The 115,343-nt window shown below is 70.0% G+C and carries 96 protein-coding genes, 2 tRNA genes and 2 pseudogenes (2 of these 100 cut by a window edge); 46 read left to right on the top strand and 54 right to left on the bottom strand.

What is annotated here, in order from left to right; all coding sequences use genetic code 11:
- Window positions 1-1,209, top strand: the 3' portion of a protein-coding gene (locus ABZ434_RS10785; RefSeq protein WP_359134020.1) for an ion channel protein. It extends 78 nt beyond the left edge of the window; 1,209 of the gene's 1,287 nt are visible here — the last part of the coding sequence; the start codon falls outside the window, past its left edge; it ends in the stop codon at window positions 1,207-1,209.
- Between the two features lie 110 nt (window positions 1,210-1,319).
- Window positions 1,320-2,744: a glutamate decarboxylase gene (locus tag ABZ434_RS10780; protein WP_359134017.1), complete on the top strand. Its 1,425-nt coding sequence runs from the start codon at window positions 1,320-1,322 to the stop codon at window positions 2,742-2,744.
- 59 nt (window positions 2,745-2,803) lie between these two features.
- Here the strand turns inward: ABZ434_RS10780 and ABZ434_RS10775 are convergent, their stop codons facing one another.
- The 5 genes from ABZ434_RS10775 to ABZ434_RS10755 form a co-directional block, all read right to left on the bottom strand.
- Window positions 2,804-3,589 (bottom strand): ABC transporter permease, encoded by a 786-nt coding sequence (locus ABZ434_RS10775; RefSeq protein WP_359134014.1) that lies wholly within the window; start codon window positions 3,587-3,589, stop codon window positions 2,804-2,806.
- The gene (locus tag ABZ434_RS10770; RefSeq protein WP_359134011.1) at window positions 3,586-4,536 is read right to left on the bottom strand and encodes an ATP-binding cassette domain-containing protein; all 951 of its coding nucleotides are present in this window, start codon (window positions 4,534-4,536) and stop codon (window positions 3,586-3,588) included. Before ABZ434_RS10770 ends, ABZ434_RS10775 begins: the two co-directional genes overlap by 4 nt.
- Before the next feature lie 74 nt (window positions 4,537-4,610).
- On the bottom strand, window positions 4,611-5,252 hold the full coding sequence (locus ABZ434_RS10765; protein ID WP_359134008.1) for a PadR family transcriptional regulator: 642 nt from the start codon (window positions 5,250-5,252) through the stop codon (window positions 4,611-4,613).
- A 122-nt stretch (window positions 5,253-5,374) separates the two neighbouring features.
- Window positions 5,375-6,832, bottom strand: coding sequence for an aldehyde dehydrogenase family protein (locus tag ABZ434_RS10760; RefSeq protein WP_359134005.1), 1,458 nt, complete (start codon window positions 6,830-6,832; stop codon window positions 5,375-5,377).
- A 54-nt stretch (window positions 6,833-6,886) separates the two neighbouring features.
- Window positions 6,887-7,768 carry a helix-turn-helix transcriptional regulator gene (locus ABZ434_RS10755; RefSeq protein WP_359134192.1) on the bottom strand — a complete coding sequence of 294 codons (882 nt, stop codon included), beginning with the start codon at window positions 7,766-7,768 and terminating at the stop codon, window positions 6,887-6,889.
- A gap of 331 nt (window positions 7,769-8,099) precedes the next feature.
- Here ABZ434_RS10755 and ABZ434_RS10750 point away from each other — a divergent pair, with 331 nt between their 5' ends.
- On the top strand, window positions 8,100-8,600 hold the full coding sequence (locus tag ABZ434_RS10750) for an ATP-binding protein (protein ID WP_359134002.1): 501 nt from the start codon (window positions 8,100-8,102) through the stop codon (window positions 8,598-8,600).
- Between the two features lie 74 nt (window positions 8,601-8,674).
- On the opposite strand, the gene ABZ434_RS10745 is transcribed toward ABZ434_RS10750, so the two are convergent.
- Window positions 8,675-8,917: a DUF397 domain-containing protein gene (locus tag ABZ434_RS10745; protein ID WP_359133999.1), complete on the bottom strand. Its 243-nt coding sequence runs from the start codon at window positions 8,915-8,917 to the stop codon at window positions 8,675-8,677.
- A gap of 251 nt (window positions 8,918-9,168) precedes the next feature.
- On the opposite strand from ABZ434_RS10745, the gene ABZ434_RS10740 reads away from it, so the two are divergent.
- Complete coding sequence (locus tag ABZ434_RS10740) at window positions 9,169-9,660, top strand: hypothetical protein (protein ID WP_359133996.1); 492 nt, start codon at window positions 9,169-9,171, stop codon at window positions 9,658-9,660.
- A 33-nt stretch (window positions 9,661-9,693) separates the two neighbouring features.
- Here the strand turns inward: ABZ434_RS10740 and ABZ434_RS10735 are convergent, their stop codons facing one another.
- The 3 genes from ABZ434_RS10735 to ABZ434_RS10725 form a co-directional block, all read right to left on the bottom strand.
- The gene (locus ABZ434_RS10735; RefSeq protein WP_359133993.1) at window positions 9,694-11,847 is read right to left on the bottom strand and encodes an FUSC family protein; all 2,154 of its coding nucleotides are present in this window, start codon (window positions 11,845-11,847) and stop codon (window positions 9,694-9,696) included.
- Between the two features lie 221 nt (window positions 11,848-12,068).
- A complete protein-coding gene (locus ABZ434_RS10730) occupies window positions 12,069-13,244 on the bottom strand; it encodes a DUF2786 domain-containing protein (RefSeq protein ID WP_359133990.1) in 1,176 nt (391 codons plus the stop codon).
- An 83-nt stretch (window positions 13,245-13,327) separates the two neighbouring features.
- A complete protein-coding gene (locus tag ABZ434_RS10725) occupies window positions 13,328-14,239 on the bottom strand; it encodes an NADP-dependent oxidoreductase (RefSeq protein WP_359134190.1) in 912 nt (303 codons plus the stop codon).
- A gap of 145 nt (window positions 14,240-14,384) precedes the next feature.
- On the opposite strand from ABZ434_RS10725, the gene ABZ434_RS10720 reads away from it, so the two are divergent.
- Window positions 14,385-16,094 carry a bifunctional 3'-5' exonuclease/DNA polymerase gene (locus ABZ434_RS10720; RefSeq protein ID WP_359133988.1) on the top strand — a complete coding sequence of 570 codons (1,710 nt, stop codon included), beginning with the start codon at window positions 14,385-14,387 and terminating at the stop codon, window positions 16,092-16,094.
- Here ABZ434_RS10720 and ABZ434_RS10715 read toward each other — a convergent pair.
- Window positions 16,076-16,771, bottom strand: a complete 696-nt coding sequence (locus tag ABZ434_RS10715; RefSeq protein WP_359133986.1) for a S1 family peptidase — start codon at window positions 16,769-16,771, stop codon at window positions 16,076-16,078. The genes ABZ434_RS10720 and ABZ434_RS10715 overlap by 19 nt on opposite strands.
- A gap of 96 nt (window positions 16,772-16,867) precedes the next feature.
- Between ABZ434_RS10715 and ABZ434_RS10710 the strand changes: the two genes are divergently transcribed.
- Window positions 16,868-17,548: a phosphotransferase gene (locus tag ABZ434_RS10710; RefSeq protein ID WP_359133983.1), complete on the top strand. Its 681-nt coding sequence runs from the start codon at window positions 16,868-16,870 to the stop codon at window positions 17,546-17,548.
- Between the two features lie 25 nt (window positions 17,549-17,573).
- Here the strand turns inward: ABZ434_RS10710 and ABZ434_RS10705 are convergent, their stop codons facing one another.
- Window positions 17,574-20,069 (bottom strand): ABC transporter permease, encoded by a 2,496-nt coding sequence (locus ABZ434_RS10705; protein ID WP_359133980.1) that lies wholly within the window; start codon window positions 20,067-20,069, stop codon window positions 17,574-17,576.
- A complete protein-coding gene (locus ABZ434_RS10700) occupies window positions 20,063-20,797 on the bottom strand; it encodes an ABC transporter ATP-binding protein (RefSeq protein WP_359133978.1) in 735 nt (244 codons plus the stop codon). Before ABZ434_RS10700 ends, ABZ434_RS10705 begins: the two co-directional genes overlap by 7 nt.
- A 133-nt stretch (window positions 20,798-20,930) precedes the next feature.
- Between ABZ434_RS10700 and ABZ434_RS10695 the strand changes: the two genes are divergently transcribed.
- The 4 genes from ABZ434_RS10695 to ABZ434_RS10680 all read left to right on the top strand — a co-directional run bounded on the left by ABZ434_RS10695 (window position 20,931) and on the right by ABZ434_RS10680 (window position 24,357).
- The gene (locus ABZ434_RS10695; RefSeq protein WP_359133975.1) at window positions 20,931-22,253 is read left to right on the top strand and encodes a sensor domain-containing protein; all 1,323 of its coding nucleotides are present in this window, start codon (window positions 20,931-20,933) and stop codon (window positions 22,251-22,253) included.
- A 2-nt stretch (window positions 22,254-22,255) separates the two neighbouring features.
- Window positions 22,256-22,897, top strand: a complete 642-nt coding sequence (locus ABZ434_RS10690) for a response regulator transcription factor (RefSeq protein ID WP_359133973.1) — start codon at window positions 22,256-22,258, stop codon at window positions 22,895-22,897.
- A 133-nt stretch (window positions 22,898-23,030) separates the two neighbouring features.
- Window positions 23,031-23,819, top strand: a complete 789-nt coding sequence (locus ABZ434_RS10685; protein ID WP_359133970.1) for an SDR family oxidoreductase — start codon at window positions 23,031-23,033, stop codon at window positions 23,817-23,819.
- A gap of 43 nt (window positions 23,820-23,862) precedes the next feature.
- Entirely contained in the window at window positions 23,863-24,357 is a 495-nt protein-coding gene (locus ABZ434_RS10680; RefSeq protein WP_359133967.1) for a hypothetical protein, read from the top strand.
- Between the two features lie 167 nt (window positions 24,358-24,524).
- Here ABZ434_RS10680 and ABZ434_RS10675 read toward each other — a convergent pair.
- From ABZ434_RS10675 to ABZ434_RS10625, 11 genes are all read right to left on the bottom strand, one after another.
- Window positions 24,525-24,598: transfer RNA gene (locus ABZ434_RS10675), tRNA-Thr, on the bottom strand.
- A gap of 98 nt (window positions 24,599-24,696) precedes the next feature.
- Window positions 24,697-26,247 carry an alpha/beta hydrolase gene (locus ABZ434_RS10670; protein WP_359133964.1) on the bottom strand — a complete coding sequence of 517 codons (1,551 nt, stop codon included), beginning with the start codon at window positions 26,245-26,247 and terminating at the stop codon, window positions 24,697-24,699.
- Window positions 26,248-26,533: 286 nt separating this feature from the next.
- A complete protein-coding gene (locus ABZ434_RS10665; protein ID WP_359133962.1) occupies window positions 26,534-27,739 on the bottom strand; it encodes a DNA polymerase III subunit delta' in 1,206 nt (401 codons plus the stop codon).
- 229 nt (window positions 27,740-27,968) lie between these two features.
- Entirely contained in the window at window positions 27,969-31,202 is a 3,234-nt protein-coding gene (gene tmk, locus ABZ434_RS10660; RefSeq protein WP_359133960.1) for a dTMP kinase, read from the bottom strand.
- 300 nt (window positions 31,203-31,502) lie between these two features.
- Window positions 31,503-34,367: a type I DNA topoisomerase gene (gene topA, locus ABZ434_RS10655; protein ID WP_359133958.1), complete on the bottom strand. Its 2,865-nt coding sequence runs from the start codon at window positions 34,365-34,367 to the stop codon at window positions 31,503-31,505.
- 313 nt (window positions 34,368-34,680) lie between these two features.
- A complete protein-coding gene (locus ABZ434_RS10650; protein WP_359133956.1) occupies window positions 34,681-34,878 on the bottom strand; it encodes a hypothetical protein in 198 nt (65 codons plus the stop codon).
- 672 nt (window positions 34,879-35,550) lie between these two features.
- Entirely contained in the window at window positions 35,551-37,077 is a 1,527-nt protein-coding gene (locus ABZ434_RS10645; protein WP_359133954.1) for a class I SAM-dependent methyltransferase, read from the bottom strand.
- Window positions 37,078-37,157: 80 nt separating this feature from the next.
- A complete protein-coding gene (locus ABZ434_RS10640) occupies window positions 37,158-37,784 on the bottom strand; it encodes a small secreted protein (protein WP_359133951.1) in 627 nt (208 codons plus the stop codon).
- 271 nt (window positions 37,785-38,055) lie between these two features.
- Complete coding sequence (locus tag ABZ434_RS10635; RefSeq protein ID WP_359133948.1) at window positions 38,056-40,491, bottom strand: sodium-translocating pyrophosphatase; 2,436 nt, start codon at window positions 40,489-40,491, stop codon at window positions 38,056-38,058.
- 283 nt (window positions 40,492-40,774) lie between these two features.
- Window positions 40,775-41,251, bottom strand: coding sequence for an ATP-binding protein (locus ABZ434_RS10630; protein ID WP_359133946.1), 477 nt, complete (start codon window positions 41,249-41,251; stop codon window positions 40,775-40,777).
- Window positions 41,252-41,662: 411 nt separating this feature from the next.
- Window positions 41,663-42,016 carry an STAS domain-containing protein gene (locus ABZ434_RS10625; RefSeq protein WP_003967428.1) on the bottom strand — a complete coding sequence of 118 codons (354 nt, stop codon included), beginning with the start codon at window positions 42,014-42,016 and terminating at the stop codon, window positions 41,663-41,665.
- A 78-nt stretch (window positions 42,017-42,094) separates the two neighbouring features.
- On the opposite strand from ABZ434_RS10625, the gene ABZ434_RS10620 reads away from it, so the two are divergent.
- Complete coding sequence (locus tag ABZ434_RS10620; protein ID WP_359133944.1) at window positions 42,095-44,608, top strand: DEAD/DEAH box helicase; 2,514 nt, start codon at window positions 42,095-42,097, stop codon at window positions 44,606-44,608.
- A gap of 102 nt (window positions 44,609-44,710) precedes the next feature.
- On the opposite strand, the pseudogene ABZ434_RS10615 reads toward ABZ434_RS10620, so the two are convergent.
- From ABZ434_RS10615 to ssd, 7 genes and pseudogenes are all read right to left on the bottom strand, one after another.
- Window positions 44,711-45,046: pseudogene (locus ABZ434_RS10615) on the bottom strand (Rv3654c family TadE-like protein); the annotation flags it as partial.
- Between the two features lie 245 nt (window positions 45,047-45,291).
- A pseudogene (locus tag ABZ434_RS10610) lies at window positions 45,292-45,615 on the bottom strand (TadE family type IV pilus minor pilin); the annotation flags it as partial.
- A 94-nt stretch (window positions 45,616-45,709) separates the two neighbouring features.
- Window positions 45,710-45,907 (bottom strand): DUF4244 domain-containing protein, encoded by a 198-nt coding sequence (locus ABZ434_RS10605; RefSeq protein WP_359133941.1) that lies wholly within the window; start codon window positions 45,905-45,907, stop codon window positions 45,710-45,712.
- Between the two features lie 66 nt (window positions 45,908-45,973).
- Entirely contained in the window at window positions 45,974-46,822 is an 849-nt protein-coding gene (locus ABZ434_RS10600; RefSeq protein ID WP_359133939.1) for a type II secretion system F family protein, read from the bottom strand.
- A complete protein-coding gene (locus ABZ434_RS10595) occupies window positions 46,819-47,697 on the bottom strand; it encodes a type II secretion system F family protein (protein ID WP_359133937.1) in 879 nt (292 codons plus the stop codon). The genes ABZ434_RS10600 and ABZ434_RS10595 overlap by 4 nt, the downstream gene beginning before the upstream one ends.
- A complete protein-coding gene (locus tag ABZ434_RS10590; RefSeq protein WP_359133934.1) occupies window positions 47,694-48,842 on the bottom strand; it encodes a TadA family conjugal transfer-associated ATPase in 1,149 nt (382 codons plus the stop codon). The genes ABZ434_RS10595 and ABZ434_RS10590 overlap by 4 nt, the downstream gene beginning before the upstream one ends.
- Complete coding sequence (gene ssd / locus ABZ434_RS10585) at window positions 48,839-49,900, bottom strand: septum site-determining protein Ssd (protein WP_359134188.1); 1,062 nt, start codon at window positions 49,898-49,900, stop codon at window positions 48,839-48,841. The genes ABZ434_RS10590 and ssd overlap by 4 nt, the downstream gene beginning before the upstream one ends.
- A gap of 566 nt (window positions 49,901-50,466) precedes the next feature.
- Between ssd and ABZ434_RS10580 the strand changes: the two genes are divergently transcribed.
- Window positions 50,467-51,309: an HAD-IB family hydrolase gene (locus tag ABZ434_RS10580; protein ID WP_359133932.1), complete on the top strand. Its 843-nt coding sequence runs from the start codon at window positions 50,467-50,469 to the stop codon at window positions 51,307-51,309.
- A gap of 405 nt (window positions 51,310-51,714) precedes the next feature.
- Here the strand turns inward: ABZ434_RS10580 and ABZ434_RS10575 are convergent, their stop codons facing one another.
- Entirely contained in the window at window positions 51,715-52,539 is an 825-nt protein-coding gene (locus ABZ434_RS10575) for an oxidoreductase (protein ID WP_359133929.1), read from the bottom strand.
- A gap of 102 nt (window positions 52,540-52,641) precedes the next feature.
- Here ABZ434_RS10575 and ABZ434_RS10570 point away from each other — a divergent pair, with 102 nt between their 5' ends.
- Window positions 52,642-53,637: an ATP-binding protein gene (locus ABZ434_RS10570; RefSeq protein WP_359133926.1), complete on the top strand. Its 996-nt coding sequence runs from the start codon at window positions 52,642-52,644 to the stop codon at window positions 53,635-53,637.
- 187 nt (window positions 53,638-53,824) lie between these two features.
- On the opposite strand, the gene ABZ434_RS10565 is transcribed toward ABZ434_RS10570, so the two are convergent.
- Window positions 53,825-55,162 (bottom strand): hypothetical protein, encoded by a 1,338-nt coding sequence (locus ABZ434_RS10565; RefSeq protein ID WP_359133923.1) that lies wholly within the window; start codon window positions 55,160-55,162, stop codon window positions 53,825-53,827.
- A 284-nt stretch (window positions 55,163-55,446) separates the two neighbouring features.
- Between ABZ434_RS10565 and ABZ434_RS10560 the strand changes: the two genes are divergently transcribed.
- The 6 genes from ABZ434_RS10560 (at window position 55,447) to ABZ434_RS10535 (ending at window position 64,066) form a co-directional block, all read left to right on the top strand.
- Window positions 55,447-58,308 (top strand): SulP family inorganic anion transporter, encoded by a 2,862-nt coding sequence (locus ABZ434_RS10560; protein ID WP_359133920.1) that lies wholly within the window; start codon window positions 55,447-55,449, stop codon window positions 58,306-58,308.
- 167 nt (window positions 58,309-58,475) lie between these two features.
- Window positions 58,476-60,473 carry an acetate--CoA ligase gene (gene acs, locus ABZ434_RS10555; RefSeq protein WP_359133918.1) on the top strand — a complete coding sequence of 666 codons (1,998 nt, stop codon included), beginning with the start codon at window positions 58,476-58,478 and terminating at the stop codon, window positions 60,471-60,473.
- Between the two features lie 273 nt (window positions 60,474-60,746).
- Window positions 60,747-62,147 carry a Na+/H+ antiporter NhaA gene (nhaA, locus tag ABZ434_RS10550; protein WP_359133915.1) on the top strand — a complete coding sequence of 467 codons (1,401 nt, stop codon included), beginning with the start codon at window positions 60,747-60,749 and terminating at the stop codon, window positions 62,145-62,147.
- A gap of 39 nt (window positions 62,148-62,186) precedes the next feature.
- Entirely contained in the window at window positions 62,187-62,717 is a 531-nt protein-coding gene (locus ABZ434_RS10545; protein WP_359133912.1) for a phage holin family protein, read from the top strand.
- Complete coding sequence (locus tag ABZ434_RS10540; RefSeq protein WP_359133909.1) at window positions 62,714-63,757, top strand: alpha/beta hydrolase; 1,044 nt, start codon at window positions 62,714-62,716, stop codon at window positions 63,755-63,757. The genes ABZ434_RS10545 and ABZ434_RS10540 overlap by 4 nt, the downstream gene beginning before the upstream one ends.
- A gap of 105 nt (window positions 63,758-63,862) precedes the next feature.
- Window positions 63,863-64,066 (top strand): hypothetical protein, encoded by a 204-nt coding sequence (locus ABZ434_RS10535; RefSeq protein WP_359133907.1) that lies wholly within the window; start codon window positions 63,863-63,865, stop codon window positions 64,064-64,066.
- Window positions 64,067-64,532: 466 nt separating this feature from the next.
- Here ABZ434_RS10535 and ABZ434_RS10530 read toward each other — a convergent pair whose 3' ends face one another.
- From ABZ434_RS10530 to ABZ434_RS10515, 4 genes are all read right to left on the bottom strand, one after another.
- The gene (locus tag ABZ434_RS10530; protein WP_359133905.1) at window positions 64,533-65,738 is read right to left on the bottom strand and encodes a MarP family serine protease; all 1,206 of its coding nucleotides are present in this window, start codon (window positions 65,736-65,738) and stop codon (window positions 64,533-64,535) included.
- An 87-nt stretch (window positions 65,739-65,825) separates the two neighbouring features.
- Window positions 65,826-66,632, bottom strand: a complete 807-nt coding sequence (locus ABZ434_RS10525) for a CoA pyrophosphatase (RefSeq protein WP_359133903.1) — start codon at window positions 66,630-66,632, stop codon at window positions 65,826-65,828.
- A gap of 61 nt (window positions 66,633-66,693) precedes the next feature.
- Entirely contained in the window at window positions 66,694-67,527 is an 834-nt protein-coding gene (gene nth / locus ABZ434_RS10520) for an endonuclease III (RefSeq protein WP_359133901.1), read from the bottom strand.
- A 206-nt stretch (window positions 67,528-67,733) separates the two neighbouring features.
- On the bottom strand, window positions 67,734-68,741 hold the full coding sequence (locus ABZ434_RS10515; protein ID WP_359133900.1) for a hypothetical protein: 1,008 nt from the start codon (window positions 68,739-68,741) through the stop codon (window positions 67,734-67,736).
- Between the two features lie 689 nt (window positions 68,742-69,430).
- Between ABZ434_RS10515 and ABZ434_RS10510 the strand changes: the two genes are divergently transcribed.
- Window positions 69,431-70,105, top strand: a complete 675-nt coding sequence (locus tag ABZ434_RS10510) for a Crp/Fnr family transcriptional regulator (protein WP_123460131.1) — start codon at window positions 69,431-69,433, stop codon at window positions 70,103-70,105.
- A gap of 76 nt (window positions 70,106-70,181) precedes the next feature.
- Here ABZ434_RS10510 and ABZ434_RS10505 read toward each other — a convergent pair whose 3' ends face one another.
- From ABZ434_RS10505 to ABZ434_RS10490, 4 genes are all read right to left on the bottom strand, one after another.
- Entirely contained in the window at window positions 70,182-71,012 is an 831-nt protein-coding gene (locus ABZ434_RS10505; protein ID WP_359133898.1) for an MBL fold metallo-hydrolase, read from the bottom strand.
- Window positions 71,009-71,911, bottom strand: a complete 903-nt coding sequence (locus ABZ434_RS10500) for an NUDIX hydrolase (protein ID WP_359133896.1) — start codon at window positions 71,909-71,911, stop codon at window positions 71,009-71,011. Before ABZ434_RS10500 ends, ABZ434_RS10505 begins: the two co-directional genes overlap by 4 nt.
- Window positions 71,912-72,059: 148 nt before the next feature.
- Window positions 72,060-72,530: a RidA family protein gene (locus tag ABZ434_RS10495; protein WP_219573178.1), complete on the bottom strand. Its 471-nt coding sequence runs from the start codon at window positions 72,528-72,530 to the stop codon at window positions 72,060-72,062.
- Complete coding sequence (locus ABZ434_RS10490; protein ID WP_003991873.1) at window positions 72,530-72,688, bottom strand: DUF4177 domain-containing protein; 159 nt, start codon at window positions 72,686-72,688, stop codon at window positions 72,530-72,532. Before ABZ434_RS10490 ends, ABZ434_RS10495 begins: the two co-directional genes overlap by 1 nt.
- 82 nt (window positions 72,689-72,770) lie before the next feature.
- Between ABZ434_RS10490 and ABZ434_RS10485 the strand changes: the two genes are divergently transcribed.
- Together ABZ434_RS10485 and ABZ434_RS10480 are read left to right on the top strand one after the other, a co-directional pair.
- Entirely contained in the window at window positions 72,771-73,760 is a 990-nt protein-coding gene (locus tag ABZ434_RS10485) for an ArsA-related P-loop ATPase (RefSeq protein ID WP_359133894.1), read from the top strand.
- Window positions 73,757-75,187 (top strand): ArsA family ATPase, encoded by a 1,431-nt coding sequence (locus ABZ434_RS10480; RefSeq protein WP_359133892.1) that lies wholly within the window; start codon window positions 73,757-73,759, stop codon window positions 75,185-75,187. Before ABZ434_RS10485 ends, ABZ434_RS10480 begins: the two co-directional genes overlap by 4 nt.
- 30 nt (window positions 75,188-75,217) lie before the next feature.
- Here ABZ434_RS10480 and ABZ434_RS10475 read toward each other — a convergent pair whose 3' ends face one another.
- On the bottom strand, window positions 75,218-75,568 hold the full coding sequence (locus ABZ434_RS10475; protein ID WP_359134186.1) for a WhiB family transcriptional regulator: 351 nt from the start codon (window positions 75,566-75,568) through the stop codon (window positions 75,218-75,220).
- 398 nt (window positions 75,569-75,966) lie between these two features.
- Here ABZ434_RS10475 and ABZ434_RS10470 point away from each other — a divergent pair, with 398 nt between their 5' ends.
- Window positions 75,967-78,219, top strand: coding sequence for a transglycosylase domain-containing protein (locus ABZ434_RS10470; RefSeq protein WP_359133889.1), 2,253 nt, complete (start codon window positions 75,967-75,969; stop codon window positions 78,217-78,219).
- Between the two features lie 97 nt (window positions 78,220-78,316).
- On the opposite strand, the gene ABZ434_RS10465 is transcribed toward ABZ434_RS10470, so the two are convergent.
- A complete protein-coding gene (locus ABZ434_RS10465) occupies window positions 78,317-78,781 on the bottom strand; it encodes a GatB/YqeY domain-containing protein (RefSeq protein ID WP_359133886.1) in 465 nt (154 codons plus the stop codon).
- 79 nt (window positions 78,782-78,860) lie between these two features.
- On the opposite strand from ABZ434_RS10465, the gene ABZ434_RS10460 reads away from it, so the two are divergent.
- Together ABZ434_RS10460 and ABZ434_RS10455 are read left to right on the top strand one after the other, a co-directional pair.
- Window positions 78,861-79,802: a metallophosphoesterase gene (locus ABZ434_RS10460; protein ID WP_359133884.1), complete on the top strand. Its 942-nt coding sequence runs from the start codon at window positions 78,861-78,863 to the stop codon at window positions 79,800-79,802.
- Between the two features lie 116 nt (window positions 79,803-79,918).
- A tRNA-Pro gene (locus ABZ434_RS10455) sits at window positions 79,919-79,992 on the top strand.
- Window positions 79,993-80,183: 191 nt separating this feature from the next.
- On the opposite strand, the gene ABZ434_RS10450 is transcribed toward ABZ434_RS10455, so the two are convergent.
- Window positions 80,184-81,041, bottom strand: a complete 858-nt coding sequence (locus tag ABZ434_RS10450) for a hypothetical protein (RefSeq protein ID WP_359133882.1) — start codon at window positions 81,039-81,041, stop codon at window positions 80,184-80,186.
- Window positions 81,042-81,406: 365 nt separating this feature from the next.
- Here ABZ434_RS10450 and ABZ434_RS10445 point away from each other — a divergent pair, with 365 nt between their 5' ends.
- The gene (locus ABZ434_RS10445) at window positions 81,407-82,933 is read left to right on the top strand and encodes a PE-PGRS family protein (protein WP_359134184.1); all 1,527 of its coding nucleotides are present in this window, start codon (window positions 81,407-81,409) and stop codon (window positions 82,931-82,933) included.
- On the opposite strand, the gene ABZ434_RS10440 is transcribed toward ABZ434_RS10445, so the two are convergent.
- The 5 genes from ABZ434_RS10440 to ABZ434_RS10420 all read right to left on the bottom strand — a co-directional run bounded on the left by ABZ434_RS10440 (window position 82,863) and on the right by ABZ434_RS10420 (window position 86,625).
- Window positions 82,863-83,708, bottom strand: a complete 846-nt coding sequence (locus ABZ434_RS10440; protein WP_359133880.1) for a PE-PGRS family protein — start codon at window positions 83,706-83,708, stop codon at window positions 82,863-82,865. The two genes, ABZ434_RS10445 and ABZ434_RS10440, sit on opposite strands and share 71 nt — an antisense overlap.
- Before the next feature lie 179 nt (window positions 83,709-83,887).
- Window positions 83,888-85,411: a LacI family DNA-binding transcriptional regulator gene (locus ABZ434_RS10435; protein WP_359133877.1), complete on the bottom strand. Its 1,524-nt coding sequence runs from the start codon at window positions 85,409-85,411 to the stop codon at window positions 83,888-83,890.
- Between the two features lie 30 nt (window positions 85,412-85,441).
- The gene (locus ABZ434_RS10430) at window positions 85,442-85,792 is read right to left on the bottom strand and encodes a helix-turn-helix domain-containing protein (protein WP_359133875.1); all 351 of its coding nucleotides are present in this window, start codon (window positions 85,790-85,792) and stop codon (window positions 85,442-85,444) included.
- A 203-nt stretch (window positions 85,793-85,995) separates the two neighbouring features.
- Window positions 85,996-86,247 (bottom strand): helix-turn-helix transcriptional regulator, encoded by a 252-nt coding sequence (locus tag ABZ434_RS10425; RefSeq protein ID WP_073733580.1) that lies wholly within the window; start codon window positions 86,245-86,247, stop codon window positions 85,996-85,998.
- Window positions 86,248-86,250: 3 nt separating this feature from the next.
- Window positions 86,251-86,625: a hypothetical protein gene (locus ABZ434_RS10420; protein WP_359133872.1), complete on the bottom strand. Its 375-nt coding sequence runs from the start codon at window positions 86,623-86,625 to the stop codon at window positions 86,251-86,253.
- 234 nt (window positions 86,626-86,859) lie between these two features.
- Here ABZ434_RS10420 and ABZ434_RS10415 point away from each other — a divergent pair, with 234 nt between their 5' ends.
- The 6 genes from ABZ434_RS10415 (at window position 86,860) to ABZ434_RS10390 (ending at window position 92,926) form a co-directional block, all read left to right on the top strand.
- Window positions 86,860-87,777, top strand: a complete 918-nt coding sequence (locus tag ABZ434_RS10415; protein ID WP_359134182.1) for a hypothetical protein — start codon at window positions 86,860-86,862, stop codon at window positions 87,775-87,777.
- On the top strand, window positions 87,774-88,472 hold the full coding sequence (locus ABZ434_RS10410; protein WP_206433846.1) for an ATP-binding protein: 699 nt from the start codon (window positions 87,774-87,776) through the stop codon (window positions 88,470-88,472). The genes ABZ434_RS10415 and ABZ434_RS10410 overlap by 4 nt, the downstream gene beginning before the upstream one ends.
- Before the next feature lie 99 nt (window positions 88,473-88,571).
- Window positions 88,572-89,864 carry a hypothetical protein gene (locus tag ABZ434_RS10405; protein ID WP_359133869.1) on the top strand — a complete coding sequence of 431 codons (1,293 nt, stop codon included), beginning with the start codon at window positions 88,572-88,574 and terminating at the stop codon, window positions 89,862-89,864.
- A gap of 540 nt (window positions 89,865-90,404) precedes the next feature.
- The gene (locus ABZ434_RS10400; protein WP_359133867.1) at window positions 90,405-90,698 is read left to right on the top strand and encodes a mobilization protein; all 294 of its coding nucleotides are present in this window, start codon (window positions 90,405-90,407) and stop codon (window positions 90,696-90,698) included.
- A complete protein-coding gene (locus tag ABZ434_RS10395; RefSeq protein ID WP_359133865.1) occupies window positions 90,695-92,437 on the top strand; it encodes a mobilization protein in 1,743 nt (580 codons plus the stop codon). Before ABZ434_RS10400 ends, ABZ434_RS10395 begins: the two co-directional genes overlap by 4 nt.
- Window positions 92,438-92,545: 108 nt before the next feature.
- Window positions 92,546-92,926, top strand: a complete 381-nt coding sequence (locus ABZ434_RS10390; RefSeq protein WP_359133863.1) for a hypothetical protein — start codon at window positions 92,546-92,548, stop codon at window positions 92,924-92,926.
- 258 nt (window positions 92,927-93,184) lie between these two features.
- On the opposite strand, the gene ABZ434_RS10385 is transcribed toward ABZ434_RS10390, so the two are convergent.
- Window positions 93,185-94,003, bottom strand: a complete 819-nt coding sequence (locus ABZ434_RS10385) for a DUF317 domain-containing protein (protein WP_359134180.1) — start codon at window positions 94,001-94,003, stop codon at window positions 93,185-93,187.
- Window positions 94,004-94,539: 536 nt separating this feature from the next.
- On the opposite strand from ABZ434_RS10385, the gene ABZ434_RS10380 reads away from it, so the two are divergent.
- Window positions 94,540-95,244, top strand: coding sequence for a nucleotidyltransferase domain-containing protein (locus tag ABZ434_RS10380; RefSeq protein WP_359133861.1), 705 nt, complete (start codon window positions 94,540-94,542; stop codon window positions 95,242-95,244).
- A gap of 138 nt (window positions 95,245-95,382) precedes the next feature.
- Here the strand turns inward: ABZ434_RS10380 and tyrS are convergent, their stop codons facing one another.
- From tyrS to ABZ434_RS10360, 4 genes are read right to left on the bottom strand one after another with little or no spacing between them, the layout of a single operon-like run.
- Window positions 95,383-96,786: a tyrosine--tRNA ligase gene (gene tyrS / locus ABZ434_RS10375; protein ID WP_359133859.1), complete on the bottom strand. Its 1,404-nt coding sequence runs from the start codon at window positions 96,784-96,786 to the stop codon at window positions 95,383-95,385.
- A 41-nt stretch (window positions 96,787-96,827) separates the two neighbouring features.
- Window positions 96,828-97,238 (bottom strand): NUDIX hydrolase, encoded by a 411-nt coding sequence (locus tag ABZ434_RS10370; RefSeq protein WP_359133857.1) that lies wholly within the window; start codon window positions 97,236-97,238, stop codon window positions 96,828-96,830.
- Window positions 97,239-97,290: 52 nt separating this feature from the next.
- Window positions 97,291-98,241 (bottom strand): FAD-dependent oxidoreductase, encoded by a 951-nt coding sequence (locus ABZ434_RS10365; protein WP_359133855.1) that lies wholly within the window; start codon window positions 98,239-98,241, stop codon window positions 97,291-97,293.
- A 10-nt stretch (window positions 98,242-98,251) separates the two neighbouring features.
- Window positions 98,252-99,697: a carph-isopro domain-containing protein gene (locus ABZ434_RS10360; RefSeq protein ID WP_359134178.1), complete on the bottom strand. Its 1,446-nt coding sequence runs from the start codon at window positions 99,695-99,697 to the stop codon at window positions 98,252-98,254.
- Window positions 99,698-99,898: 201 nt separating this feature from the next.
- Between ABZ434_RS10360 and ABZ434_RS10355 the strand changes: the two genes are divergently transcribed.
- Genes ABZ434_RS10355 through ABZ434_RS10315 form a run of 9 tightly spaced genes read left to right on the top strand, consistent with a single transcriptional unit; the run spans window position 99,899 to window position 109,178 of the window.
- The gene (locus ABZ434_RS10355; RefSeq protein ID WP_359133853.1) at window positions 99,899-100,426 is read left to right on the top strand and encodes an ATP-binding protein; all 528 of its coding nucleotides are present in this window, start codon (window positions 99,899-99,901) and stop codon (window positions 100,424-100,426) included.
- 44 nt (window positions 100,427-100,470) lie between these two features.
- Entirely contained in the window at window positions 100,471-101,781 is a 1,311-nt protein-coding gene (locus tag ABZ434_RS10350; RefSeq protein ID WP_359133851.1) for a glycosyltransferase family 4 protein, read from the top strand.
- The gene (locus ABZ434_RS10345) at window positions 101,778-102,776 is read left to right on the top strand and encodes a D-2-hydroxyacid dehydrogenase (protein ID WP_359133849.1); all 999 of its coding nucleotides are present in this window, start codon (window positions 101,778-101,780) and stop codon (window positions 102,774-102,776) included. Before ABZ434_RS10350 ends, ABZ434_RS10345 begins: the two co-directional genes overlap by 4 nt.
- 3 nt (window positions 102,777-102,779) lie before the next feature.
- Entirely contained in the window at window positions 102,780-103,889 is a 1,110-nt protein-coding gene (locus tag ABZ434_RS10340) for a radical SAM protein (RefSeq protein ID WP_359133847.1), read from the top strand.
- Window positions 103,889-105,007, top strand: a complete 1,119-nt coding sequence (locus tag ABZ434_RS10335) for a hypothetical protein (RefSeq protein WP_359133845.1) — start codon at window positions 103,889-103,891, stop codon at window positions 105,005-105,007. The genes ABZ434_RS10340 and ABZ434_RS10335 overlap by 1 nt, the downstream gene beginning before the upstream one ends.
- Before the next feature lie 16 nt (window positions 105,008-105,023).
- On the top strand, window positions 105,024-105,821 hold the full coding sequence (locus ABZ434_RS10330; RefSeq protein WP_359133842.1) for a radical SAM protein: 798 nt from the start codon (window positions 105,024-105,026) through the stop codon (window positions 105,819-105,821).
- A 23-nt stretch (window positions 105,822-105,844) separates the two neighbouring features.
- Entirely contained in the window at window positions 105,845-107,569 is a 1,725-nt protein-coding gene (locus ABZ434_RS10325) for a carbamoyltransferase C-terminal domain-containing protein (protein WP_359133839.1), read from the top strand.
- A 5-nt stretch (window positions 107,570-107,574) separates the two neighbouring features.
- Complete coding sequence (locus ABZ434_RS10320; protein WP_359133837.1) at window positions 107,575-108,189, top strand: HD domain-containing protein; 615 nt, start codon at window positions 107,575-107,577, stop codon at window positions 108,187-108,189.
- Entirely contained in the window at window positions 108,186-109,178 is a 993-nt protein-coding gene (locus ABZ434_RS10315; protein WP_359133834.1) for a glycosyltransferase, read from the top strand. The genes ABZ434_RS10320 and ABZ434_RS10315 overlap by 4 nt, the downstream gene beginning before the upstream one ends.
- A gap of 10 nt (window positions 109,179-109,188) precedes the next feature.
- Here ABZ434_RS10315 and gltX read toward each other — a convergent pair whose 3' ends face one another.
- A complete protein-coding gene (gene gltX, locus ABZ434_RS10310) occupies window positions 109,189-110,562 on the bottom strand; it encodes a glutamate--tRNA ligase (protein WP_359134176.1) in 1,374 nt (457 codons plus the stop codon).
- Window positions 110,563-110,832: 270 nt separating this feature from the next.
- Between gltX and ABZ434_RS10305 the strand changes: the two genes are divergently transcribed.
- From ABZ434_RS10305 to brxC, 4 genes are all read left to right on the top strand, one after another.
- Entirely contained in the window at window positions 110,833-111,033 is a 201-nt protein-coding gene (locus ABZ434_RS10305; RefSeq protein ID WP_350686877.1) for a helix-turn-helix domain-containing protein, read from the top strand.
- 86 nt (window positions 111,034-111,119) lie between these two features.
- A complete protein-coding gene (locus tag ABZ434_RS10300) occupies window positions 111,120-111,749 on the top strand; it encodes a DUF1819 family protein (RefSeq protein ID WP_359133830.1) in 630 nt (209 codons plus the stop codon).
- On the top strand, window positions 111,746-112,345 hold the full coding sequence (locus ABZ434_RS10295) for a DUF1788 domain-containing protein (protein WP_359133828.1): 600 nt from the start codon (window positions 111,746-111,748) through the stop codon (window positions 112,343-112,345). The genes ABZ434_RS10300 and ABZ434_RS10295 overlap by 4 nt, the downstream gene beginning before the upstream one ends.
- A gap of 4 nt (window positions 112,346-112,349) precedes the next feature.
- A protein-coding gene (gene brxC, locus ABZ434_RS10290) for a BREX system P-loop protein BrxC (protein ID WP_359133826.1) crosses the window boundary here: on the top strand, window positions 112,350-115,343 show its 5' portion. Its footprint extends 495 nt past the window's final position; only the first 2,994 of its 3,489 coding nucleotides appear in the window; it begins with the start codon at window positions 112,350-112,352; its stop codon lies off the right edge, out of view.

Raw genomic sequence — 115,343 nt, 5'->3', positions numbered from 1 at the left:
CCCGCACTGGCCGTCGGCGCGGCCTCGGCCCTCGTCCTGCTCGGGGTCAGCCTGCTCGCGGAGCAACTGCAGGACGTCCTGTGGAAGACGCTGCCCGACGCGCTGTCGATCGGCCCGTACTCCTCGCTGTGGATGATCGTGATGCTCACCGCGATCGGCCTGGTGACCGGGCTCGCCATCCGGACCGTGCCGGGCCGGGCCGGGCCCGACCCGGCGACCATGGGGCTGGTCGACCCGCCCCTGCCGCCGGCCGTGCTGCCGGGGCTGCTGCTCGTGACGGTCCTGTCCCTGGCGGGCGGGGTCAGCCTGGGCCCGGAGAATCCGATCACCGCCGCCAACATCGCACTGGCCTGCTGGGCCGGCCGCCGGTTCGCGCCGAGCGCCCCCGCCGAACTGTGGCTCGCGCTCGCCGCCGCCGGCACCATCGGCGCACTCTTCGGCACCCCGGTCGCCGCCGCACTGGTCCTCTCCGAGTCGCTCGCCTCCACGCCCGGCCCGGGCGCCCTGTGGGACCGCCTCTTCGGGCCGCTCGCGGCCGGCGCCGCCGGGGCGCTCACCATGACGCTGACCGCCCACCCCAGCTTCGACCTGTCGCTGCCCGACTACACCGGGACCCACTGGGGTGACCTGCTGTCCGCCGTCGTGATCGCCGTGGCGGGCGCGCTGCTCGGGCTGGCGGCGGTGTACGCCTTCCCGTACGCGCACCGCGCCTTCCGGGCCCTGCGGTACCCGGTCCTGGCCATGACGGCGGGCGGGCTGCTGCTCGGCCTGCTGGGGGCGCTGGGCGGGCACCTCACCCTGTTCAAGGGGCTGGAGGAGGTGAAGGTGCTCGCCGCCGATCCGGACGGCTGGTCTGCGGGGGAGTTCGGGGGCATGGCGGTGGTGAAGACCGCGGCCCTGCTGGTCGCGGCCGCCTGCGGCTTCCGGGGCGGCCGGATCTTCCCGGCGGTGTTCTGCGGTGTCGCGCTCGGTCTGTGCGCCCACGCCCTGGTCGACGGGGTGCCGGTGGCCCTCGCGGTGACGTGCGGGGTGCTCGGCATCCTGCTCGCCATCACCCGTCAGGGCTGGCTCAGCCTGTTCACGGCCGCGGTACTGGCCGCCGACATGTCCCTGCTCCCCCTGCTGTGCGTCGCCACGCTGCCGGCCTGGCTGCTGGTGACCGGGCGTCCGCTGATGCAACTGCGCGCGGACGGTACGCCGCTGCACTGAGGCGGCCGTCCGACGCGCCGGACGGCCGAGCTATCCGTATCGTCAGAGATTGTCCGTATAGCCGGATTCATTCCGCCATATCGGCGGCAGCTGAGAAGGGCAGGCCTGCGATGCCGCTGCACGAGGGCTCCGCACACAGCACCGAACCGTCCGACCCACGACGCCGGCTCGCGCTCAACCCGTTCTTCGGGGAGGCCGACCCGACTGCCGGGATGGAGTCGGCACCGCCTCTGCACAAGCTGCCGGACGGGCCCCTGCCGCCTGCCACCGCCTACGGCCTGGTCCATGACGAGCTGATGCTCGACGGCAATTCGCGGCTCAACCTCGCCACCTTCGTCACCACGTGGATGGAACCCCAGGCCGGGGTGCTGATGAGCGAGTGCCGCGACAAGAACATGATCGACAAGGATGAGTATCCGCGCACCGCCGAACTGGAACGGCGCTGCGTGGCGATGCTCGCCGACCTCTGGAACGCCCCCGACCCCACCACGGCGGTCGGCTGCTCGACGACCGGCTCCAGCGAGGCCTGCATGCTGGCCGCCATGGCGCTCAAACGGCGCTGGGCGGCCAAGAACGCCGACCGGTACCCCTCGACCGCGCGTCCCAACCTGGTCATGGGCATCAACGTGCAGGTCTGCTGGGACAAGTTCTGCACGTTCTGGGAGGTCGAGCCGCGCCTCGTCCCGATGGACGGCGACCGCTTCCATCTCGACCCGCAGGCCGCCGCCGACCTCTGCGACGAGAACACCATCGGTGTCGTCGGCATCCTCGGCTCCACCTTCGACGGCAGCTACGAGCCCATCGCCGAACTCTGCGCCGCCCTCGACGCCCTCCAGGAGCGCACCGGCCTCGACATCCCCGTCCACGTCGACGGCGCGTCGGGCGCGATGGTGGCACCGTTCCTGGACGAGGACCTGGTGTGGGACTTCCGCCTCCCCCGGGTCTCCTCGATCAACACGTCCGGGCACAAGTACGGCCTCGTCTACCCGGGCGTCGGCTGGGCCCTGTGGCGCTCGCCCGCCGAACTGCCCGAGGAACTCGTCTTCCGGGTCAACTACCTGGGCGGCGACATGCCCACCTTCGCGCTGAACTTCTCCCGGCCCGGCGCGCAGGTCGTGGCGCAGTACTACACCTTCCTGAGGCTGGGCCGTAAGGGCTACCAGGCCGTACAGCAGGCATCCCGTGACGTGGCGACGGGGCTGGCGGAGAAGTTCGAGGAGCTCGGCGACTTCCGGCTGCTCACCCGGGGCGACCAGCTGCCCGTCTTCGCGGTGACGACCAGGCCGGAGGTGACGGCGTACGACGTCTTCGACGTGTCGCGCCGGCTGCGTGAGCGCGGCTGGCTGGTGCCCGCGTACACCTTCCCGGCCAACCGCGAGGACCTCTCCGTGCTCCGGGTCGTGTGCCGCAACGGCTTCTCGTCCGACCTGGCGGACCTGCTGCTGGAGGACCTGCGGCTGCTGCTGCCCGAGCTGCGGAGCCAGGACCACCCGTTGAGCGCCGTGCACGGCCCGGCGACGTCCTTCCACCACTGAGCGCACCACCCCGGCCCCCGTCCGAGAACGCCGGACGGGGGCCGGAGCGGCGCGCTCCGTCAGCGGCTCAGCCGCCCGAACCGCCGCACCGCCAGCGGGAAGAACACCGCCAGCAGCACCAGCGGCCAGACGACCGCCAGCAGTCCGGCATGACCGGCCGCCCAGGAACTCCCCCCGCCGCCCGGGTTGCCGAACAGTTCGCGCACCGCTGTGGCGGTCGCCGACATCGGGTTCCACTCGACGACCGCGCCCAGCCACCCCGGCATCGACTCCGGCGCCGCGAGGACGTTGGAGAGGAAGCCGATCGGCCAGACCAGGATCTGCACCGCCTGCACCATCTCCGGCCGCCCCGCCACGAGCGCCAGCAGGATGCCGAGCCACAGCATCGCGAAACGCAGCAGCAGGAGCAGCCCCAGGGCGCCCAGCGCCGCGAGCGGCCCGTGATGCCAGCGCCAGCCGACCGCGTACCCGACACCGGTCAGGACGGCGAGCGCGGCCACCGACTGGAGCATGTCCGCCACGGCCCGCCCGACCAGCACCGCTCCGGATGCCATCGGCATCGAGCGGAACCGGTCGACGACCCCCTTGTCGAGGTCCTGGGTGACCGCGAGCATGGTCGACTCGAGGCCGAAGGCCATGGTGAGCGCGAGCATGCCAGGCACCAGGTACTCGGCGGGGTCACCGTCCACCTCCCGGCCGCCGCCGACCAGGTAGTTGAACATCAGCAGAAGCATCACGGGGAAGACCAGCCCCACGACGACCTGCACCGGCTGCCGTGCCCAGTGCGCCAGTTCGCGCCGGGTCATGGTCCAGGAATCGGCTACCGCCCAGCCCGCCGTACTCATACCGCCACCTCCACGTCGTCCTGCCTGCTCCCCGTCAGGGACAGGAACACCTCGTCCAGCGTCGGACGGCGCACCGCGATGTCCTCCGCCTCGATACCCGCCTCCTCCAGAACCCGTACGGTCCGTGAGAGCGTCGCCACCCGGTCCCGCGCCGGCGCGCCGACCAGCCGCCGGTCGGGGTCCGTCACCGCCCCGCCCGCCAGCAGCGCGGCCGCCCGGTCCAGTTGCGCTCCGTCGCGGACGACGACATCGATCCGGTCGCCGCCCACCCGCGCCTTCAGCTCGTCGGCCGTGCCCTCGGCGGCGACCCGCCCGCCGTCGATCAGCGAGATCCGGTCGGCGAGCTGGTCGGCCTCCTCCAGGTACTGGGTGGTCAGCAGCACGGTCGTGCCGCCGCCCACCAGGGCCCGCACCGCCGCCCACACCTCGGCCCGGCCACGCGGGTCGAGACCGGTCGTCGGCTCGTCGAGGAAGAGCACCTCGGGATCCGTGATCAGCGACGCGGCCAGATCGAGGCGTCGCCGCATGCCGCCGCTGTACTCCCCGACCGGCTTGCGGCCGGTGTCCGCGAGGCCGAAGCGGTCCAGCAGCTCGTCCGCCCGGGTCCCCGCCCGGCGTGCGCCCAGGTGGTACAGCCGCCCGAACATCTCCAGGTTCTGCCGCCCGCCGAGCTGCTCGTCCACCGCCGCGTGCTGGCCGAGCAGCCCGATCCTGCGCCGGACCTCACCCGGCCGCTGCCGGACGTCGTACCCCGCCACCTCGACGCGGCCCTCGTCGTACCGCAGCAACGTGGACAGAATGCGGACCGCCGTGGTCTTCCCCGCCCCGTTGGGGCCGAGCACCGCATGCACGGTGGAGCGGGCGACCGAGAGGTCGAGGCCGTCCAGCGCGTGCTTCGCGCCGTATCGCTTGTGCACTCCTTCGACGACGATCGCGTCGTTCGGCATCGCCACACCCCCCATTAGTCAAACTTGACTAGCAGGGGAAAGATAGTGGTGCTCTCCGCATTCGTCAAACTTGATTAGTGAAGGTCCTCCGGGTCGGCGGTCCCGGTCGCGTACGGATTCGTCTCGCCCTCGGCCAGTACGCCGACGAACGGCTCGCCCTCACCCGCGAAGGTGTACGCCCCACCCTCGATGCGCTCGATCAGCCCGCGCGTCCACTGCGCACCGGAGTCCGCGGAGTGCACCCACATGTTCATGATCTCGCCGATGTGACCGATCGACTCGGGGCCCGCCTCGGGCGTGTAGTACTCGGTGACCGAGGTACGCCACCGGGTGAGGCCCTCCACCCGCTCCTTGAGCAGAGCCACCGCCTCGGCCCGTTCCAGATCGACGATCCCGCCCAGCCCGGCCGACAGCACGTCCAGCTTCTGGTCGTACGAGGTGAGCGCCGCGCGCAGCAGCGTGAAGTACTCCTCGTTGCCCTGCTCGGTGATCTCGTACTCGGTGCGAGGCGGGCCGCCCACCGTGCTCGGCGCGACCTCGTGGGCGAGCAGGACGCCCTGCTTCGCCATCTGCTTCAGTGCGTGGTAGATCGACCCCGGCTTGGCGTTGGACCACTCGTGCGCGCCCCAGTACTCCAGGTCGTTGCGGATCTGATAGCCGTGCGCCCGGCCGTGCTGCCGCACGGCACACAGGACCAGCAACCGGATCGCCGACATGCCCACCCACCTCTCTACTCAACTTTGACGAGAGTAGCGGTGCGCAGGTCGGAGCGGGCAGGCACTCCGGTCGGCGGGGTGACGGGGCCCGAGCGGGCAGCGGCGTCGGCAGTCGGGGCGGGTCAGAGCGGAAAGATGCTCCGGCCGTGCTGGATCGATATCCACTTCTGGGTGGTGAAGGCCTCCACCGTCGCCTCGCCGTTCAGCCGGCCGTTCCCGGAGTTCTTCTCGCCGCCGAAGGCGACCAGCGGATCATCCTGGACGGTGGCGTCGTTGACGTGGAACATGCCGCTGTCGATGCGCTGGGCGAAGCGCACCCCGCGCTCAGCGTCTGCGGTGTGCACGGCGCCGCTGAGCCCGTAGGGGCTGTCGTCGGCGATCCGTACGGCCTCCTCCTCGCCGTCGAACTCGATCAGCAGCGCCACCGGGCCGAAGATCTCCTGGGAGAGCAGCGGGGATCCGGCCGGGAGGCCGGTCAGTACGGTGGGCTCGACGAGGTTGCCGCGGGTGCGCCCACGGACGAGTGCCGTGGCTCCGTCCGCGAGCGCCTGGTCGACCAGGGCGGTCAGCGCGTCGGCCTGGAAGGTGTCGATGACCGGGCCGATCTGCGTCTGCGGGTCGCGTGGGTCGCCGGTCCTGAGCGCGGCCACCCGGGCGACGAACTTCTCGGTGAACTCGGGGGCGACGGCGCGGTCCACCAGTATCCGGTTGGCGGCCATGCAGACCTGGCCCTGGTAGACGAAACGGCTGAAGACGGCGGAGTCGACCGCGTAGTCGATGTCCGCGTCGTCGAGCACCACCAGGGCGCTGTTGCCGCTGAGTTCGAGAATGGTCCGCTTGAAGAGCGCGCCCGCCGTCGCGGCGACATGGCGGCCCACCCGGTCCGACCCGGCGAAGGAGATCACCTTGGGAACGGGGTGCTCGATGAACGCGTCGCCTATCTCGGCTATGTCGGTGACGACGACGTTGAGCAGCCCGGCCGGCAGCCCGGCCCTCTCGAAGATCCGGGCGATCAGGCCGCCGCCCGTGACCGGCGCGTTCTGGTTGGGCTTGACGACGACCGCGTTGCCGAGCGCCAGAGCCGGCGCGACGGACTTCATCGTCACCAGGAACGGGAAGTTGAAGGGGCTGATGACCCCGATGACGCCGACCGGCAGCCGGTAGAGGCGATTCTCCTTGCCGTCCACCGGCGAGGGCAGGATCCGCCCCACGGGATGCAGCGCCTGATGAGCCGCCTCGCGCAGGAAGTCCTGGGCGGCGCTCAGCTCGTACAGCGCCTTCGCCCGGGTGCCGCCCAGTTCGTCGATGACCGCCTCGACGATGTCGTCGGCCAGTTCCTCGGTGATCCGCACGGCCCGCTGCAGAACGTCCCGGCGCTCGTACGGACTTGTTGCCGCCCAGTCCCGCTGGGCGCGCTCGGCGGCCCGGTAGGCGCGGTCGACCTCGTCGGCGGTGGCAACGGTGATGGCGGCGAGCTTTTCCCCGTTGTAGGGGTTGAAATCGATGATGTCCCACGAGCCGGTGCCGCTGCGCCATTCACCGTCGATGTACTGGGCGGCCAGCTCGTGGAAGAAGGACATGCGATCCCTTACTGCAGGTGCAGACTCCTGTTGGTACGTCATGGTACTTACATTTCAGGAGAGTTGGAGAAGACCGCGAAGTAGATCCCGGCTCTCCTCCGGCCCCGGACTGTCCTCGTGAAGCCGCGCCATCGCCTTTTCGTAATGGGCGACTTCTTCCGCCTTGTCCAGATAGAGCGCACTTGTCAGCTGCTCCAGATAGACAATGTCCGACAGATCGGATTCCGGGAAACGCAGCATCGTGAAAGCGCCGCTCTCACCCGCGTGCCCGCCAAAACTGAAGGGCATCACCTGGAGCGTAATGTTCGGCTGCTCCGACATTTCGATCAGATGCCGCAATTGGGTGCGCATGACTTCCCGCCCGCCGTAGGGGCGGCGCAGTGCCGCCTCGTCCAGTACGGCGTGGAAACGGGGAGCCCGCTCGGAGACCAGGGTCTTCTGGCGCGCCAGCCGCAGCGCGACCCGGCGGTCGATCTCGGCGGCGGGGGCACCGCGCATGCCCCGCGAGACGACCGCGTGCGCATAGTCCTCGGTCTGCAACAGGCCGTGGACGAACTGGACTTCGTAGATCCGGATGAGCGAGGCCGCACCTTCCAGCCCGATGTACGTCTGGAACCAGCCAGGCAGCACGTCCCCGTAACTGTGCCACCAGCCCGCCACATTGGCCTCACGCGCCAGACCGAGCAGGGAGTCGCGCTCCGCCTCGTCCGTGACCCCGTAGAGCGTGAGCAGGTCCTCGACGTCCCTGGCCTTGAAGCTCACCCGTCCCAACTCCATGCGGCTGATCTTCGATTCGGATGCCCGGATGGAGTAACCGGCCGCCTCGCGCGTGATGCCACGTGAGTCCCGCAGCCGCCTGAGCTGCGAGCCCAGCAGGATGCGCCGCACCACGGATCCACTCGACTCGCCTGCAGCCACCGGTCCAGCCCTCCCCATCGCTTCCTGGGCACCGGGGCCCCCCGAACCCCAAGAGCCGGATTCTGCCATCAAAACGCTTCAGCCCGTACTCATTCGATTACGGAAATGGGAAGACTTCCCGAAGGTGCCGAAACTCCACCCGGGAAGAAATGAGCAAGAACCGGCACGGTATCGGACAGGTCAGGCGCGTGCACGTGCATCTGCCCTTGCATCTGCTCTGCGCATTCGGAACCATGGGCGTCGCGCACCTGCGTGCTCGTTCGTGTTGTGCCGCTGTACCCGCGTACCCGCAGTACCGATACAGCCGCGATTCTCGGGAGTGCCTCGCATGGGGACGAATGGATCGACGATGCTCGAGCCGTTACGGCAGGGGCTCCCCCCCATCGATCCCTCCGCCGTCTCCGGATCAGCCACCTGCGCCCTTCCCGCCCGCTACGAAGCTGTCGGCGGGGCGAGGAAGTTCACCCGGGCGACCCTGAGCGGCTGGGGTCTGAGCGAGCGCTTCGACGACGTCGCGCTCGTCGTGTCCGAACTGGTCACCAACGCCCTGCGGCACGCCCTGCCCACCGACGCCCCGCGCGAGCCGCAGGACCCGCCGGTCCGTCTGCACCTGATGCGCTGGACCTCGCGCCTGGTGTGCGCGGTGCGCGACCCCAGCCAGGCGAGCCCCGTCGCGTCCGAGGCCGAGGACTCCGCGGAGTCGGGCCGCGGGCTCTTCCTGGTGGACTCGTTCAGCGACTGCTGGGGCTGGCACCCCTCACCCGTGCTGACGACGGAGAGCACCCTCGTCGCAGCCGCGCCGCGCGGAAAGGTCGTCTGGGCCCTCTTCCGGCTGTCCGACCCGGCGTGACACCCGGGGCCAGGTGCGGCGCACGGGCGGATGCGGCCCGCGCCGCATCCGTATGACGTTCCGGCAGAAGACTCTCAGGCCTCCGCCACGAGGTGGTCGAACTCGCCGTCCTTCACACCGAGCAGCAGGGCCTCTATCTCCGCCGGCGTGTAGACGAGCGCCGGCCCCTCGGGGTAGCGCGAATTGCGCATCGCCACATCGCCGCCGGGCAGCTTCGCGAACTCCACGCAGGATCCCTGCGAGTTGCTGTGCCTGCTCTTCTGCCAGACGACTCCGCGGAGCTCTGTGGCCGCCATGCCGTTGTACACGTGGTGCACAGAACGCTCCCCGAGTTGCAAAGTGCAAGTGTCAACTGTCTCGGATCATAGCTGTGTTCAATTCCTGGTGCATGAGCGGATGCATGCGCAGATGCACGTGCACGCGGGGTGTTCCCTCGGTTACAGCTCCCTTCGGGAGAAAGACGAGTGAGCCACCTGTTCCGCTCCCGATTCCGGAAGTTGACCGTTCCGCCCCGATCGCAACCGGCTGGTAGCTTGGACGGCCATTCGTCTCCCAGGGGGAATTCACCATGCACAAACGCGTACGTACCGGCGCGGTCCTCGCCGCCGGGCTCCTGGCCGCCCTCGCCCTCACCGGATGCAGCAGCGACAGCGACAAGGGCGGCACGGACAAAAGTTCCGGCTCCGCCACCACCCCGGCACCCACCGGCGGCGGCAGCAGCGACTCCGGATCCGGAGCGGACGACACCACCGGCGGCCTCAAGGCGCTGGAGGGCGCGTGGGCCGGGCAGACCGACGGCAAGGCCGTGGTGCTCTCCGTCGCATCCGGGAAGGCCGTGGTCGTCGCCGACTCCCATGTCTGCTCGGGCACCGCCAAGGACATGGGCAAGCCGATGCTGGCGCTGACGTGCGCCGACGGCAACACCGACCGGACGATGGGGGCCATCGAGTCCAACGACGGCAAGACCGTCGTCGTCTCGTGGGACGGCGGCACCAAGGACACGCTGGCCAAGACCGACGCCGATTCCCTGGAGGGGCTGCCCGACCTGCCGACCCCGTGAACCGCCCGCGCCTGCCGCAGGACTGACGGCGCCTCAGTCGTCGTCGGCCGCGTGGGCCCTGGAGCCCGAACCGCTGTCCAGGCCCGCGGAGAACTCCTCCAGGGCCTCGAGCAGGAGGTCTGCCCCGTTCCGTACGACCGGGTCCGCCCCTCCCTCACTCGTCCGCTCCTCCTCGTCCCACTTCTCCAGCGCCTCCCGCACCGGCGTCCAGTCCGGTACGCGCCGCTCCCGCACCGCCTTCGCGCCCCGTTCGGTGGCCCGCCGCAGCGCATCGGCGAGCGGAGCGGCCGCCGGTACGGGGGCGGCTCCGCCCTCCGGGAGGTGCGCCTCCATCAGCATCGCGACCCGGCCGAGCTGGACGAGCGCGTGCTGGGTGTCGTCGGCGGCGGCGTGCGAGAGACCGCGGTGACGCACCGGTTCGTGTTGGGCAGTTGCCACCGCCTCCTGCCAGGCGACGCGGGCGTTCCGGGTGGCGAGCAGCGCCTCGCGGACGTCGTCGTGGCCGCGATCGGCCGGATCCGCGTACTGATCGACGACCGAGGCGGCGTAACGGCCGTCCTCCTTCAGCCAGTCGCCGAGCCGACCGCGCAGCCGCGGGGTCTCCCAGGCCGGGTAGACGGCGTACGAGATCATGGCCAGGAGGCCGCCGAGCAGGGTCAGCAGGACCCGTTCGAGCACGGTCTGCGAGAGGTCGTCGCCGGCCATGCCGAGCAGGAAGACCACATACGCGGCGACACAGGCCTGGCCGACGGCGTAGCCGGTGCGCATCAGCAGGTACATCAGCAGGGCACAGGCCACGGCGAGCACGGCGGACAGCCCGGCGCGGGGGTGGGCCGCCTGGACGATCGCGCTGGCGACGAAGACACCGACGACGGTGCCGCCGAAACGCGCCACGGACCGTTCGTACGTCCGGGAGAACTCCGGCCGCATCACCATGACGGCCGCCATCGGCACCCAGTAGCCGTGGCCGTACGGCAGCGCCAGGCCCAGCAGGTAGCCGGTCGCTGCGACGACGGAGATCCGGATCGCGTGCCGGAGGATCGGGGAGCCTTGGTGCAGCTCGCGGCGCATCGACGCGATCACGACCGGGACCAGCCGCAGCAGCGTGGGCCGTTGATGGTGCTCGGCGGGCACCCGGCCGCCCCGCCCGGCCTCGATGGCGTCGGCGGCCTCCGCGGCCCCGGCCCGCTCCTCCTTCGTGCCGTCGCCCTCGGCCGCCTCGATGACGTCGGACAGCAGGGCGGCCAGCCGGTCGGCGGCGCGGAGCGGGGGGCCGGTGAGCAGCGCGCCGGTGTCGGGGGTCTTCAGTGCGGCGACCGCGGGAGCGGGGAGGCGTACCGGGTCGCCGTGGCGGATGGCCCGCGCGGCCGCGTCGAGCAAGGACGCGGCGGCGGCGAGGAGCTCGCGGACCCGGTCGCGTTCCGGGCCCTCGGACGGCACACCCATCGCCGGGTCCGCGAGCGAGGCGAGGACCGGCCGGATCCGCTCGGCGGCGCCGCGCGAACCGTGCAGCTCGGCGGGGCGGCGGCGGGCCTGGCGGGGGGTGACGGCGGCGGCACGGCGGGCCTCCATCAGAGGGGCCGGGTCGAAGTGCGCGACCGGATCGTGGCGCAGCCTGCGGGCGTAGTCGGCCTCGGCGGCCAGGGCGTCGGCCAGGGCGTCGCGCTGGGCGCCCCATCTGCGGACCGGGAACAGCACGATGAGCACCGCCTGGACCACTCCGCCGAAGGTGATCATCAGGGCGTGCAGGGCCGCTTCGGCGACGGAGGTCGGCAATGTGACCGTCACCAGCATGATGGCGACGTTGGACGCGGCGATGATGCCGGCCGTCGGCCCCGACGCCCAGGCCAGCCCGGCAACGAAGGTCCAGAGCACCAGCAGGGCCAGGAAGAGCAGGAGATGGGGGCCGGTGACATAGCCGAGGAACGTCGACATGCCGAGGCTGAAGCCGGAGACGAGAGCGAGCACCGGCCGCGGGCGCCAGCTGCGCTGGAACGTGGCGATCGCCGCCTGGTAGGCACCGAACGCGGAGCTGGCGGCGACGACCGGCCCGAAGAGGGCGAGGCTCACCCCGATGACCAGGGCGAGACCCGCCGCGCCACGGATGGCGATCAGCGGTTCGAGACGCTTCCTCTCGATCGTCAGCCCCGAGCGGGCGGTCTCCCTCAGCGCCCGGAGCCAGCTCATGCCCAGAGCCTAACCGGATTTGTCGATATGCCCGAGTTGTCGAGTTCCGTTTTCCCGTTCGGCGACCGGGCGGGACGTACTTCCGGCTCACGGACCGCGCTGGGAGCATGTCCGTGCGGAAGGCGATTCCGGCCGGCAGACCGCACAGGAAGCAGTTTCCGTCCAGGGGACGATTCCGGTGCACCGCCCGCGCAAGAGCCGCCGCCAAGGGCGAGCCACCCTCAGCCGGAGATCTCCGGCCTGCCCCTCCCCATCCGGGCCCGGTCCGCCGCCGCCGTCCCGTGGGTCCAGCCGTCCAGGTCCGTGGCACCGCGGACCCGGGTGGTCGTGGTCTGCGGGAACATCTTCTCGGCGGTATCGGTGACCGCCACGTCCCGGGCGGCCAGCACCGGCAGCAGGCCGGCCCCGGCGGACGACGCGCCGGGGGCCGCGCCCTCGGCGTCGGCCTCCGCGGTGGCGCGGGCGGTGCCGTCGGCCAGTCGGCGGCCCAGCCGCTGGGCGTACGCCATCAGGAAGGACTGCCGGAAGGTCTTGGTCCGTTTGCGGCCGCCCGCCCGCTGGCCCGCTTCGGCCCGGGTCATCGCCGCCGTTCCCTGCACCAGCAGCGAGGTGTGGAGCAGTTCCACCGCCTCCAGGTCCGGCTCGAAGCCGACCACCGTCGAGAAGCCGAGGTCGCTGTTCCACACGGCCCGGCAGCGGTTCGCCGAGGCGACGGCGTCGAGCAGGATCGCCTTGGCCGTCTCGTACGGGGCGTCCACCCCGATCCGGCAGGCACCGGGCACGCCGTGGCTGTGCGTACGCGCCGCCAGCAGGGCCTCGTCGATGCTGTGCCGGGCCATCAGTTCCTGCGCCTTGGTGGTGAGCGCCTCCGCTTCGTCCGGAAAGCCCGTCGCCTCCGCCTTGGCCAGCAGTGCGCGGATCCGGGTCAGCATGCGCGGCTCGTCGTGCGGGGGCGGCAGGTGAAGGCTGTCGCGCAAGGCACCGGGCGGCGGCCCGACGGGTTCGATCGCGGGCAGCCGGAGCAGCAGCCGGTAGAGCCCGAGGAGTGCGGAGGCGTACGAGAAGCGGTCCGGCCGCCCCGCAGGCGGCGCGGCGGGCAGCTCGTCCAGCTGGCCCTGCCAGCGGGGCGGCAGCACCTCGTAGCGGCGGACCTCCGAGCCGATCAGCCCGGCGGCCAGGCCGGCGGCGTGCTCGTCCAGTTCGCGGCGGACGACGCGGACGAGGTCGGCGGGCAGCCAGCCGCGGTCCCAGGCGCGCCGGACGAACTCCTCGCCCCGGCGCAGCAGCTCCGCATCGGACGCCGGGTCGGCGGCGAGGAGGGACGCGCCTGTGTCGAGGCCACGGTCGCCGTCCGAGTACAGGGCTGCCGCGAATGCCTCGTCGATCACCGGTTCCATGAGGTCAGGGTAGGCGTGGCGAGCTCGGTGGAATTCATCCACACCCTGTGGACAACTCTTGGCACCGAGCCCCGCCCCCTCCCCTACGGCAGCAGTACGACCTTCCCGCGCACGTGCCCCGCCTCGCTCAGTTCCTGCGCCCTGGCCGCCTCGGTGAGCGGGAACGTCTCGGCGACGGGCACGCGCAGCTCACCGTCGGCCGCGCGGCGCGCGTGCACGGCCAGCTGCTCGCCGGACCGGGAGCCACCGCCGGAGAAGGCCACGCCGTACTTCGCCGCCTCCGGGTCGGCGATGGTGACGATCCGGTCGGTGGTACCGCCACGCAGTTCGACGGAGACCGGCAGCGCTCCGCGGCCCGACGCGTCGAAGACCGCGTCCACACCCTGGGGAGCGAGTTCGCGCACCCGGCCGGCCAGCCCGTCCCCGTACTCGACCGGGGTCGCACCGAGCACCCGCAGGTAGTCGTGGTTGCCCGGGGACGCCGTGCCGATCACCGTCGCGCCGCGGGCCGCCGCCAGCTGGACCGCGGCCGATCCGACGGCTCCGGCGGCCCCGTGCAGCAGCAGGGTCTCCCCCGCCTCCACGGCGAGCTCGTCCAGGACGCGCTGGGCGGTGTTCGACGCGATCGTCAGGGCGGCCGCGTCCGGCCAGCTCAGCTCCGGTGGCTTGGGGGCGACGAGAGCGGCGTCGGCCAGGGCGTACTCGGCGTAGGAACCGGTGGCGCTCCAGCCCAGCACCTCGTCGCCCACCGCGACATCGGTGACCCCCTCACCCGTCACATCGACCACCCCGGCGAACTCGACGCCGGGAATCGCCGGGAGCGAGGTCGGGAACACGTCCTCCATCCAGCCGCGCCGGATCTTGTAGTCCATCGGGTTGACCGCCGCGGCCCGGACCTTCACCCGCACCTGCCCGGGACCGGGATGCGGGTCCTCGACCCGGGCCGGGTGCAGCACCTCGGGCCCGCCGAACTCCTCGAAAACGATCGCTTCCATCGTGTCGTCTGCCTCCTCGTCGCAACGGATCCGGGCCGGGACCTGCTCCGGAAGCCCCCCTTCCAGGGCCCGGATCCATCCTTTCAGCGTCGCCCCTCCCGCGCGCTCCGCCTCGCTGTCAGTGCCGGGTGCCAGACTCGAATCCATGACCGAACGCTGGGCTGTGGCCGTCACGGAGAGCGGTGGCGCGCGCCTCGCCCCGCTGGACCGCACCGGCCGCCCCGCCGCTCCGGCCGTGACGGAACCGGACCTGGCGGAGGCCGTCCGCTCCCGGCCCGGAGTCACCCGCTGGGTATGGCGTTCGACGGCCGAGGTCTACCCCCGGCTGCTGGCCGCCGGGGTCCCCGTCGCGCGCTGTTACGACATCGAGGTCGCCGAGTCCCTCCTGCTGGGGCACGAGGGCCGACTCGGCGAACCCCGCTCCGCCGCGGCCGCCCACGCCCGCCTGCTGCGCGGCCCGGTGCCGCCCGACCCGCCCCCGCGCACCGCGGTGCCCGGCTCCCAGTCCTCCCTGTTCGAACCGCGGTCGGGGACGGAGCTGCCCTTCGACGCCCTGCTCCAGGTGTACGCGGACCAGCTCGCCCGCCACGAGGCCACGGACCGGCCGGGCCGGATGAGCCTGCTGACGGCCGCCGAGTCCGCCGGCATGCTGGTCGCCGCCGAGATGAACCGCTCGGGTCTGCCCTGGCGGGCCGACGTCCACCGCGAGGTGCTGCACGAACTCCTCGGCGAGCGGTACGCCGGCGGCGGCGAGCCCCGGAAGCTGGCCGAGCTCGCGGACGAGGTGTCCGCCGCGTTCGGTCGCCGGGTCCGCCCCGACCTGCCGGCCGATGTGGTGAAGGCCTTCGCGCAGGCGGGCATCAAGGTGCGTTCGACCCGCCGCTGGGAGCTGGAGGAGCTGGACCATCCGGCGGTGCGGCCGCTCGTCCAGTACAAGAAGCTGTACCGGATCTGGACGGCCCACGGCTGGAGCTGGCTCCAGGACTGGGTCCGCGACGGCCGCTTCCGCCCCGAGTACCAGCCGGGCGGCACGGTCAGCGGCCGCTGGACGACCAACGGCGGCGGGGCCCTGCAGATCCCCAAGGTGATCCGGCGGGCGGTGGTGGCCGACGCGGGGTGGCGGCTCGTCGTCGCCGACGCCGACCAGATGGAACCGCGGGTGCTGGCCGCCATCTCCCGCGACCGGGGGCTGATGGAGGTGGCGGGCCAAGACGGCGACCTCTACACCGCGCTGTCCGACCGCGCGTTCCACGGCGACCGCGACCACGCCAAGATCGCCCTGCTCGGCGCGGTCTACGGCCAGACGTCGGGGGACGGCCTCAAGAATCTGGCCGCCCTGCGCCGAAGGTTCCCCCACGCGGTCGCCTATGTGGACGACGCGGCGAAGGCGGGCGAGGAGGGCCGTCTCGTACGCACCTGGCTGGGCCGGACCAGCCCGCCCGCCGCGGGCAGCGGGGACGACGGGGAGGCCGGCATACCGCAGGAGAGCGACGACCCGTCGACGGACGGCTCGGAATGGGCGGACGGCGCATTCACTCCGGGATACGCCTCCTCCAACGCCCGCGCGCGGGGTCGCTTCACGCGCAACTTCGTGGTGCAGGGCAGCGCGGCGGACTGGGCGCTGCTGCTCCTGGCGGCGCTGCGGCAGTCGATCGCGACGGCCGGTCTCCGGGCGGAGCTGGTCTTCTTCCAGCACGACGAGGTGATCGTGCACTGCCCCCAGGAGGAGTCAGCGACCGTCGTGGAGGCGATCCGGGCAGCCGGCGAACTGGCCGGACGGACCGCCTTCGGTGACACGCCCGTGCGCTTCCCGTTCACCACGGCGGTGGTGGAACGCTACTCGGACGCGAAGTGACCGGGCTGCGCCCGGTGTCCCGATCTTCGAATGGCCGTCACCGGCCCGCGCGGGGTACCGGCCTTAGCGAGGAAGGCGTCGGCGGCGGAGCTTCGGCCGGTCTGGACGACGAGCCGGTCGGTGCGTACGCCGACGTACCGGGCAGGTACGTCCTTCGGAGCCCTGCGCAGTGCAACCCGGTCGAGCGCGGCCTCGCCGGCGGTGAGTTCGGCCAGGCTGTGGTCGACGACCACGGCCCGGGCGCCGGCCCGGTGATCGTGTCGGTGTCCGCGGCATCGGTCGTGGCGACCGTCAGTTCCGCCGCGTCGCCGCTCAGCCGGGCGCCGGCGAAACCGGCGCCGAGTGAGCGCCGCAGGGCGGCGGCCACGGCGACCGCGCGGAACTCGTTGCCGATGCGTTGCGTCGCCCGGTCGGCGCTGAGTCCGAGATCGCGCCGCATGGCCTTCGGCGGGCCGGGCGGGAACCGGCCCGCCCCGGCGGGCGACAGGTGGGGGGAGGGGCCGGCGGACGCGCTGCCGGTCAGTCCGGCCGGCGCCGGCACGCCCACGGCGGCGGTGCACACAGCCGGTGCACGTCTGCGGAGCATGGATCTCTCCAAGGACTCTCCTTGGCTTCGGGGGAACTGCCGTCAACGTAGCCGCGTACCCGTCAGCTCCAGGAGCTCCCGTCCGCCCCATGGCATCCCGTCGTGGGGCTCTCCTGACCGGCGGCGACGCGGTGCAACACGCCCGATCGGCCTCCCCGCGAACGGTCCGCGCGAGTAGGTTCCTCTCATGCGAATAGGCCAGATGCTGGGCAGCGGGCGCTCCGCCGACGTATACGAACTGGACGAGCAGTGGGTCCTGCGGCGCTACCGCGACGGACTGGACGCCACCCGCGAACTACCCGTCATGTCCTACCTCTCGGCCTCGGGCTACCCGGTCCCCCGGATCGGCCCGCAGCCCCCGTCGGCCGGCCCCGGCGATCTGGTCCTCCAGCGCCTGACCGGGCCGACGATGCTGGAATCCCTGCTCAGCGGCGACATCGACAGCGTGGAGGGCTCCGCCGTACTCGCCCGGCTGCTCGCCGAGCTGCACACCGTCCCGGCCCGGCTCTCGCCGGATCCCGAGGACCGGATCCTGCACCTCGATCTGCATCCGGACAACGTGATGCTGACGGCCGACGGGCCCGTGGTGATCGACTGGAGCAACACCGAAGAGGGCCCGCCGGCCCTGGACCGGGCCATGTCGGCACTGATCCTGGCCCAGGTGGCGGTCGATCCGGCCGGCCCGGCGGCGGACGGCGGACGCGAGCTGCTGACCGCCCTGATGCCGCGCCTCATGGCGGAGGGCGGCATCCCGGACCGGCAACTCGCCGACGTGGCGGCCCGCCGCGCCGCCAATCCGACGATGAGCCCGGCCGAGCGGGGCCTCATCGGCGAGGCGGTGGCCCTGGTCACCGCACTCTCCCGCTGAGCCGGCGCCCGCCCGGGCTCCCGGACTACTCCCGCGTACCCGCGAGTTCGGTCGGCCGGGTGCGCAGCGCGAGCGAGGCGGGCAGCACGGCGAAGACCACGGCCACCAGCGAGCTCACCGCGACGACCGAACCGATGGCTTCCCACGGGACGACAACGGCGGAGTGGACATCGAGCAGTCCCAGCGCGGTCCGTACGCCGAGCAGGTTCAGCGCGGCCACCGTCCCACCGAGCACCGTGCCCACGGCCACCACGACCAGCGCCTCCGCCCCCACCAGCCGCAGCACCTGCGCCTTCGTCGCCCCGGCGAGCCGGAGCACCGCCAGGTCACGCACCCGGTCCGAGGTGGCCATCACCTGCGTGTTGGCCAGCGCGATGCCCGTGTACACCAGGGCGATGAGAAGGATCATCAGCAGTCCGAGACGGGTGTTCCCACCGGTCCGCCGCTGGTTCTCCGCCAGCCACCCGGCCCTCGTCCCGACCTCGGTGCCCGTCGCCCGGCCCGCCGCCGCCAACTGTGCCGCGACGGCCCGGCGTCCACCGGCGCCGACGACCTTGACGTCGATCCGGTCGACCACGGCGCCCCCGGCGTTGCGCGGGGTCAGATAGACACCGTTGTTCCCGGTGCCCGTGCTCAGCACGGCCGCCACCCGCAGGGTGACCTTGCGGCCGTCGGCCAGCCAGACGCCGACGCGCTCGCCGACCGTCGTGGTCGTCCACTCCTCGTTGACGACGACGGAGCCGTCGTCGAGGCCGGCGAGGCTCCCCGCCACCACGGGCAGCGCCGACACAGCCGCCGCGTCGGCCGGGTCCACGGCCCGTGCCTCGGAGGTGACGAGTGCCGTGCCCTCCTCCAGCACGGTCACGGAGGTGGACCGCGAGGCGCTGACGACGGCACCCGGGATGCGGCGGGCCCGTTCGACGAACCGCGGCGGGAGCGCGACGCCCTCGGTGGCCGCCGTGACCACGAAGTCCGCGGTCACCTGGGTGCGCGCCTCGGTGGCCCTGGCCTCGTCGAGGGTCGCCGTGGTGCCCATCAGCGAGGCTGCCAGCGCCACGGTGACGATCACGGGTGCGGCGACCGCAGCCGTCCGGCGCAGGCCGGCCGAGGCGTTCTCCCTCGCCAGCACGCCGGTGGCGCCGCGCAGTTGCGCGGGCAGCCAGGCGAGGAAGCGGGTGACCGGTCGCACGAGCACGGGTGCGAACAGGGCGAAGCCGACGACGAGCAGCATCGGCTGCGTGACGTACGTCTTACGCTTGAGAACGCTCCCGGGGTCCTGGACGAGGGCGACACCCAGCAGCACGGCCCCGGTCAGCAGGACGGCGCCGCCCAGGAGCACCCGGCTCAGGGGCATCGAGCCGCTGTCGACGGCGGATTCACGCAGCGCCTCGACCGGCCCCACCCGCCCGGCCCGGCGCGAGGCGGCAACCGCACCGGCCAGTGCCACGGCGAGTCCGGTCCAGAACGCGGCGTGCAGCGGCCAGTCCTGGTCGCCGATCACGAACCAGCGCGGCGCGATCTGTGCACCGGTCATCCAGGATGCGAGCCGGGGCGCACCGAGGACACCCAGCCGGCAGCCCACCGCCGACGCCAGTACACCGATGACGGCCGCCTCGGCGTACACCGTCCGCCGCACCTGACCGGGGGTCGCGCCCGCCGTGCGCAACAGACCGAACTCGCGGCGGCGCTGGGCGACCGCGAAGGAGAACGTCGAGGCGACCACGAAGACGGAGACGAAGACGGTGATGCCGGCAGCCGTGCCCAGCAGCGCGTTCACGGAGACGAGCGCTTCCACGTCCCGGTCCGGCTCGGGGTCGGCCCTGCGGCGGTCGTCGCCGGTGAGCACCGCCATCCGGTCCTCCCGGTCCACGACCGCGCGCACCGCCGCCGGATCCGCGTCCACCACCACGGCGTCGACGGCCGGGGAGATCCTCGCCGCCTCGGCAGCGGTGAAGAACACGACGGTCTCGAACTCCGCGGGACGCACCGTGCCGACGACGGTTCGGCCGGTGGACCCCGCGGCAGTGGTGACCGTGATCCGGTCTCCCGTACGCACATCGGCACCGGCCCCTGCGGTGACGACCACCTCTCCGGCGGCGGCGGGGGCCCGTCCGGTGGTCAGACGGTAGGCAGCGGCGGCCGCGACCGGCCAGGGGTGGCCGACCGTCCCCTCGCCGCCCCCCTCGAGGCGGGCATCGCCGACCGAGACGGGAAACGTGCGGTCCTCGGCCGTACGGCCGAGGACCGCGAGGGCCGCGCTGAGCTCCGCAGGGACGGGCCGGGGCGAGGTCAGCTCCTGCGTACGGACTCCCGTCGGGGTCCGTACCCGCAGCTGGTCCTCTCCCCGGACCACGACGGGAGCTGCGGCGAACCGTTCCGGCCCCTGGCGGGGAGCGTCGAACGTGGCCGCGAGAGCGAGTCCGGTGGTGGCGACGATCCCCACGCCGAGGGCAAGTGCGAGGAAGGAGCCGACGAAGGTGACCCAGCGGGTCCGCATCCCGCGCAGCGCGAGGCTCAGCACGGGAGCGCCGCCATCCGCGTCATGCGCGCCGCGACCTGATCGGCGGACGGGGTGGACAGCTCGTCCCGCACCCGGCCGTCGGCCAGGAACAGCACCCGGTCCGCGTAGGAGGCGGCGACCGGATCGTGCGTCACCATGATCACGGTCTGACCGCCGTCCACCATGTCGCGCAGCAGCGTCAGCACCTGCCGGCCGGTCGTGGAGTCGAGCGCGCCCGTGGGTTCGTCGCCGAACAGCACCTCGGGCCGGGTGACCAGGGCGCGGGCCAGGGCCACGCGCTGCTGCTGGCCGCCGGACAGCTCGCCGGGCCGGTGCCCGGCCCGTTCGCGCAGCCCGACCCGCTCCAGCACGTCCAGGACCTCGGCCCTCTTCGGCCTGCGGCCGGCCAGCCGCAGAGGAAGAGCGACGTTCTGCTCGGCGCTCAGCGAGGGAAGCAGGTTGAACGCCTGGAAGACGAAACCGATGCGGGTACGGCGCAGCAGCGTCAGCTTCCGCTCACTGAGCCCGGTGAGTTCGGTGTCGCCGAGGAACACCTGCCCGGCGGTGGGCCGGTCGAGACCGGCAGTGCACTGGAGCAAGGTCGACTTGCCCGACCCCGACGGGCCCATGACGGCGGTGAAGGTCCCCCGGGGAACGTCGAGGCTGACCCCGTCGAGCGCGGTGACCGCGCCGGTGTTCCCGCCGTAGGACCGGGTGACCGAGCGGAGTCGGACAGCTTCCTGATTCATGCCCACCACTCAACCGGCGCCGCCTCCCGGGCACATCGCAGCGAGGAGGAGTCCCCGGGGTGGAGGTAGCTCCACCTACGGGGTCGACCTCGCCGGGTGGTCCGCTCCCCCGGGCCCGGCCTACCGTTCCCCCATGCCCTCCCCCGCTGCCCCTCCCCCTGGCCTCCTGCCCTCCCCGGGCCTCCGGCAGGCGCTGCGGCAACGCCGCTACGTACGCACAGCATGGCCGTGGCGCGCCACGCTCTACCTGCTGACGAGCGTGCCTCTGGGCCTCGCCACACTCACCGCGCTTCTCCTCCTGGCCGTCGCGGGCAGCGCGCTCACCGTGATCCTGATCGGCATCCCGCTGCTTCTCACCCTCGTGCTCGCGGGCATCCCGGTCTCCTCTCTGGAACGGCGCAGACTGCGGCTGGTCGACCCGCGGCCCCTCGCCCCGGCACACCACGAACCGGGCGGCACCGGTCTCCCGTCGTGGTTGCGCACCCGCCTCCAGGAGCCCGCCACCTGGCGGGAACTGGGTTACGCGCTGCTGTTCGCCCTGATCCTGTGGCCGCTGGAGGCGCTGGCCGTGGGCACGGCCCTCGTCGTCTGCGGCGGGCTGATCGCCGCCCCCGTGATGCTGGCGGCGAGCGGCGGCGAAGAGGCCCGCGTACTCAAGATCTGGCTGATCGACAGCTACCCGCCCGCCTTCGCCGCGCTGCTCGCCGGACTGGTGCTGCTCCCCCTGTTCGCGTATCCGCTCGGTGTCCTGGCGGCCGGCCGGGCCGCGCTGACCCGGCAGCTGCTCGCCCCGCCGGCCCCCGGGCTGGACTCCCGCATCCGGGAGCTGGGCCGTTCCCGGATGCGGCTCGTGGACGCCTTCGAGGCGGAACGCCGGCGGATCGAACGCGATCTGCACGACGGAGCGCAACAGCGGCTCGTCGCCCTCTCCATGACGCTCGGCCTGGCCAGGCTGGAGGCCCAGGAGGAACCGCTGGCCGGGCTGCTGGCCAAGGCGCACGACGAGGCCGGGGTCGCACTCGTGGAGATCAGGGAACTCATCAGGGGCATCCACCCCCAGGTCCTCACCGACCGCGGACTCCGGGCGGCGGTGGAGGATGTCGCGGACCGGTCGGTGATCCCCGTGGACGTGCACTTCGACCTGACGCCGGACCGGCTCCCGGAAGCGGTCGAGACGGCGGTCTACTTCGCGGTCTGCGAGGCGCTGGCCAACGTGGCCAAGCACAGCGGGGCGGCCCACGCCCGGGTGAGCGCCCGGACGGAGAAGGACCGGCTGGTGGTGGAGGTGTCGGACGACGGGGTGGGCGGCGCCGGCACCGGTGGCGGTACGGGGCTCCAGGGCGTGGCCGACCGCATCTCGGTGCTCGACGGCCACCTGCTAGTGTCCAGTCCGCCCGGCGGGCCCACGGTGTTTCGGCTGCAGGTCCCCATGTCACCTGCGTATACGAGGACTTGAGCGTGCGGATCGTACTGGCCGAGGACAGTGTGCTCCTGCGTGAGGGACTGATCGGCCTGCTGGAGCGGTTCGGTCATCAGGTGGTGGCGGGCGCCGGCACGGCGGACGAGCTGATCGCGGCCGTGGCCGAACACGCCCCGGACATCGTGGTGACCGATGTGCGTATGCCGCCCGGGTTCTCCGACGAGGGCCTGCGCGCCGCGATCGAGCTGCGCACCCGGCAGCCGGGACTGCCCATTCTCGTACTCAGTCAGTACGTCCAGCGCACGTACGCCGAGGATCTGCTCGACTCCGCCGACGGTACGGGCGTCGGCTATCTGCTCAAGGAACGCATCGGCAACGTCGAGGAGTTCATCGACGCACTGCACCGGGTCGCCGCCGGCAACACGGTCGTGGACCCGGAGGTGGTCCGCCAGCTGATCCGCCGCCGCCGGGACCCGCTCGCCCGGCTGACCGCGCGCGAGCAGGAGTTGTTGGCCCTGATGGCGGAGGGCAGGTCCAACGCCTCGATCGCCGAGGCGATGACGGTCAGCGAGGGCACGGTCAGCAAGCACTTCGGCAGCATCCTCGGCAAGCTCGATCTGTCCCTCGACGACACGACGAACCGCCGGGTGCTTGCAGTGCTGGCGTACCTGCGGGGCTGAGGCACCCCCGGCGACCCGCAGCCGAACCGGGTCGGTGCCCTCCCCCAGCCTCTGACGCCCCGACACATGAGCCCCCGGCCTCGGCCCCAAAACACATTGCGGGACGCACACCCGTACCGCAGGATTCCACGCTGTGACCACAGCCGAGCAGAGCCCGCAGACCTCCGCGTCACCCCGCCCCGTCGCGCTGATCACCGGTGTCGGCCGCACCATCGGGATCGGCGCGGGCATCGCCCGCCAACTTGCGGCCTCCGGCTGGGACATCGCCTTCGCCTACTGGACGCCCTACGACCGGCGCATGACCTGGGGCGAGGAGCGGGGCGCACCCGCCGCCATCACCGAATCCCTCGCCGAGCACGGTGCACGCACTGCCGCGATCGAGGCGGACCTGGTCGACCCGGACGCGCCGTCCCGCATCTTCGACGAGGCCGAACGCCGGATCGGGCCGGTCACCGCGCTCGTGCTGAGCCACGCGGAATCGGTCGACTCCGGCCTCCTGGACACCACCGTCGAGAGCTTCGACCGGCACTTCGCCGTGAACGCCCGCGCCAGCTGGCTGCTGATCCGGGAGTACGGGCTCCGCTTCCGCGCCGCCCCGGGGTCCGGCCGGATCGTCTCCCTCACCAGCGACCACACGGTCGGCAACCTCCCGTACGGCGCCAGCAAGGGCGCCCTGGACCGCATCACCCTGGCCGCCTCCCGTGAGCTCGCACACCTGGGGGTCACGGCCAACGTCATCAACCCGGGCCCCGTGGACACCGGTTGGATGAACGACGAACTCTCGCAACTCCTCGCACACAACACCCCCCTGGGCCGCCTGGGCACCCCGCAGGACACCGCACACCTGGTGGACTTCCTCTGCTCACCACAGGGCCAGTGGGTCAACGGCCAACTGCTGAAGAGCAACGGCGGCTCGGCCTGACCCACACCTGCCCGCCGCGGCCCCTCTTCCCTACCCTCGGCTCATGAACACCTTCCGCGGCGCCGACGGCCGGTACCTGAGGATGACCAACGGCGGCACGGCCGTGTTCGTGGACGTGCTGATGCTCGCCGTCTCGTCGCTGGCCCACGCCCCGTGGGACTTCCGCTTCGCCGCCCTGCTGACCCTCCAGGACCAGAACGTGATGGGCCGCGGAGTGGTCGGCTTCGGCCTCTCGGAGCTCGACTGGGGGGACACCCCGCAGGAGCGGGCTGCCGCCAAGGACTTCCTGCTGCGCGCCCTGGACCTGGCACTGTCCCGCCACCGGTGGGAGGAGCTGACGTACGAGCCGCCCCACGCCGAGGCGTACCTGCGCACGTACCGGTCGATGGTCGAGGAGTTCGACCCTGCGACCGCGAAGGCCGACCCGGACGTCCTGCCCGGCCCGCAGGAGGCGGCGATGGCGTCGTGCGTACGCCACCGGGTGCTGGACGCCCTTCCGTTCTGGGAGGCGTGCGTGTTCTGCACGGCCGGGGTCTGAGGCACGGTGAGCCCAGCAGGGCCTCCCGTTCGCATCAGAGCGCACGAAGTCGTCCGCCGCCCCGGCTCCAGGCCGGGCTCAGGGGCGGCCAGCTCGCTCCGGAGCACCTGCACCCCCGGACATGAAAAAGCCCCAGGTCACGGCGAGTGAGTCCTGGGGCTGATCCGAGCCGCCTTCGGGATTCGAACCCGAGACCTACGCATTACGAGTGCGTTGCTCTGGCCAACTGAGCTAAGGCGGCGCGCCCTGTCGCACCATGGTGCGATCAGCAGCGTCGCCAAGTCTACACAGTTTCGAGGAGTGCTCCGTACCGGCCCGTTCCTCCGCCTCAGCCGCAGGTCAGGAGCACTTCTTGCCGTCGTCCGGCGCGGTGCCCTCCAGCAGGTACGTGTTGATCGCCGTGTCGATGCAGTCGCTGCCGCGGCCGTACGCCGTGTGCCCGTCGCCCTCGTAGGTGAGGAGCGTGCCGGACGAGAGCTGGCCGGCGAGCGACTTCGCCCACTTGTACGGGGTCGCAGGGTCCCGGGTGGTGCCGACGACCACGATCGGGGCGGCGCCCGCGGCCTTGATGGGGCGGGGGGTGCCGGTGGCGGGGACCGGCCAGTAGGCGCAGTTCAGCGAGGCCCAGGCGAAGCCCTTCCCGAAGACCGGCGAGGCCTTCTCGAAGGTGGGCAGGGCCTCGGTGACCGCCTGGGGGTCGGCGAAGGCGGGCGGGAGGTCGAGGCAGTTCACGGCCGCGTTGGCGTACATGAGGTTCGCGTACGTACCGTTCGGCTCGCGCTCGTAGTAGCTGTCCGCCAGGGAGAGCAGACCCGAGCCGTCGCCCGCCTCGGCCCCGGTGAGTGCCTCGCGGAGCTGGGGCCAGGCCGACTCGTCGTACATGGCGGCGATGACACCCGTGGTGGCGAGGGACTCGCCGAGCTTGCGGGACTCACCCGTGGCGATCGGCTTCGCGTCGAGGTCGCTGAACAGCTTCTTCAGGTTCGTCGCCGCGTCGGCGGCGGACGTCGTGCCGAGCGGGCAGTCCGCCTTCTTCACGCAGTCCGCCGCGAAGGACTGGAACGCGGTCTCGAACCCCGCGGTCTGGTCCCGGTTCATCTCGGCCGACGGGAGCGAGGGGTCCATCGCACCGTCGAGCACGAGACGGCCCGCCCGCGCGGGAAAGAGATCGGCGTACGTCGCGCCCAGGAACGTTCCGTACGAGGCACCGACGTAGTGCAGCTGCTCGTCCCCGAGCAAAGCCCGCAGGATGTCCATGTCGCGGGCCGTCTCCACCGTGGACACGTGCGGCAGGATCTCGGCCGAGCGCTGCTCGCAGCCCGTGGCGAACTTCTTGAAGGCGCTGCTCAGCTTCGTGACCTCGACGGCGTCGTCCGGGGTCTGGTCGACCTGCGTGTAGGCGTCCATCTGCGAACCCGTGAGGCACACGACGGGTTCGCTGCGCGCCACCCCGCGCGGGTCGATGGCCACCATGTCGTAGCGGGCGCGGACCTGGGCGGGGTAGCCGATCGCGGCGTATCCCTGGAGATAGCCGATCGCCGATCCGCCGGGGCCTCCCGGATTGACCAGCAGGGAGCCGATCTTCTTGCCGGGGCCGGTGGCCTTCTTCCGGGAGACCGCCAGCTTGATCTCGCCGCCGTCCGGCTTCGCGTAGTCGAGCGGCGCCTTCATCGTGGTGCACTGGAATCCGGTGACACCGCAGTCCCGCCAGCTGAGGTCCTGGGCGTAGAACGGCTTCAGCGCCGCCGGTACGGCGGAGGGCGTGGCCGAGGCCGCCTGCGCGGGCGACGAGGCGCCCGTCGTCGAACTCCCGCCGGTGCAGCCGGAGATGAGGAGGCCGGCAGTGCCGAGCGCTAGGGCGAGGGTGCGGAGCGGGCGCCTGGTGTGCATGTCCGGAGCGTAGCCGCCGGGCGTCGGCTCGTCCGATTCCCTGCTCTTTCGGGTGATTCGGAGATCGGCTTCGGGAGATCCGGTGAACGCTCGGACCGGGCGGCACTCCCGCCGTGCAGCCACGGCCCCGGCCCGTAGCGGAAGCCCCTGCCATGCAGCCATGACCGTGAACCAGGCGGAAGTCGCGCCTTGCAGCCACGACCGTGGATCGGGCGGAAGCCCCCGCCACGCAGCCATCCCCGTGACCCGGGCGGAAGCCCCCGCCGTGCAGCCGGGAGCCGCCGCTTCAGCCCGCCCGCAGCGCCATCGTCATCGCCTCCACCGCGAGCAGCGGCGCCACATTGCGGTCCAGGGCCCGGCGGCAGGCGCTCACGGCTTCGATCCGGCGCAGAGTGCGCTCGGGGGTGGACGAGCGGGCGATGCGGTCGAGGGAGTCCTGGGCGTCCGCGTTGGCGATGGCGATCCGGGAACCCAGCTGCAGGGCCAGCACATCGCGGTAGAACCCGGTCAGTTCGGTCAGGGCCAGATCGAGGCTGTCGCGCTGGGTACGGGTCTTGCGGCGCTTCTGCCGGTCCTCCAGTTCCTTCATCACCCCCGCGGTGCCCCGCGGCATCCGGCCCCCGGCCGAGGCGCCGAGCGCGGCCTTCATGTCCTCCGTCTCCTTGACGTCGACCTCCTCGGAGGCCTGCTTGGCGTCATCGGTGGCGGTGTCGATCAACTCCTGGGCGGCCTTGAGGCAGCCGCCGATGTCCTCGACCCGCAGCGGGAGCTTCAGGACGGCAGCCCTGCGGGCACGGGCCCGCTCGTCGGTGGCGAGGCGGCGGGCCCGGCCGATGTGTCCCTGGGTCGCGCGGGCGGCCGCTGCGGCGCGCTCCGGATCGATGCCGTCACGCCGGATCAGGACATCGGCGACGGCTTCGACCGACGGGGTGCGCAGGGTGAGATGGCGGCAACGCGACCGGATCGTGGGCAGCACGTCCTCCAGCGAGGGCGCGCAGAGCAGCCACACCGTGCGCGGAGCGGGCTCCTCGACCGCCTTGAGCAGCACATTGCCCGCCCCCTCGGTGAGGCGGTCGGCGTCCTCCATGACGATGACCTGCCAGCGCCCGACGGCCGGCGAGAGCTGGGCCCGGCGCACCAGCTCACGGGTCTCCTTCACACCGATGGAGAGCAGGTCGGTACGGATCACGTCCACATCGGCATGCGTACCGATGAGGCTCGTGTGACAGCCGTCGCAGAAGCCGCAGCCCGGCGCCCCGCCCAGGGCACGGTCGGGGCTGGTGCACTGCAAGGCGGCGGCGAAGGCCCGGGCGGCGGTGGACCGGCCGGAGCCGGGGGGGCCGGTGAACAGCCAGGCGTTGGTCATCTTCGAACCGGGCGGCACCGGCTCTCCCGCGGAATGGGCGGTGACCAGCGCGTCGGCGTCCCGGGCGGCGGCTCCGAGCTGGTCCTGCACGCGGTCCTGGCCGACCAGGTCGTCCCATACGGACATGCGTCACCGCCCTTCCGGTGGTGTGCGGCCGCGCCTCCGTTCCGTGGAACGGCGGCGCGGCTCATGGTGCTCCCGTCACGGCTGTCACCGTGACGTACGTCGATCCGGCTTCCCATTGTGGGGGACGGGTCTGACAATCCAGGCAGACGGACGGCGGCGGGCCCGGTCGGCGGATGACCTGACGCCGATGGCCCTGCGCCTGTTCGCGCAGGGCCATCGGTGTACCCGGTCAGCGACGCGGACGGCGCCCCCGGCCCCGAGGCTCGGGGCCCTCGTCGCCGTGGTCGCCGAGCAGCTCGTCCGCAAGCGTGGGCAGATCGTCCAGCGGGGTCTCCTCCGCCCAGTCCGGGCGCGGGCGCCGCGGCCGGCCGGACGGCTCCTGCTGGTCCCGGTCCGCGTGCGGGTCGGTGATCTGCGGCAGCTCGCGGGTGCGCTCGTTCTCGCCCTCCGGCGCGGAGTCCGCCTGCCGCTCGTCCCGGAAGATGCCGCGCGGCACCCGGTCGGCGGGATCGGCGTCCCGTGCGGAGGTCCGCCCGGTGTCCCGTCGCTCGTCCCGTACCGGCGGAAGGACCGCAGTCTCGTCCGCCGCCCCGGGCTGTCCCGGCGCGTCGGAGAACTTCGGGATCATCGCCGTCTCGGCCTCGTCGGACGGCCAGGGCGCCGACGGCGACGCATCGCGGGGCCGGCCGGAACGGGACTCCGGATCCACCGGGGAAGGCACCGGCTGCGTGATCTCGTTCGGGTTGACGATCGGCGTCGGCACCGTCAGCTCGCTGTCCGGCACGGGCGGCGAGGCCGCACGCGCGGCCCGCTCGGCCTCGGCGGCCTCCGCATCGGCTTCGGCCTGGGCCGCGGCCTCCCGTGCGCGGGCGCTCTCCGCAGCGGCAGCCGCCTCGGCCTCTGCCTGCCGGCGTGCGGCCTCGGCCCGGAGCAGGGCCTCCTCCGCCTTGCGCTGCTTCTCCAGACGCCGGGCCTCGGCCTCCTGGCGCAGCCGGGCCTCCTCCTCCGCCTGGCGGCGCAGTCGGGCCTGCTCGGCTTCGCGGGCCGCGTCCTCGGCCTCCACCCGGGCGCGCTCCTCCTCGGCGACGCGGCGGGCCTCCTCGGCGCGCTGCCGGGCCTCCTCCGCCTGGCGTTCGGCCTCGCGTCGGCGCGCTTCCTCCTCCTCGCGGCGCTTGCGCTCCTCCTCCTCGGCACGGAGCCTGGCGAGCTGCTCCTGCCGCTCGCGCTCCAGGCGCTCCTCCTCCGCCTTGCGAGCGGCCTCCTCCTCGGCGAGGCGCCTGGCCTCCTCCTCGGCGGCCTTCCGCGCCTCCTCCCGGGCCTTGACCTCGGCCTCGGAGAGCGGAAGGAGGTGGTCGAGCCGGTGACGCACGACCGTGGTGATCGCCTCCGGCTCCTGGCCGGCGTCCACCACCAGGTAGCGCGTCGGATCGGCAGCGGCCAGCGTCAGGAAGCCGGAGCGCACCCGGGCGTGGAACTCCGGCGGCTCGGACTCCAGCCGGTCGGGCGCCTCGGTGAACCGTTCCCTCGCGGTCTGCGGGTCGACATCCAGAAGCACCGTCAGGTGCGGTACGAGTCCACTCGTCGCCCAGCGCGAGATCCGGGCGATCTCGGTCGGGGCAAGATCGCGGCCCGCGCCCTGATAGGCGACGGACGAGTCGATGTAGCGGTCGGAGATGACGATCGCGCCCCGCTCCAGCGCCGGGCGCACGACCGTGTCGACGTGCTCGGCACGGTCGGCGGCGTACAGGAGGGCCTCGGCCCGGTTGGAGAGCCCGGCCGACGACACGTCGAGCAGGATCGAGCGCAGCCGCTTGCCGACGGGGGTCGCACCCGGTTCACGGGTGACGACGACCTCGTGGCCCTTGGCACGGATCCACTCGGCGAGCGCCTCGACCTGAGTGGACTTGCCCGCCCCGTCACCGCCCTCCAGAGCGAGGAAGAAACCGGTCGCGGCGGGTGCGACCGCCGGGTCGCCACCGCGCAGCGCCTCGCGCAGATCACGGCGGAGCGGCACACCGGAGCGGTCGTCCGTCTTCGCGAGGACGATCGCGGCGACCGGCAGCAGCAGGGCGCCGATCAGCATCAGGGTGAACGCGGCGCCGCCGTGTGCGAAGACGAAGTCGCCCGCGGTCAGCCGGTGGGTACCGATGGCGGCTGCCACCAGCGGGCCGCCGACCGCGCCGGTCGCGATCAGGACCCGGACGACGGCCTGGAGGTGCTCGGTGGTCCGGGCCTGCCGGAGTTCCTCGGTCTCCTGGTCGACGAGCACATGGCCGGTGTTCGCGGCGACACCCGCCGCGTATCCGGCGAGCACCGCGATCAGCAGGACGGTCGCCGTGTCCGGCACCAGGCCCATCACCAGGAGGGCGACTCCGGTGACGGCGGTGGCCAGGGAGAGAAGCCGCCGCCGCGACAGGGCGGGCAGCACCTTCTGGGCGGTACGGATGCCGACGCCCGTTCCGCCGGTGAGGGCGAGGATCAGCAGGGCGAAGGTGGCGGGGCCGCCACCGAGGTCGGCGGCGTGCAGTACGGCGACGGCGGCCGCCGCCGCGATCGCTCCGGCCACCGCGGCGCAGGTCGCGACGATCAGCGGGACGGCGCCGGTCCGGCCCTTGTCCGGTCCGCTTCCGGCGGACGGTCGGCGCAGCCCCTCCAGGGGCGAGCGCGGACGGGGGGTCGGTGTACCGGGCAGTTCCAGGAAGTACAGGGTGGAGATGGAGGCGGAGAACAGTCCGGCCGCGACGTAGGAGCCGAGGGCCGCCTGGTGGAAGGAGAACCACTCCAGGCCCGAGCCCAGCAGATTGCCGATCAGCGTGGCGCCCAGCAGAACGGCCGCGGCGGCGGGAACGGCGGCGAAATCCGTACGCAGGGACAGCCGGCGCAGTGCGTCGAGGTGGTCCGGCAGCGGGCGCACCGCGGCGCCCTCGATCGGCGGGGCGGGCAGCAGCGCGGGCGCCGCACCGTCCTTCGCGATCGTCCACAGGCGCTCACCGGCGCCGGTGACGAAGACGGTGACGAGGATCATCATGAGCGCGTTGTCGGGCGTCCAGTCGATCCACAGCGGCGCGACGACCAGCAGCGCGAGCCGCAGCCCGTCGGCGCCGATCATCAGCCACCGCCGGTCGAGCGGCCCTCCTGGCGCCGTCAGGGTCGTCAGCGGCCCCAGGAGTACGGCTCCGAAGAGCAGGGTGGAAATAATCCGGGCCCCGAAGACGGCGGCGACGGCGAAGGCCGCCCCGCGGTATCCGGATCCGAATGAGCCCTCAAGGACCGCCGCTTGCAGCGACAGCAACACCAGCACGAGAAGGGCGAGTGCATCGCCGGTACTGCCGACGAGCTGGGCGCTCCACAACCGCTTCAGCGGGGGAATACGCAACAGTGCTCGTACGGCGCGCTCGCGTGAGTCTGCGGCAAGTGTGTCGGAGGTGGGGCTCACGACCGTTGGCTGCTCGGCTCGCGTCATCCGCCCAGCCTATCGGGAGCCGGCCGGTGCCCGGGGGCCGCGTCCGAACATACGACCGCAGCCCCCCGCCCCGCCCCCGCCTCCGGCCCCGCCCCACGCGGCCCGACCACCCGCTTTTTCCAGGGCCTCCTGCGTTTGAGGTGCGGGGGTCCGGGGGTGGAGACCCGGGTTTCGGGAACGGGCGGGTAGGGGACAAGCCCGCCTCGGGCGCCCCCGCCCGCCCCCACAAAGCGGCAACGCCGGAGGGGCTGGACACCAGTCCAGCCCCTCCGGCGTTCAGGACCTCGGGCCCCGGTACGGTCAGTCCTCCGCAGACGCCGCGGAAGCCGCCTTCTTCGCGGTCGCCTTCTTCGCCGGAGCCTTCTTCGCCGCAGCCGTCGTCGTCTTGGCCGCGGTCTTCTTCGCAGCCGTCGCGGTCTTCTTCGCTGCGGTCGCCTTCTTGGCGGTCGCCTTCTTCGCCGGAGCCTTCTTCGCCGTCTTCTTCTTGGCGGGCCCCTTGGCACGCTTTTCGGCGAGCAGCTCGTAGCCGCGCTCCGGCGTGATCTCCTCGACGCTGTCGTCGGTCCGCAGCGTGGCGTTCGTCTCGCCGTCGGTGACGTACGCGCCGAAGCGCCCGTCCTTGACGACGACCGGAGCACCGCTCACCGGGTCCGTCCCCAGTTCCTTCAGCGGCGGCTTGGCGGCGGCCCGCCCACGCTGCTTGGGCTGGGCGTAGATGGCGAGGGCCTCTTCGAGCGTGATGTCGAAGAGCTGGTCCTCGGAGGTCAGCGACCTCGAGTCCGTGCCCTTCTTCAGGTACGGGCCGTAGCGGCCGTTCTGCGCGGTGATCTCCACGCCCTCGGCGTCCTCGCCCACGACGCGCGGCAGCGACATCAGCTTCAGCGCGTCGGCCAGCGTCACCGTGTCGAGCGACATGGACTTGAACAGCGAAGCGGTCCGCGGCTTCACCGCGTTCTTGCCGGTCTTCGGAGTGCCCTCGGGCAGCACCTCGGTGACGTACGGACCGTAGCGCCCGTCCTTGGCGATGATCTGGTTCCCGCTCACCGGGTCCGCACCCAGCTCGAAGTCGCCGCTGGGCTTGGCCAGCAGTTCCTCCGCGTACTCGACGGACAGCTCGTCGGGCGCCAGGTCCTCGGGAACGTCCGCGCGCTGGTGGCCCTCGGAGTCCTTCTCGCCGCGTTCGATGTACGGGCCGTACCGGCCGACCCGGAGCTTGATGTCGTTGCCTACCGGGAACGAGGAGATCTCCCGCGCGTCGATGGCACCGAGGTCCGTGACGAGCTCCTTGAGCCCGCCGAGGTGGTCGCCGTCGCCGTTGCCCGCGTCGGAGGCCTTCCCGGCACCGGCCGCGTCGTCACCCTCCTGCGCACCGAAGTAGAAGCGCTTCAGCCACGGCACGGACTGCGCCTCGCCCCGCGCGATGCGGTCGAGGTCGTCCTCCATGCGTGCCGTGAAGTCGTAGTCCACGAGCCGGCCGAAGTGCTTCTCCAGCAGGTTGACCACGGCGAACGAGAGGAACGACGGGACGAGCGCCGTGCCCTTCTTGAACACGTAGCCGCGGTCGAGGATCGTCCCGATGATCGAGGCGTACGTCGACGGGCGGCCGATCTCGCGCTCCTCGAGCTCCTTGACCAGCGAGGCCTCGGTGTAGCGGGCCGGCGGCTTGGTCGCGTGACCGTCGACGGTGATCTCGTCGGCGGACAGCGCGTCGCCCTCGGCGACCTGCGGCAGCCGGCGCTCGCGGTCGTCGAGCTCGGCATTCGGGTCGTCGGCGCCTTCGACGTACGCCTTCATGAAGCCGTGGAAGGTGATCGTCTTGCCGGACGCGGAGAACTCGGCGTCGCGCCCGTCGCTCGCCCGGCCGCCGATCTTGACGGTGACGGAGTTACCGACCGCGTCCTTCATCTGGGAGGCGACGGTCCGCTTCCAGATCAGCTCGTAGAGCCGGAACTGGTCGCCGGTGAGGCCGGTCTCGGCAGGGGTGCGGAAGCGGTCGCCGGAGGGGCGGATCGCCTCGTGCGCCTCCTGCGCGTTCTTGACCTTGCCGGCGTACGTGCGGGGCTTGTCCGGGAGGTAATTCGCCCCGTACAACTGCGTGACCTGCGCCCGGGCCGCGGAGATCGCGGTGTCCGAGAGGGTCGTGGAGTCGGTACGCATGTAGGTGATGAAGCCGTTCTCGTACAGCTTCTGCGCGACCTGCATGGTGGCCTTCGCCCCGAAGCCCAGCTTCCGGCTCGCCTCCTGCTGGAGGGTCGTCGTACGGAAGGGGGCGTACGGGGAGCGTCGGTACGGCTTCGACTCGACGGACCGCACGGCGAATGCGGAGTCGGCGAGCGCGGCGGCCAGGGCCCGGGCGTTCGTCTCGTCCAGGTGGAGGGTCTGGGCGGAGCCGGCCTTGAGCTGCCCGTCAGGACCGAAGTCACGGCCCTGCGCGATGCGGCGCCCGTCGACCGCGCTGAGGCGGGCCGTGAGCGTCGAGGGGTCGGAGGCATCCCCGGTGCGACCGGTGGCGAAGGTGCCGGTCAGGTCCCAGTACTCGGCGGAACGGAAGGCGATGCGCTCGCGCTCCCGCTCGACGACGAGGCGGGTGGCCACGGACTGGACGCGGCCGGCCGAAAGCCGCGGCATGACCTTCTTCCACAGGACCGGCGAGACCTCGTAGCCGTAGAGCCGGTCGAGGATACGGCGGGTCTCCTGCGCGTCGACCATGCGCTGGTTGAGCTCGCGCGGGTTGGCGACGGCTGCCCGGATCGCGTCCTTGGTGATCTCGTGGAAGACCATCCGGTGGACCGGGACCTTGGGCCTGAGCACTTCCTGCAGGTGCCACGCGATGGCTTCGCCCTCGCGGTCCTCATCGGTGGCGAGGAAGAGTTCGTCGGACTCGGCCAGAAGCTGCTTGAGCTTTCTGACCTGGGCCTTCTTGTCGGCGTTGACGACATAGATCGGCTGGAAGTCGTTTTCGACGTCGACGCCGAGACGGCGTACCTCGCCGGTGTACTCGTCCGGCACCTCGGCGGCGCCGTTCGGGAGGTCGCGGATGTGCCCGACGCTCGCCTCGACGACGTATCCGGGGCCGAGATAGCCCTTGATCGTCTTCGCCTTGGCAGGCGACTCGACGATGACGAGTCGGCGGCCGCCCTGTGCGGTCTCGCTGGTCGGGGACAACTTCGCTCTTCTCTCCGGTCGACGCTCGGTGGGCATCAGGGCAGCGCGATGGCGCTGCCGACAGTGCTGTCGCTGCGGAGTGTGACGGTACAACCCGCCCCCGTGTCAAACGGCAAAAGCCCGCAACGGCCACTCGAACGGTAACCCGACTTCCGCCATTCCTGCCGCCCGGCCCGCTCGGCCCGCCGTCGGCACGGCCCCTGCCTGCGGGTTTCGGCGGCGCTGTGGCCGCCCTGCGGACGTGGAGCCCCGAGGGCCGGCAGCCCGGGCGTGTTCCGGGGGTGGGCGCGGGCGGACCGATGGCGGATCCGGCTCAGACGCGGGTGAGGCACCACACCCCGAGGAGGAGGAAAAGTACGCCGAACACGGTCGCGAGTGCGGTGGAAACGGCGGGGCTCACCCCGTGCGCCACCGGCGCACGGTGTAGCACGCGCGCCCCCGTCCAGAGCAGCAGCGCGGCGCCGAACAGTGCGAACACCGTTCCGGCGAGGACAGCAGGTCCGCTCTCCATACCCGTACGCCTCCCTGTCCCCCGGCGCGGCCCGGCACGGTCTGCCCGCCCGGTGCTGCCCGGCTCGGGGGAGGCTTCCACTGCGGAACGTCTCGGACGCGAACTCCGGATGAACAGTCGGGCCGTGGCGGAGGCGTCGAGGTGGGCACGACACCGCGCACGCCAGGTGCCACTTCACGGTGAGCACGTCGCCGCGCTGGGGCGGAACCATGGCCGAATTCACATCCCGGCGAGGAGCGCCGGCCGCCTGCCGCCGCGTTCGAACGCTGCCAGCAGTACGGGGTGAGCAGCACGTACCCGTTCCTGTCGCGCGGTCCGCGGCGAGCGCCCGGCCGCCGGGGCCTGCGCGTCTGCCGACAACTCCCCTGCCGCATCAGCCGCATCAGCCGCATCAGCCGCATCAGCCGCATGCGTCAACGGCAGGACGCCTCCGACGGTGCGCGTCCGTTCCCCGCCGATTCGGGCAGTACCCAAACGGAATCCGGAGACGGCCCACCGGCAGGGCCACAGCGCCTGCGCAGGCGCTGGTGACGAGGCCGCTCCCTACATATGGCAGAGCCCGGCAGCCCGGAGTGGAGCCCGGTCCGGGAGCATTGGCGACGGACGGCACCCCCCGCGGACGGACGTGCCGGCCACCGCGAGACCGGCACGATTCAGACGACGGGCTCCAGATCATCCGGCCATCGGACCGGCCGGGGGCAAGGGCTCCAGAAAGCCCTCCTCGACCAGCAACCGGATGGCCTGCGGGGTGCGATCGCGCAGCAGCACCGGGTCCTCGTTCATCAACTGGGCGATCGCGTCCAGGATCCGGCCGGCGGGCAGCGACCCGTCACACACACCGGCGAACCCGGCACCGACCGCGTCGACCTTCGTCGCACGTCGCATACCGCGGTTCTGACGCAGCACCACGTGCTCGGGATCCTCGGCCCCGGGCAGGCCCACCTGCTCCTGGACCACCTCGGTGGCGAGTGTGAAGTGTGCGGCCAGCAGCCCCGCGTCATCCTGCTCCCGCAGGTAGTCCTGGCGGACGAAGTGCGCCTCGATGGCCGGTCCCAGCGGCTGCTCCACCGCGTGCGGCCACTCCTCGATGACGATCGAGGGTTCGCCGGCGGCGGCCGCGGCGGACTTCCGGAGGGTGATCCAGCCGAAGCCGACCCCCTTCGTGCCGTGGGCCTCGAACTCGTCGAGCCAGGCGTCGTACCGCGCGGCGTACTCCGCGGGGTCCGTCCGGTGGTCCCCGCTGTCGCGCAGCCACAACTCGGCGTACTGCGTCACGTCCTGCACCTCGCGCTGCACGATCCAGGCATCGCAGCCGTAGGGAACCCAGGACCGGAGCCGGTCCTGCCACTCCTCGCCCTCCGTGTGCTGCCAGTTGGCCAGGAAGTGGGCGTAGCCGCCCTCGTTGAGCCGGTCGCCGGTCTGCTGCACCAGGGTCCGGCACAGGTCGTCGCCGGCCATGCCGCCGTCGCGGTAGGTGAGACGGGCGCCGGGCGAGATGACGAAGGGCGGATTGGAGACGATGAGGTCGTACGTCTCGGTGCCGACGGGCTCGTACAGCGAACCCTCACGCAGCTCGGCCGGGGCGGCACCGGACAGGGCGAGGGTCAGCCGGGTGAAGTCGAGGGCCCGTGGGTTGAGGTCGGTGGCGGTGACCCGGGTCGCGTGCTGCGCGGCGTGCAGTGCCTGGATGCCGGAGCCCGTACCGACGTCCAGGGCGGAGCCGACGGACCGGCGGACGGTGATCCCGGCGAGGGTGGTCGAGGCCCCGCCGATCCCGAGGACGACGCCCTCCTCGTGGGACCCGATCCCGCCCGCGCCGCCCACCGCACAGCCCAGGTCGGAGACGATGAACCAGTCCTGGCCCTCCGGACCGCCGTACGGCCGCACGTCGACCGTCGCCCGTACCTGGCCGTCCGACTCGGTCAGCCAGCCGTCCGCCACGCACTCCGCCAGCGGCAGTACGGCGGCTGCCCGCCCGGCGGGAACCGGGCGCTGGAGAAGGAAGAGGCGCACGAGCGTGTCGAGCGGGGCGTCACCCCGGGTGGCCCGCAGCGCCGGGACCGTCTCGCTGCGGGCGAGCGCGGCGTAGGCGGGTGCGCCGAGCAGGTCGAGGAGCCCGTCGGCGGTGAAGGCGGCGGCGAGCAGGGCTTCGCGGAGCCGGGTCGCGTGGTCTGCTGCGGGAAGACTGGTCTTACTCACGTGCACCATTGTGACGGTTCGCACTGACAACGGCAGCGGCCCGGCGTCCCGCGAGGGGCGCCGGGCCGCTCGCGGACCCGCTACGACTTCTTGCTGGGCGAGGCGGACGCCTCCTTGGACGGCGTCGCCGCCTTCGACGCATCGGCCGAGGGCGGCGCCGAGGCCGTCGGCTTCTGACAGCCCTTCTGCTTGGCCATCGCGGCACCGACCTCGCCGGACTGGAGCTTCTTCAGCGCCTGGTCGCCGTTGGTGCTGATCTTGTTCAGCTCGTCGGCGATGCCCTTGAGGCCGTCGGCGAACTTCGCCTGGTCCTTAGTGTCCAGGTCGTCGACCTTCTTCTGCAGATTCGCGTAGGCCACGGAGGAGGCGTTGAGCTCCTTCACCGCCTCCTTCTGCGTCGTCTCGCCGTCGTCGACCGGCGGCGGACCCGCCGAGTCGACGGCCGTGCCCAGCGCCTTGTACGCCTGCGAGATCTGCTGGAAGGCGGCCGAGTCGGTCTTCTGGACGTCGGCGGGCTTGCTGTTGTCGGCAGTCTGCTGCTGGATCGAGGCGTTGGCGTTCGCGATCTTCTGCAGCTGGGGCTGGACCTGGTCACAGACCTTCTTGGCCCAGTCGTTCACCTTGTCGTCGCTGTCGTCGCTGCAGCCTGACAGCGTAAGTACCAGTACCGCACCGCCGGACAGTGCGGCCGCAAGCTTCTTGTTCACCGGATTGGTCCCTTCCAAGGCTCTCGGCCCCGGAACTTACACGCCGAACGCCCTCCATCCGGGTGCCGGGCGTCCGGCAGATGGCCTTTTGCAGCCATTTGCACCAAGGGAAATGAGGGAGATACAACTCACCCGCACGGCCCCCGGGCATGAGAACACCTGACCGATCCACCACTCGTGCGGACGGGCGGACACGACATCAGGATGCCGTGCCCGCCCGTCTTCTGATGTGGCGTCGCCCAGCGGCGGCGTACGCCCTACTGCGTCCGACTCACTGAGCGGCTGCCGGGTCGGCCGGCCTGGCCGTGCCCTCCCCGTCCCCGCCGTCGGAACCGCCCTCGTCGCCCACCGCGATGCCCCGCCTCTTGGAGACGTAGACCGCGCCGACGATGACAGCGATGGCCAGCACGGCCACCACCGCACGCACCCCCGCGCTCGCGTCCTCGCCGTAGCTGAACTGCACCACCGCGGGTGCGATGAGGAGCGCCACCAGGTTCATCACCTTGAGCAGGGGGTTGATCGCCGGCCCGGCCGTGTCCTTGAACGGATCGCCGACCGTGTCACCGATGACGGTCGCGGCATGGGCCTCACTGCCCTTGCCGCCGTGATGGCCGTCCTCGACGAGTTTCTTGGCGTTGTCCCATGCACCGCCGGAGTTGGCGAGGAAGACGGCCATCAGCGTCCCGGTGCCGATCGCTCCCGCCAGATAGGAGCCGAGTGCTCCGACACCGAAGGTGAAGCCGACCGCGATCGGCGCCAGCACCGCCAGCAGCCCGGGGGTGGCCAGCTCGCGCAGCGCGTCCTTGGTGCAGATGTCGACGACGCGCCCGTACTCCGGCTTCTCGGTGTAGTCCATGATCCCGGGGTGCTCGCGGAACTGCCGCCGCACCTCGTAGACCACGGCACCCGCGGACCGGGACACCGCGTTGATGGCCAGGCCGGAGAAGAGGAAGACCACTGCGGCCCCGAGGATGAGCCCGACCAGGTTGTTGGGCTGGGAGATGTCCAGGCTCAGCCCCATCTCCCCGGCCGAGGCGCCGACGTCGTCGACCGCGGTGGCGATCGCGTCCCGGTAGGAGCCGAAGAGCGCCGCTGCCGCCAGAACGGCCGTGGCGATGGCGATTCCCTTGGTGATGGCCTTGGTGGTGTTGCCCACGGCGTCCAGGTCGGTGAGGACCTGCGCGCCGGCGCCGGTCACGTCACCGGACATCTCCGCGATGCCCTGCGCGTTGTCGGAGACCGGACCGAAGGTGTCCATGGCGACGATGACACCGACGGTGGTGAGCAGCCCGGTTCCGGCCAGCGCCACCGCGAACAGCGCCAGCATGATCGACGTACCGCCCAGCAGGAACGCCCCGTAGACGCCGAGCCCGATCAGCAGCGCGGTGTAGACGGCGGATTCCAGGCCGATGGAGATACCGGCGAGCACAACGGTCGCCGGTCCGGTCAGTGAGGACTTGCCGATGTCCCTGACGGGGCGCCGGCTGGTCTCGGTGAAGTAGCCGGTCAGCTGCTGGATCAGGGCTGCCAGCACGATGCCGATGGCGACGGCGACCAGCGCGAAGACCCGCGGGTCCCCGCCGTGCGAGGTGACGGACGCGTCGGTGACCCCGTCCAGTTCCGCGTACGAGGACGGCAGGTAGACGAAGACCGCGACGGCCACCAGTACGAGCGAGACGACTGCGGAGATGAAGAATCCGCGGTTGATGGCGGTCATTCCGCTTCGGTCGGTGCGCCGCGGGGCAACCGCGAAGATCCCGATCATCGCGGTGACCACGCCGATCGCCGGCACGATCAGCGGGAAGGCCAGCCCCGCATCACCGAAGGCGGCCTTGCCGAGGATGAGCGCGGCAACCAGTGTGACGGCATACGACTCGAAGAGATCGGCCGCCATGCCCGCGCAGTCACCGACGTTGTCGCCCACGTTGTCGGCGATGGTGGCGGCGTTGCGGGGGTCGTCCTCCGGGATGCCCTGCTCCACCTTGCCGACCAGGTCGGCACCGACGTCGGCCGCCTTGGTGAAGATGCCCCCGCCGACCCTCATGAACATCGCGATCAGCGCCGCACCGAGGCCGAAACCCTCCAGCACCTTCGGCGCGTCGGCGGCGTAGACGAGGACCACGCAGGAGGCGCCCAGGAGCCCCAGCCCCACCGTGATCATGCCCACCACGCCGCCCGTACGGAAAGCGATCTTCGTCGCTTTGTGGGAAACCGCAGTGAGATCCTTTTCCGGTTCGCCTTCCGCGGGGGTCGCCTCACGTGCGGCGGCCGCCACCCGGACATTGCTCCGTACGGCCAGCCGCATGCCGATGTACCCAGTGGCTGCCGAGAAAAGCGCGCCCACCAGGAAGAACACCGAACGGCCGGCACGCTGCGACCAGTTGTCGGCCGGGAGCAGCAGAAGCAGAAAGAAGACGACGACGGCGAACACGCCGACCGTGCGCAGTTGCCGGGCCAGATAGGCATTCGCGCCCTCCTGGACCGCCGCCGCGATCTCCTTCATGCGCTCGGTACCCTCGCCAGCCGCCAGCACCTGGCGTACCAGCAGCTGGGCGACGATCAGTGCGGCGACAGCGACGACCGCGACAACGATCACGATGACGCGGTTGTCATCGGTGAGTACCGCGGCCGCGAGAGTGGTGGGTGGGTCGGAAAGTGCGGAAAACTGCGTCAGTTCTGCCAGTGGTGTGGTGCCGAACCCCGCCATACGTCCTCCTTGACGCTCAGCGCTCAAGACGTGGACGGATTGTAGGGAGCGGAACACGATCAAAACAGTGCGCGGTAAATGCAATTGCCCTTCATCCACCGAACGGCAATTGATCGAGTTCTCCGCGTGGACCAAATGCAGTAATGGGGCAGACGCATTGCCGGAAGATCACCGGCCGGGCAGAAACGAAAAAGGCCCTGCTCAGCAGGGCCTCGGAAATCTGGATGCGGGGGTGGCCGACTACGCCGTCGGGGTGGTCGAACCACCCCGGGACCGAGCCGCCTCAGGGAAGGACGGTGGCGGGCGTCTTCGGCCAGCTCATGCGGATCACTCCGCCATCCGCACCGGACCTGACCTCCACGTCGTCGACCAGACCGCTGATGACCGCGAGGCCCATCTCGTCCTCGCCGTCGCCTTCGGCATCCGGTTCCGGTTCGTCGGGTCCCACGCCGGGCGCGGCGTCGCGGCGTCCGGAGACACCACCGGGCACCGAACCGTCGGCACCCGGGCCGGGCACCTCGTCCCCGACCTCGATGGAGAAGGACTTCTCGTCCTCGATCAGGACGACCGTGACGGGCGCCGTGATGCCGTGGCTGCGGTGCAGCCCGACCGCGCGGCTGCAGGCCTCGCCCACGGCGAGCCTGACCTCGTCGAGCACGGCTTCGTCGACCCCGGCCCGGCGCGCCACGGCAGCCGCCACGAGGCGAGCCGTTCTGACGTGTTCGGGCTGGGCGCTGAAGCGGAGTTCAACGGTGGCCATGCGATCCCCCTCGAACGTACGTAACTGCATCCGCAGGAGCCGGGCACGCGGCCCGGTACCTGCGCTCTGTCTGCGAAAGCCGCTGACCGGCCGGCTCGCAGGCCTGCCGGCGCGACGGCGCCCCCAGCCTTCCGGCCGACGGACGACGCCCGGTCTCCGTTCGGCGATCGCCGGCCGCCCGACAACCGTCGGACAGCCGATCCGACCGCGCGGCGAACGGCCGACTGCGCTGGCAGATGAATATCAGCCGCAGACCGCCGAACGAGTGACGGAAGGATGCCCCACACCAGCCGCCGAGATCACCGGCCACCGAAGAACGGCCACCGTCGCCCCCGTCGACCGGAAGCGGAACCACCTCGGCCCCGACCACCGCCGGACCGGCTCAGAGCCGGTCCGGCCGCGGGCGGAACGTCAGTCGGTTGCCGCCACGGCCTCGTCGACCGTGGTGTGGATGGGGAACACCTTGGTCAGACCGGTGATCCGGAAAATCTTGAGAATGCGCTCCTGGTTGCACACCAGTCGCAACGAGCCCTCATGGGCCCGCACACGCTTCAAGCCGCCCACGAGCACGCCGAGGCCGGTGGAGTCGAGGAAATCGACGCCTTCCATGTCGACAACCAAGTGGTAGCTGCCGTCATTCACCAACTCGACCAACTGCTCGCGCAGCTTGGGCGCGGTATACACATCAATCTCGCCACCGACCTCGACGACCGTACGGTCGCCACCAGGGCCGGACACATTGCGAGTCGACAAGGACAGGTCCACGGATCCTCCAGCACCTTGCTATCGAGCGGTCGCCCCTCGGTCTCCCCGGCGGAGCCAGGGGACGGATCGCCAGCCGCGATGGCATTCAATCACTTACGGGCAGCCATGCACGACGCCTTGGGACCATTGTCCGTCTCGCCAGTGACACACTCGGTGCCGATGGCCAAGAATCACCGCCCCAGCAGACCGCCCGAGAGCGAGGGCTCCCGCCCCTCTCCCGACGTGGTCCTCGACCGGCTCGCCGCAGGGGCGGGCCGGTCCGCGCGCATCACTCATACGGAGCACTTGCCCCCGCGTACGGGAACCCATGCCATCTGGCCCGATCGCATCCGTCCGGAAGTGATCTCCGCCATCCAGAAGGCCGGAATCGATCACCCCTGGGCCCATCAGGCCGCCGCGGCAGAGCACGCTCTGGACGGGGAGTCGGTCGTGATCGCCACCGGCACGGCGTCCGGCAAGTCGCTGGCCTATCTCGCCCCGGTCCTCAGCGCCCTCCTGGACGGCTCCGAAGCCCCCAACGGCCGCGGGGCGACCGCCCTCTACCTCTCCCCCACCAAGGCCCTGGCAGCAGATCAGCGGCGCTCGGTGAGGGAACTGGCGGCTCCGCTGGGCAACGGGATCCGGCCGGCCGTCTACGACGGCGACACCCCGGTCGAAGAACGCGAATGGGTGCGCCAGTACGCCAACTACGTCCTCACGAATCCCGACATGCTGCACCGCGGGATACTCCCGTCCCATCCGCGCTGGTCCTCCTTCCTGCGTGCCCTGCGCTACGTCGTCATCGACGAGTGCCACACCTACCGCGGCGTCTTCGGCTCGCACGTCGCCCAGGTGGTGCGCCGGCTCCGCCGCCTGTGCGCCCGCTACGGCGCCGATCCCGTCTTCCTCCTCGCCTCCGCCACCGCCGCGGAGCCCTCGGTCGCGGCCGGCCGTCTCACCGGCCTCACGGTCACCGAGGTCGCCGACGACGCCTCCCCGCGCGGCGAACTGGTCTTCGCCCTGTGGGAGCCGCCCCTGACCGAGCTGTCCGGCGAGAAGGGCGCTCCCGTACGCCGTACCGCAACCGCCGAGACCGCTGACCTGCTCACCGACCTGACCGTGCAGGGCGTGCGCTCCGTCGCGTTCGTACGCTCGCGGCGTGGCGCCGAGCTCATCTCCGTCATCGCGAAGGAACGCCTCGCCGAGGTCGACCGGTCCCTGCCCGCGAGAGTCGCCGCCTATCGCGGGGGCTACCTCCCCGAGGAACGCCGCGCCCTGGAACGCGCACTGCACTCCGGCAGCCTGCTCGGCCTGGCCGCCACGACCGCCCTCGAACTCGGCATCGACGTCTCCGGCCTGGACGCCGTCGTCATCGCGGGTTATCCCGGCACCAGAGCTTCGCTGTGGCAGCAGGCCGGCCGCGCCGGCCGGGCCGGGCAGGGCGCCCTCGCCATCCTGGTGGCCCGCGACGACCCGCTGGACACCTTCCTGGTCCACCATCCCGAAGCGCTGTTCCAGCAGCCCGTGGAGTCGACCGTCCTCGACCCGGACAACCCGTACGTCCTGGCTCCCCACCTGTGCGCCGCCGCCGCGGAGCTGCCGCTCACCGCATCGGACCTGGCCCTCTTCGGCCCCGCCGTGGCCGAGCTGCTGCCACAGCTGGAAGCCGCGAAGCTGCTCCGCAAGCGGACGTCGGGCTGGCACTGGACCCGGCGCGAGCGCGCCGCGGACCTCACCGACATCCGGGGAGAGGGCGGCCGCCCCGTCCAGATCGTCGAGGAGGGCACCGGGAGGCTGCTGGGCACGGTCGACGAGTCCGCCGCGCACACGGCCGTCCACGAGGGCGCCGTCCACCTCCACCAGGGCCGCACCTATCTGGTCCGGAAACTGGATCTGGAGGACTCTGTCGCGCTGGTCGAGGAAGCTGGTCCGCCGTACTCGACGACCGCACGCGACACCACAGCCATCGCCGTCCTGGACACCGAAACCGAGATCCCCTGGGGGGACGGGCGGCTCTGCTACGGCTCCGTCGAAGTGACCAATCAGGTCGTCTCCTTCCTCCGTCGCAAACTGATCACCGGCGAGGTGCTCGGCGAGACCAAACTGGACCTTCCACCCCGCACCCTGCGCACCCGTGCCGTGTGGTGGACCGTGACCCAGGACCAGCTCGACGCGGCCCGGATCAACCCGGAGATCCTGGGCGGCGCCCTGCACGCCGCCGAGCACGCGTCGATCGGGATGCTGCCGCTCTTCGCCACCTGCGACCGCTGGGACATCGGCGGTGTCTCGGTCCCGCTGCATCCGGACACTCTGCTGCCGACCGTCTTCGTGTACGACGGCCATCCCGGCGGCGCCGGCTTCGCCGAACGCGCCTTCCACACCGCCCGCGCCTGGCTGACCGCCACCCGCCAGGCGATCGCGTCCTGCGAGTGCGAAGCGGGCTGCCCGTCGTGCATCCAGTCCCCCAAATGCGGCAACGGCAATGACCCCCTGCACAAACGGGGAGCCATCCGCCTGCTCACGGAACTCCTCCGGTCCGCCCCGCACGATCCTGGCGCGGCGGACTCCAGGGAGGTACCGGCTCCCGCGGAGGAACCCGGCTCGTCGCAATAGTCCCGTTCCCGGGGCCAGCAGGCCCGCCGGCGGGACAACGGCACTCCCCACAAGCGCCGGGCTCTCGGCAGGTCCGAGCGGCCCGGTGGGCCCCGCCGCCGACGGGCCGGCCCGGGACCTGACCTCGGGCGCGTACGGCCCCCGCCGTACTCGGGCCGTCACATCGGCGATCTCCCCCTGAACGGTGCACCGCACCACTTGCGCCCCCTGCGCCGCTGCCACCATCCGGGCCGACCGGCAGGCAGCAGCGGATCCCTCCAGAGCACGGTCGGCCGCGGCCAGTGCTGCCAGGTCGGCCGCACCTCCGGCCCGGTGCCGGACCGCCACCACTTGACCGAGAGCCAGGACCACTGCGAAGACCGCGCACAGCGTCGCTGTGGTCACCGCCGCCCACACGGTCGCCAGCCCCTGGTCCCGCCGCGTCCCGCACACCCGCATCCGGACCGGCCCCGGGGCCGGTCTACGAGGACCGGGCCACACCGTCACGACGCCACCCCCGCCCTACTCTCAGCCACCGCGGTGCCCTCGACCCTGGCCGTGCCCTCGACCCCCGCCGCGCCCTCGACCCCCGCCGCGCCCTCGACCCCCGCCGCGCCCTCGACCCCCGCCGCGCCCTCGGCCAGCGCCACGTCCTCGGCCCCTGCCGAACCTTCGTTCTCCGGCGTGTCCTCAACCCCCGGCATGTCCTCGGCCGCCGCCACGGCCTCCGCGCTGAGCGTCACGGCCACCGGCCCGGGCCCCGGCGCCGGTGCGGCCACGGTGACCCGCCACAGCGCCCCGGCCCGCTCCACCTCGACCCGTGCCCGCTCGGGCGCCGCCGACAGAGCAGCCTCCCTCACCTGCGTCTCCGGTTCGGAGCGGGCCGCCGCCCTGGCACCGGCCCGAGCCGCGTCCACGCACCGGATCTGAGCCGAGGCGGCCATCAGCGCCCACAACAGGGCGAGCGCAAAGAGCACCATCGCCGGGAGCGCCATGGCCGCCTCCGCCGTTACGGCCCCCCGCTCTCCCCACCGCCCGCTCGGCCGGGACTTCTCCCGAGGGCTTCTCTCCCACCCGGCACCTTCCCCTCCTCCGCAGGCCGCCAATGCTCCGGCTCCGTCCTCAGAACTTCGCATCAAGTGCGTCCTTGAGCAGTGACTGCAGCTGTGCCATGACCGGCGGACTGGTGACCACCTTGTAGAGCACCGCTGCAAAGGCGCAGGCCGCGATCGTTCCGACCGCGTACTCCGACGTCGTCATTCCCGCGTCCGCCCGAACCTTGCGTGCCACAGTCCGCGCCCAGTGCATGATCTTCCGCATCACTTCAAACTCCCGTTGAACCGATAATTTATGGAGGTATTTCCCTTTTCCAGGCTTTTTGGGTTATCAAGGCTGCAACAGCCCTCCAGCCAGCCCGATCACCACGGGCGCCACGCCAACGGTCAGAAAGGCGGGCAGGAAACAGAGCCCGACAGGTGCGGTGATCAGCACGGCAGCCCGCTGGGCCCGCGCCACGGCCGCGCTCGCCCTCTCGGCCCTCATGGCCTCGGCCAGCCTGGCCACCGGCTCCGCCGCGGGAGCGCCGGTCGAACCGGCCCGGTCCAGACAGCGCGCCAGAGCGGCAGCCCCCGGTATCGCCCCGAGCCTCCCCCAGGCGACGGCAGGATCGCCGCCGAGCCAGATCTCCGCCGCCGTACGCGCCAGTTGCTCACCGACGGGCCCGCCCAACGACTCCCCGACCGCCTCGGCCGCCTCACGCGGGCCGGCACCTGCGGAGATGCAGGCCGCCAGGAGATCAGCCGCCAACGGAAGCTGGCGCATCGACTCCGCTGCCCTCGCCGCCTCCTCCGCAGCGGCACGCGGTGCCTGCCCGAGCCGCACGCGCTGCCATCTCCAAGTGCCGCACCCCACCGCCAGCCCGACCGCCCATCCCGCAGGACCACCCACGAGGAACCAGCCCGTCAGAACTGCCCCCAGCACTGCCGCCCACTGCCTGCCAACGGCGACGGAGGCCGGCGACCGCATCCCTTCATGGCCCAGGCCCATCCGACCCGCGCCGGGGAAAACCGGCGCGACAGGGGCAACGGCAAGGAGCGCCAGACCCCGCCGACGCACCCGTTGTCCGGTCCGACGCCGAGCCAGAGCGAGTGCCGGCTGGACACACCCACCCAGCACGAGCGCCGCCGCCCCCACCCTGTGGACAACTGCACCGACTTCACCGACCACGGCGCTCATGCCACTTCTCCTTTGCGGACGATCCTCATCGCCCAGGCCAGCCCGACCGCTTCCATGGATGCGCCCGCCGCCAGACACCCCAGCCCGACAGGACGGTGCAGCAACACCCCCAGCGGATCCGCCCCGAGGGCCTCCCCCAACCCCAACCCCAGGACCGGCAGCAGTGCCAGCACCGTGACCGTCGACCAGGCGCCGGCCAACTGCGCTCGCAGTTCCTCCCGCCGGCGCCTCTCGGCCCGCAACGCACCTTCCAGCCGGTCCAGGCCGGCTGCGAGCCCCGCGCCACCGTCCGCTGCCACCCGCCAGCAAGCAGCCACTCCCGTGAGCCCCTCCAGGCCCGGCTCGCCCGCTGCTTGCCTCAGCGCTCGCGGGACATCGCCCCCGAACCGCGCCGCGGCCGACACCCCCGGCCCTGCCGCGCCCAGCGCCCCCGTGCTGTGAACCGCGGCAAGCAGCGCCCGACCCGGCTCGTGCCCGGCCCTCAACTCGCCCACCACCGCGCCGCACAGGTCCAGCACGCCGTCGGCCCGCCGCTCCCGTTCCTTGCGCAACTCCCTTCGTCCCAGCCATCGCCGTACCACGGGGGCCACCGCCACCCCCGCGATCAGCGGCAGCACGGACTCACCCAGGACGGCGAGCACCAGAGCGACCGGCAGGCACAACCACTCCCTCCGCCCCTTCAGTCGCTCCCCGAGCCGGTTGCGGCCGTTCTCCCAGCGCGCCCGAAGCGGCGTCCGGACCAGACCTGGACCGAACAACGCCCGCGCTCTCCTGTGCCCTTGGCTTCCCCCGGCCACCGCCGCACCGGCCGCTGCCCCCGCGCACAGCGCGGCCGCGTACGTCACCTCCAGCACCCCCACCGTCGTGCCACTCACCGCTCACCGCCGATCAGAGCCCGCAGTCGCTCCCAGCCCCGCTCCCGATCGAATCCGTCCGCTCCCCAGCGCAGGGCCGGAACAGTCACCACCAGCCCCGCTCCATCGCGTTCCAGCACCTGGATCTCTGAGATCCTCCGCTGGCCGGTGCGGTCCCGGACGAGATGGACCACCACCGACAACGCCGCTGCCAGTTGGCTGTGGAGCGCTGCCCGGTCCAGACCCGCAGCGGTCCCCAGCGCCTCCAGCCGGGCCGGGACGTGCTCGGCTGCGTTGGCGTGCACAGTTCCGCAGCCACCCTCGTGACCCGTGTTCAAGGCCGCCAGCAACTCGGTGACCTCTGCGCCTCGCACCTCCCCGACGACCAGCCTGTCGGGGCGCATACGAAGGGCCTGCCGCACCAGATCGCGGAGGGTCACACGCCCCGCACCCTCCTGGTTCGCAGGGCGCGATTCCAGACGCACCACGTGCGGGTGGTCCGGCCGGAGCTCGGCCGAGTCCTCGGCGAGCACGATCCGCTCCTGCGCCCCCACCACGCCGAGCATGCTGGACAGGAGCGTCGTCTTCCCCGCCCCCGTCCCGCCGCTGATCAGGTAGGAGACGCGTGCTTCAACCAAGGCCCGCAATACCTGGCCACCCCCCGGCGGTACCGTCCCCGCCGTGACCAGCTCCTCCAACGAGAAGGCCTTGGGCCGGACCACCCGAAGCGACAGACACGTCGATCCGACCGAGACCGGCGGCAGCACGGCATGCATCCGGGTCCCGTCCGGAAGCCGGGCGTCCACCCATGGCCTGGCATCGTCCAGACGCCGCCCTGCAACGGCCGCCAGCCGCTGCGCCAGCCTGCGGACTGCCGGTGCGTCCACGAAGGTGACCGCGGTGAGTTCGAGCCCGCGGCCCCGGTCCACCCACACGCGGTCGGGCGCGGACACCAGCACATCTGTCACCGCCGGATCGGCGAGCAGCGGCTCCAGCACGCCTGTACCGATCAGTTCACCGCGCAGTTCATCTGCCGCGCCCAGCACCTCGGCATCCCCGAGTAACCGCCCCTGCGCCCTCAACGCGGCCGCCACCCCCGCCGGAGTCGGCGCCGCGCCGCTCTGCGCCAGTCGCTGCCTCACCGCGTCGAGCAACGCCTCGGTCATGACGCACCCCCCAAGGCCTGGCTTCCGGCCGCCTCGCCCGCAAGGGCTCGGTCCCAGAATGCCGAGCAGAACCTGGCCAACGGCCCACGGGGGCTTCCGCCGGGGGGCTCGCCCATGTCCTGCTCGGCAAGCAGTCCGGGCTCCAAGGGAAGTTCGCCGACTAGCGGCAACCCCATGGCGTGCGCCACCCACTGCTCGTCGAGGCCGGACGCGTACGGTCCGCGCGCCACCACGCGCAGGTCCTCCAGCACCATGCCTGCCATCGATGCCACCCTCTTCGACGCAGCGACCGCCCGCAGCTCCCCGGGCACCACCAGGAGACCGAGGTCCAGCTGGGCGAGGGCCTCAGCCACCGCTTCGTCGACCCGCCTCGGCAGATCGACGACCACAACGCCGCCGAGCCTGCGCGCGGCGCCCAGAACCGCCTGCATGGCCTGCGGCGGGATGACCACCCAGTCGTCACGGCCCCAGCTGAGCACCCGCAGCCCGTGCAGGGAGGGCAACGACTCCTCCAGGGCCCCTCCGCCGACCCGCCCCTTGGAATGGGCGAAATCAGGCCACCTCATCCCCTCGGCCCGCTCACCACCGAGCAGTACGTCGATGCCGCCGCCCAACGGATCGCCGTCGATCAGCATCGTCCGCTGCCCGGCCCTCGCCGCGGTCACCGCCAGCGCGCAGGCCAGCGTTGACGCTCCGGAGCCACCCCGGCCACCGATCACCCCGACGGTCAGCGCGGGCCTGCCCACCCCCTCCGCCGCGTTGGCGATCTGATCGACCAGCCAGCTCTCCGAATCAGGCAGGCGCAGCACATACTCCGCCCCGATCTCCACAGCCTTGCGCCACACGTCGGGAGCGTCCTGGTCCCGGCCAACGAGCATCACGCCCCGCCTCCGGGCAGCCCCGCGGCACCGCACCGCCGCGTCGTCGCCCACGAGGACCATGGGTGCCTGCTCCCATCCGCCTCTGCGGTCGGGCATCGTGTGATGAACCTCGGGTTCCGCTCCGGCGGCTGCGCACAGCCTCAGCAGATCGTCGAGCAGTTCCACATCCTCGGTCACGATCAGCGGTCCGCCCCGTCGAGCCTCGGCGGCCGGCAGACGATCGCGTGCGCTGGATTCAGCCACGTTCTCCGCCCCCTTCTTCACTCACCTTCACCGCGGTTGGCGGCGATCTCGGAGCCTTCCGAGAACGGCGATTCCGGAACCCGTGGACTTCACGGGTGGAATCACGGTGCAGCGCTTCGGGAAATGGTGTGGATCTTGCTCAAGAACTGTGGACATCTCCGCCGTTGTGAATAACTCCGTCGCTCAAACCGGCGACTTCCGAGAGCAGCCCTTCCGTAACTCACCGTGACGGGACATGCTGATAGGAGTCGAGCACGGGTGCAGGCCATCACGGCCTAAAAGGAGGAGACATGCGTGATTCCGAGCGGCAGAACCGCGTCCGGACATGCGACGACCCCCGCCGGGGGGGAGAGCGGGGGTCGTCCCCACGGCCGACTCGGGGGGGGGAGGAGTCGGACCGGGTTAGCACGGTCGCGAACGATCCGTGACTTCCATGGTGTACCCGAGAGCCTTCTCAGGCAAACCCACGCGCCGGGGTTTACGCCGAATGGTGGGCCCCTATGCTCTGCCTTGTGGAAAACCGCTTCTTGCCGCGCACGGCCGCCTTCTTCGACCTGGACAAGACGGTCATTGCGAAGTCATCGACGCTGACCTTCAGCAAGTCCTTCTACCACGGCGGGCTGATCAACCGCCGCGCTGTACTGCGCACTGCGTACGCACAGTTCGTGTTCCTTGCCGGGGGCGCAGATCACGACCAGATGGAGCGGATGCGCGAATATCTCTCATCGCTCTGCAAGGGCTGGAACGTGCAGCTGGTGAAGGAAATTGTCGCCGAGACCCTGCACGACCTGATCGACCCGATCATCTACGACGAAGCAGCCACCCTCATCGAGGAGCACCACACCGCCGGACGTGACGTGGTGATCGTGTCGACCTCGGGGGCCGAGGTGGTGGAACCGATCGGTGAGCTGCTGGGTGCCGACCGCGTCGTCGCCACCCGAATGGTTGTCGGCGACGACGGATGCTTCACGGGAGAGGTGGAGTACTACGCATACGGACCGACGAAGGCCGAGGCCATCAGGGCTCTCGCCGCGTCCGAGGGCTACGACCTCACTCGTTGCTACGCATACAGCGATTCAGCCACCGATGTACCGATGCTGGAATCCGTCGGCCATCCGCACGCGGTGAATCCGGACCGCGCACTGCGGCGCGAGGCGATGTTGAGGGAATGGCCGATTCTGGTCTTCGACCGCCCCGTCCGGCTCAAGCAACGCCTGCCCGCACTCTCGATGCCGCCACGGCCGGCACTCATGGCCGCTGCAGCGGTCGGGGCAGCGGCCCTCACTGCTGGGGTCGTCTGGTACACCGCCCGGCGCCGCACCGCCGCACGCCTGCCCGTTTGAACCAACTCGTCCGTAATTGAACCTAAAAGTAAAGAAGTGCGGCCAGCACTTCCCCTCACCCCACCCCTGGAGTACAAAGGAGTCAACGGCCCGCGAGACCAAGGACATCCGAGAGGATGACCTGTAACGCAGAGACGGCCCCACGGACCGCGCATGAAAGCCGGGCACCCACGCGACGTCGACCCGTCGATTACGGGCCAGCCGCACCAGGAACGGGCAAAGCATCCGACCTGATGGGCATATATCGAGGACGCTTGGTAACTGGGTGGACATGCCAGCGGCGGTACCGGATTCGGTACCGCCGCAACCCTGCCCGGCCGTGCAATGCACTGCGCTGACCGGCAACAGTCACGGCAGGCACCCACCGCCGCCGGGCCCCCCGCGCCGGCCTTGCACGACACCGCGCTATGCGGCTCCGCGCTGAAGCGCCTCGCATACCGCGGTCGATTCCCTGACGCCCAGCTCCGCCGACCGCCCACAGTGGGCGATCCAGGCAGCCATACCCTCGGGCGTACCCGTCAGATACCCCTCGAAGGCCGCCACGTACGCGGCCCGCCCCTGCTCGGCGTGACCGACCTCGGCCGGACAGATCGACTTCGGGTCCAGCCCGCTCCCGATCAGCACGATCCGTTCGGCAGTCCGCGCGACCAGGCCGTTGTACGAGCCGAATGGGCGCAGCGCCAGCAGTTCACCATGGACAACCGCAGCCGTCACCAGAGCGGGTGCCGCGCTCCCCGAAAGAATGAGTCCACTGAGCCCTTCGAGCCGGCCCGCCATCTCGTCCGCGTTCGGCAGGGGCGCCTCGATCAGAGGCTCGTCCACTGTTTCGCCCGCCAGCCGGGGCCGTCCGACCGCGTCCTCGGGCGCTGCACCGCCGGCCGCCACCAGATGAAGTCGCGCGAGGACTCGCAGAGGCGACTGTCGCCAGATGGAGAGGAGTTGGCCCGCTTCGGCCGTCAGACGCAGAGCCGCCCCGATCACGTGGGCCTCACCGTCACCGCTGAAGTCGGTGCGGCGGCGCACCTCCTCGAGGTTCCAGTCGGCACCCGAGAGCGCAGCGGAGCCACGGGCGCCCCGCAGAGCTGCCTCGGCGGTCACCTCGTTGCTGCGACGCCGCATGACACGGTGGCCGTAGACCCGGTCGACAGCCTTGCGTACGGAGTCCACCGCATCGGCCACGCCCGGCAGGGCACCGAGGGCGGCGAGCGGGTCCGAGGAAGTCGTACTCATAAGTAGCGAGGCTACGCGCCCCCTGCACAACTACTGAACCGAAGTGGCGTCCTTCACGAACTTCGACAGCGCACCGCAATCGTGCCACTACGCTAGGTGAACATGAAGATCGCTTTCGTAGGGAAGGGCGGCAGCGGGAAGACCACGCTGTCCTCGCTCTTCATCCGCCACCTTGCCGCCAATGAAGCTCACGTCGTCGCGGTGGACGCCGACATCAACCAGCACCTCGGGGCCGCGCTCGGCCTCGACGAGAAGGAGGCAGCGGCCCTGCCCGCCATGGGAGCGCAGCTGCCACTGATCAAGGAGTATCTGCGGGGCAGCAATCCTCGCATCGCCTCGGCCGAGACGATGATCAAGACGACGCCGCCGGGTGAGGGCTCCCGGCTGCTGCGGGTGTGCGAGGACAACCCCGTCTACGACGCCTGCGCACGAACGGTCGGGCTCGACGACGGGGACATCCGGCTGATGGTCACTGGGCCGTTCACCGAGTCGGACCTGGGGGTGGCCTGCTACCACTCGAAGGTCGGCGCGGTCGAGCTCTGCCTCAACCACCTCGTCGACGGCCCGGAGGAGTACGTGGTGGTCGACATGACGGCCGGTTCGGACTCCTTCGCCTCCGGGATGTTCACCCGCTTCGACATGACGTTCCTGGTTGCCGAGCCGACCCGCAAGGGCGTCTCGGTCTACCGCCAGTACAAGGAGTACGCGCAGGACTTCGGCGTCGCGCTGAAGGTGGTCGGCAACAAGGTGCAGGGAGAGGACGACCTGGACTTCCTGCGCGCCGAGGTCGGCGACGACCTGCTGGTCACCATCGGCCACTCCGACTGGGTGCGGGCGATGGAGAAGGGGCGCCCCGCCCGCTTCGAGCTGCTGGAGGCGGACAACCGCATGGCCCTGCAGGCCTTGCAGAACGCCGCGGAGGACTCGTACGAGCAGCGGGACTGGGAGCGCTACACGCGGCAGATGGTCCACTTCCACCTGAAGAACGCGGAGAGCTGGGGCAACGAGAAGACGGGGGCCGACCTGGCCGCCCAGGTCGACCCCGCGTTCGTACTCGACGAGCGGCATGCGCGGGCCGGTGTTGCCCAGCCCGCCTGAGCGGCTGACGCGCTGCAGGGCCCGCCCCCCGCCCTTCCCCGACGGGCGGGGGGCGGGGCAGGTCCTGCAGCGAGCGTCCCGCCGGGCCAGGCCGGGGCGGAACGCGCAACCGGTTGCCCTGGGGCCCGAAGACTCCCTCAAGGATCCGACCCGATCCGGCGGCAGGCCGGCCCCCCGGGAACAGGCCCTAGCGGTCGGCCTGCTCCCCGGCCGACCCGACGGGCGCCTTCGCCTCAGCCTCGCCCTGGCTCTCGCCCTTGCCCTTGCCCTTGCCGGGCTTCGCGGCCCCGCCGAGGAACGAGGCCCAACCGGCCTTCGGCGCCTTGCCGACCTTCAGCGTGCCGAGCTTGGCGAGCGTGGCCGGGTCCTGTGCGTCCAGCCAGTCCGCGAGCTGCCTGAAGGACACGCAGCGCACGCCTTCCTTGGTGCACACCGTCTCGATCGTCTCCTCGATGGCACGCATGTAGGTGCCACCGTTCCAGGACTCGAAGTGGTTGCCGATGATCAGAGGGGCACGGTTCCCGTCGTAGGCGCGATCGAAGGCCTGGATCAGGCCGTCCCGCATCTGGTTGCCCCAGTACTCGTGCTGATCCGGATCCCCCTGTGTCGTACCGGACTGGTTGAACATGAAGTTGTAGTCCATCGACAGTGTTTCGAACTCGCGCCCCGGCACCGGGACAAGCTGCATCGAGAGGTCCCAGATGCCGTCCTTCTTCTTCGGCCAGACCTGGTCGTTGACTCCGCTGGAGTCGTAGCGGAAGCCCATCGAACGTGCCGCCGCGACCATGTTCTTCTGCCCCTCCAGGCAAGGGGTTCGGCCGCCGATCAGCTCCTTGTCGTAGTCGAAGGGCAGTGACTTCTCACCCTTGAGGTCCGGATCATTGCTCTTCCAGCCCTTCACGAACGACTTGGCCTGACGGATCTCGCTCTTCCACTCGTCGACGGACCAGGTGCCGACGCCACCGTCCTTGCCGCAGAAATGACCGTTGAAGTGGGTACCGATCTCGTTGCCGTCCAGCCAGGCACCACGCACCTGATCCAGGGTGTCCCTGATGCCAGTGGTGTCGTTGAAGCCGATGTCGGAGCTGCCCGCGTTGTGCTTGGGCGGGTCGTAGAGCTCACGCTTGGCCTCCGGCAGCAGGTACACGCCGCTCAGGAAGTACGTCATGTTCGCGTGGTACTTCTTGCCCACCTCGCGGAAGTGCGAGAAGAGTCGCTGGCTGTCCTCCCCGGCCCCGTCCCAGGAGAACACCACGAACTGCGGCGGTTTCTGACCGGTCGCCAGCCGTTGCGCAGCCGGTTGTTTCGGCTGGGCACCCGTGAAGGCGGTCGACCCGTCACCGATGAGTCGGACGGCACTCTTCGGGGCCGCTTCGGCCGCCTTCTTCTTCGCCCCCGCAGCACCGTTCGCGGCCCCGAGGCCGGGGTCGCTCGGGCCTGAACCCGCTCCGGTGCAGCCGGCCGCTCCCACGGCCAGCGCAACGGCCATGAGCCCCAAGGCGAACCTCTTCGCGGCGGCCATCATCCGCCCACCCTCTTCCTTGCAGGTAACTTGCGCTGAAGTGCCGACACGGCGCGGCCAAAGTCGCACGCAGTGCACACAAATTCGGGCGACAGGCCGCATGAAAAGCTGCTTATTCACTGGAACGGGTGCTGCAATGGCCCATTTGCTCTCAATCCTGGACACTCATCTTTACTCTCCATTACGATCTGTTTACCGAGAGTTGAGATATCCCGCCGCTGCACGCCGTGACCCACGGCCGCGTCCCCACGTTCCGCGACCGCGCTGCCCCGGAGGAGACGGGAAAAATGTCTGCCTGCGTCCCCACTCGCCCTGACCACTCATCCCGCAGTTCGCGCCCTCCCCGATCGTCGGGAGTGAAGCGACCGCACAGCCCGCCTCCGCCGCACCGCGGCGGTCGATTCTGCATCGCGGGCGCCGACCTGTCCGCATCGATCACCGTTTTCCTGCTCGCCGTCCCCATGTCGCTCGGCCTGGCCGTCGCCATGGACGCGCCATTGGAGGCGGGACTCATCTCCGCCGCAGTCGGCGGCATCGTCGCCGGACTGCTCGGCGGGACACCTCTGCAGGTCTCCGGGCCGTCCGCCGGACTGACCGTGGTAACTGCCGAGTTGATCCAGATCTACGGCTGGCGCACCACCTGCGCGATCACCATTGGTGCAGGTCTTCTGCAAGTCGTACTGGGCTCCCTGCGGGCCGCGCGCAGCGCGCTGGCCGTCAGCCCCGCCATCGTCCACGGCACGCTCGCCGGCATCGGGGTGGCGATCGCACTCGCCCAGCTGCACATCGTGCTCGGCGGTTCACCACAGAGCTCGGCCGTCTCCAACGCCCTTCATCTGCCGGCCCAGTTGGAGAGGGTGGGACCGGCGGCGCCATTGATCGGCGGACTCACCATTGCCGTCCTGGTGATCTGGCCTCGGATTCCGGGACGGGCCGGACGCATTGTGCGGCGGGTCCCGGCAGCCTTGGCCGCGGTGGCGATGGCGACCGCCGTAGCCGCCCTGGTCGCCCCTTCGATCGCCCGGGTCGACCTGCCGTCCTGGCGCTCGCACGCACTGCCGGAAATGCCTCAGGGGCCGGTGCTCGGCCTCGCCACAGCCGTATTCACGATGATGCTGGTGGCCAGTCTGGAATCCCTGCTCGCGGCCGTCGCAGTGGACAAGCTGACTGCCGACCGGAGCCGCGAGCGGTCGGCCGGTCCCGTCGCCGATGGCGGCGACAGCCGGCCCGGCGGACCTGACGCCCACGTCGCAGGAGCGGGGCCCGCCGCGGCCGCGCCCCCGCTCAAGCGTTCCGACCTCGACCGCGAGCTCCGCGCGCAGGGCATCGCCAACACCGTGTCCGGCCTGCTCGGGGGGCTGGCGGTCTCCGGTGGCGCGGTGCGGAGTTCGGCGAATGTACGGGCCGGAGCGACCGGGCGTGCCTCCACTGTGCTGCACGGCGTCTGGGTCCTGCTCGCCACCGGCTTTCTGGTCACCGCACTGGAGTGGATCCCGTTGGCCGCCCTCGGCGCGCTCGTGATGGTGGTCGGTGTCCAGATGGTGAACTTCGCCCACATCCGCAACGTCCACAAGCACCGGGAATTCCTGGTGTACGGCGCGACGATCAGCGGCGTGCTGCTCTTCGGCGTACTCAAGGGTGTGGCGATCGGGATCGCCGCGGCGGTGGCCGTCGCCCTGCACCGGCTGGCTCGGACGCGAATCACGGTGTCCGACCGCGATGGGCAGCATCTGGTCGTCGTGCGGGGTCAGTTGACGTTCCTTGCCGTACCCCGTCTCAGCAGGGCACTGGGACAGTTGCCCCAGGACGCGGACGTGGTCGTCGAGCTGGACGGCTTCTTCATGGACCACGCGGCGTACGAACTGATTCACGACTGGAGCAACGCCCACGCCGCCCACGGTGGCCGGGTCGCCTTCGCCGGCCGGTCCGGGGGCAGAATCGGCGAACCTGCCTCCGCGGCACACTCCTGTTGCCGCCCCTGGACCCCTTGGCGCAACCACCACTGCCACGACCGGCCGGAGCACATCCCCGTCACCGGCACAGGTACGGGTACGCACGCGCAGAGCGGCGGGGGCACGGCGGGGGCACCGGTAGCTGGGGCTGCGACCGCAGATACGGCTGAGGCCGACGCCCCTCCCGCCCCCCTGGCCGCCGAACCGGAGCCCGCGCTCGCACCCGCCTCCGCATCCACACCCACGCGTACGGATCGCCGTACACCGGGCGCGGACGGGTCACAGTCCGGGTCCATCCTCGCTCCGGATGCACTTGGCCACACGGAGAAGGAGACATCGCGTCCCGCACCGGATCGCGCAGGGCGCTTCGCGCCCGACCATGAGACTGCGAGGCCACAGCCGACCGGCAGTCAACGGCTGGTCAGTGGTCTCAGCTCGTTCCAGCGCAACACGGCTCCGCTGGTCCGTGAGGAGCTGGCGAGACTGGCCCGGGAGGGCCAGCGCCCCTCGCAGCTGTTCATCACCTGCGCGGACTCCCGGCTGGTCACGAGCATGATCACGGCGAGCGGTCCCGGCGATCTGTTCACCGTCCGCAACATCGGCAATCTCGTCCCGCCACCCGCCTCCGAGACCGGCGACCACTCGGTCGGTGCTGCCATCGAGTACGCGGTGGACATCCTGGGGGTCGAGTCCATCACCGTCTGCGGCCATTCCGGTTGCGGCGCCATGAACGCGCTGCTCGGCACCAGGCCGGAGGGGCCTGAGACCGCACTCTGGCGCTGGCTCCGGCACGGGGTCCCCAGCCTGGAGCGGATGGCCTCGCGCGACCGTGCCTGGGCCCGGATCTCCGGCCGGATGCCCGCCGATGCGGTGGAGCAGCTCTGTCTCACCAACGTCGTTCAGCAACTGGACCATCTGCGGGCCCATACGTCCGTGGCACGCCGCCTCGCCGAGGGCACCCTCCAGCTTCACGGCATGTATTTCCACGTGGCCGAGGCGCAGTCGTATCTGCTGACCGAGGGCGCGAGTGCCGGCAGCGGCCTCGACGAGGTGTTCGACCCGATCAGCCCGTCCCATGCGTCTCCGTCCGGTGATCCACTGGATCCGGCCCACCCGGCCCATCCGGCCGAGGCGGTCGATCCGGGCCGTGCGGTCGATCCGTCCGGTGCGACCGAGTTGGCGCGCACCGGCGCCTGAACCACATACCCCTCGAGTCCGTGAGACCTTGTGGTCCCGCTTCCGCACCCCCGGCAACATGCACCATCACCCGCGGCGGAAGCGGGATCGTGCCTCCATACACGAAGACACAGGTCTAAACCAATTCCCGGCAGACACTTGTCACCCGGCCCTTGGACTGATGAGCTATGCCCCGGGACACAACGGACACCCTGGGAATGGGAGATGTCGTGAGCAACGAAAGCTTGGCCAATCTGCTCAAGGAGGAGCGGCGGTTCGCACCGCCTGCCGATCTGGCCGCGAACGCCAACGTCACAGCGGAGGCGTACGAGCAGGCCGATGCGGACCGGCTGGGCTTCTGGGCCGAGCAGGCCCGCCGCCTGACCTGGGCCACCGAACCGACCGAGACGCTCGACTGGAGCAATCCGCCCTTCGCGAAGTGGTTCGCGGACGGCGAGCTCAACGTCGCGTACAACTGCGTGGACCGTCACGTCGAGGCGGGCAACGGAGACCGGGTCGCCATCCACTTCGAGGGCGAGCCCGGCGACAGCCGTGCCATCACCTACGCAGAACTGAAGGACGAAGTCTCGCGCGCCGCGAACGCGCTGACCGAGCTCGGTGTCGGCAAGGGCGACCGCGTCGCGGTCTACCTCCCGATGATCCCCGAGGCCGCCGTCGCGATGCTGGCCTGCGCCCGCATCGGTGCCGCGCACTCGGTCGTCTTCGGCGGGTTCTCCGCCGACGCCATCGCCGCGCGCATCCAGGACGCGGACGCGAAGGTCGTCATCACCTCCGACGGCGGCTACCGCCGCGGCAAGCCCTCCGCGCTCAAGCCCGCGGTCGACGACGCCGTCTCCCGCATCGACAGCGTCGAACACGTTCTCGTCGTCCGCCGCACCGGCCAGGACACCGCGTGGACCGAGGGACGCGACGTCTGGTGGCACGAGATCACCGCACGCCAGTCGAGCGAGCACACCCCCGAGGCATTCGAGGCGGAGCAGCCGCTCTTCATCCTGTACACCTCGGGCACCACCGGGAAGCCCAAGGGCATCCTGCACACCTCCGGCGGCTACCTCACGCAGGCGGCGTACACCCACCACGCGGTCTTCGACCTCAAGCCCGCCACCGACGTCTACTGGTGCACCGCCGACATCGGCTGGGTCACCGGGCACTCGTACATCGTCTACGGGCCGCTCGCCAACGGCGCGACGCAGGTCATGTACGAGGGCACCCCCGACACCCCGCACCAGGGGCGCTTCTGGGAGATCGTCCAGAAGTACGGCGTCACGATCCTCTACACCGCGCCGACCGCGATCCGCACGTTCATGAAGTGGGGTGACGACATCCCCGCCAAGTTCGACCTGAGCAGTCTCCGGGTCCTGGGCTCGGTCGGCGAACCGATCAACCCCGAGGCGTGGATGTGGTACCGCAAGCACATCGGCGCCGACACGTGCCCGATCGTGGACACCTGGTGGCAGACCGAGACCGGCGCGATGATGATCTCGCCGCTGCCCGGCGTCACCCGGACCAAGCCGGGAAGCGCCCAGCGCGCACTGCCGGGCATCAGCGCCACCGTCGTCGACGACGAGGCACGCGAGGTCCCCGACGGCGGGGGCGGCTATCTCGTCCTCACCGAGCCGTGGCCCTCGATGCTGCGCACCATCTGGCGCGACGACCAGCGCTTCCTCGACACCTACTGGTCACGCTTCGAGGGCAAGTACTTCGCGGGCGACGGCGCCAAGAAGGACGAGGACGGCGACATCTGGCTCCTGGGCCGGGTCGACGACGTGATGCTGGTGTCCGGGCACAACATCTCGACCACCGAGGTCGAGTCCGCCCTCGTGTCGCACCCGGCAGTCGCCGAGGCCGCCGTGGTCGGCGCCACCGACGAGACGACCGGCCAGGCCATCGTCGCGTTCGTCATCCTGCGCGGCACCGCAACCTCATCCGACGAACTCATCGCCGAGCTCCGCAACCATGTCGGCACCACCCTCGGCCCCATCGCCAAACCGAAGCGCATCATGCCGGTCGCCGAACTCCCCAAGACCCGCTCCGGCAAGATCATGCGACGCCTCCTCCGCGACGTCGCGGAAAACCGCGCCCTGGGCGACGTCACCACACTCACCGACTCCTCCGTCATGGACCTCATCCAGACCCAGCTGCCGCAGTCCCCCTCCGAGGACTGAGACCCCCGCGGGACCCCGAAGGCCGCAAAGGTCCCGGGGCCCTCGGACCTCTGGGGCCGAGGAGCAGCGCATGCCCGAAGGGCATCCGGCAACGCGCCGGATGCCCTTCGGGCATCTAGGGTGACGATCACCGGTCACGGCCCCGCACGCCCCGGGTACAGTGGCAGCTGATCAATAAAACGATAAGAAATCTCCACAGGGTGTGCCGGGAAGTCTGGTCGGCAAGTGCATCAGCCATGCCATCGCTGCCGTACCGACCCGGAGGTCTCCCCCGTGGCCACCCCCGCACCCCCCTCCCCCCGCCCCACCTTCCTGGGCCGTCTGCCGCTCCCCGAGCGCAACTACCTCGCCGACGCCCTGCGTACGGAGACAGTCGGCGGAGTCATCCTGCTGGTCGCCGCCGTGGCCGCGCTCGTCTGGGCGAACACCTTCGGATCGAGCTACTCGGCCGTCAGTGATTTCCATGTCGGGCCCGGAGCCCTCGGCCTGCACCTGTCCGTGGCGCACTGGGCGGCCGACGGACTGCTCGCCGTCTTCTTCTTCGTCGCGGGAGTCGAGCTCAAGCGTGAACTCGTCGCCGGTGAACTACGCGACCCCAAGGCGGCCGCGCTCCCGGTCGTCGCGGCGCTGTGCGGCATGGCCGTGCCGGCGGTCGTCTACACCCTGGCAAATGTGGCGGGCAACGGTTCCACCGACGGCTGGGCCGTCCCCACGGCCACCGACATCGCCTTCGCCCTCGCCGTCCTCGCCGTCATCGGCACCTCGCTCCCTGCCGCGCTCCGTGCCTTCCTGCTGACACTCGCTGTGGTCGACGACCTCTTCGCGATCCTGATCATCGCGGTCTTCTTCACCGAGAACATCGACTTCGTCGCGCTCATCGGCGCCTTCGCCGGCCTGGCCGTCTTCCACCTCCTGCTGCGGTTCGACGTCCGCGGCTGGTACGTCTACGTACCCCTCGCCCTGGTCATCTGGGGGCTGATGTACAACAGCGGCATCCACGCCACCATCGCCGGTGTGGCCATGGGCCTGATGCTGCGCTGCACCCGGCGCGAAGGGGAGGAGCGCTCCCCCGGCGAACGCATCGAGCACCTCGTGCGCCCGCTGTCGGCGGGTTTGGCCGTGCCGCTCTTCGCACTGTTCTCCGCCGGGGTCTCCCTGGCCGGCGGCGCGCTGGCCGGCGTGTTCAACCGGCCCGAGACGCTCGGCGTCGTCCTGGGACTCGTCGTCGGCAAGACAATCGGCATCTTCGGCGGTACGTGGCTGGCCACCCGGTTCACCAAGGCCGAGCTGAACAAGGACCTGGCCTGGGCCGATGTCTTCGCGGTCGCCTCGCTCGCGGGCATCGGGTTCACCGTCTCGCTGCTGATCGGGGAACTCGCCTTCGCCGGCGACGACGACATGATCAACGAGATCAAGGCGTCGGTTCTCATCGGTTCGCTGATTGCCGCCGTACTCTCCGGTGTACTGCTCAAACTACGGGTACGCAGATACCGGACGCTGTACGACGCCGAGGAACTCGACGAGGACGCGTCGGGGATTCCGGATGTCTACGAGCAGGACGATCCGGAGTACCACCTGCGGATGGCCGCGCTCTACGAGAAGAAGGCGGCCGAGCATCGCCGCCTTGCCCAAGTGGCGGGGGCAGCGAGCACCAAGCCGGACAGTCCGGCATGATCTGACATCGGATGTGTTGAACAGGAGAGGGAGTCAGGGATGAGCGACCCCGGCAATTACGCGGGCAGCGCCGACCGCAGTCTCGGCCAGTTGGTCGCGTCGGCAACGGCCGAACTGTCGGCGCTGGTGCACGACGAGATCGCCCTGGCCAAGGCCGAGGTGCGACAGGACGCCAAGCGCGGCGCCATCGGCAGCATGGCGTTCATCGTCACGGGCGTGCTGCTTCTGTTCGCGATCCCGGTGCTGAGCTTCGCGGCCGCGTACGGAATCCACAACCTGGGGCTGGGACTCGCCTGGTCGTTCCTGATCGTGGGCGGCGCGTTCATCCTGCTGGGGATCCTGCTCGCGCTCTTCGGCTACGCCAAGTTCAAGAAGGTCAAGCCGCCGGAGAAGTCCATCGCCTCGGCGAAGCAGACCGCCGCCGTCCTGCAGGGTGTCAAGCCGCACCCGCGTGCGAGTGTCGGGGCGGACGTGATCCTGCCGGTGGGCGGCAGCACACTTGCGGACAAGGCCATCGAGAACCGTCCGGTCCAGGACAAGGCGTCTGTTGTGGCACGCTCATCCACATGACGGTCCCCGATTCCAGCGCACCCCGCCCTGTGGGCCCGGAAGACCGGGCGGGCCACGAGGAGCCGGCCGGTCCTGCAGGCTCCGCCGCGGCAGCCGGTGGCCCGCCGGGCTCCGGGTCCCCTGCCGGCGGCCCCGTCCGTCTCGACGGCCCCTGGACCCACCGGGACGTCGCGGCCAACGGCGCCCGCTTCCACATCGCAGAAATGGGTGAGGGGCCGCTGGTCCTTCTCCTGCACGGATTCCCGCAGTTCTGGTGGACCTGGCGCCACCAGCTCCCGGCGCTCGCCGATGCGGGCTTCCGCGCCGTGGCGATGGACCTGCGCGGGGTGGGCGGCAGCGACCGGACGCCCCGCGGGTACGACCCCGCCAACCTGGCACTCGACATCACGGGTGTCATCCGCTCGCTCGGTGAACCGGACGCCGCGCTCGTCGGCCACGACATGGGCGGCTACCTGGCCTGGACGGCCGCGGTGATGCGCCCCAAGCTGGTGCGCCGCCTGGTGGTCTCCTCGATGCCGCACCCGCGCCGGTGGCGCTCCTCGATGCTCTCCGACTTCGCCCAGTCCCGTGCTGGGTCGTACATCTGGGGCTTCCAGCGGCCCTGGGTGCCGGAGCGTCAGCTTGTGGCGGACGACGCGGCGTTGGTCGGGCGGCTTATCCACGAGTGGGCGGGACCGGGCACGGCTGAGTTCCCCGACGACGCGGCACTGGACGTGTACCGGCGCGCGATGTCCATCCCTTCGACCGCGCACTGCTCGATCGAGCCCTACCGCTGGATGGTGCGGTCGCTGGCGCGCCCGGACGGCATCCAGTTCAACCGGCGCATGAAGCGGCCGGTGCGGGTGCCGACGCTGCATCTGCACGGTTCACTCGATCCAGCGGTACGTACCCGGAGTTCGGCAGGGTCCGGCGAGTACGTCGAGGCACCGTACCGATGGCGACTTTTCGACGGTCTGGGGCACTTCCCCCATGAGGAGGATCCGGCCGGCTTCTCGGCCGAACTCATCAACTGGCTCAAGGATTCCGAGCCCGACCGGTAGCCGACGGGCACACCTGTCCGACGAACAGCCACTTGCCTGCCGCATAGGCCAATTGGCTGGCGGATGGGCGGTTACCGACCATGTGTCACGGGCAGACGTCCGAGTATGGGCTGGACGCACGACTTCGGTGACGCAGCACGCAATCGTCGCTCGACCGCCACGGCGGTACCGAGCACTCATGAGGGGGGCGGCCCCCAGGGCCGGGTGCACGCTATGCATGTTCTGCATGATCCCCGGCTCGGCATTCCGCGCATCCTCCGCCGCCGGGCCCGCTGGGTCTCGGCGCGGCTGCGCCACCCGCGCGGGTGACCCGGAGGTTCCCTGCGGCAGAGGACGAGACCTCGCTCAGAAGTGTTCACACCCTCGTTCGAGGATGTCGCACGCTGCCCGAGCGGGGGGCCTGGGGCCGCAGACCGACGCCCGGACACGGGGTGTGGTCCTGGGGCGGACGTCCCCTCGCCGACGCCGCCTGACCGGCCGGGAGACCTTGCCCGGTGACCTTGCCCGGCCGGGTCCTAGCAGTAGCCGTCCACCTGGGCGCCGGCTGGAGCGAGGTTGGGCGAGGGGTGCCCTGCTCGGTCGGCGGCAGCAGACCGTAGGAGGTCAAGAAGAACCGCCTCGGCATCGCCTGCAAGCTCAGCCGGGAACGCCGTGATCAACGGATTGCTACGGTCGGAAAGCGGCTGCACGAGCCGAGCACAGGCGGATGCCTCGGCCCGGCTGCTTGCATTGATCGCCTCACTCGCTCAACCTCGCGAAGGCATGCGTCGGAGCACTAGAGGGCGCACCCCTGGCTGTCCACCTGCTGGTTGGCGGTACGGCCCTGGGTGATGTCCTGGCGGATCTCGTCGGCCGTGAGGGCGTAGCCGGTGTCGGGGTCGTCGAGCGATTTGGCGAAGACGACTCCGTACACCTTCCCTTCGGGTGTCAGCAACGGGCCGCCGGAGTTGCCCTGACGGACCGTCGTGAAGAGTGAGTAGACATCACGGCGGACGGTGCCACGGTGATAGATGTCGGGCCCGTTCGCGTCGATACGCGCCCGGACACGCGCGGAGCGTACGTCGTACGAGCCGTTCTCCGGGAAGCCCGCGACGATCGCGCTGTTCCCGGTCGAGGCGTCGTCGTCGGTGCCGGTGAACTGGAGCGGCTTCGCGTCCAGGTCCGGCACGTCGAGTACGGCGATGTCGCGCCGCCAGTCGTAGAGGACGACCTTCGCGTCGTACAGCCGCCCCTGGCCGCCGATCTGCACGGTGGGCTCGTCGACACCGCCGACGACGTGGGCGTTGGTCATCACCCGGCGGTCGGAGAACACGAAGCCGGTGCCTTCGAGGACCTTGCCGCAGCTCGGGGCCGTACCGACGACCTTGACGATCGACTCCTTGGCGCGGGCTGCCACGGGGCTGCCGGCCAAGGCCGGGTCGGGGGCCCTGACCTCGGTGATCGGTTCATTGGCGAACGGACTGAAGACCTGCGGGAAGCCGTTCTGCGCGAGGACCGACGAGAAGTCCGTGAACCAGGTGGAGGCCTGAGGCGGCATCACGCGCGAGATGCCGAGCAGGACGGAGGAGTTGCGGACCTCCTTGCCCAGCGTCGGCAGGGACGTACCGGCCAGCGCGGAACCGATCAGCCAGGCCACCAGGAGCATCGCGACGACGTTGACGAGGGAGCCACCGGTCGCGTCGAGGGCGCGCGCGGGCGACCACGTGATGTACCGGCGGAGTTTGTTCCCCAGGTGGGTGGTGAAGGCCTGGCCCACCGAGGCGCACACGATCACGATGACGACCGCGATGATCGCCGCGCTCGACGAGACCTCGGATCCGTCCGTCACCTGGTCCCACAGGATGGGGAGCAGATAGACGGCGACGAGGCCGCCGCCCAGGAACCCGATCACCGACAGAATGCCGACGACGAACCCCTGGCGGTAGCCGATGACCGCGAACCACACGGCGCCGGCCAGCAGCAGGATGTCCAGCACGTTCACCGTCTATTGCCTCGCAGATTCGTCACCGGGACCGTACGCCTCCCCGTGGCCGGGCAGGCCCGGCAGCGGAGGACGGAAGTCAGCCTGTCATGCGCGCCAGTCGAGCGGCACCTGCTTGGTCCTGTCCCAGGGGCGCTCCCAGCCCGCAAAGTGCAGGATCCGGTCGATCACCCCGGCCGTGAACCCCCAGACGAGAGCGGATTCGACCAGAAATGCCGGGCCGCAGTGGCCGCTGGGATGGCGTGTGGTCACCCGGTTGGCCGGATCCGTGAGATCCGCCACGGGGACGGTGAAGACCCGGGCGGTCTCGCCCGGGTCGACGACCCCGACCGGGCTGGGCGAACGCCACCAGCCGAGGACCGGCGTCACCACGAAGCTGCTCACGGGGATGTAGAGCCGGGGCAGCACGCCGAAGATCTGCACCCCGTGCGGATCGAGGCCCGTCTCCTCCTCCGCCTCGCGCAGCGCGGCGCGGAGCGGTCCCGTCGTCTCCTGGTCACCGTCGGCCGGATCCAGCGAGCCGCCGGGGAAGGAGGGCTGGCCCGGGTGGGAACGCAGGCTTCCGGCGCGCTCCATCAGGAGCAGCTCCGGCCCGCGTGGGCCCTCACCGAACAGCACGAGCACCGCGGACTGCCGCCCGGCGCCGCTCGCGGGCGGCAGGAAGCGGCTGAGCTGCTGGGGCTCGATGGTCCGCGCGGCCCGGGCGACGGGGCCCAGCCAGCCGGGCAGGCCCTCCGTCGTGACGTCGATCGCCCAGTCGCCCCCGGCGCCGGCGGTGCTGCGGGCGTCGTGAGAGGCGGCGCGGGCGTCTCGCGCCGCGGCACTGGGCCGGCCCTGTGCGGCGGTGTCGTGTGCGGCGGCGGCCGCGTCCGTGCTGTGTTCATGCGTCTTCATAGGCACCCCTCGTTGCACAACGCCTGTCCTCACGCATTTCGTTCCGGCGCAGCTCGCAGACTCAGCCGGCGCCCAGGGCGGGGGCGGGTCTGCCCGGGTAGTCCGAAGGCGGCTTCAGCCGCTGGCCCGGCTGGCCTCCCATTTCGTACTTCAGCAGCTTCCCGGCCTTCTCGGGGTCCGTCTCGCCGACCCCGTACGAAGGGCAGAGCGGGGCGACCGGACAGGCGCCGCAGGCGGGCCGGCGGGCGTGACAGACCCGGCGGCCGTGGAAGACGACGCGGTGCGAGAGCATCGTCCACTCGCTCTTGGGGAAGATCGCCGCGATCTCCGCCTCGACCTTCTCCGGATCCTCCTGCTCGGTCCACTTCCAGCGGCGGACGAGCCGGCCGAAGTGCGTGTCGACCGTGATGCCCGGAACGCCGAAGGCATTGCCGAGGACGACGTTGGCCGTCTTGCGGCCGACCCCCGGCAGCGTCACGAGATCCGCCAGGCGTCCCGGCACCTCGCCTCCGAAACGGTCCCGCAGGGCGACGGAGAGGCCTATGAGCGACTTGGTCTTGGCCCGGAAGAAGCCCGTCGGCCGGATGATCTCTTCCATTTCCTCCGGGACGGCCATCGCCATGTCCTCCGGAGTCGGGTACTTCGCGAACAGCGCCGGCGTCGTCTGGTTCACCCGCAGGTCCGTCGTCTGCGCCGACAGCACCGTGGCCACCAATAGCTCGAACGGCGTCTCGAAGTCGAGCTCCGGATGCGCGTACGGATACGTCTCCGCCAGGACGCGGTTGATCTTCCTCGCGCGCCGCACCATTGCCAGGTGCGACTCAGGCTTCCCCGGCTTCGCAGCCGCCTTCACCGCCGGTTCGACCGCGGACTTCCGGACCTTGCTCTCTGCCATGCACGAAGGCTACGCCGAAGGGGCGAACCGACGGGGCCGGTTCATGGCCTGGTCACGATGTCGGCGTATTTCCCTTCGCCGCCGCCCTCAGGCGGCCGGGAGGCGCGTTTCGGGACGCCGGCCCCGTGGCTACGGGCCGACGCCCTCGGAGAGGAAGAAAAGAAGGGGAAAGGGGGAGGGAAGGACATCGGGCCCCGCCGCGCGCTTCAGTGCTGGTGGTCGCCGCCGTGCTCCACGGAGGCGGAAGAGGAAGCAGAAGCGGACGCGGATGGAGCGGCCGGGGCGGGGGTGCCGGCCGGGCGGTCCGTGGCGGTGACCGTGAAGGCCGCGGTCCGGACCACACCCCCGTGCCGGAAGTCCAGGAAGAGGCGGTAGCTGCCCCGGCTCGGAGCGGTGGTGGTGAAGGTGATGTCCGGGCCGGGCGCGGTGCCGGCGGCACTGGGCTCCCCATCGGGGTGGACGTGCAGATACGCGAGGTCGCCGGCCCGCAGGGCGACCAGGTGGCCGTACGCGCCGAGGTAGGGCTGGAGATCCGTGACGGGCCTGCCGTCCTTGGCGACGGAAAGGCCGAGCCGCGTGGAGCGGCCGGGGGTGAGGTCGCCGGTCAGGGTGACGCGGTAGCCGTCGACGCTGACGGTGCGTCCTGTCACGGCCGCTGGTACGGGACGCAGGTCTCCGGCGGCATGAAGATCGGCGCCGAGGGTGAGGCCCTGCGAGGCGCCGGCCGGGGTGAAGTCGGCGAAGACGCGGTACTCGCCGGCGGCGGGCAGGGCGGCGGCGGTACGCCAGGTGCCGTCGGCGGCGCGGGTGGGGTGCAGGTGCTGGAAGGTGGAGAGGTCGCGCGGGGCGACGATGAGGTGCAACTCCTTGCCGTGCGCGGGCCGGTAGGCCGTGACGGGCTTGCCGTCCCTTCCGAGGATCCGGAAGCGCAGTTCGATGGGGGCGCCGGCGGTGACGTAGGGGTCGCCGAGGCTGAGTGTGTAGCCGCGTTCGGAGATCTGCAGGCCGCCGGGGACGTGGCCGGGGTCGCCCGACGCATCGCCGCCGCCCGGGGGAGCCGGGTCCGAGGGCGCGGCGGCGGAGGCGTGCCCCGCGTGGGCGGCGTCGGACGGCTTCGGGGTCGTGTCGCCGGTGGCGTGGCCGATGCCGTACGAGGCGCCGAAGACAGTGGCGAGGCCGGCGGTGAAGGCGGTGATCTTCAGGGCTGTGTTCATGGCGGGCTCCTCAGCGGATCGGGCGGCCGGGACGTGCATCGTGCGGGAACGGCCGACGCAGCCGGGCACGGCACGTCGCCGTCACGACGGACCGGGCTTGCGAGGCCTCCTCGTGGTCGGCGGACAACGCGGCCACATACGCAGTAGATACCCCCTAGGGGTATCTGGTCAACCCAAATCCAGATACTGGGCAGGGGTATACAGCCTTACGCTCGCCCGGCCATCCCGACCACCCCGACCGACCCCGCCGCTCGCCGCCCGTCACTCATCGCCCGCCGCTGCGTCACTCGTGACCTGCAGGGCGGCCTCGCCCCCGCCGGTCACCCCTCCGCCCGCCCCTCCGAGGGACCCCCACCGCACAGCCCTCTGCGCCACCCCCTCGCCCGGGTGGCCCATTTGTCGCATTTTCACGACCAACGCCGGACTGTTCGCTCACAGCGGAATCACTCCTCGCCGACACCCCGTCAGGCCCCCTGGCCTGCGCTCTCACCGGCGGCCCGGTCACCCGGCCGGCCCAGCGCCCGGGACCGGCATCCGCCCCGTTCGCAGGAGATCCGCCCCCAATCGGACCCCTGCCGCACGCTCCGGCACGTGCGTGCGTCAAACTGGTTTGTGATTGATCGCACTGTTTTACCGTCCGGCATGATGGGGACCACGGTTCCCTGAACAGGCCGACAAGGAGAGAACTCGTGGACGACGTTCTGCGGCGCGCCCCGCTTTTCGCGGCGCTCGATGACGAGCAGGCCGCGGAGCTCCGCGCCTCGATGAGTGAGGTGACCCTCGCGCGCGGCGACGCGCTGTTCCACGAGGGTGACCCGGGCGACCGCCTCTATGTGGTCACCGAGGGCAAGGTGAAGCTCCACCGCACCTCCCCCGACGGGCGCGAGAACATGCTGGCGGTCCTCGGCCCCGGCGAACTGATCGGTGAGCTGTCGCTCTTCGACCCGGGCCCGCGTACCGCCACCGCGACCGCGCTGACCGAGGTCAAGCTCCTCGGTCTCGGACACGGCGACCTCCAGCCCTGGCTGAACGTCCGCCCCGAGGTGGCCACGGCCCTGCTGCGCGCCGTCGCCCGGCGCCTGCGCAAGACCAACGACCAGATGTCCGACCTGGTCTTCTCCGACGTGCCGGGCCGTGTCGCCCGCGCTCTCCTCGACCTGTCGCGCCGCTTCGGCGTCCAGTCGGAAGAAGGCATCCACGTCGTGCACGACCTGACGCAGGAGGAGCTGGCCCAGCTGGTCGGCGCTTCCCGCGAGACGGTCAACAAGGCGCTCGCCGACTTCGCCGGCCGTGGCTGGCTGCGGTTGGAGGCCCGCGCGGTGATCCTGCTGGACGTCGAACGGCTGGCCAAGCGGTCCCGCTGACCCGTCGTCGTACGCAACACCCGAGGGGCCCCGCCACACGGCGGGGCCCCTCGCGTACGTGACCGGGCAGGGACCGTCAGATCAGTCCGTGCTCCCGCAGGTACTCCAGCTGCGCCCGCACCGACAGTTCCGCCGCGGGCCACAGGGACCGGTCCACGTCCGCGTACACGTGTGCCACCACCTGGGACGACGTCAGATGCCCGGCCTCCACGGCCGTCTCCACCTGGGCCAGGCGGTGTGCGCGGTGCGCCAGGTAGAACTCGACGGCGCCCTGGGCGTCGTCCAGCACCGGGCCGTGTCCGGGCAGCACCGTGTGCACCCCGTCGTCGACCGTCAGCGAGCGCAGCCGCCGCAGCGAGTCGAGGTAGTCCCCCAGCCGCCCGTCCGGGTGCGCCACCAGCGTCGTCCCGCGCCCGAGGATCGTGTCGCCCGTCAGCACGGCCCGATCGGCGGGCAGATGGAAGGAGAGCGAGTCCGCCGTGTGGCCCGGGGTGGGCACCACGTACATCTCCAGCCCGCCGGTCGTGATCACGTCCCCCGTGCCCAGGCCCTCGTCGCCGAGACGGAGCTCCGGGTCCAGGGCCCGCACCTTCGTACGGGTCAGCGCGGCGAACCGGGCCGCGCCCTCCGCATGGTCGGGGTGCCCGTGAGTGAGGAGCGTCAGCGCGATCCGGCGGCCCGCCCGCTCCGCCGTGTCGATGACCGCCCCCAGATGGGCGTCGTCCAGCGGGCCCGGGTCGATGACCACCGCAAGGTCCGAATCGGGCTCGGCGACGATCCAGGTATTGGTGCCGTCCAGCGTCATGGTCGACGCATTGGGCGCGAGAACGTTGACCGCACGGGTCGTGGCGGGGCCGGACAGCACCCCGCCGCGCGGCTGCCCGGGCAGCGCGGCCGCGTCGCTCATGCCGCCCCACCGTCCGCACCGGCCGCGCCGGCCGCCGGGACGTGTCTGGTGAACTCCTCGTGCCCCGGCCAGCTCAGCACCAGCTCCTCGCCCTCCAGGCGGGCCTGTGCGAGCACAGGGGCGAGGTCCTGGCCCGACGCCGCTTCCAGCGCCTGCGCGGCGGTGGCGTACGGCCTGAGCACACGCAGCGTGGAAATCGTGGGCGGCATCATCAACAGCTCCCCCCGGTCGTATCCATCGGCAGCCTCGCCCGGACCGATCCACACCGTGCGGTCGGCCTCCGTCGAGGCGTTGCGGGTGCGCTGGCCCGCCGGCAGCGCGGCGACGAAGAACCAGGTGTCGTAGCGACGCGGTTCGAACTCCGGAGTGATCCAGCGCGCCCACGCGCCGAGCAGGTCCGAACGCAGCACCAGCCCGCGCCGGTCCAGGAACTCCGCGAACGACAGCTCCCGCGCGACGAGCGCCTCGCGGTCGGCCTCCCAGTCCTCGCCGGTGGTGTCCGTGACGACCGTGCCCGCGGTCGGGCCGGCGAGCAGGACGCCCGCCTCCTCGTACGTCTCGCGGACGGCGGCGCAGACGATCGCCTGCGCCTCGGCCGGCGTCCCGACCCCGAGCCGCCGCGCCCAGCTCTCCAGCGCGGGTCCGGCCCAGCCGACGAGTCCGTCGTCGTCGCGCGGATCGACACCGCCACCCGGATAGGCGTACGCCCCTCCGGCAAAGGCCATCGAGGTGCGCCGGCGCAGCATGTGGACCATCGGCCCGTCCCCGGTACCCGCGGCGGCGTCCCGGAGCAGCATCACGGTGGCGGCCCGCCGGGGGGTCGCCGCCGTCAGTTCGCCTGCGGCGAGGGCCCGGATCCGGTCGGGCCATTCGGGTGGGTACCACTGACCATTGGACATGGCCGGAGGCTATCCGGAACCGTGACGATGTTCGAGGGCACGGTGATCCGTACATGCCCTGTACACAGATGATCCCGCCCGGTCGGCACGACCGGGCGGGATCACCACCGGCACCGCAGCGGAGCCCCGGCAGCGGCACGACGTCGGCTCAGGCTCCGGTCAGCTCGACCTGGACCTCGACCTCGACCGGCGCGTCCAGCGGCAGCACGGCGACGCCGACGGCGCTGCGGGCGTGTACGCCCTTGTCACCGAGCACCGCGCCGAGCAGCTCGCTCGCACCGTTGATCACGGCGGGCTGGCCGGTGAAGTCCGTGGCGGAGGCGACGAAGCCGACGACCTTCACGACGCGGGCGATCCGGTCCAGGTCGCCCGCGACCGACTTGACGGCGGCCAGCGCGTTGAGTGCACAGGTCTTCGCCAGCTCCTTCGCCTCGTCGGGAGTGACCTCCGCGCCGACCTTGCCGGTGACGGCGAGCTTGCCGTCCACCATCGGCAACTGGCCCGACGTGTACACGTACACCCCGGACTGCACGGCGGGCTGGTACGAGGCGAGCGGCGGCACGACGTCCGGCAGGGCGAGCCCGAGTTCGGCGAGCTTCGCCTCGACGGCGCCCGCCACTACTGCTTCTCCCGCTTCAGGTAGGCCACGAGCTGCTCGGGGTTGTTCGGGCCGGGAACGACCTGGACAAGCTCCCAGCCGTCCTCGCCCCAGGTGTCCAGAATCTGCTTGGTCGCGTGCACGAGAAGGGGCACGGTCGCGTATTCCCACTTGGTCATGGCCCGACTGTAATGCCTGGCCGCTCCACGGGACGCGCAGCCTCGTGCGTAGCCTGCGGCGCGACTGGTTAGGCTCGAATACGTGAGCAGGTTCCAGGTCGTCAGCGGCAAGGGCGGTACCGGTAAGACCACGGTCGCCGCCGCCCTCGCGCTCGCCCTCGCGACCGAGGGCAGGCGCACCCTCCTCGTCGAGGTCGAGGGCAGACAGGGCATCGCCCAGCTCTTCGAGGCGGACTCCCTCCCCTACGAGGAGCGCAAGATCGCCGTCGCGCCGGGCGGCGGGGAGGTGTACGCCCTGGCGATCGATGCCGAGCGCGCCCTCCTCGACTATCTCCAGATGTTCTACAAGCTCGGCAGCGCGGGCCGGGCCCTGAAGAAGCTCGGCGCGATCGACTTCGCCACCACCATCGCGCCCGGCGTCCGGGACGTCCTGCTGACGGGCAAGGCGTGCGAGGCGGTGCGCCGCAAGGACAAGCGGAACCGGTTCGTCTACGACTACGTGATCATGGACGCCCCGCCGACCGGCCGCATCACCCGCTTCCTCAACGTGAACGACGAGGTGGCGGGGCTGGCCCGGATCGGCCCGATACACAATCAGGCGCAGGCCGTGATGCGGGTACTGAAGTCTCCCGAGACCGCGGTCCATCTGGTGACCCTCCTGGAGGAGATGCCGGTCCAGGAGACCGCCGACGGCATCGCGGAGCTGCAGGCCGCCGAACTGCCGGTGGGCCGGGTCATCGTGAACATGGTGCGCCCACACCTGCTGGACGAGGACACGCTGCGCACCGCCGCGGGGGGACGGCGCAAGGAGATCGCCAAGATGCTCACCCGGGCAGGTGTGACCGGCTCCGCAGGACTCGTACGCCCCCTGGTCGAGCAGGCGGCCGAGCACGCCCAGCGGGTGGAACTGGAGCGTGAGCAGCGCGCCGTGCTGGCAGGGCTCGGGCTGCCCGGGTACGAACTGCCGCTGATCGGCGAAGGGGTGGACCCGGCCGGACTGTACGAACTGGCTGTGGAGCTCCGCAAGCAGGGCGTGGGCGAAGCTGGGGCGGAACAAGGGGTGGGTTCATGACATCGGGAACGGAAGCGGGCACCGGCGCGGGCACGGCGGACGCGAGTCCGGACCCGGCCCCCGCCCTGGACACCGACGCCCTGCTCGACGACCCGGACATCCGGATCGTCGTGTGCTGCGGCTCGGGCGGCGTCGGCAAGACGACGACCGCGGCGGCCCTCGGCGTACGGGCGGCCGAGCGCGGGCGCAAGGTCGTCGTCCTCACCATCGATCCGGCGCGCAGACTCGCCCAGTCCATGGGCATCGACTCCCTGGACAACATCCCGCGCCGGGTGAAGGGCGTCGGGACGCCGGGCGCCGGCGAACTGCACGCCATGATGCTCGACATGAAGCGGACCTTCGACGAGATCGTCGAGGCGCACGCGGACGGGGAGCGGGCCCGGGCGATCCTGGAGAACCCCTTCTACCAGTCCCTGTCGGCCGGTTTCGCGGGCACGCAGGAGTACATGGCGATGGAGAAGCTCGGTCAGCTGCGGGCGCGCGACGAATGGGACCTGATCGTCGTGGACACCCCGCCCTCCCGGTCCGCGCTGGACTTCCTGGACGCACCGAAGCGGCTGGGCTCGTTCCTGGACGGAAAGTTCATCAAGCTGCTGATGGCCCCGGCGAAGATGGGCGGCCGGGCCGGAATGAAGTTCCTCAACGTGGGCATGTCGATGATGACGGGGACGCTGGGCAAGCTGCTCGGTGGCCAGTTCCTGCGGGATGTGCAGACGTTCGTCGCCGCGATGGACACCATGTTCGGCGGGTTCCGCACCCGCGCCGATGCCACGTACAGACTTCTCCAGGCACCCGGCACGGCGTTCCTCGTCGTCGCGACACCGGAGCGGGACGCGCTCCGCGAAGCGGCGTACTTCGTGGAACGGCTGGCAGCGGAGGACATGCCGCTGGCCGGCCTGGTGCTCAACCGGGTCCACGGCAGTGATGCCGCCCGGCTCTCCGCCGAGCGCGCGCTGGCCGCCGCAGAAAATCTTGATGCCGACGGCATTGTGGATCAGGGGGCCGGGAAGGCTGGACTTCGTGAGCCCGCCGAATCCCCCGCGGCCGGTTCCGCACAGACCCCGCACCCCGCAGGAGCCGCCACCCCCGAACCGTCCGAGCACGCATCGGAGCGGGACCCCGCCGACATCTCGGACGCAGATGCCGACGCCCCTACCGACGCCGTGACCACTGACGCCGCGATCGACCCCGTGCCCGCAGGCGCCGTGACCGTCGAACAGCTGACGGCAGGTCTGCTGCGCCTGCACGCCGAACGGATGCAGGTGGTCGCGCGCGAACAGCACACACGCGACCGCTTCACCGCGCTGCATCCCGAGGTGGCCGTCACCGCGGTGGCCGCGCTGCCCGGAGATGTCCATGACCTCGCAGGGCTGCGAGCCATCGGGGACCGGCTCGCGACCGGTTCCGCCTCGGCCGGAGCTGCTTAGTCTCCCCGTCGTCCGTCCCGCCGTCGGGGGCTACCCCACGGCGGCGAACGTCTCGTGCAGTTCGTCGTCCTCCAGCCCGATCGCCACGGGCAGGATGCCCGTGGACTGCTCGTACTCACTGCGCGCGGTCTCCAGCAGCCGGCGCCAGGACGTGACAGTCGGGCGCCGGCGCAGCAGTGCGCGGCGCTCCCTCTCGGTCATCCCGCCCCACACGCCGAATTCGACGCGATTGTCGAGCGCATCGGCAAGGCACTCGGTCCGCACCGGGCATCCGGTGCACACCGCCTTGGCTCTGTTCTGCGCTGCCCCTTGTACGAACAGTTCATCCGGATCGGTAGTGCGGCAGGCTGCCTGCGCACTCCAGTCGGTTACCCAGCCCATCCCGGCGCCGTCCTCTCCCGAATCGAGGCTCCCCCACGGCGGCAGCGGCATATTCACTGCTGCCAGTTGAGGACGTTACGGAAGGTGGCGACAGCACAACACCCCCTTCGGGCCCAATCTTGAATGGCCCGAACGGACTATGCGTATGCGGCAGATCACCCAGGGGAGTGAGGTGAGGACATGCGCGACTATCCCGGAAGAATCGGGACAGACCACCTGAGTCATAACGGACGGTCGATGACACACGAGGCGATTTCGGGAGCGCCTGAACTCGTGGCCGGGTCATGCACAGGGTCATGCAGGGGGGTTGATACCAAACCGGACTGCTGTGACAGTTGAGAGCAGCTTAGGCCAAGGCATATACGTGTGTCCGGCGAATGAGAACGTAGGCTGCCCCCATGCCAAAGAAGCGCTCGGGCGGGGGTCTCACGACGACCCAGCAGGCCGCCAAGTTCCTCGGTGTCGCCGCACTCTCCGGAGTGGTCCTGGCGGGCATCGCGCTGCCGGCCGCCGGAGCACTGGGTCTCGCCGCGAAGGGAACGGTCGACGGGTTCGACGAGATCCCGGCCAACCTGAAGACTCCGCCGCTGAGCCAGCGCACCACGATCCTGGACAACCAGGGCGGCCAGATCGCCACGGTGTACTCGCGGGACCGCACCGTGGTGCCGCTGACGAAGATCTCCCCGTACATGCAGAAGGCGATCATCGCGATCGAGGACGCCCGCTTCTACGAGCACGGCGCCGTCGACCTCAAGGGCATCCTGCGCGCGATGAACCGCAACGTACAGGCGGGCGGGACCGCGCAGGGCGCGTCGACCCTCACCCAGCAGTACGTGAAGAACGTCTTCGTCGAGGAGGCCGGCGACGACCCGACCAAGGTCGCCCAGGCCACCCAGCAGACGCTGGGCCGCAAGGTCCAGGAGCTGAAGTACGCGATCCAGGTCGAGGAAGAACTCGGCAAGAAGAAGATCCTGGAGAACTACCTCAACATCACCTTCTTCGGGCAGCAGGCGTACGGCGTCGAGGCGGCCTCCCAGCGGTACTTCTCCAAGTCGGCGAAGGACCTGAAGCTGGAGGAGGCGGCGATGCTGGCCGGCATCGTGCAGTCGCCCAGCCGCTACGACCCCGTCAACGACAAGGAAGAGGCGACCAAGCGCCGCAACACCGTCATCCAGCGGATGGCCGACGTCGGGGACATCTCGCCGGAAGAGGCCGCCAAGGCCAAGGAGACCCCGATCAAGCTGAAGGTGAAGCGGCCGAAGAACGGCTGCATCACCGCGGTGAGCGGTTCCGGCTTCTTCTGCGACTACGTACGCCAGATCGTCACGAGTGACCCCACCTTCGGCAAGACAGCGAAGGACCGCGCCAAGCTCTGGGCCACCGGCGGACTGACCATCAAGACGACCCTGGACCCGCGCTCCCAGGCCGCCTCCAACAACGCGGCCACCTCCCTGGTCAACGAGGACGACAAGGTCGCGACCTCCGTCGTCCAGGTCCAGCCCGGCACCGGCAAGATCCTTGCGATGGCGCAGTCCCGCCCCTACGGACTGGACGCGTCCAAGCACCAGACCGTGCTGAACCTCTCCGTCGACCACAAGATGGGCGGCAGCTACGCCGGCTTCCAGGTGGGGTCGACCTTCAAGCCGATCACCGCGGCGGCCGCGCTGGAGGAGGGGATCAGCCCGGCCCAGAGCTTCACCACGGACCACAAGATCACCCTGCCCGCCGACGCCTTCCACAACTGCAAGGGCGAGCCCGCGGACACCATCCCGTGGAACGTCGAGAACGAGCTGGAGTCGGAGAAGGGCACCTTCGACATGACCAGCGCGCTGGGCAAGTCGGTCAACACCTACTTCGCCAAACTGGAGCAGCGGGCCGGCCTCTGCGAGACGATCACGATGGCGAAGAAGGTCGGCTACAACCGCGGCGACAACAAGCCGTTGCTGCAGAACCCCGCCACCACCCTCGGCGGCCAGGAGTCGACGCCGCTGGCGATGGCTTCGGTGTACGCCACCTTCGCCAACCGCGGCACGTACTGCACCCCGATCGCGATCCAGTCGGTGACCAAGCCGGACGGCAAGCACATCGACGTACCGAAGTCCCAGTGCAACCGGGCCATGAGCGAGCACTCGGCCGACACCATCAATCAGATGCTCAAGGGCGTCGTCGAGGACGGCACCGGAAAGTCGGCCGGCCTCAGCGACCGCGACAACGCGGGCAAGACCGGTACGACCGACGAGCGCATCAACGCCTGGTTCGTCGGCTACACACCGAACCTGTCCACGGCGGTGTGGGTCGGCAGCGACGGCGCCCACCAGATCCCGATGAGCAACATCACCATCGGCGGCCAGTACTACGAGGACGTCTGCGGCGGCTGTCTGCCCGGCCCGATCTGGCGGACGGCGATGACCGGTTCCCTCAACGCCTCCGAAACCCCGGCCTTCACCCCGGTCGACGTACCGCGGGCGAAGCCGAAGGAGGACAAGGACAAGAACAAGGACAGGGACAGGGACAAGCACAAGCCGGGCGAGGGCGACGACAAGCCCGGCGACGGCGATCCCTTCCCCGGCATCAGCATTTCGCCGGACCTGATCGGCGGGAACGACGGCAACGGCCGCGGTCAGAACGACGGCGGGACGAACGGCCCCTGACCCGGCCGGTCCCCTCGCACGCCGGACATGAAGGTGGGGCGCTCCCGGTCCGGGGGCGCCCCACCTTCATGTCTGCCGCTTGCCGAGCCGCGCGGCCTCAGCCCGCGAGGAGCTTCTTCACCGTGGCGGCCACCCGGCCGCCCTCGGCGCGCCCCGCCACCTTCGGGTTCACGATCTTCATGACGGCGCCCATCGCGCGCGGCCCCTCGGCCCCGGCGGCCTTCGCCTCGTCGACGGCGGACGACACGATCGCGGTCAGCTCGTCGTCGCTCAGCTGCTGCGGGAGGTAGGCGTCCAGCAGCTCGCCCTCCTTCTTCTCCCGCTCCGCCTGCTCGGCCCGGCCGCCCTTGGCGAAGGCCTCGGCCGCCTCGCGGCGCTTCTTGGCCTCCTTGGCGATCACCTTCTGCACCTCGTCGTCGGAGAGTTCGCGGGCCGTCTTGCCGCCGACCTCCTCCTTGGTGATCGCGGTGAGGGTCAGCCGGAGCGTGGACGAGGTCAGCTCGTCGCGCGCCTTCATGGCCGTGGTGAGGTCTTCCTTGAGCTTGGACTTGAGCGTGGTCATGGGGTGATTGTGGCAGGTGCGGGGTGTGCACCGCCCGCCGGTTTTCCTGTGGACACGCACCGTCTGCGACGATGGGCGCATGCGCGCACGCTACGGAGTACCCCTGAAAATCACGGCGGTCACCGCCGCGGCCGGCGCCGCCGGTCTCGCCTACGCGGCCGGATTCGAGGCCCGCTCGTTCCGTCTGCGAAGGGTCACCATCCCGGTACTCCCGCATGGGGCACGCCCGTTGCGGGTCCTGCAGGTCTCCGACGTCCACATGGTCAGCGGCCAGCGCAAGAAGCGCGCCTGGCTGCAGTCGCTGGCCGGGCTGCGCCCGGACTTCGTCGTGAACACCGGCGACAACCTCTCCGACCCGGAGGCCGTACCGGAACTGCTGGACGCGCTCGGTCCGCTGATGGAGTTCCCGGGTGTGTACGTGTTCGGGTCCAACGACTACTACGGCCCCAAGCTCCGCAACCCCGCCCGCTACCTCCTCGAGAAGGCGGCGGGCAAGCACGGGCTCAACGGGAACGCCCCGGCCGTCGGCGTCGTCCACAACCCGTGGGAACCGATGCGCGACGCCTTCGACGACGCGGGCTGGCTGAACCTTTCCAACACCCGCGGCCGCCTGAAGCTCGACGGCCTGGAGCTGGCCTTCACGGGCCTGGACGACCCGCACATCAAGCGTGACCGCTACGCAGAGGTCTCGGGCGGCCCCGAGACGAGCGCCGACCTGTCCATCGGTGTGGTCCACGCCCCCTACCTGCGCTCACTCGACGCCTTCACCGCGGACGGCTACCCGCTGATCCTGGCCGGCCACACCCACGGCGGCCAGCTGTGCATCCCCTTCTACGGGGCCCTGGTCACCAACTGCGACCTGGACACGGACCGGGTGAAGGGCCTCTCCAGCCACACGGCCGACGGCCACCGCGCCTACCTCCACGTCTCGGCCGGATGCGGAACCAACCGCTACACCCCGGTCCGCTTCGCGTGCCCGCCGGAGGCAACCCTGCTGACCCTGACCCCGCGGGACGTGTGACCGACGGTGCCCGGTCCCTGACCACCGGCAGCCGCGCGATCGCCACAAAAAGCGGATTTCGTCTCCGGGCGCCGGTGGGCTAAAGTAATCGATGTCGCCGGGAGACCGGCGGCGATCGGGGTGTAGCGCAGCTTGGCAGCGCGCTTCGTTCGGGACGAAGAGGTCGTGGGTTCAAATCCCGCCACCCCGACAGCTGAAACACCAGGTCAGGGGCCTGATTCACTTAGTGGATCAGGCCCCTGACTCGTTCCTAGGGCCATCTTGGGAGCCGTTTGGGAGCCGATCTCAGGATCCGGCTCCCAAGGAGCCGCCATTGAGCCTGCCGAGCAGAACCTCGACGCGACACTTACGGGACGGACGCCCGGCAGAGCCTCCCCGCGATCAAGCAGCGGACTCCACCCCTGGGGCGGAATCCTCCGGCGGGTCGAGGAGTCTGAAAGCGCAGTCTCCCGGACGCCGCCCCAAGCGCTGGACCATGAGAGCGCCGAGGAGCGCTGTCCCCGGGCCACGCACCGGTCCCGCATCCGTGCCGACATAGAACAAACCGTTCTCGTCCGGTTCCCGGCCCTCGTGCTCGGTGCCGGCGGCCAGCGCGAGGCAGAAGCCGAGGAGATCGACGCGCAGGCCGACGGCCAGGTCACCTCGAAGGAACACCAGCGGGTGTGCCAGCCCCTCGCTGTCGTAGCCGGCGGAGACGACGGCACCCAGCCCGTCGGGTAGCGGGTACATCTCCTCAGGGATGTCCTCGACTACGCCCTTCATGTCGACGGCAGCAAGCTTCAGAAGCTCCGTGAGCACCTCTTCGTCGCTCCGCCACCCGTCCTTCGGCGCCCAGTTTCCATCCTTGTAGAGATGGATGACATCGGCCGTCGCGTCCGGCGGGTCTCCCAGCACCAAGTCCGCCAACACGTCGCTCGGCTCCTTCACCACCACACCGTGGCCTTCTCGCGGCCAGAGGACCAGGTGAGGGGAGGGACGGTGAATGTATCGAGCGAGAAGCGACCGGATGGCTACCGACAGTTCTTGCTCGCTGAGGCCGGGGCGCACCAGCACGCAGATCCGGTCTGGAAGGACGGCCAATGCAGCCTGCATGCCGTGCTGCCCGAGGTCGATCTCGACTGCCTGTGTGTTCATCGCATCCAGCAGTACCGGCAGTTCCAATGCCCAGGCGTCATGTGCTCGGATCCTGCCCTTCCCATGGGTTCCCTCGGGTGCGACTTGCACTGCTTGCTTCTGCATAAGGTTGCCTTCCTTCGTTTGAACCGGGTCACCCAGTCTTGGTCCGGTTCATAGCGAGGAAGGCGTAAAGTCGTGAAACGCCTTGTCGTGCGCATCGCGCCTGCCACGCTCACAAGCGCCAGGCCGCATCCAGGCGAATTGGTCCCGCAGGGACCCCTCCTAGCGAACCTGAGCGATTTTCTCAATACAGGTTGTGCTGGCTCGAGCACACACGGTACGACCGTGCCATGCACCGTTGGTCGCCACTCAATGATCGCCAGCTGGTCCTGCTCACCCGCATCGGGAAGGGGACGGAACCTGTTACCTCGGACAGCCCGGAACTTGCCGCCACCGCTCACGCCCTCAAGGGGCGGGGCTTGATCACCATGCCGAAGCAGAGCGGGAGGTGGCAGGCGGACATCACCAACGACGGACGCTTCTACCTGGAACACGGGCACCATCCTGACCGGCCGGAGCGGACTCCACGCAGGCAGCGTTCGGCGGCCCCCAAACTGACACCAGAGGCTGGCCCTCCCAGCCGACAGACAGCGCCCTCGTCTGCGGCTGCGAAGCCCTCGCGTCCCTCACCGGCCTCGATCGGCGCGGCCCTGATCACCCAAGTGCAGGAAGCCGGCCGCTTCCTCCGTATCCCGAACCCGAGCGACGGGGAGCGGGGCCGCTACCGGCGAGCATTCGACGCTGCGCGGCAATGCGCCCCCGAGGGGTACCACCTCAAGCACACGGGGCGGGAGAGGGGTGATTTCGTTCTCGGCCTGCTCAGGATGACCGGCGAGGACGACACCGAATGGAATCGGATTCGCCTGGCGCGTAGCCGAGTGATCACCGACGTTGAGGACGTGGTCGCCGCGGTTACCGCAGACCACAGTGCCTTTGAGATCTCCGAGGAGGTCCTCCCCCGGGTGATCGCGCTGCTCCGTCTCCTCGCCGAGCAGGCCCTCGTTCGTCATGGCGAGATCGCGGTGTCCAAGAAGCGCCGGCAGGCGCGCCCCCTGCTGACGGTCCACGGCAGGACGTACGAGGTCAGCTTCCGCGAGCGGCAGAAGCAGGTCAGGTACGTGCCCAAGCAACCGGGTCGGCGTACCTACGACTGGCAGCGGGTTGCTCCGGCGAACCGGTCCGAGCCGTCCGGCGAGTTGGAACTGCATCTCAGCCAGCACTCGGGCTACAGCTACGGCTCCGGATGGAAGAAGGACTGGGCCGACACCGCCAAGAAGTCGCTGGAGGACCAGGTCGGTTCGGTCTTCCGCGCGCTCAAGGCACACGCCGAAGAGGAGGAACGGGCTCGGTTGGAGCGCGAGGCTCAGCAGCGGCGGCTGCGGGAGGAGCGGGAAGCGGAGCAACTGCGACTGCGTGAGGAGCGGGAGCGGAAGGAGAAAGAGCGCCGCCTACGGGAAGTGGAGGAGATGCAGCGCAGGCAGCAGGAGTGGGAGGCCGCTGTCAGCGTCGCGACGATCAAGGCCGTGGAAGCGGTGCAGGTCGAGCGCTTCAGTACGGCGTTAGAGCAGTGGCGGACTGCTGGGGAGATCAGGGATTTCTGCGCAGCGCTGGACAAGGCCGCTGCCACGTCGAGCGACGGCCTCGACGCCGAGCGGCTGCGGGAGTGGTCGGCGTGGGGGAAGGCCGAGGCCGAGCGGCTCGACCCCACCGTGCGCGGACGGGGACTTACCGGCCACGGCTTCCATGCGCAGCCGACGGACGACCAGCTACGGCCGTTTCTCGACGGCTGGCACCCGCAGCGTCCCGAGCGGGTCGCGTCGGTGAAGGAGAAGCCTCAGGTGGAAGTCGCGTCACCCAAACCGGAGCCAGACCGGCGGCACGACCTCAGCGACGAACGTCTGGATCAAGGCTGGAGATATGGACGCCCAGCTCGCGCTCAATGGTGGAGGCGATGAAGCCGTGTCCGCGGTCACGTAGGGTCGTCACCGCCCGCTCGACCAATTTCCCGAGCCGGATGACCTCCGCGCGCAGGGCGACCAGTTCGTCATAGCGCTCGGACTTGTCCTCGCCGCACCAGGCCCGCACGGTCCTCAGGACGGTCGCTTCGGCGTCCAGCTTGCGGTCATCGCGACGGCTGTAGGAGGAGTACCAGGAAGACTGGGCGCGTTCCTGCTCAAGGCTCTGCTGTTTGCGGTCCACCTCCGGCAGAATTGTGTCGGCGAGACGTTCGGCCACATGGCGGACGAGACGTTCAGTGACTGGCCAACCTGCCAGGCAGTGGCCGTCGCGGTTCTCGTGGATCGTAGGGTCGTCCCGCAGTTTCGCGGGATCCATACCGACGAGCGGTGCGGTCTCATCCAGTCGGCCCATGTCCAGGATGCCGGCGTCCTGGACGCCTCGCCGCAGGCGCAGTTTGCTCTTCGGTCTGACGAACCCAAGGATCAGCCGCGCGGCCTCGAACTCCGTGCTGCCCCTCACGTGTCGCGACGCCTCGGCCAACGCCAACTCCGCCGCGTCGTCCGCGTGGAACTCTTCGGCCTTCGCCCACGGAACCACGAGGCACGTGGGGTTGACCCATTCCTGTAGCCCGGCGGCGTCACCGTCAAGGAACCGCACATGCACCCCGCCCGTCCTGCCGGGGCCGCCGACACGCACAATCTCTACCTGGCGGACCGCGCTGCCCAGGTCCTTCGGCCTCACGCGATATGCCCAGTGCTCACCCAATTCCATGCGCCTATTGAGCCAGGTCTGTTGGCACCAGCGCCCGCCGATTCGCCAAAACCACCAGAAGGAATCGAGTGCCCAGATCCCGTCGGCGTGATCGGGCTCGGTGGGCAGGCACAGGTGCTTCGAGCGAGGCGAAAGCGCCTGTGACCCGTGGGGGTCACAGGCGCCACTCACCGCTGGCGTTACACCAAGCCATGCGCCTGCCGGCGAACGCGCAGAAGGTCACCGAGCACGCGCACCGGTGATGTAGGACACATGGCGAGCCGCGAGTCGAGAGCTGCCTCCCACTGCTCGGTCAGGCCGAGCAGGAGGCGCTTGCGCATGCCCGGCGTGACGTGGGCATAGCGCGCCGAGACGGAGCCGTCGATGTGTCCCATGCGCTGGTCCATGAGGACCTTCTCGGTGCCGAGGTCCTCCATCACGGTCCTATGGGTGTGGCGCAGTCCGTGAGGGGTGAGGCCCCTAGCAATCGGGAGCCAGCAGGCGTCGGCCCGTTGGCCGGCCCCGCGCCCTCGCGCGGGGACTCCTGGCCACGGCTCGCCGAGTAGCGGCACGGGTCGTGCCTCCTGCGGGGCCTTCTTCGGGTACCAGCCCGATACCGCCGGGGTGAACAGCCACGTCGCGAAACCGTTCCTGCGCCAGTGGGCCGCAGGCTCCACCACCGCGCCGCCTCGTACGAACCCGAGGTCCGTGATGGCCTCCTCCACCCGCATTCGCGTCGCCTCAGCGACACGATCGGGGTGGTTGAGGACGTTGGACACCGTCCCCGTGGAGACTTCGGCACGGCGTGCGACGTCGACGAGTTTCGCCCCGAGGTGGCCGCCCGTACGAGCCGTGCCCTGCCCGCGGAAGACGTAGGTCCTACCGTGGCAGGCGCAGGGCGTCGGCTTCGTGCGGGCGACGTGATTGGCGACCAGGGCGGACAGCCAGTCCATCGAGTCGAGGGTGCGATAGCTGTCGTCCTTGGGCGGGCAGCGCACCATCTCGCCCGAGTCGAGTTCGTACAGCTGCCATTCGACACGGACGGAGCCAGGTCGAGTGAACTCGGTCTCCAGGCCGACTATTTCGCCCCAGCGCATGCCGGTGTATCCCTTGAGGACGACGGCGACGAACTCGTCATCTCGGCCGGACAGCAGTGCTGCTCGTTCGGCGATCAACAGGATGCCGAGCGGATCGGTGACGACCTTCTCCGGGCCTCGGTCACGGGAGCGGCCCGCGCGCTTGCCCCGCCCACGCCGCCTGGTCGCCGGGTTCAACGTGATCAGTCCTTCGTCGATCGCGTCCTCGTAGATCAGGTGGAACGTCGAGCGCCAGGTCTTGACGCTGGAGGCCGCGTACAGAGCCCTTTCCTTCTTCTCCCACCGGTCGACGTCCGAGCGCAGGATGCCGGCGAGCGCATGGTCCCCGAAGTCGGGAAGCAGGTGCTCTTCGATGTGGCGCTTGTAGTTCTGCATCGTCGATGCGGCCAGGTCCTGGGCCTCGTACCAGCGGCTCGCGTACTCGCCGAAGGTCTCCTGGCCGAGTGCCGGGTCACGCCAGTCGCCGCGCCGGTACTTGTTCTCGGCCTCGCTCGCGGCGCGCTGAGCCTCGCCCTTGGTGGCGAACTTGATCGCCTTGCCCTGCTCGTCGACGACCGTGAGGTGCTTACCAGGTGCGGTCTTGTACCGGCCACGCCAGTAGTTCGCGCGCTTCTCCGCGAAACCCACGCTCCTCCTCTCCCTTGGTACGCGGTCGTGTCAGGCGACGGTGCTGAACTGGCTTTGCCTGGCGCGGGCCGGAGGCCGCGCCCGCAGGCGGGTGGTGGGCGCGGCACGCCGGGGCGCTTCCGCCTGCTGGGCATCGGCCTTGGCGACGGTCCGAGCTGTGACTGGCTGGTGTGCCCGTGCGGGCCGTTCCTCGTGGAGGCGGATGATCTCTGCGAGGTGCTCTGCGGTGAAGCGGTAAGCGCGGCCGACCCGGGTGAAGGGGATCAGCCGCCGCCGGGCCCTGTCCTTGACCCACCAGGCAGAGCAGCCGAGAACAGCAGCGATGTCCTCGGGACGGTAGAGGCGGGGCGGTGCTACGCCGGTGCCTGGCTGCTCAGCCATGCGAGATCGCCTCCTTCGCGGTACGGAGGCGGAACGGCAACGGGGCAGGGGTAATGGCCTCTCGGCGCAAGGAGGTTCCTTCTCTGGCGCGGCCGCGCGGACACGGGTACGCCGGTCTTGGTGTTTCAGGTACGGGCGAGGTGATGTGCGTAGCGGCTGCCGGGTGTTGGCCCACCCGGGGAGCGCTGTTGGGGCTCGTTCGGCTAACTCGTCTCGGCGAGCAGGGCGAGCGGGGAGAGGCCGAGAGCAGCTGCGATGGCGACGAGATCGTCGACATCGCAGCGGCGCTGTCTGCATTCGATGCGGGACAGCATCGTGATGGTCATGGGCCGGCCGAGCGCGGTGACCCGTTCGGCCAGCTGGCGCTGGGCGAATCCGCGCGCTGTGCGGGCACGGGTAATGGCGCGGGCGGTCAGCACGCCGGCCGGACCAATTCCCAAAGGGCTCTCAGGCATAGGTCAGTTGTAGCTCTGCATTGCCGGTTTGGGTAACCGGCGATGTGCTGCTATGTTTCGCATCTTTTTTGTCAGATCTGGTCCCCAGACTCCTTGCGAGCGGCGCAACATAGACGGGAATCGGCGGATGACCAAATCACCTGCCGCCCTCATGCCGGTAGCACGCATGTGGTCTCGACGTGGCATCTTGCATCGCGCGCCCACCAGCGCCGCCCACGGGTTCGCTTGCCAACTGCCCGATTTATGCAACTTCTTGGTCAACCGGCGATTCGGGTCTACCGTTTTAAGGAAGCCGCGCACGACACGTTCGCCGAGAGCTGTTTGCTTTTCCGGCGGAATGCTGGACTTGTGCGGGGAAGATGTGGCTGTCTTGGCCATGCGCCCGGAAACCCCTGCGGTTTCGAGCACATGAAGAAGCCCCCGGCGGGCCAACGCCGGGGGCCAAGAAGTCCCTACCGATATCGCCCGTACCTGAACGATCAAGACGGTGGCGGTCATAACGCCACCGGGTGAGGAACCGTGCATGCCCCAACAAGCTACTGCCTTCGTGGCCGTAGTCGCATCCCCGTCGCCGAACTCGTCTGCTCGGCCCACGAAGGCGGGGCGATAGACATGGCGCGGATACGCACCATCAAGCCGGAAGCCTTCATCTCCGAGTCGCTGGCCGCGGTGAGCGTCCATGCCGAGCGGACCTTCTTCGGCCTGCTTACGCAGGCGGACGACCACGGCCACTTCCGCGACCAGGCCGCTGTCATCGCCGGCGCCCTGTGGTCCCTGCGCCCCGAGCACGGCCCGCTGGAGGTCGAGGACGACCTCACGCAGCTCGACAGTGCGGGTCTGATCTGCCGGTACGAAGGCGACGACGGCAAGCGGTACCTGCACATCGTCACCTGGGCCCGTCACCAGAAGATCAACCGGCCCAGCGGCAGCCGCTGCCCGGCCTGCCCGCGCCACCAGGGCAGCCGGTCGGACGAGGCGGCCTCGCCTGTTCACGGAGCCCTCCATGAACAGGCCGTGAGCCCTCACGGTGGACGCCCTGATGCGTCACGCGGATGCAGCGAGCCCTCCGTGAACCGGAAAACCGCAGGTCAGGGCGATTTCAGTGAGTCCTCACCACAACGCTGGGAGACTGCGGTGAGGACTCAGGGTCCGGATCTAGGACCTAGGATCCTGGATCTAGGATCACCTCCGGTGGGGAGCGCAAGCGCCCCCACGCCCCCTGCCGTCTCGGGTTCGGTCTCGGCCAAGGACCTGGTCGCCGAGCACGTCGCCGCATGCCAACACCGCCCGCCCAGCGACGTCCTCGGCCGCCTCGGCAAGGTGGTCAGCAAACTGCTCGGCGAGGGGTTGTCCCCCGACCACATCAGGGCCGGGATGGACCGCATGCGTACCAAGGGGCTGTCCGCTGGACTGCTGCCGAGCCTGGTCGACGAGGCCATGAACGCTCCACGGGCAGCTGCCGCCCCGCACCGAGCATGGACCAACCCGGCGCCCGCTGACGTCGAGGTGGCCTACGGGGGTCAGCTGTGACCACAGCCACCACCAGCCGGGAGCCGCAGCGCATGAACACCCTCGCCGCCCGCCTCGGCACGATCCTCGCCGAACGGGGCATCGATCCAACTACGTCACCTGCCGAGGCCCCTTCGGAACGGGTGACCGCGCTGGAGCTGGCCGCGGCCCGCATCCCACCCCGTTACCGCCACGCCCTCGCCGGCCACCAGCAGGTTGCCGCCTGGGTCGATGAGGTGGCCCTTGCCGCACGGCCCGGCCCGAGCGGCACCCGGGGCATCGCGCTCGGACCGTCCCTGCTGATCGCCGGGCCCACCGGCACCGGCAAGACACACCAGGCGTACGGCGCGGTGCGCTCGCTGCTGACCGCCGGGGTACGGCTGCGGTGGGAGGCGGCCACCACAGCCGACCTGTACGCCCGCTTGCGCCCACGCCCCGGCCATGACGCCGAGCGCGACCTCGCCACCCTCAGCACCTGCCCGCTGCTGATCCTGGACGACCTCGGCGCAGCCAAGCAGTCGGAGTGGACCGAGGAGATCACGTACCGGCTGATCAACCGCCGCTACACCGACCTGCTCCCCACCCTCCTCACGACCAATCTGCCGACCGCCGCGCTCCGCGACGCCGTCGGCGACCGCGTCGCCTCCCGTCTCGCCGAGATGACCACCACCGTCGTCCTCACCGGCGCCGACCGCAGACGCCAGCTCTCCGCCTGACCGCACGGCGCCGCCCGGCACCAGCTCACCTTCACCACACCGCCCGTCCCGCGCCCACGCCTGCCCACACGGCGCGGCGGGCCCTTTGGAGACCCCTGCATGACGGAACTTGCCATGCCCGCACTCGGGCACTGGAACGCGATACCTATCGCGCTCGCCGCCCTCCTGGCCACCTGCACAGTGCTGCTGATCAGCTGGCTGATCTACCGACGCGCTCCCCGAAACCACACCAAGCAACAGCCCGGAACACCCGCGGTCAGGGTCGCCGCACTGGCCGCGGTCGGATGCACTACCTACAGCGCCGACACCAGCTGGCGGTTCGCCGCCGACTACCTCGACATGAGCGGCACCACCGAGCGCACCGCGATGTTCGCCGCCGCGGAACTCGCCCTCTTCGCCACGGCCCTGCTGGCGCGGCAGAACCTGCAAGGCCCCAAGCGAGCACCCGGCCTGCCCGGCGTCCTGACCTGGGTGATCACCGCTGTACAGGTGATCCCCGCGTACGCCGAGTCGGGTGTGGTCGGCGGCACGGTGCGGGCCTTCGTGGGACCGGTCATGGCCGCACTGCTGTGGCATCAGGCCATGGGCATCGAACTACGCATCCGCACGCCCGAGGCGGCCTCCCACAGCGTCCTCGCCCGGATAGGTCGCGAAGTACGCGAACGCGGCCTCTCGCGCCTTGGGGTCGCCGAACACGATCGTGACGCTGCGCAGATCAGCCGCGACCGTGCCACCCGCAGGGCCGTCGCCCTGGCCGCGCACCTTGCGGAGCGAACCCCGAAGCAGCGCGCCGGCTGGCGAGGCCGGCGAACCGCGCGACGGCTTTCCCGCGCCGTCGCCCAAGCGTCTGTGGGAATCGACCAGCGCCAGCGCGAAGTGCTGCTGCACCAGCTTGCCGTCCGCCGTCACGCGACAGAGCTGGCCACGATCGAACTGCCATCGCCTTGGAACGCCTTCACTCCGAACGAAGGCACCCTGCACCAAGTCGGGACGACTCCGCCGCGCAGCCGATCGGGTGCAGGTTTCGGCTTGACGAGCGAGGAAGCCGGGGAGCACGCCGACTCCAACCTTCGTCTTGAGTCCCTGCCTCCTCGATCCGTGCAGAACCAACTTCCCCTGCACGATTCGGTCCCCATCCGCGAGACCACTGAGCCGTCCCACGAGGACGACGTCCCTGCGGCGCAACGCTACGGACGTCCTCCCGGTGCCGAGATGGACGAACTCCTCGCGATCGGCCGCGCGGCCATCGCCATGCACGGAACAGCCACCCGCGCCGTGCTACGGAACGCCATCCGCGAGGCCGACCTCCCCATCTCCGAGGACCGGCTCACCGAACTCAAGGCCCTCCTGGCGGCAGAGCAGGGTTGCGAGACCGCCGTCCCCACGGGCTGACCGGATATCCGGTCAGCCCTGAACCCCGAACGGGGGCCGTAGACCAGCACCCCGTCTGGTCCCACGGCCCCGCCCCATTGGCACCGCTTGACCAGGCACGCACTGCCCTCCCTCGCGACTCACCGCTCGAACCAGCGGGCGTTGGGGACGCTGCCCGTACGTCGACCTGGTCCGCTGCCCTCTCCCCTCAGCCAGGAGCTGATCTCCATACAGGATTCGTGCACCAACAGCCCCGTGCACCAGAACGCGACCCAAGCCACGCCAGCTCAAAGCGGAGCAAGTTGGAGGTTCGGACACTCCCCCGCAGGGGGAGCGTCCGAACCCGACCCCGCCCCAGGGGTGGCGGGGCCCGCCCAGCGCCAGGGGGCGCCGGACGGGAGGGCTGCGACCGAGGGCGGTTCGCAGCCAAGTACGGCAGGCCACACGCGCCTGACCAGGGGGAAATCCCGCCCGCGCGACAAGAAGCAGCGCCCCGCCCACAGCGTCCGACTCAACGAAGGCGAACGGATCCTCATCCAGGCCGGCGCCGATGCCGTCGGCATGAGTATCGCCGGATTCCTCGCCCACTCCGCGCTCGCCGCCGCTCGCGACCAGACCCGCACCGCGGCCACCATCGCCGCCGACCACGACGTCCTCACCGAGCTCTTCGCCACCAGCCGCAAGCTCGGCTGGGCCGGCAGCAACCTCAACCAGATGACCAAGACACTCAACTCGGGCGGCGACGTCGACAGCGCCCGCATCGAGGAAACCCTCACCTACGTCCGCCGCGCGGCCACCGCCACCGAGGCAGCCGTCGAGCGGATCAACAACCAGCAGACAGACGAGACCACTTGATCCCCAGCATCCACAAGCAAGGCAGCAGCACCCGCGGCCTGCTCAACTACCTCTATGGCAAGGGCACCCGCGAAGAGCACGTCGACCCGCACCTTGTCGCCTCCTTCGACTACATGGCGCCTGACCCCGGCCGCGACCCCTCCGCGACGGAGGAAGACCTCCAGCGACTTCTCGACCAGCCACTGCACCTCCTCGACGAAGACCAGCGGCCCGACCAGCACGTGTGGCACTGCTCCGTCCGCGCAGCACGCACCGACCGCATCCTGAGCGACGAGGAGTGGGGCGACATCGCCAGCCGCATCGTGGCCGCGACCGGCATCGACTCCGGCGGCCCAGACGACGCCGGGTGTCGGTGGGCCGCCGTCCGCCACGCCGACGACCACATCCACATCATCGCCACCCTCGTACGCGAGGACGGCCGCCGCCCCAACCACCACCGCTCGGGCCAACGCGCCCAAGTCGAAGCCCGTCTCATCGAAGCCGACTACGACCTGCACCGCGTTACCCCCGGCGACGGCACCGCGGCCAAACACCCCACCAGCGCCGAGCGCCACAAGGCCGAACGCCAGGGGCGGGAGCGCACGGCGCGGGAGGAGCTGCGCGAGGCCGTGCGCGGCGCGTCGGCCGGCGCCGCGTGCACGGATGAGTTCTTCGACCGCCTAGCAGCCGACGGCCTTCTGATCCACAAGCGGATCGCACCTTCGGGCGACCTGCTCGGCTACAAGGTCGCGCTGCCCGGTGACCGCAATAAGGACGACGAGCCCGTCTTCTACGCCGGCTCCACCCTCGCGCCCGACCTGTCTCTGCCCCGCATCCGCGAACGCTGGTCTCTCCGAGCAGAGACGGTCTCCGAGGGCGGTTCCGAGCCGGTGCAGCCCGCCCTGCCGCAGGTGACCCATCCCGCGTTCGCTCGGCGCCGGGCGTCGGCCGCCGGCTGGCAGGCCCTACTGATCATCGATCACGGCGACGACGGCATGGCGGCAGCGCAGATCGCCGCAGCGGGTGAGGTCCTGGACGCGCTCGCCAAGACGTCTGCCGCGCACACCCGCGCGGAACTGCGGGAGGCGGCCAACGCGTTCGAGCGGGCCGGCCGCTCCCACGTCCGCGCCGTACGCGGACATGACCACGTTCTGCGGCAGGCCGCACACGATCTCGTCCACAGTGGCCCCGCACTCGGGCGCGGCGAAGACGGAGCCACCACGGCGATGGTCATCGACATGGCCGTCTTCCTCGCCATCGCCGCGGCGAACTGGCACGCCAAAAGGCACCACAGCCAGCAGGCAGCCGCAGCCCAGCAAGCCGCCGAACATCTACGCACCGCCTACCAGGCAGCCGCAGCCCACCCCATCGCCGCCCTCCGCCAGCGAGGCCAGCGGATGGCACCGCGCATTCGAGAGCGGCAAGTCGCTCTCCTGCACCAGGCACTGCCAGAGCTCGCCGAACGGATCCAGGCCGAGCCCGGCTGGCCCGCCCTGGCCGCCACACTCACAGACGCCCGACAAGCGGGCCACGACCCCGCCGCACTGCTCGCCGACGCCGCCCGGCGACGCGAGCTCGGCAGCGCCGACTCCATCAGCGATGTCCTCGTCTGGCGCCTGCGCCGCAGCGCCCACCTGCCCGCGGCAGCAACCGAGAACCTCCAGACCGCAGGCACCCGAGACGGCCGGCACATCCCGACACCGTCCCTCGCCACACCACCTGCGGCTCAGGCGTCGAACCACTCCAGCCGTCGGCACTGACCCGGGGAATCGGGCGCAACATAGCCGACGATCGCCGGTTAGCCAAACCGGCGATTCTCCAGACGATTGATGCTCCCCATCCAATCCCACAAGGAGCGTCACACCCGTATGACCGCACCCTCATCCCGACCCGACATCATCGCCCTCCTCGCCGACGCGGACTTCAAGTACCGAGCCGACACCAACACGTGGAGCCATCGCGACGGACGGCCGTTCAGCAAGGAGGAACAGGCTCATGTCCTCACAGCGACTCGCAGCGAGTTCCTCGATTTTGACGCGCAGTTCAAGCGCTTCGTGAAGCACCGGCAGGAGTGGGCTGACGCCCCGGAAGCGCTGCAGGACTTCCTTGCCCCGTTCATGCAGCAGCTCACCGTGAAGAGCCTCGGCAACGCCCACGAACTCATGAGCGAAGAGGACCGGACGGAGTTCAACCGCCTGCTCGGCCTCGTAGCCATACCCGCGCGTCCCTTCACCGCCAACACCTTCTGACGAAGGGTCGCGTCGTTGTTCGACCAGGGCGAGGAATCGGCCTGGCCGGAGTGTCTGCCAGCCTCAGCGATCGGGGCGACGAGAGATCAGATAGGCACCGTTGCTCAGCGGTGCCAACAAGCGGGACGTAGCACCCAGCGCTGAAACGGTCCCGCCCCAGCAACCACAAGTCCGCTCCACACAAGACCTGCTAGAGCAGCACAAAGCCGGGCCTCCCAGACGGGAGGCCCGGCTTTGGTACGCGGAGTGAGGCGCTTCTCAGTTGGCGGGGGCACACAGGAGCTGGTCCCGCGTGCTTTCCGGCAGCACCCGGCGCAGTACCGGTGCCGTGTCGCTGAGCGAGGAGGCGAACGCGGCGACCAGACGGTGCGGCACGCTCGCGCTGAATGAGGCGGCCCACAGGTACGGAGCCCCCATGGCAGGCTCAGCCCACGCCTGCCAGCCCGTCGCCACCTGCCCTTCCCCCTCGGCGGTCAGGACGCTGGGGTCGGCATCCTGGATGAGGGGCGGCACCTCGCTGAGGCTGAGGCGGGAGGTGAAGGTGGGGTGCATCGCTGCCGCATGGGGTTGGTCGGCGTCGCGGAGCCAACCGTGCGTGGTGGCCGCGGCGATGACCAGTTCGGGACCGTCGTACAAGGTGGTGGGCTGGCTGCATTGGCCGAGCGCCAGGAGAAACTCGGTGATGGCCTCTCCCGGTACGCCTGGGGTGAAGTAGGCGGACCAGTCCGCGAGCGAACTGGTGGTGTCCGAGCGGGCCGAGACCTGCCACGCGATCGGCAGGCCACCGAGGTGGAACGGCTCGTCCGCCAGCACCCACTGTGCCCACCGAAGGGCGTCGGGACTGATGTGCAGGACGGTGCTGCGCACCACCTGGTGATCTCCCAGCTCATCGAAGTCTCGCCGTCCTCGCACGGCTGTCAGACTCGCCCAGCCCAGACCGGCGAGGCTGTCCACGACGACATCGCAGAGACGACCGTCATCGCCGGCCAGGTGTCGGGGGCTGACCCAGTACGCGGGAAGAGCGCCAGCCTCAAAAGACGGATCGAACGGGTAGCGCGGATTCAGGAGTGCCTCCAAGGGCCGGGTTCGGGTGTACTGGGCGCCGGCAACGCGGCGCGGCAGCGCCTGGACGGGAGCCTGCCGGTTCATGGCGACGGCTACCTCGGGCGGCAGGCGCCCGAGTCCGCTGTCGGCGTTGCGCCGCCAGCTAGATAGACAAGTGGGGAAGCTGCGGCCAGGGGGAGCCGCAGGCGCGCCGATCAGCACTCTGACCTGGGGTTCTGCCGAGTCGTCTACGTTGACATCCCTCTGCCCTCGCTGGCCAGTCTTTCGTGGCTCTTTCCTGTCTGCCCCCAGCGAACTGGGACACGGGCGACAGCCGTACGTCGCCGGAGGCGCCGCGTAGGGGCCGTCAACCCTGTCCCGCGTCAATGGCAGCGCAAACGGAGGCCAAGGTCACCACCTGAACCATTCGCCGACTTCTCGCCCGCAGACACGGGCCCGCTGCCTGGAGACATGCCAGATGGAGCAGCAGTCGGCTCCTGGGGACAGCCCTGCCGTATCCCCGTAGAAACCCGGTGCGCACGACAGACAGAGTGCTGAATAGTTACTGCATGGATGCGATCGACGCCGCACGTGCCGTTATCAAGGAGCACCACCCTGACGCCCGGGCCGCCCTCCTCGGAGGCAGCGTCGTGACGGACCGCCGCACGGCGATGTCGGACCTCGACATCGTGGTGCTGCTCCATGGCCCCCCAGCCCCGTACCGGGCAAGCCTCCAGCACGGTGAGTGGCCCGTGGAGATGTTCGTGCACACCGAGGCAACGTGGCACGCATTCGTCGAACGGGAAGTACGAAAGCGCAGATCACCGCTGCTCTGGATGTGCGCCGACGGGATCCTGCTCTTCGACCACGACGGAGTCGGCGCGTACATCGCCGATGAGGCCCGGAAGCTGACCGTGGCGGGACCGCCAACGGTGTCGTCTGAAGAGATCGATGACTGCCGCTACGCGATCACCGACCTACTAGACGACCTCGCGGGGAGCACCGACCAGAGCGAACGACTGTTCATAGCCACCGAACTGGTGAGACGAACCGGCGAGTTGGCACTGGCTTTCGGCGGATCCTGGAACGGAGGCGGGAAGTGGCTGGCACGCCGTCTTGAGACCACAGCGCCGGGGATCAGCATGCGGCTGCACGATGGCCTGCGTGAAGTATTGGAGGGGCAGATTGAGTCCCTCGTGGCAGCCGTGGACGAGGTGCTGGAGCAGGCCGGTGGCCGATTGTGGGTCGGGTACAAACGCGGTGGAACGCCATGAACGAGGTCGTCGTTGGGTGGTAGGCCCGCTTTGGAGGGGTCGCGCATCGTGCACGTACAACTCGGCTGCACCGCGTCGCACAGAGACCGAACAGAACGGCGCCGACCCACCGATGTGGGCCGGCGCCTGGTTTGAATCTCAGGCTTCGATGCGAGCCACCTTGCGACCCACCTTGAGGTACAGCGCGGCGCCGTCGAGTGCCCCAACCTCGCTCACCACTGCGCCGAGCGCCTGCTGGACGGACGCCTCCGTGAGCTGAGTGGTCTGCTGCTCTCCGTCCGCCTCACGGATAAAACGCAGGCCCTTCTGCTGAGCCACACGGCGCACGGCGGAGATGCTGGGGGCGAAGTCCAGCGTGCGGCTGATCAGGGCGCCGAGAGTGTCCTCGGAGTGCTCGTTCAGGGATACGACGGGGAGGTTCTGGGTGTCCCCGAAGGACCGCTTTGAGAAGCGAGCTGTGAACTCCGCGCGGGCGGCGGCCGCGACGTGCGGGCCGTGCAGGGCGGCTACCACCTCTCCGGCGAGGATCCGCTTGATGGCCATCGGGTGAGCGGTCCCGTCCTCCAGGCGCTTGGTCACCACGCGGATCTCGTCGTCCGTCCACTCGGTGAGGAGCTGGAGGTACGGCTCGGTCAGGTGGTCGGGGATGGACATCAACCGACCGTAGACATCATCGGGCGTTGCTGTCAGGCCCACGTAGTTGCCCTTGCTCTTGCTCATCTTGGAGCCCGTGCCGTCGGTCCCTTCGATGAGCGGAGTGGTGATGACGACCTCGGGCGTCTGCTCCGAGATCTCCATGACCTTGCGGCACATCTGAAGATTCAGCAGCTGGTCGACTCCACCCAGTTCAACGTCGGCAGTGATGGCGACCGAGTCCATCGCCATAACGACGGAGTAAACGAACTCGGCGATGGACAGGCCCTGTCCCTCTGCGAGCCGCGTGCGGAAGTCCTCACGCTGCAACGACATGGAGACGGGTACTCGGGCGAGGATCTCGACGAGCTGCGGGAGACTTACCTTGTTGAGCCACTCACCGTTGAAGCGCAGGTCGGCACGCTCAAAGTCGATGAACGGTGTGACCTGCTGCTGGTACGTGCTCAGGTTGCGGGCGATGTCCTCGTCGGTGAGAGCCGGTCGTTCCGAGGAGCGTCCCGAGGGGTCACCGATCTTCGCCGTCACGTCGCCGATGATGAAGACGACGTGGTGACCCATGCGCTGCAGTCGGCTGGCGATGATGATCGGCACCGCGTGGCCGAGGTGGACGTCGGGCGAGGTCGGGTCGATGCCGTACTTGATAACGAACTGGCGCCCCTCAGACCGCGCGGCTTCGATCTTCTCGGCGAGTACCGCAGCCGAGGGGATCAGGTTGATGGCGCGCCCCTCTACCAGCGCGGCTTGCTCCTGGGGGGAGAGGTCGGAGAGGTCCAGGGAGCGCCGGGCTGTTGTCTCGTTGAGCAGCTGCGAGACCGTGTAGTCCGCGCCCAGGTCCGCTCCATCGAGGATGTGCATGACACTGGTGACGGACCTACTCAAACGGCTCATGGCGCGTATACGACCAGGTTCCAGGCCCGCGCGCCAACCCTTTACAGCAGTGCGGTATCGAGGTGAACCTGTACGGGCTCGAACAGCCCGTACGGCACGTACTGCACGATCTCGCCATGGGCCACCCAGGCGAGCTCGGCCAGCTCCTCGGTATCTGCGACATAGGCGGTACCGCTCACCACGTCGCAGGCCGTGTATGACATCAGCCGACCCGTCTTCGGGTGGATCCGGTCGCCGAGTAGCTTCACTGCGGAGACGGTCAGGCCGGTCTCCTCCTGGGTCTCGCGCACAGCAGCGTCCTCGCGTGACTCGCCGGGTTCAACCTCGCCTGCAGGGAACTGCCAGGAGAGCTGCCCCTCGCTGACCCGACGGCGCACCATGAGGACCCGCCCCTCGTGGACGACGATCGCCGCAGCGATGCCTGGTCGCGGCCTACTGTGCTGCTGCGTCACGTGTGCCCTCCAAGAACGCCGCGCGCGAGATGTAACGGCAATAGATCTAGGGTCACTTCGAGGCAAGCAAATACGAAACCTCCTGGGCGCACCCCCAGGACAGCGTGACGCCGGCGCCTCCATGCCCATAGTTGTGTACGACCAGGGCTCCATCCTGTCGCTCCGCCTCCACGCGGACAACGGAACGAGTCGGCCGAGCGCCGATCCGGTGCCCCAGAACGCGGGCATGGCCTAGGCGGGGTTCGACCTCGGCGCATCGGGCGAGGATGCGGGCCGCCGCCGTGCCGTCTGGCGTGAGGTCGCCTTCGTCTTCGATGGCTGTGCCGCCCAGGACAACGGTCTCTCCATGCGGATAGAAGCACAGCAGATCCGGTGAAGTGCCGGTGTCCTCGGAGAAGAACTCGGTGAGACCTGGGTTGGTGACGACTACGTGCTGGCCACGAATCGGCCGCAGGTCTGAATCAAGGACCAGGTCACGGGCACCCAAGCCCGCGCAGTTGACGATCCGAGGGGCCGGGCCGACGTCCGAGAGCGAGGTCAGACGTCGCTGCTCGACCGTTCCGCCGACTGCCCGCAGCCGGCGCAGGAGGTAGTCGAGATAGGGGGGCATGTCGATCATCGGCACCGTGAACCGGTACCCGGCCGTGAACCTGTCCGGCAGTTCGGTCGACTTACAAGGCCGGAACCCGGGCAGTGTGGTGGCCCAGTCCGGTGGGGCCTCGGCAGTGCGGGACGCCTCGATGCCGCTGGTCAGCCGGACGCCTGTGGCCTTGTCCTGGGCCAGCTCCCGAAAGAGCTCCAGGGACCGCTGTCCCCACCGGTCGACCTTGTCCTTCGGCTCGACCAGGTACGGACCCCACATCGCGCCGGCGGCCAACGAGGTGGCACCGGGCACCTGCTCGGCGATCACGTGCACTGGTACGCCGGCCTCGGCAAGAACAACGGCGGTGGTCAGCCCTGCCACGCCAGCGCCGACAACGACAACGCGTTCCCCTGCGGTCATGATCTCGACCCTAACGGCCGGGTGGCGTCGACGGAGCATGTCGGGCGAGTGCGTCTTCGAGGGCTGGCAGGAAGCTACGGACGTGCGGGTTGCGCTGGCGGCGGCGGAGGTCAGCCGCGAGCTGGTGGAGCAGCGCCGCGCTCCTCGGCGAACGTACGGCGTCAAGGCGGTCAGCCGCGATCTGGCCGATCTCGCAGGCCGCCTCCAGGTCTCCGTGGGCGCTGTGTCCCAAGGCCAGCCAGGCCCCTTCGAACATGGCCCTGCGCTGGCTGGGGTCGCCACGTGGAACGTCGTACGCCCCGGAACGAAGCATCTCGGTCCCCTGAGCGAGAAAGCGGTGGCCCTTCGTACCGCCGTCCTCCTTCTGCCGCGCGCGCCCCATCTGGATGAAGCCATAGCCGGCTTGGCAGTCGAGGTGGTTGTCGGTGAGGAAGTACATCCAGCGGGGCTCCTCTTGGCCTCCGTCCCGACTTGCGATCAGTTCTCGCGCGGAGCCGCGGGTGTGGGCGAAGTCGTTGTCCCGGCCGCCGGCGGCATACGCGTAGGCGAGCCGGGAAAGGACGGATGCCCGGGCGGCAGGCGGGGCGGCTTCGCTGGCGCGGCGGGCGGCCTCGCCGAGGGCGATGGCATCCGCCGGATGTCCCCGGCTCGCCGCCTGGAAGGAGAGGTCGCCGAGAATGTGCGCGCACAGGGGCAGGTCGTTGACCTGATGTGCGGCTCGCAACGCAGTGGCGAAGTAGCGCTGCGCCAGACCGTGATCAGCCGCGTCGAAGGCCATCCAGCCAGCCAGTTGCCCGATCTCCGCAAGCGCGCGGATGAGCCTGCTCGTCACAACCGGCGAATGACCACCTTCGTGAATCAATAGCCCAACAGCACGGAACTGGGCACCGACATACGGGAGATGTCTCGCGCCTCCGTGCTCGTCGTCGAGCAGCTGGAGCATGGGCAGGTGCTGCTCGACCTGGTCGACGAGCGGATCAGCGCCGGACGGCGGTGTCATCCGAGGCGCGTACTGGCCTCGCCCCGCGGTTCCGTCGAGGTACTGGGCAACGATCGCCAGAAGCCCCGCGCCTGAGATCGCGAGGAATCGGCGCCGGTCGACGAGCCCTCCCATCACCCAGTCCTCCACGATCGCCTCCATGCCCTGCACGGTCCAGGGCCGTGCGAGATCCGTGTCCGCCGGGACGAGTGCAGAGGAGTCGCCCGCGCGGCCCTGCCACAGTTCGGCTACGGAGACAGCTCTACCCAGTTCCTGGGAGAGCACGTAGGCGGCCATCATCGGTAAGGGCGTGCGCGGCAGAGAGCCGCTGTCCCTCCAGTGGTACGGCGCCGACTCGGCGACGGTCCCCGCTCCGAAAACCCTGTTGAGCTTTCGCGCGAGCGCCTTGGGGCTCCACCCGAGTTCGTCGAGGCACCCGGCCAGCGCAGCGTTGGGTTCTCCTGCGTGTTGTCCCACGTGCGCCCCCTCGCGTCCCTGCGGTTCGTCGACCACTTCGCGCTCCCCATGGTGAAGCAGAAGGAGCCCGAATCACCCGCATCTCAGGGAAGTTGACCGAGTTGACCGACTGATCGGGTGCTGCGTGACCGGTCTCCTCCGGTGTTCTTGAGTCACGGCGGAAGGCGCCGCCTTCGACGCCGGCGGAGAAAGAGGTGGGCCTTGAGACACCACACGAGCACCTCCCGAGACCGGCCGGGCTGCGTGCTGGAGCGCGACACCGGAGGACCGGTCTCCGCTCCCTCACCGAAGCACGCTGACGGCGGCGGCACGACCACGCTGATCACGGACCTGCCGTACGGACCGAGGGCGGCCACGGTCGCTCGCGAAGCCGTCGCTGTGGCGCTCCATGGCACCGAGGCACAGCTGCTTGACGACGCCCGACTGATCGGGTCGGAACTCGCAACGAACGCCTTCACCTCGGGGAACCCGCCCCTGGTCCTGTGTGTGGACCGCCGAAGCCCGGCTGTCGGTGGTCTGGAGGTCGAGATCACCGTCACCGACGGCGGTTGCCTCCGCCACGCGCTTACCTCTCCCCCTGCTCCTGAGGAGGAGGCCGAATCGGGACGGGGCCTCTTCATCGTCGAGGCACTGGCCGACGCCTGGTCTCTGACGACCGGTGCCCACGGCACCCGCGCCTGGTGCCGGCTCACGCGCGTGACCGGCGCTTCGCCTACCGGCACGCCCTGATGCTCGCGCCCGCGAGATCCCGTCTTCGAAGGAGGCACCACACGGTGCGCATCAACCATGCGACCCCACCGCCCTCGCTCACTGACGCGCTGGAGACCGGTCTTCAACCCCGCGTCGTCGTAGCTGTCCACGAGGGCTTCTACGGGGCCTCGTCGGGTACCGGCTTCAGCAACCGCGCTTTCCTGACAGCCCTCGCCCGCATTCTGCCGACGGGCCGTCTCTCCGTGATCGCCCCGCACGTCCCCGATACAGCGGGAGCGCACGATCAGCGGTGGACCCGTGAGGTCCAGCAGATGCTGGACAAGGCCGAGGCCCAGGTAATCGCGATCCCCGCGGTCCATGCACCGCCGGGCTCGGTCCACGGCTCCATGCAGCTGTGTGACCTGGCAGGGGAGGCTGCCTTACGCGTCGCCGATCGCGCCAGCCGCTGCCTGCTCATCGGCCTCGACGTCCCACTCCTCGGCCTCGCCCCATACACGTCACCAACCATGGACCTGCTCCTCGTCCCACGCTCCGCAGCAGCCCTCACACGGCCAGAAGACCTGTCGCGAAGCCGCTGGGAACGTGAAGCCCTGCGGGCAGCGATCGCCCGGGGCGGGCGGATCGGGGCCATCTCCACTCACATGCGAGACCACCTCGTCGCGAGCTGCGGGGTCCCTCGGGCGAGCATCGTGGACATCCCGAACGGGCTGATCCGGGAGGAGATGACCAGGCCGGCGGCTGTCCTCCCCTTGCCACTCAAGGCCCGAGCCGGATTCCTGCTTGCCATGGGGCGCGCGGTGCCCACCAAGGGGTTCGAGGACCTCCTGGGGGCGCTGCGCCTTCTGAAGGCGCGAGGGGTTCGTATTCCGCACCTGCTCCTGGCGGCCGTCGCCTCGGAGGGGAACAGGCGCCTGACCTCGCACCAGACGGACCTGGCGGCAAGCATCCGCGCCCACGACCTGGACGCGACGCTGATCACCCGCTTCACCCCCTCCGTCCGCTCCTGGCTGCACAGTCCCGCGCTGCGCGCAGTCGTCGTTCCCTCACGCGAGGAGCCCTTCGGACGGATACCCCTGGAGGCGTTCGCGGCAGGCGCGGGGCCGGTGGTCGCGACCAGCGCCGGCGGACTGGCCCAGACCGTCATCGAGGGCGAGACCGGCTTCACCTCCGCACCCCGGGACTCCAAGTCTCTGGCATCCGCCCTGCACCGAGCCCTGACCGTCCTCCCCCGAGAGCGCGAGCGACTCCGGATCGCCGGAGCGGCTCTTGTGCGTTCGCGCCACGACTACGAGGCCAATATCGCCTCCGTCATCGGCCACATCTCCCCGTGGGCTCTGGCTCCGTCGTCCGCCGGGGAAGGCAGGCCCCGATGAGCCGGCCGGTGGTGCTCATCAGCCTGGAATCCCCGCACTCGTTCTGGCGGTTGTCCGCTGAGCACGAGCGTTCCCTACGTGCCGCCTTCCCAGGTGTCGACTTCCGTACGGCCTCCGAGGAGGACGTGCCGTACCAGCTGGCCGAGGCACACGTCTACCTCGGCTGGCGGTTCGAGCCATCGTGGCTGCCCCACGCGCCTCACCTGAGCTGGATCGCCTCCCCGGCCGCCGGCACCGACCATCTTCCCGTCGCCGAGGCCCACTCCGCCGGAGTGGCCCTGACCCGGTCGTACGGGTTCCACGGCCGCCCCATGGCCGAGCACGCCATGGGGCTGGTCCTCGGCTTCTCCCGCGGGTTGTTCATGAGCCAGCGCGTCCAGCGAAACCGGACGTGGTGGAAGGACGACCTCGCCGCAGAGTTCTTCGACCTCGCCGGGTCGACGATGACCATCGTCGGCTGCGGCAGCATCGGAGGCCATCTCGCCGACGCCGCCCGCGCTTTCGGCATGGACGTGATCGGAGTGCGTCGGACACCGCCTGTGGCAGCCGGGAACGGGATCACCTGGATGCACGACTCGGCCATCCGCCAGGCCCTCGCTGTCGCCGACGTGGTGGTCGACCTGCTACCCGCCAACCGGGCCACGGACCACCTCTTCGACCACGACCTCCTCTTGGCCTGTAAGCCCGGAGCGTTGTTCCTCAACCTCGGCCGTGCGACGACCGTCGACCAGCAGGCCCTTCTGGCCGCCCTCAACTCCGGCCACCTTCGCGGCGCCGCCCTGGACGTCTCAGACCCGAAACCGCTGCCCGCTCGCCATCCGCTACGGCTTCATCCCCGGGTCGTGCTCACACCGAAGAGCTCCACGCTCTGCCGCACGTACATGAACGAGGCGATCGAGTTCTTCGCCGCCAACCTGCACCGATACCTCGCCGGTCAGCCGCTCAACGGCCTGGCCGAAGTGCCCGACGTCCACTCTCCCCTCGCTGGAGGCTGACCGATGCCCACCACCCGCCACGACCTGACCGCCGCATTCGCGGCGACCGGCCGCAACCATCCCTACCTCGCCTTCACCTTGAACTCGCTGTGCAACCTGGACTGCGTGTTCTGCAAGCCCCGCTGCATGCCGGACTACGGGCACAAGGACCGTCCTCTGACCACCACCGACTACGCGGCCATCGCCGCGGAAGCCGGTACCTGGAAGATCCGGAAGGCGCACTGCTCCGGCGGCGAGCCGACCCTGCGGGCGGACATCCTCGACGTGATCGCGGGCCTCGCAGACGGCCTCGGGGCCGGCGCCGCGATCGGCATGACGAGCCACGGCAACCTGCGCCGCGGGCTGAGCGTCGAGACGCTCCGTGGCGCCGGCCTGACGTACCTCAACCTCAGCCTCCACAGCCTCGACCCGGAACGATCCGCCACGATCATGGGCGGCGGCGACCCGCGCACCACCCTGCGCACCCTCGACGACGCCCTCTCCCTCGGCCTGCAGGTGAAGATCAACTGCGTCCTCCAGCGCACCTACCTGGACGACGCCTTCGCCGTGGCGGAGCTGGCCCGCGATCTGCCTGTCGCCGTCCGCCTGATCGAACTCCAGAACATCGGGCCCGCTCAGGCGCTGTTCGACACCGAGTTCATCAGCGAGGCGGACGTCCGCGACCGTCTCCACGAATGGTTCGCGGGCGCGGGGGAGGTCTCTCGTGACCAGCTCGGTGTCCGTAGCCCCGGGAAGTATCTCCGTCCCGACGGATGGGCCGGCTCGATCGGCTTCATCTCCAACTCCAGCTGCGCCACGTGCTCCGACGCCAACCGAATCAAGATCACACCCACCGGTGTGGCCCGCCCCTGCATCCTCCACAACCGCGACATCCCTCTGAAGCCCCACCTCGCCGACGACACCCTCGATGACGCCTTCGCCCACCTCTTCCAGGCCATGCTCGACCGCAACACGAACGATGCCTGGCAGGGCTTCCACTACGTCGACTACGACCTGCGCTGGGACCGGATGGAGCGCCCCGAGGGCGCCCCGGTCCCGCTGCCGCTGCTCCCCGTCCTCCCCTCGGAAGCGGCCCAGCCCTCGTGCACCCGAGCCTCCACCGGGGAGCGGTGATGGTCGTGGCCGAAGCGCCGCCCCTCTACCTGGGGCTCGGAGCGCTGTACGAAGGCGAGCTGGACGCCCACGGTGTCGGGGCCGTGATGCTCACCCACAAGTGGCAGCCGGCCGACCTGCTGGCTCCCCACTCGGACATCGACGTGCGTGTCCTCCTGCCAGAGGCACCCGGGGACTGGGAGGAGTGGAACCACCACTTGGCCGCAGCCCACAAGTCCGCAGTCCGCCGGGAGGTCTCCCACGGGCGGCTTCTGGAGCATCCGCCCGGATTCGCGTTCACCGTGGCCGAGGCAGATGGACGGCTCGTCTCCGCACCCGAGCTCGCGACCTGGTCCCTGATCAGCGGAAGCACCCGGAACTTTCAACGCTGGAAGTCCCAGGCCCAGATGGCGCCCTGGTGCGAGGTCGACGAACGCTTCTACAGGCAGATCCTCCAGGCAAGGCTCGGTGGCCGGTACCAGTTGGCGGCGGACAGTACGGACAACGTGGTCGAGGACATCACGGCGTACCGGCGCCACTGCGTGGCCTGGCACTACCTCGCCCCCTGCTGGTTCGCAGCCGCCGCACTCGCGACACGGACCCGCTGCCCCGGCAAGACGGCCGCGCTCACCCAGTGGCGCCCGGACGGGCTGGACGCTTACGCCGAGCTGTTTCTCCGGCACTCCGAAGACGGACCCAACGGGCGACTCCGCAGCCCGCGCCACCTGCTCCGCGCGGCACACGTCTCCCTGGAAGCGGCCATGCGCCGCATTCCGCAGGCAAGCCACCCTCCTGACCAGGGCAAGGAGTCCGCTGCAACCGACTGGGCAATGACCGCCGGAATGCTCCGCGTACGTGTCGCCCGCTGGCTGTACTACCTCGATCCGCCGTCCGGTGTCGCGACCGAGTACCTGATCCGGCGGGAGGCAAAGGAACTTCGTTCCGCCGCACAGACCCTGATCGCGCTCGCGGAGGACGGGGCAACTCCCGCCCAGCGCCTGGCCGCCCGAATGGCCGGGCTGATCCCCGCCGGACCGACGACTCCCGACACCCTGCGCACCACCCTCGCGCTCTGGCACCGGCAGAAGTCCACGGTGCAGGAATTCCTGAGCCTCCCGCTCAGTGCCATCCACCCCTGACACAAGGAGCCCCGCCATGCCCGCGCGTGCGTCCCAGCCCCGCGCCCTGAAGACGGCGAAGATCAAGATCACGACGAAATGCAACCGTTCCTGCGACTTCTGTATCTTCGCCGACGGCGCCCAAGGCGAGAACATGGCCCCAGAGGTGTTCTCCACCATCCTGACCCGGCTGGAGACCATCCCTTTCCAGCAGTTGCACATCAACGGCGGCGAACCCACCGTGCACCGGGACTTCCCCGCTCTCAGCGAAGCCGCCCGGACACGCCTGCCGGACAAGGTCATGGTTCTGGGCACGAACGCCATCACGCTGGCCCGCAACCAGCGAATCATGGAGGCCACGCTCCGCTCGTACGACCAGATCCTCATCGGCTGCGACGACGAGCACGAGAACTACGCCGAAGTGCACGCCGTCGTGCCCCGTCTCCGCGAAGCCGGCAAAACCGTGGTCGTCAACAGCGTGCTGGAAGGCATCAGTTCCTCCCGTCTCGTGGAGCTCGCGAGGCTGTGCGACACGTACGGCGCAATCCACGTCACCAACCACGTGCACCACGTCGACGTCGGGCAGCCGGCGAACGAGCTGCGCGGCATCTGCGACCGCTATCTCGACCAGCACCTGATGATCGAGATGGACGGCTCCTGCTACCGCTGCTTCAACGCCATGGCGAAGGACGACAGCGAGTTCAGCATCTGGGACGAGGACTTCGCGGCCAAGGTGTTCGCCCCCCGAGGCCATCACTTCCGGTTCTGCCTTCGCTGCCACGAGTACACCGACTCCGGCGCCGCTCTCCTACCCGTCAGCATTCCGACCGCCTGACTCCAGACCGGAGGTACACGACCATGCCCGCAGTCCTCGGGCTGAACTTCCACCACGACACCGCCGCCGCCTTGATCGTCGACGGCCGCCTCTACGCGGCAGAAGAGGAACGCTGGAGCGGCGTCAAGCACAATCACCCAACCCGCAAGGGCACGCTCGCCGCACCGGTCCGTGCCCTTCAGTGGTGCCTGGAGGCCGCCGGCATCGAACCGCAAGACGTCGACGCCGTCTGGGCCGCCTCCATGCGCCCCAACCCCGCAGCCGGCTGGTGGCTCACCGAGGAGCGGGACGAACTCGCCGCTCTCTTACCTGCCCCGCTCGGTAACCATCTCCGCCTTCTCTCCCACCACACCGCCCATGTGCTCTCCGGGTACCTGCTCTCCGGACACGCCCACGCGGCGGGCCTCGTCATTGACGCCGGCGGCTCCTCCCTCGGCTCCGACTTCGGTCCGGGGCGGGAACGCATCACCGGCTACGACCTGCGGCCGGATCGCATCGACCGCATCCACCAGAGCATGCCGACCGTGGTTCCCGGCCCTGTAGGCCCTCGGCGCGTTCACTCCTCCCTCGGGCACTTCTACCGAAACCTGGCCCGCAGAGTGATCCCACCGGGCGACGAACCCGAGGGCAGCATGATGGCGCTTGCCGCGTTCGGCGACCCCCAGCGTTACGGGCCGCAGATCCGCGAACTCGTACGGCTCGGCGACGACGGCGAGGTCCGGATCGGCCACCCCTGGGGCTCGGCGGACAGCAGCACACCGCTGCTGCTCCGTGGCCGCGTCTGGACCGCTGACAACGTCGTAGAGCAAACCGACGCGGAACGGGCCGACCTGGCCGCCGCAGTTCAGGATGTCTTCTCCGAGTCGGTCATCCACATCGCACGCCATCTGCAACGGCTCACGAGAGCCTCGGCGCTGGTGTTCTCGGGTGGGTGCGCCCTGAACTCCCACCTCAACGGCCGGCTGGCCGATGACAGCGGCTTCGACACCCTCTTCGTGGCACCGGCACCACACGACGCGGGCACCGCTGTGGGCGCCGCCTTGTACGCCTGGCACTACCAGCTCGGGCAGGAATGTCTCCAGGTGCCGACCGACGCGGCCTGGGGCCCTAACCCGGGCACTCTGAAAGCGGGTGTGATGCCATCCGGGTACCACGCTCTGACCGGCCTGGGGGCGGACCTGGCACCGGCGGCGGCAGCGCTGCTCGCTCAGCACCGCATTGTCGGCTGGGTACAGGGACCGCTCGAATTCGGGCCCAGGGCCCTCGGGCACCGCTCGATCCTCGCCCACCCGGGCCACGCCGCCACGCGGGATCGACTCAACGCGATCAAGCAACGAGCTACGTACCGCCCGTTCGCCCCAGCCGTCCTCGCCGAGCACGCCACGGAGTGGTTCATGTCGACGGGCGACCCCTTCATGAACCGCGTCGCCCACGTCCGCCGGTGCCGAGCCGACCGCATAGCCGCGGTCACCCACCACGACGGCACCGCGCGCGTCCAATCCGTGGCCACAGACCACCAGGGACTGCACGAACTCCTCCAGCGGTTCCACGAGCACACCGGCCTGCCGCTGCTGTTGAACACCTCCTTCAACCTCAAAGGCACGCCGATCCTGCGATCCGCCGAGCAGGCCGTACAGGCGGCAGCCGCCCTCGGGCTCGACGCCCTCGCCGTCGGAGACACCCTCCTGATCGCCGACCACGTCCCCGACCCCCGGGCTCTACCCCAGCCATCCTTACGAGAGGGGTGACGGAAATGGCCGTTGCCAATCTGCCTCACATCCTGACCACACTCGCCACCAGCACATGGGCCGTCGGGGACCGTTCCCGCGCCCGTGTGGCTGCCGGTCTGGCCCTCGCGATCTACGCCGGGCATACCCGAGATCAGGGCACCCCGTACGTCCAGCATCCGCTCGCCGTCGTCACGGTTCTGCGGTCCGAGCTCGGCGTCACACAGCCCGAAACCCTCCTCCTCGGCCTTTTGCACGACGCCCTGGAGGTCGATCCGGGCTCAGAGGCTCTCGTCACCCACCAGCTGGGGGCACCCTTCGCTGAACGCCTACGCGCGATGACGCCCGACCATCGGCTCGAACGCCGGCCCAAGGTTCCGGGCGACGAGAACCGATGGCGCGTGAAGACAGCGGCCCTCCCCGCGGAGGGTCTCCTGGTACGGCTGGCCGACCGTATCCACAACCTGCGCGACCTGGCCGCCTCGCCGAACCAAGAACGCCGGCAGAAGTTCGTACGGAACCTCACAGACTTCCACCTCCCCCTGGCCACCGCCGCACGCCGCCACAACCCTCACCTGGAAGCCGCGCACACGCTGCTCAACGCCGAGTACGTCCAACACCAACAGGAGATACGCCCGTGAGACGGATCGTGTACTCGATGGAGCCGGTCGGTCGGACCGGCGGCCGGGTCTACCTCCGGATGCTTCACGAGGCGACCGCCGACGATGTCGAGTGGCGCACGGTTCCGGACCACAAGCGCACCTACCGCGTCCGCCGCTGGCGGAAGCTCCGCCACCTCGGCCGGCTGGCCCCGACCGTCCGGGCGCTGAGTTCCGCCGCCACCGGCACTTTCGTGTGGGACGACCTCAGCCTGCTGTTCTTCACACCGGAGATGCGAGCCCGCACGGTGTTCCTCCTGCACCACTACGAGCCGTTGCAGCACGACTCCGCTCCCGTGGAGGCCATGCTCTGGGAACGGCTGTTCCGGGTGCTGCCGCAGTGTGCGGCCGTGGTGTGCGTATCCCCGTACTGGGCTGACTTCCTCCGGTCCCGCGGCGTTCACAACGTACGGGTGATCTACAACGCCTTCGACATGACCGAGGTCGAACGGGCGCGCGGCTTCGACCGGGCCGAGTGCCGCGCGGAATTCGGCCTGGCTCCGGACACGATCGGCGTGTACGCGGGCAAGGCAGTCCACTGGAAGGGCACCGCGGAGGTCGCAGCGGCCCTGGCCGGCGCACCCGGGCTGCAGGTGATCACCAGCGGCAGCAACACCATCGGCTTCGACGGCACGCACTACGACGTGGAGCGCGAGCGATACCTGCGGCTGCTGCGGGCATGCGACGTCGGCGTCTTCCTGCCCCGGATGCGGGAGGGCTGGAGCCGCTGCGCGGCCGAGGCACTGCTGCTCGGACTGCCCTGCCTGATCCGACCGGTCGCCGGGCTCGGCGATCTCGCGGCCCTGACCGGCCAGCCGGCGCCAGACCTCGGCCGTCTGTCGGCGGCGCAGGTCCGGGAACACGCTACGGCGCCCCGAACCGAAGCCAAGGCCGCGTACGAGGCCCTGGCCCGGTTCGACCTGCACTACTTCGGAAACGCCTGGGGCGACCTTCTCGCGCAGGTCGCCTGACCGGGGTCGCCTATACCTGCGCGGCCAGCTTCTCGGCCGCGGTGTCCAGACGGGCCAGCACGCGGTCCCGGCCGAGCAGCTCCATGGACTCGAACAGCGGGAGTCCGATCGTTCGGCCGGTGACCGCGACCCGGATGGGCGCCTGGGCCTTGCCCAGCTTCAGCCCGTGCTTCTCTCCCACGGCGAGCGTGACGGCCTTCAGGCCGTCCGCTTCCCAGTCCGCGACGGTGGCGAACTCGGCGCGGACATCGGCCAGGATGCCGTCGGCGCCGGCCTTCATGGCCTTGTTCCACGACGCCTCGTCCTCGACCGGCGAGTCGAGGAACAGGAAGTCCACGTTGTTGGTGATCTCGGACAGCAACGCCAGCCGGGTCTGGGCCAGCGGTGCCACCGTCTCGAAGACGGCCTGATCGAACGCCTCCGGCTGCCACGGCGCGTACGGGGCGACGAGCCACGGCGCGCAGGCGGCGGCGAACTGCGCGGGCGCCAGGGCACGGATGTAGTCGCCGTTGAACGCCGTCAGCTTCTTCACGTCGAAGAACGCCGGGGCAGTGTTGACGTCCTCGATTCGGAAGAGCTGCTCCAGCTCCTCGTACGGCATGAGCTCACGGTCACCGCCGGGGCCCCAGCCGAGGAGCATCAAGTAGTTCACCATCGCCTCGGGAAGGAAGCCCTCGGCGAGGTAGTCCTCCAGCGCGACCTTGTCGCGACGCTTGGACAGCTTCTGCCGCTTCTCGTTCACGATCACCGGCAAGTGCGCCCACACCGGCGGCTGGGCACCCAGCGCCTCCCACAGCAGCTGCTGCTTCGGCGTGTTCGAGAGGTGCTCCTCGCCTCGGATGACCTGGGTGATCCCCTCGTCCAGGTCATCGACCACGTTCGCGATCAGGAAGACGGGAGACCCGTCACCACGGGCGATCACGAAGTCCTCGATCGCACTGTTCGGGAACGCCGGCTCCCCACGGATGAGGTCGACCACAACGGTCTCGCCGTCATCCGGTGTCTGGAACCGCAGCGCCCGCCCCTCCTCGAAGGCCAGCCCCCGGTCGCGGCAGAACCCGTCGTACCCGAGGTGCTCCGACCCGGTGCGCTCCTTCAGCTGCTCCCGGGTGCAGTCGCAGTAGTACGCCTTGCCCGCCGCGTACAGCTGCTGGGCGGCCTCGCTGTGCCGGGCCGCGTTGTGCGACTGGAAATACGGCCCCTCGAAGGCCGGGTCCTCACCATGGATGCCGATCGCCGCGAGGGCGCTGACGATGCCGTCGATCCACTCCGGCTTGTTCCGGGCCGCGTCGGTGTCCTCGATCCGCAGGACGAACGTGCCGCCGGACTGTCGTGCCACGGCCCAGTTGTAGAGAGCGGACCGCGCGCCACCGACATGGAACATGCCGGTCGGAGACGGGGCGAAACGAACGCGAACCCGGGCAGTAGACATGTGGTCCAGGGTACCGACGCCAGACATTAGCGCTGGACCAATTACTCAGAGGCGTCATCGGTGGCCTGTGCGACTTCCTTCACGTTGCGCGGCCGGGAAAGGCACCAACCATCAGGCGTGGCCCTGCTACACCTGGCTAAACCAGCTATAACCCCGCCACAGGCACCGATAGGATACGTGTGCCCGATGTGCTCAGGCTGACTGTCGACTGGAGGTTCCACCGTGGCTGAACCGTGGCTGTCCGCCGACGACATCGCCGCCCACCTCGGCATCACGAAAGACACGGTCTATGGGTGGATCGCCGAGAAGGGCATGCCAGCCCACAAGCTCGGACGCCTCTGGAAGTTCCAGACCAGTGAAATCGATGAGTGGGTGCGCAGCGGCGGTGCCGCGTCATCGAGCGACCACGCAGGATCGAGCTGACCTGAGGATTTGCCCACTGACACGAGGGAGGTGTTGGTGGGTCGCCGTATCCTGATCGACTTGCCTGGCCCGAAAGGAGGTGCCTCGTGGCGGAAGGGACCGCCCCTGCGTCGCGCTATGCGCTCTCGTTCACCAGCGGTGCCCTTCTCATGCGCGAGGCTCTCATCGCCGCGCCGCTGTACCTGCGCGAGCACGACTGGTCGAAGGTGCGCGCGATGATCGAGCATGACAACCTGCTGCAGGCTCGCACAGTCGCGTCGGGGCAACGCTTCGCCCGCGAGGTCACCCAGCGGCTCGCCGTGCTCACCGACGACGAGATCGAGCTGCTCATCGACGCGACGGCCACCGAGCGCGGCCACCTGCTGTGGGCAGCTGCCTGCCGTCGCTATGACCTGATCGGCGAGTTCGCCGAGGAAGTGGTGCGCGAGCGGTTCCTCCTGCTGACGTCGACTCTCACGTACGAGGACTATGACAGCTTCGTGCGCGGCAAGGCTCTGTGGCATACCGAGCTGGCTGAAGCCAAGGACTCGACTCTGCGCAAGCTGCGCTCGAACGTGTTTCGAATGCTTAACGAGGCCGGCCTGCTCTCCGACCGCGAACACCTGCTCCAAGCCGTGCTATCGCAGCGGGTCGCTGGTGCCTTGTCCACGCGGACCCCAAGCGAACTGCGGTTTTTCCCCACCAGCGATCGCGATACAGGGAGGGCCGAACGGTGACGCCGACCGAGCTGTCCAAGCAGGAAGAGCATCTGTTTCAGGTGCTCAGCGGCAAGCGGTTCCTCGAGATGGAGGGCCTGAGCAACGAGGTGCCGTTCTTCATCTACCCCTACGATCCCGAGGACGCCCTCTTGGTCGCGGGGGCCAAGAAGCGCGTCAAGAACCGACTGGCCAACAAGGGAATCGTGGTTCGCGAGATCAATCTCTACGACCTGTCGGTGGAAATGCTCAAAGAGCGCGGAGTCTGGGACCGCCTGCTCGCCCTCGAGCCCGAGCAGGACAAGGCTGACTTCCGCGAGCTGCTTCAGGGGATGCTCGACCCGCAGCTCCACGTTGCGCCTGCGGTTCGCGCCAAGCTCGCCGAAGGCGACTTCGACATCTTCTTCCTCACCGGCATCGGCGAGGTCTTCCCATACATCCGCTCGCACAACGTGCTCAATAACTTGCAGAGCGTCGTGACAGGCAAGCCGATGCTCATGTTCTTTCCCGGCCGCTACGAGCAGTCCGACACGTTGGGGTCCTCGCTCGTGCTGTTCGGGCGACTCAAAGACGACCAGTACTACCGAGCCAAGAACATCTTGGAACAGGAGGCTTGACTCGATGAAGCTGAACGGGATCTTCGCCAAGGATGTCCAGCGCCCGATCGAGGGCGTCATCAAGGCTGACGACACCGCGCACCTGGGTACCGAGGTAGACGAGTACGTTGTGACCAACGAGGCCGCAAAGGGCCTCGAACTCCTGCTTGAGGCGTACACGAACTACACCAACGCGAACGGCGTGTGGATCTCGGGCTTCTTCGGCTCCGGTAAGTCCCACTTGCTCAAGATGCTCGCCCACTTGCTCGGCGACGTAGACGGGCAGGAGTTCCCGCGGAAGCGTGTGTCCGAGAGCTTCCAGTCCAAGGCACAGGATGCGTTTCTCCCGGCTTTGTTGACCAAGGCCGACCGCATCCCCGCCAAGAGCCTGCTGTTCAACATCGACCAGAAGGCCACGCTCATCACGAAGGACCAGGCCGACGCGCTGTTGAAGGTGTTCGTCAAGGTCTTCGACGAGAGCCGCGGATACTACGGCAACCAGGGCCACGTGGCACGATTCGAGCGGGATCTGGACAACCGCGGCCAGTACGGGGCGTTCAAGGCTGCGTACGCACGGATCGCGGGACGCGACTGGGTGCACGGCCGCGAGGAGGGTGTGCTCGAAGAGGCCAATGTGGCCAAGGCGTACGCCGAAGTCAGCGGCCAGACCGAGGCGACGCCGACCAACATCCTGACGAAGTACCGCAACGAGTACTCGGTGTCGATCGAAGACTTCGCCAACGAGGTCAAGGCATGGCTCGACAAGCAGGACGAGGGCTTCCGGCTGAACTTCTTCGTAGACGAGGTCGGCCAGTTCATCGGGTCGGACACGCACCTGATGCTGAACCTCCAGACGATCGCCGAGTCTCTGAACACCAAGTGCCAGGGGCGTGCGTGGGTGTTCGTCACCTCCCAGGAGGACATGGACAAGGTCGTCGGCGACCGCACCAAGCAGCAGGGCAACGACTTCTCCAAGATCCAGGCGCGATTCAGGACTCGGGTGAAACTCACCAGTGCCGATGTTGAGGAGGTCATCCGCAAGCGTCTTCTGGAGAAGAACGAGGCCGGCGAGTCCGCCCTGGCGAAGATATACGCCGAGCAGCACGCGAATTTCAAGACGCTGTTCGACTTCGTTGACGGTGCGAAGACGTACCGCAACTACGCTGACGAGGCGCACTTTGCCGGTACGTACCCATTCGTCAGTTACCAGTTCCCGCTCTTCCAGGCGGCGATAGAGGGTATCTCGGACCACAACGTGTTCGAGGGCCGCAACAGCTCGGTCGGTGAGCGCTCCATGCTCGGCGTCGTGCAGCAGGTCGTCAAGGACGTCGGCGATGTCGAGGTCGGCAGGCTCGCGACGTTCGACCACATGTTCGCGGGCATCCGGGCCTCGCTGAAGTCCGCAGCGCAGCGCTCGATCGACGTCGCCGAGCGCAACCTCGACAACGAGCTTGCCGTGCGCCTGCTCAAGGCGCTGTTCCTGGTCAAGTACGTCGAGGGCTTCCACGCGACCCTGCGCAATCTGACCGTGCTGGTCTACGACCGGTTCGGGCTTGACCTGCCCGCGCTGTCCAGGCAGGTACAGGAGGCCCTGGCGCTGCTGGAGACGCAGACGTACGTGCAGCGCAACGGCAACGTCTACGAGTACCTAACCAACGAAGAACAGGTCATCGAGGAAGAAATCAAGAACGTCGACATCGACGCCTCCGAGGTCAACGGTCGCCTGTTCAAGATCCTCTCGGGCGAAGTCATCCGCACCAGCAAGCTGCGGTACGCCAAGAACGGCCAGGACTTCCCGTTCGGCTACAAGCTCGACGACCAGGTATACGGGAAGCAGCACGAGCTGACGGTTCACTTCATCACCCCCGAGTACCCGTACGGCCCCGAAGAGACCCGGATGCACAGCGCCGGCAAAGACGAGCTGCGCGTCATCCTGGAACCTGACGAGCGCGCCCAGTCTGATCTGCGGCTACTCATCAAGACCGAGAAGTACACCAAGCGCAAGCAGACGACCTCGCTCACGGCGATCGAAGACCAGATCCTGCGCTCCAAGGCAGCGCAGAACGTCGACCGCGAGAAGGAACTCGTCGTGCGCATCCGCCGCGCAGTCGGCAAGGCAGAGCTCGTGATCAACGCCGCCGACGTGACCTCCGCAACTCAGGACGCCATCGCCCGTGTGACCGACGGGTTCCAAGACCTCGTCAGCCGTACCTATACCCAGCTCAGCCTGCTCGGCGGGGCGACCTACGGCGAGCAGCAGGTCGCCATGTTCGCCAACCCCGACCAGTCGGGCATGTTCGACGACCCGTCTCTGTCAAAGCTCGCAACCCCGGGTGACGAAGTGTTCTCGTTCGTTATGCAACGAGACCGGCTCGGCGAGCAGGCGACCGTCAAGACGATTGTGGGTGCGTTCCAGGCAAAGCCCTACGGTTGGGACCTCGCCTCGATCGAGGTCGTCACCGCCTGGCTCGTCGGCACCTCGAAGCTCACGATCATCGTCGATGGGAACGCTTTGAAGCGCACCGAGGTCACGGCGGTGCTGCGTAACACGCAGAAGCACTCGCACGCGGTGGTGGCTCTCCAGAAGGTCTTCGACGAGCGCAAGGTCGCGACGCTCCGTAAGTTCTGCACCGACTTCTTCGACGAGACAACCGCGTCGAAGGACCCGCTTGAGCTTGCCCGGCATGGCAGCGACAAGCTGCGCGGCAAACTCGACGAGCTGAAGGCGTGCGTGAACGGGTCGAAGTACCCGTTCGTGGAGCAGTTGGCCGCCCCGATCGCGCTGCTCGAACAGGTCGTTGGCAAGCCCGACGAGTGGTACCTGACCGAGTTCGGTCTCTGCGACGAACTGCTCGACGTTAAGGAATCCGTGATCGACCCGATCCAGTCGTTCCTCAACGGAGGCCAGCGCGCCATCTACGACGAAGCCGTCACTCAGCTCACGGCGAGCACGAACAACCTCGGCTACCTGCCCGCTGGCAGCGACGCCGAGGTGAAACGGCTACTCGAAGACCCCAAC

Source organism: Streptomyces sp. NPDC005761 (assembly GCF_040630635.1).
Classification (GTDB): domain Bacteria; phylum Actinomycetota; class Actinomycetes; order Streptomycetales; family Streptomycetaceae; genus Streptomyces.
The sequence above is the reverse complement of the archived record's forward strand: the minus strand, read 5'-3'. Positions and strand labels throughout refer to the sequence as shown.

What these genes read in the sequence shown, in the direction of transcription:
- ABZ434_RS10765 (WP_359134008.1), bottom strand. Translation starts at nt 5,252, where the DNA reads ATGTCGGCGATCCGGTTGCTGGTCCTGTGTGCCGTGCGGCAGCACGGC.
- ABZ434_RS10635 (WP_359133948.1), bottom strand. Translation starts at nt 40,491, where the DNA reads ATGGCGGGGTTCGGCACCACACCACTGGCAGAACTGACGCAGTTTTCC.
- ABZ434_RS10580 (WP_359133932.1), top strand. Translation starts at nt 50,467, where the DNA reads ATGCTCTGCCTTGTGGAAAACCGCTTCTTGCCGCGCACGGCCGCCTTC.
- ABZ434_RS10665 (WP_359133962.1), bottom strand. Translation starts at nt 27,739, where the DNA reads ATGTCCGTATGGGACGACCTGGTCGGCCAGGACCGCGTGCAGGACCAG.
- ABZ434_RS10735 (WP_359133993.1), bottom strand. Translation starts at nt 11,847, where the DNA reads ATGAGCTGGCTCCGGGCGCTGAGGGAGACCGCCCGCTCGGGGCTGACG.
- ABZ434_RS10465 (WP_359133886.1), bottom strand. Translation starts at nt 78,781, where the DNA reads ATGACCACGCTCAAGTCCAAGCTCAAGGAAGACCTCACCACGGCCATG.
- ABZ434_RS10605 (WP_359133941.1), bottom strand. Translation starts at nt 45,907, where the DNA reads ATGCGGAAGATCATGCACTGGGCGCGGACTGTGGCACGCAAGGTTCGG.
- ABZ434_RS10380 (WP_359133861.1), top strand. Translation starts at nt 94,540, where the DNA reads ATGGATGCGATCGACGCCGCACGTGCCGTTATCAAGGAGCACCACCCT.
- nth (WP_359133901.1), bottom strand. Translation starts at nt 67,527, where the DNA reads ATGGCAGAGAGCAAGGTCCGGAAGTCCGCGGTCGAACCGGCGGTGAAG.
- ABZ434_RS10755 (WP_359134192.1), bottom strand. Translation starts at nt 7,768, where the DNA reads ATGGGGAGGGCTGGACCGGTGGCTGCAGGCGAGTCGAGTGGATCCGTG.
- ABZ434_RS10725 (WP_359134190.1), bottom strand. Translation starts at nt 14,239, where the DNA reads ATGGAAGCGATCGTTTTCGAGGAGTTCGGCGGGCCCGAGGTGCTGCAC.
- ABZ434_RS10630 (WP_359133946.1), bottom strand. Translation starts at nt 41,251, where the DNA reads ATGGCCACCGTTGAACTCCGCTTCAGCGCCCAGCCCGAACACGTCAGA.
- ABZ434_RS10340 (WP_359133847.1), top strand. Translation starts at nt 102,780, where the DNA reads ATGCCCACCACCCGCCACGACCTGACCGCCGCATTCGCGGCGACCGGC.
- ABZ434_RS10335 (WP_359133845.1), top strand. Translation starts at nt 103,889, where the DNA reads ATGGTCGTGGCCGAAGCGCCGCCCCTCTACCTGGGGCTCGGAGCGCTG.
- ABZ434_RS10535 (WP_359133907.1), top strand. Translation starts at nt 63,863, where the DNA reads ATGGGCTGGACGCACGACTTCGGTGACGCAGCACGCAATCGTCGCTCG.
- tyrS (WP_359133859.1), bottom strand. Translation starts at nt 96,786, where the DNA reads ATGAGCCGTTTGAGTAGGTCCGTCACCAGTGTCATGCACATCCTCGAT.
- ABZ434_RS10445 (WP_359134184.1), top strand. Translation starts at nt 81,407, where the DNA reads ATGCCGAAGCAGAGCGGGAGGTGGCAGGCGGACATCACCAACGACGGA.
- ABZ434_RS10405 (WP_359133869.1), top strand. Translation starts at nt 88,572, where the DNA reads ATGACGGAACTTGCCATGCCCGCACTCGGGCACTGGAACGCGATACCT.
- ABZ434_RS10440 (WP_359133880.1), bottom strand. Translation starts at nt 83,708, where the DNA reads ATGGAATTGGGTGAGCACTGGGCATATCGCGTGAGGCCGAAGGACCTG.
- ABZ434_RS10770 (WP_359134011.1), bottom strand. Translation starts at nt 4,536, where the DNA reads ATGCCGAACGACGCGATCGTCGTCGAAGGAGTGCACAAGCGATACGGC.
- ABZ434_RS10760 (WP_359134005.1), bottom strand. Translation starts at nt 6,832, where the DNA reads ATGTCCTTCTTCCACGAGCTGGCCGCCCAGTACATCGACGGTGAATGG.
- ABZ434_RS10525 (WP_359133903.1), bottom strand. Translation starts at nt 66,632, where the DNA reads ATGAAGACGCATGAACACAGCACGGACGCGGCCGCCGCCGCACACGAC.
- ABZ434_RS10420 (WP_359133872.1), bottom strand. Translation starts at nt 86,625, where the DNA reads ATGGCCAAGACAGCCACATCTTCCCCGCACAAGTCCAGCATTCCGCCG.
- ABZ434_RS10325 (WP_359133839.1), top strand. Translation starts at nt 105,845, where the DNA reads ATGCCCGCAGTCCTCGGGCTGAACTTCCACCACGACACCGCCGCCGCC.
- ABZ434_RS10565 (WP_359133923.1), bottom strand. Translation starts at nt 55,162, where the DNA reads ATGATGGCCGCCGCGAAGAGGTTCGCCTTGGGGCTCATGGCCGTTGCG.
- ABZ434_RS10710 (WP_359133983.1), top strand. Translation starts at nt 16,868, where the DNA reads ATGCGAATAGGCCAGATGCTGGGCAGCGGGCGCTCCGCCGACGTATAC.
- ABZ434_RS10620 (WP_359133944.1), top strand. Translation starts at nt 42,095, where the DNA reads ATGGCATTCAATCACTTACGGGCAGCCATGCACGACGCCTTGGGACCA.
- ABZ434_RS10365 (WP_359133855.1), bottom strand. Translation starts at nt 98,241, where the DNA reads ATGACCGCAGGGGAACGCGTTGTCGTTGTCGGCGCTGGCGTGGCAGGG.
- ABZ434_RS10650 (WP_359133956.1), bottom strand. Translation starts at nt 34,878, where the DNA reads ATGGAGAGCGGACCTGCTGTCCTCGCCGGAACGGTGTTCGCACTGTTC.
- ABZ434_RS10500 (WP_359133896.1), bottom strand. Translation starts at nt 71,911, where the DNA reads ATGTCCAATGGTCAGTGGTACCCACCCGAATGGCCCGACCGGATCCGG.
- ABZ434_RS10460 (WP_359133884.1), top strand. Translation starts at nt 78,861, where the DNA reads ATGCGCGCACGCTACGGAGTACCCCTGAAAATCACGGCGGTCACCGCC.
- ABZ434_RS10480 (WP_359133892.1), top strand. Translation starts at nt 73,757, where the DNA reads ATGACATCGGGAACGGAAGCGGGCACCGGCGCGGGCACGGCGGACGCG.
- ABZ434_RS10475 (WP_359134186.1), bottom strand. Translation starts at nt 75,568, where the DNA reads ATGGGCTGGGTAACCGACTGGAGTGCGCAGGCAGCCTGCCGCACTACC.
- ABZ434_RS10695 (WP_359133975.1), top strand. Translation starts at nt 20,931, where the DNA reads ATGCCCTCCCCCGCTGCCCCTCCCCCTGGCCTCCTGCCCTCCCCGGGC.
- ABZ434_RS10750 (WP_359134002.1), top strand. Translation starts at nt 8,100, where the DNA reads ATGCTCGAGCCGTTACGGCAGGGGCTCCCCCCCATCGATCCCTCCGCC.
- ABZ434_RS10430 (WP_359133875.1), bottom strand. Translation starts at nt 85,792, where the DNA reads ATGGCTGAGCAGCCAGGCACCGGCGTAGCACCGCCCCGCCTCTACCGT.
- ABZ434_RS10715 (WP_359133986.1), bottom strand. Translation starts at nt 16,771, where the DNA reads ATGGGGCGGACGGGAGCTCCTGGAGCTGACGGGTACGCGGCTACGTTG.
- acs (WP_359133918.1), top strand. Translation starts at nt 58,476, where the DNA reads ATGCCCCGGGACACAACGGACACCCTGGGAATGGGAGATGTCGTGAGC.
- ABZ434_RS10390 (WP_359133863.1), top strand. Translation starts at nt 92,546, where the DNA reads ATGACCGCACCCTCATCCCGACCCGACATCATCGCCCTCCTCGCCGAC.
- ABZ434_RS10400 (WP_359133867.1), top strand. Translation starts at nt 90,405, where the DNA reads ATGAGTATCGCCGGATTCCTCGCCCACTCCGCGCTCGCCGCCGCTCGC.
- ABZ434_RS10720 (WP_359133988.1), top strand. Translation starts at nt 14,385, where the DNA reads ATGACCGAACGCTGGGCTGTGGCCGTCACGGAGAGCGGTGGCGCGCGC.
- ABZ434_RS10450 (WP_359133882.1), bottom strand. Translation starts at nt 81,041, where the DNA reads ATGCAGAAGCAAGCAGTGCAAGTCGCACCCGAGGGAACCCATGGGAAG.
- ABZ434_RS10425 (WP_073733580.1), bottom strand. Translation starts at nt 86,247, where the DNA reads ATGCCTGAGAGCCCTTTGGGAATTGGTCCGGCCGGCGTGCTGACCGCC.
- ABZ434_RS10545 (WP_359133912.1), top strand. Translation starts at nt 62,187, where the DNA reads ATGAGCGACCCCGGCAATTACGCGGGCAGCGCCGACCGCAGTCTCGGC.
- ABZ434_RS10330 (WP_359133842.1), top strand. Translation starts at nt 105,024, where the DNA reads ATGCCCGCGCGTGCGTCCCAGCCCCGCGCCCTGAAGACGGCGAAGATC.
- ABZ434_RS10780 (WP_359134017.1), top strand. Translation starts at nt 1,320, where the DNA reads ATGCCGCTGCACGAGGGCTCCGCACACAGCACCGAACCGTCCGACCCA.
- ABZ434_RS10505 (WP_359133898.1), bottom strand. Translation starts at nt 71,012, where the DNA reads ATGAGCGACGCGGCCGCGCTGCCCGGGCAGCCGCGCGGCGGGGTGCTG.
- ABZ434_RS10700 (WP_359133978.1), bottom strand. Translation starts at nt 20,797, where the DNA reads ATGAATCAGGAAGCTGTCCGACTCCGCTCGGTCACCCGGTCCTACGGC.
- ABZ434_RS10345 (WP_359133849.1), top strand. Translation starts at nt 101,778, where the DNA reads ATGAGCCGGCCGGTGGTGCTCATCAGCCTGGAATCCCCGCACTCGTTC.
- tmk (WP_359133960.1), bottom strand. Translation starts at nt 31,202, where the DNA reads ATGACGCGAGCCGAGCAGCCAACGGTCGTGAGCCCCACCTCCGACACA.
- ABZ434_RS10490 (WP_003991873.1), bottom strand. Translation starts at nt 72,688, where the DNA reads ATGACCAAGTGGGAATACGCGACCGTGCCCCTTCTCGTGCACGCGACC.
- ABZ434_RS10570 (WP_359133926.1), top strand. Translation starts at nt 52,642, where the DNA reads ATGAAGATCGCTTTCGTAGGGAAGGGCGGCAGCGGGAAGACCACGCTG.
- gltX (WP_359134176.1), bottom strand. Translation starts at nt 110,562, where the DNA reads ATGTTCCATGTCGGTGGCGCGCGGTCCGCTCTCTACAACTGGGCCGTG.
- ABZ434_RS10415 (WP_359134182.1), top strand. Translation starts at nt 86,860, where the DNA reads ATGGCGCGGATACGCACCATCAAGCCGGAAGCCTTCATCTCCGAGTCG.
- ABZ434_RS10590 (WP_359133934.1), bottom strand. Translation starts at nt 48,842, where the DNA reads ATGACCGAGGCGTTGCTCGACGCGGTGAGGCAGCGACTGGCGCAGAGC.
- ABZ434_RS10575 (WP_359133929.1), bottom strand. Translation starts at nt 52,539, where the DNA reads ATGAGTACGACTTCCTCGGACCCGCTCGCCGCCCTCGGTGCCCTGCCG.
- ABZ434_RS10540 (WP_359133909.1), top strand. Translation starts at nt 62,714, where the DNA reads ATGACGGTCCCCGATTCCAGCGCACCCCGCCCTGTGGGCCCGGAAGAC.
- ABZ434_RS10470 (WP_359133889.1), top strand. Translation starts at nt 75,967, where the DNA reads ATGCCAAAGAAGCGCTCGGGCGGGGGTCTCACGACGACCCAGCAGGCC.
- ABZ434_RS10670 (WP_359133964.1), bottom strand. Translation starts at nt 26,247, where the DNA reads ATGCACACCAGGCGCCCGCTCCGCACCCTCGCCCTAGCGCTCGGCACT.
- ABZ434_RS10775 (WP_359134014.1), bottom strand. Translation starts at nt 3,589, where the DNA reads ATGAGTACGGCGGGCTGGGCGGTAGCCGATTCCTGGACCATGACCCGG.
- ABZ434_RS10740 (WP_359133996.1), top strand. Translation starts at nt 9,169, where the DNA reads ATGCACAAACGCGTACGTACCGGCGCGGTCCTCGCCGCCGGGCTCCTG.
- ABZ434_RS10560 (WP_359133920.1), top strand. Translation starts at nt 55,447, where the DNA reads ATGTCTGCCTGCGTCCCCACTCGCCCTGACCACTCATCCCGCAGTTCG.
- ABZ434_RS10515 (WP_359133900.1), bottom strand. Translation starts at nt 68,741, where the DNA reads ATGAACACAGCCCTGAAGATCACCGCCTTCACCGCCGGCCTCGCCACT.
- ABZ434_RS10320 (WP_359133837.1), top strand. Translation starts at nt 107,575, where the DNA reads ATGGCCGTTGCCAATCTGCCTCACATCCTGACCACACTCGCCACCAGC.
- ABZ434_RS10600 (WP_359133939.1), bottom strand. Translation starts at nt 46,822, where the DNA reads ATGAGCGCCGTGGTCGGTGAAGTCGGTGCAGTTGTCCACAGGGTGGGG.
- ABZ434_RS10680 (WP_359133967.1), top strand. Translation starts at nt 23,863, where the DNA reads ATGAACACCTTCCGCGGCGCCGACGGCCGGTACCTGAGGATGACCAAC.
- ABZ434_RS10730 (WP_359133990.1), bottom strand. Translation starts at nt 13,244, where the DNA reads ATGGAACCGGTGATCGACGAGGCATTCGCGGCAGCCCTGTACTCGGAC.